The organism is Segatella copri, assembly GCF_019249655.2.
In the GTDB taxonomy this organism is placed as follows: Bacteria; Bacteroidota; Bacteroidia; order Bacteroidales; family Bacteroidaceae; genus Prevotella.
Genome location: NZ_CP137557.1, coordinates 4,067,843 through 4,183,185, shown reverse-complemented (window position 1 = coordinate 4,183,185; position 115,343 = coordinate 4,067,843). Strand labels below are relative to the sequence as shown.

Here is a 115,343-nt window from a genome sequence, read left to right as displayed (position 1 = left end):
CCGCATCGCCAAGCAGGTGGACCTTGACAAGTGGAAGGAGGCCAAGAGCCGCGAACACGCCACCATGATCCAGAGCCGCCAAATAGCCAAAGACCTAGGCTTGAAGATGAAGATTGGCGACGTGGAGTACCAGGGCGACGGCAACAAGGCGATATTCTACTATATTGCCGACGAACGTGTGGATTTCCGCCAGCTCATCAAGGTACTTGCCGAGGCTTTCCACGTACGCATCGAGATGAAGCAGATTGGTGCACGCCAGGAAGCAGGCAGAATCGGCGGAACCGGTCCTTGCGGAAGAGAGCTCTGCTGCGCCACCTGGATGAAGAACTTCGTAAGCGTAAGCACCAATGCAGCACGCTATCAGGACATCTCGCTCAACCCACAGAAACTGGCGGGTATGTGCGCCAAACTGAAGTGCTGTCTTAACTACGAGGTAGACAACTACGTGGAGGCAAGCCGCAAGATGCCACCTAAGGATGCCGTTCTCGAAACTGCCGATGGTCAGTTCTACCAGTTTAAGGTGGATATTCTGGCTGGCCTCATCACCTATTCATCCGACAAGAATCTGGCTTCCAACCTCGAAACCATCACTGCCGACCGTGCCAAGGAGATTATCGAGCTGAACAAGAATGGCGAAAAGCCGCTCAGTCTGATGGAGAACGGAAAAGTGAAGGAAAGCTCCAAGCATATCGACCTGCTCAATGAGTCAGACCTCAGCCGATTCGACAAGGCGAAGAAAAAGAAGAAAAAGAACAAGAATAACAGTAACAATAATCGCCAGGACAAGGAAGGCGGAAACAAGCAGGAAAGAGGCGACCGCAGACCAAAAGGCGAGAACCGCCAGCAGCAAAACGGCGGTAATCCACAGAAGAATGGTAATCCAAATGGTGGTAACCAGCAAAAGAACGGTAACCAGCAAAAGAATGGTAACCAGCCAAATGGAAACCGCCGCAAAGACAACAGAAACAAAGGTCCTCGACAGAACCAGAATGGAGGAAAAGAGAAAAATGAAAAGAATGATTAATTTCATTTTCCTGATGGTGGCAACCTTCGTGCTTGCCTCCTGTTTCCAGCGAACGGTGTATGACGAATACGCCCATACACCTATCGCCGGATGGGAGAAGAACGACACCCTCTCGTTCGACATTCCTCCCATCCTTACCACAGGATACTATCAGGAAAGCCTGGGTTTGAGAATCACAGGAGCCTATCCCTTCACAGGATTAACACTCATCGTGGACCAGACCATCTATCCAGCCAACAAGCAGGAAGACCGCATAGAAAAAGCCGATACCGTGCTCTGCCAATTCATTGGAAAAGACGGTTCCAGCTCAAGACAGGGAATCAGCTATTATCAATACAACTTCCCCATCAATATGTATAAGATGAACCAAGGCGACTCCATCCATATCACCATACGCCACGACATGAAGCGAGAAATCCTTCCCGGCGTCAGCGATATCGGAGTAAAAGTTGAATTGGCAAAATAAAAACATAATAAAGGGCAAAAGCATCTCAAAACAATGCTTTTGCCCTTTTATTATATATATATCATACAAGATATATGCATTATACATTATCCATTATATCAGCTTCTAACCAGATTTCTTCCCGCATCTATTCTCAGGAAAATAAAGAGAAGGATGGTGAAACCCCAAAGCGAACTACCGCCATAACTGAAGAACGGTAGCGGAATACCGATTACAGGCGTCAAGCCCAGCACCATTCCCACATTAATAAACAGGTGGAACAGGAACACACTCAACACACAATATCCGTATATTCGCCCAAACTTAAACGGTTGCCGCTCTGCCAGTTTTATCAGCCTCAATATCAGCAGCAGGAAAAGCAGCAGCACACCTGCCGAACCCATGAAGCCTTCCTCCTCTCCCACCGTGCAGAAGATAAAGTCGGTATCCTGCTCTGGCACGAACTTCAGCTTGGTCTGGGTTCCGTTGAGGAATCCCTTGCCCTGCAAACCGCCCGAACCGATGGCTATCTCACTCTGATGCACATTATATCCGGCACCAGCCAAATCCTCATCCAATCCCAGAAGCACATTGATACGCACTCGCTGGTGAGGCTCCATCACGTTGTTCAGCACGTAGTCGGCACTGTAGAAGAAGGCTATAGAACCCAACGAGAAGATGGAAATCAGGAAATAATTCCTGAATCTCGTCCTCAAGCCGTGATATACCAGGAAACCTATCATCAGTGCACAGAGCAGCAGCTGAATCCATACGATATCGAACGGGATGATGAAGGTGGAGAAAAGCGCCACTATCAGCGTGATACCCACCGAATATGCCAGAATAATCAGCGCATGCTTCTTGTTGCCCGTATAGGAATTCACCATGCCCGCCGTGAATATCTGCACCAGCAGCAGCACCGTAAACTTACCCACCGAGGTATAGGTATCCCACATCAGCACATTCTCGTACTTGATGCCCACCACAAAGTAGGCTATCATCGAGACACCCGTAAACAGCACGGCTCCAGGCATTCCCTCGCGATAGAGCATCAGGAAGAAGGCGGAATAAACCAGTGCCGAACCCGTCTCTCGCTGTCCCACGATGCAGACCATCGGCAGCAGGATGATACCCACCGCCGCCATGAAATGCTTCATGTTGTGGATATTGAAACCATAGCTCGACATAAACTTCGCCACAGCCAGTGCCGTAGCAAACTTACCAAACTCGGCAGGCTGCAGTCGGAGCGGTCCGAGAACCAGCCAGGAATGCGAACCCTTGATGCTGTGCGGATTGAATATCGTGGCAAAGAGCAGCAATATCAGCACGCCATAGATGACATACGAGAAGGTATCGAAAAACCTGTCGTCCATCATCAGGATAACAAAGCCCAAGGCGATGGAAGTGCCAATCCACACAATCTGCATGCCCGAACGGGCACCCAGACTGAAAATATCATTGTCACCATAGGTGTAGCTGGCACCGCAGACGCTGATCCAGCCAAAGCTGAGCAGCGCCAGATAGATGCCGATGGTCCACCAGTCAAGCGAACGGAGTACACCAGCCGGTTGTTTATTATCGCTCATAATCTATAAACTATCAACTATAAACTATTAACTGAAAACTATCTGCTAGAAGAGCCATAGGCGATTCTGCGAGCCTGCATCTGTGCTGCCTGACTTTCTGAAGCCGGCGACAGCTTTCCTTTCAGATACTGCTCCATCATCAAGCCTCCGATAGGCACACCATAATCGGCACCCCAACCACCATTCTCCACATACACGGCGATGGCTATCTTAGGGTTGTTCATCGGAGCAAAGCCCATGAACACAGAGTGGTCGTGACCACGGTTCTGAGCCGTACCCGTCTTGCCGCATGCCTCGAAGTCGTAGCGTGAAAGCATCTTGCAGGTTCCCCTCAGTGCCGAACTTCTCATACCAGCCACCACATAGTTGTAGGCACGCTTCGATGCCTTGGTATAATGTCGGCGGGTATAGAGCGTATCCAGCGGCTCGCCCTGCACCTTGCGCACTACGTGAGGCACATAGTAATAGCCTCGGTTGGCGATGGTAGCACCCAGATTGGCTATCTGCAAAGGCGTCAGGTTCACCTCACCCTGACCAATGGAGATACTGATTACGGTCAGTCCGTTCCAGGAACCCTTGTAGGCCTTGTCGTAGAACTGTGCATTAGGAATCAGTCCTCGTTTCTCGCCCGGCAGGTCGATGCCCAGCTTGTAGCCGAATCCCATGCTCACCATATAGTCTTTCCAAACAGTCATCGCCTTCTGCACAGAACCATACTTGCTCTTGCTTCCAAGCATATAGTAGAGTCCCCAACAGAAATAACCGTTGCACGAAGTACTGATGGCATCCACCAGTGCGATAGGCGACGGGTGACCGTGACAACCTACGTGCAGTCCCTTGTAAGAGAATCCGTGATTACATGGGAAGGCTGTGCCCGGAGTGATGATACCCTCGGTGAGATAAGTCAGTGCCTGGGAGGTCTTGAACGTAGAACCCGGAGGATACTGTCCCATGATGCTTCGGTTGAGCAGAGGCTTCCATGGGTTCTGCGAGAGCCATCGGTGCATCTTACCACGATTCTTGCCCACCAGCTTACGAGGGTCGTAAGATGGAGAGGAAACCATTGCCAGCACCGAACCGTCTCTAGGGTCGATGGCAACGATACTACCTATCTTTCCCTGCAGCAGACGCTCACCCAGAGCCTGCAGGTTCACGTCGATACCCAGCGTCAGGTCTTTTCCTGCCACAGGTCGCTGGTCGAATTTTCCGTTCTGATAGCTTCCCTGTATTCTTCCGCGCGCATCACGGAGCAGAATCTTCACACCCTTTACGCCTCGAAGTTCCTTTTCGTAATGCTTCTCAATACCCAGCTTTCCGATGTAGTCGCCCGGCTGGTAGTAGTCATCTTCCTCGATGTCGCTTTCCGAAACCTCGCCCACATCGCCCAATACATGGGCGGCATACGGATAGGTATATTCTCTCACGCTTCGCTTCTGCACATAGAAGCCCGGGAATCGGAACATCTTCTCCTGGAACACGCTGAAGTCCTTGTCAGACAACTGCGTCATGAAGAGCTGCTGCGTATATCGGGAATATCCCGGATTCTTACTGCGGTCCTTGATATCCTCCATTCGCTTTTCGAAAGCCTCCTTGGTAATACCCAGGGAATTGCAGAAGTCGAGGGTGTCGAGTCGTCCCTCCTGCTCCTTCATCACCACCATCAGGTCGTAAGAAGGCTGGTTATACACCATCAGCTTTCCGTTTCTATCGTAGATGGCACCACGCGAAGGGAACTCTATCTGCTTCAGGAAGGCGTTACTGTCGGCATTCTTCTTGTAATCCTCGCTCATAATCTGGAGCGTGAAGAGCCTGATGATGTAGACTATCACGATAACTATCGCCACACCACCAATCACATAACTGCGCTTCTCAAGATTGTAATCTACCATACCTTATTATATATATAAGTATCAATGGACATGAATGTTCTTCTTCTTTTTCCTTCAGGGTAAAAATCCCTACGACTTTCTGAAACTCTCCAGCGCCATGATCAGCACCATGGTGATGGCACTGCTGCCGACAATGCAGAGCAGCCACTGCATCCAGTTGAAGAAATTAAAAGTCTCTATCGTAAAGAACAACAGATTATAAACGAGTACTATAATCAACGTGTAGAGCACGTACGAACCCACACCGATGGTTCGCATCGATGGTTCCAGGTCTTCAGCACTGTCTCTAGGCACGAAGAGTTCAAAAAGATAAGGTTGCAGCAGTCCGATGGCTGTCATCGATGCCGCCGCAACACCCGGCGTGTTGGCAAACACGTCGATGCAAAGTCCCAGCATGAAGCTCCAGAGCATCACCGACCAGCGTGGGTGGTTTCTGCGGAAATGGAGCACCATGATGATATACAGCAAGGGGGTGGCGCAATTGAACAGATGGATATGGTTGAACACCAGTCCCTGCACCAGCACGAGCACCACGAAGATGCCGAGTCGTTTTAAAATATCTATACTCATTGCTTCTTTATATCTCCTCTTACTTTACTTTAGTTTTTACTGCCCGTATTGCCATCGGGCTTGATGCTGTCTTGTGCAGCACGCATAATCTCTATTCTCTCTTTCATCAGTGTGTCGTCGATGACGCATACGTCGCGCAGGTTGCCGAAATCTGTTGAGAGTCGCAACTGTACGCGGTAAGACAGACCATCGGCAGAGTTGAACACATGCAATATCTTGCCCACTCTCACACCCGGAGGGAACACAGCCGAGTAACCGCTGGTTACCACATAGTCGCCCAACTTGAAGTGGGCATGGCGTGGCACCTCTTCCAGATAAGCCAGCTCCGATACGCCGCCCTTCCATCTCAGATAGCCGAAGTAGCCTCTGCCCTGGATGGTACAGCTGATGTTCGACTTCACGTTGAGCACAGGAATCACAATGCTGTAATGCTCGGCCACAAGATATACGATGCCCACCACGCCGGTGCCGCTGATTACACCCATATCCTTATGGATGCCGTCGGCGCTACCCTTGTCGATGGTCATCAGGTTGTCGGGCTTATCCAGACTGTTGGCAACCACCTTGGCAGGAATGAGTCTGTAGTTCTTGAGCAGGGCAAACTGGTCGCGGTGATAGATGGCACTATCCTTGGTCACGGCATAGAGACTGTCGGAAAGATGCTGCACCTGCTGCTCCAGATAGGCATTACGCTGCGTGAGTTCCTGGTTCACCTTGGTCAACGAGAAGAAGGTTTCCACATTGGCATCCCACTCATAAATCTTTCCCGTCACGGCATTGGCAGTGGAAAACCACGCACTGCCCTGATAGCTGTTATACTGAAACAGGAACACCATGCTCACCACTTCGAGAATCACGAAGACAAACCAATGGTTGTATTTCTGCAAAAACTCTAAAAGGTTGTGCATACTATTATATAAAATTAAAGTTTCGCCACTTGGGGGGAATTTAACCTTCCCAACAAAGTCACGAAACTTATCTAATAAAATTTTATCTCATCAAGAAAGAGAAACGGTCCACATTCTTCAATGCGATACCGGCACCCTTAGCCACGCTGTGCAATGGGTCCTCGGCGATATGGAATGGGATGTTAATCTTATCTGTCAAGCGCTTGTCCAAACCACGGAGCAATGCACCGCCACCCGAGAGCCAGATACCGTTCTTCACAATATCAGCGTAAAGCTCTGGTGGAGTATTCTCAAGGGCAGAGAGCACGGCATTCTCAATCTTAGCCACGGTCTTGTCCAGGCAGTGAGCAATCTCCTGATAGCATACAGGAACCTCCATTGGGAGGGCTGTGATACGGTTAGGACCATGAACGATGAAGTCCTCTGGAGCCTCCTCACCCAGGTCTGTCAAGGCAGAACCCACGTGAATCTTGATACGCTCAGCCATACGCTCAGAAACCTTCACGTTGTGCTGGCGGCTCATGTACTCCTGGATTTCAGCGGTGAGGTCGTCACCCGCTGTGCGGATAGAGTTGTTGGAAACGATACCACCGAGCGAGATAACGGCAATCTCGGTAGAGCCACCACCTATATCAACTATCATGTTGCCTTCTGGTGCCTCCACATCGATACCGATACCGATAGCGGCAGCCATAGGCTCAAAAATCAGATAAACGTCGCGACCGTCGGCATGCTCGGCAGAGTCACGAACGGCACGGAGCTCCACCTCGGTAGAGCCAGAAGGAACACCAATCACCATGCGGAGTGAAGGTGAGAACAGGCGGCTGCCTGTGTGGACCATCTTGATGAGTCCACGCATCATCTGCTCGCAAGCAGTAAAGTCTGCGATAACGCCATCGCGCAAAGGACGGATAGTACGGATGTTGTCATGAGTCTTCTCGTACATCATCTTCGCCTTTTCGCCCACGGCAATCATCTTGTCGGTGCGGCGGTCGAGGGCTACAACAGAAGGTTCGTCCACTACAATCTTATCATCACTGATAATGATGGTATTGGCGGTACCCAAGTCCATTGCGATTTCCTGAATAAATGAAAAAAATCCCATTTTCTAATGTAAAATATAATATTTTAAGCTTAAAATCTTTTTGTAGTCATCTTCCCGCCCTGGGATGCAGAACGGGAAGAGGTAGCGAGATTACTCGGCTGCTTCGTCTTGTTACTTGTTACTCAGCAAACCAAGTATTACTTAGCAAGCCAAGTTATTACTTAGCAAACCAAGCATGGATAGCTGTATCGTAGTGTGAGCTTACACCGAAGGCACGCTCAGCAAACATCTTGCGGTCCTCGATGTCGGTCTCAGCACCCTTCTTCTTCAGAATGTCGAGAAGCACGCTGTATTCAGCCTTGCTAGGAACGATAACCACGTCCTTGAAGTTCTTGGCTCCGGCACGGATCAGAGAGATACCGCCGATATCAATCTTCTCGATAATGTCGGCATCGCTGGCACCGCTGGCCACGGTCTGCTCAAATGGATACAAATCTACGATAACGAGGTCGATAGAAGGAATCTCATACTCCTTCATCTGCTCCTGGTCGCCCTCATTGTCGCGGCGGGCCAAGATACCTCCAAATATTTTTGGATGAAGAGTCTTCACACGACCACCGAGGATTGATGGATATGTGGTGACATCCTCAACTTTCTCACATTCATAACCCAAAGATTCGATAAACTTCTGAGTACCTCCTGTGCTCAGGAATTTAACACCCTCTTCATTCAACTTGGCGAGCAACTCGTCCAAGCCATCCTTGTGAAAGACAGACACCAAAGCTGTCTTAATCTTCTTTGTTTCAGCCATTGACTTGATATATTACGAATTCTTATTCAATTTCTTATTCAATCTGTTTCTTAAAACGCTGCAAAGGTACGAAGAAAATTTGGAATACGCAAACATTTAGGGGCTATTATCACATTATTTAAGTGATATTTGCGATTTATTGAAGCATGGGTTGCGATAAATCAAGTCGCGGTTCAGTCATTTTGACAGAAACTTCTATAAAAAGGCAGCCTTTTCTACGAAAAAGCCGACAAAACGTCAGAAAATCTCCTCAACTCCGGCAATGGGCACACTATTCGCTCCTACCGTCGGCGAAGCTGAAAGCCTGCAAGGGCTGAAGCGAAACTAAGTATTGAAAATAATAAAATCATAGAAAGGAGATTAAGATATGACATTCGACAAATTTACAATCAAGGCGCAGGAAGCGGTGCAGGCCGCTGTGAACATAGCGCAGAGAAATGGTCAGCAGACCATCGAACCGGTGCAGCTTCTCAGTGGTATCATCGAGAAGGCACCTGATGTAACCAACTATATCTTCCAGAAGCTGGGCATGAACGGCAACCAGATTGCCATGCTCCTGCAGCAGGAGATGCAGCACCTGCCTCGTGTGCAGGGTGCCGGTCAGCCATACCTCTCGGGCGATACCAACCAGATATTGCTCAATGCCGAGGACATCGCCAAGAAGATGGGAGATGAATTCGTCAGCGTGGAGCCTATTCTCCTCGCTATCCTCAAAGGCAACTCTACCGCTGCCCGAATCCTCAAGGATGCGGGTGCCAACGAGAAGGACCTCACAGCAGCCATCCAGGCTTTGCGACAGGGTCAGAACGTGAAGAGCCAGAGTGCCGACGAGAACTATCAGAGTCTTGAAAAATATGCCAAGAATCTGGTAGAACAGGCTCGCAGCGGCAAGCTCGACCCAGTGATTGGCCGTGATGAAGAGATTCGAAGAGTTCTTCAGATTCTCTCCCGCCGCACCAAGAACAACCCTATTCTGATTGGTGAGCCTGGTACAGGTAAAACCGCTATCGTCGAAGGACTTGCTGAGCGTATCGTTCGTGGCGACGTGCCTGAGAACCTGAAGAACAAGCAGCTCTATTCGCTCGATATGGGTGCACTGGTTGCCGGTGCCAAATACAAGGGTGAGTTTGAGGAGCGCCTGAAGAGCGTCATCAAGGAGGTAACCAATGCCAACGGCCAGATTATCCTCTTCATCGATGAGATTCATACCCTGGTAGGTGCTGGCGGTGGCGAGGGTGCCATGGATGCTGCCAACATCTTGAAGCCAGCCTTGGCTCGTGGTGAATTGAGAGCCATCGGTGCCACTACCCTCAACGAGTATCAGAAGTACTTCGAGAAGGATAAGGCACTGGAGCGTCGATTCCAGACTGTGATGGTGAATGAGCCAGACGAGGTAGATGCCATCAGCATTCTTCGTGGTATCAAGGAGCGTTACGAGAACCACCACAAGGTTCGTATTCAGGATGATGCCTGCATAGCAGCTGTCAAGTTATCTGAGAGATATATTTCTGATAGATTCCTTCCTGATAAGGCCATCGACCTGATGGATGAAGCCGCAGCCAAGCTCCGTATGGAGCGTGACTCCGTGCCAGAGGAACTGGATGAAATCACCCGTCACTTGAAGCAGTTGGAAATTGAACGTGAAGCAATTAAGCGTGAAAACGACCAACCTAAGATTCAGCAGCTCGACAAGGAGATTGCAGAGTTGAAGGACAAGGAGCATGACTTCCGTGCAAAGTGGGAAGGCGAAAAGGCTCTTGTTAACAAAATTCAGCAAGACAAGCAGGAGATGGAGAACCTCAAGTTCGAGGCTGAGCGCATGGAGCGTGAAGGCAATTACGAACGTGTTGCCGAGATTCGCTACTCTAAACTGGTAGCCCTTGAAGAGGATATCAAGAAGATTCAGGAGCAGCTGAAGAGCACCCAGGGCGGAGAAGCCATGATTCGCGAAGAGGTAACTGCCGATGATATTGCAGAGGTAGTAAGCCGCTGGACCGGAATACCAGTGAGCCGAATGATGCAGAGCGAACGTGAGAAACTGCTCCATCTGGAGGAGGAACTCCACAAGAGAGTCATCGGTCAGGACGAGGCTATCACTGCCGTAAGTGATGCCGTACGCCGCAGCCGTGCCGGTTTGCAGGATCCAAAGCGTCCTATCGCCAGCTTCATCTTCCTCGGTACCACCGGTGTAGGTAAGACCGAGCTTGCCAAGGCACTTGCCGAGTATCTCTTCAACGACGAGTCGATGATGACGCGAATTGATATGAGTGAGTATCAGGAAAAGTTCAGTGTCACCCGTTTGATTGGAGCGCCTCCGGGGTATGTAGGATACGACGAGGGTGGTCAGTTGACCGAGGCTGTTCGCCGCAAGCCATACAGTGTGGTTCTCTTCGATGAGATTGAGAAGGCTCACCCAGATGTCTTCAACACCCTGCTTCAGGTATTGGACGATGGCCGACTGACAGATAACAAGGGTCGTGTAGTGAACTTCAAGAACACCATCATCATCATGACTTCCAATGCAAGCCGTGAGATGTTGAAGAAGACCTTCCGTCCTGAGTTCCTGAACCGTATCGACGACATCATCACCTTCCAGCCATTGACCAAGGATCAGATTGCCAAGGTTGTTGAGTTGCAGATGAACAGAGCCAAGAAGATGTTGGAGCCTCAGGGCTTCGATCTCCGCTGGACTCCAGCCGCCATCGGTTATCTTGCCGAGGTAGGTTACGACCCAGAGTTTGGTGCCCGCCCAGTAAAGCGTGCCATCCAGGATTACGTTCTGAACGATTTGAGCAAGAAGATTCTTGCCGAGGAAGTAAGTCGCGAGAAGCCGATTACCATCGACTACTCAGAGGCAACCGGCATCGAGTTCAAGAATCTGTAATATACTAGAAGTCAAGAGTCTAAAAACAGAAGATGAATTCAAACAGAAATTGAATTTAAAAAATTCAATTCACATAAAGCAGAAAGGTTCCTTCGAGGAGTAACATCCCTGAAGGAGCCTTTTTTATTTACAAATCCATACAACACATCGAAATCAGACACAAAAAACGGATATTGGAAATCAAACTTGTGATTTTTCACTTGCGAAACTTTAGTTAACTATCTGATATTTAATATTTGATAACACTTTTTTATTTGGCTATTTAACTAGAAATTCGTATCTTTGTGCTCAAATACAATCATATCCCGTGTATAAAGCCTCAAATCCGCAACCGCCCTCATAAGATGACACAGAGGTCAAAAAGGTAGCGACACTGTGGCAAAAGAGGGTGCAACGCAGCAAAAATCGCCACAAAGACGCATTAAATCCCCTTACCCCACCATGCGACTTGAGGCAATACGCAAAATCACGACCATAAGTTGTCGGTGTCATCCAAAGTCATTCTGGAACACATCAGCATAAGCGTTGTTGCATGAATAGATATTCAGCACATACTGCCTTGATGTCCTGACCCATTTGGCTGGCACAGAGATGAACTTGAAGACAAACGCCTTGATGCGGCTTGTTGCTTTGAGTCCGAACCTCTTCACGTCAAGCCTCGCCATGATGAATTTATAGAAGTTGCGTATGAGTGCCGTAAGCAGAAGAAACACCGTGTTTTCTCCCATGAAGGATTTTGGAAGCCTGTTCCAGCCGAATCCGTTATTCATTTCATCGAAGATGCGTTCCTTCCCTCCACGGAGGTTATAGAATTTGACAATCTCTTTCTCGGAAGACTCGTAGTCATTTGTAAGGATGCAGCGGTAGGTGTATTCGCCTTCCCACAGGTCAATCTCACCGTCAATTCGCTTCTGCCTTTGGATTACAAGACGGTATGCCCTCCCTTTCCATTTCTCAACAAGAATGGAGTTCAGTTCAAACTCAATGCCGCCCAGTTCCTCTCTCTTCCACCCTCTGAGTGCAAAGATGTCATCGTAGAGCGAACCGCAGCGGTTGGCGCGGATATAGAAAGTCATGCAATGCTTTCCGACCTCTTCCACAATTTCCTCTGAGCAGGATCCGCAATCTGCCCTGAAACGATTGACTGTCAATCCTTTCTGTTCAATCCTCTCAAAGAATCTCCTCAACGTGTCCTTCTGGTGGAAACGAACGTTAGTGTTGCCGTCGCTGTTCTCTATGCCGACAATCATGTCGCCAATGACAGCCACACCTGGACGGTACCCGAGAAACTTCTTGTATGTGGGTTTCGCATCAAACTTCTCAGCCTCTATGAACTGGTGGTCGAAGTCAACGTCATACCCCTCGCCCTCTTTCAGCTGCCCTGTGGACAATAGGCAATTGAGGAGCAGTGTATTCAGCATGTCTGCCGTGTTGAAGTCGTAGGTCTTGCCAGTGTCGGATGTGTAGGAAATGTTATCCTGGGTCAGTTCCTTTATGGCTCTGAGAATCGTGTCGGCACTGCATGTGCGAAGTGTCGGATGAAGCGAGAGGTGATACATCAGATGAGTGGTGACATCCTCTATGCATGAGCCGCCACAGAAATAAACGCTCATAAGCGAACGGATGATTTCGCTGTATTGATAACCATACAGCCTACATCTCATACCGAGGGTTGAGTCGATTACAGATGAGAGATTGGAGTCAAATTGCTCCATTATTGAAAAAATTCCTCCAAAAGGAGAGAGTTTCTCAGATTTTATTGCTACCTTTGCCATGTCTGTCGGGTTTGATACATATTTTGATTTGCAACACTAAGATAGGTGAAAAATCTGACATGGCAAAATCCTGAGCAACTTTTTGTTGCTCAGGTACTTATAAAATAAGTTAAACTAAAATGCTGCGGAATTTAGGTAAAGATATTCCTTTAATGGAATAAGATTCACAAACGGGGCATATAAAAAACAAAAAAATGAACAAAAGAATCATCACAACCGCCTTTCTCGTCATAGCAGCATTCGTTGTGAAAGCACAGTGTAATGTAGATATCATTGACAGTACAATTTACAAGATAGAAAAGTTGCCATCGATTGTATTTAACAATATATTTTCATTCAAGGCAACAGGTTCTCCGATAACAAAACTAATCAGCATACGTCCCCTACCTCTTTGCAATTTGTATCAACATAATCCTTACAAGTTCAATTTAGAGAAGAATATTCATGTCGAACTTGTAACTGATGCAGACACAACAAATGCATTCTTAAGACAGACTATAACTGACGGGGGCAGGTTGAACAAGCTAAACAATCAGGGACTTATATGTACAGATGTCTGTGTAGTGCAACCACACAAGGTGACTGTAGACTTTAAGAAAATCAAAAAGATATATCCCTATGACACCCAAAGCACGCTCTACAAGACCTACACAGCCGAACAGCTGCCCGACATTGCAGTTAACAATACAAAAGCCAAGGCAACGGCAGAATTTATCTGGAAGAAGAGCAAGGGAAATGTGATAAAGTATGCACGCAAGTGTTACGAGGCTGTGGCCGAGTCATTGAAGTATCATGATGACCCGGACATGCTATCCTTCGAGGAAATCCTTACCAGGGGCGGTGGTAACTGTGGCAGCTTCGCTTCTGTATACGTAACGCTGCTGCGCATCAAGGGCATTCCTGCCCGTCATGTGATAGCCCTCCTTCAGAATCGCGGATATCACGTCTGGGCTGAGTTTTATCTGGAGCGTTATGGGTGGATTCCTGTTGACCCTACATGGAAGAACGGAAACATGAAAGAGGATTATTTTGGGCGTTATGACGGTTCAGCTGTGGTCATAGGAAGAGGCATCTACGTTCCATTAAAGTTTGACGATGGTACTGTTAAATCCACAAGATCCCTGCAAAATGGATGGCCGACCTACTGGTGGAATGGTCCCCAAAAACCTGAATTTTACTTTTCACATGACCATACATCATGGAAAATGGAATAACCTCCTTATCCTACTCCACCGAGTTCATTATCTGGGCAAGGAAGGAGAAGAAGGTGCCGCATTATTATAACTACCAGTTGATGAAAAGGCTGAACGAAGACAAGCAGATGACGGATGTATGGCGTCTGCCAGCCATCGCAAGATGGGAGAAATCGCAGGGCAAGCATCCTACGCAGAAGCCGCTCGCCCTCCTTTTTGGTATAAACTTATTTGATGATGGCAAATCCATGCTACACCCAAACCTGACTTCTAAAAATACGGATATTGGAAATCAAGCAGTTACATGATAAGCAGCAGCAAGTTGGGTTAAATTTCCCTTATTCTTTCAGCTGCTTCAACTGACTCTCTGACAATCCCGTAATTTCCATCACCATCGCAGTATCCATACCTTTTGCCAGCATCGTCCTAGCAATCTCGAGGCTTCGCTGACTCATGCCTTGAGCTAATCCCTTTTCCATTCCTTCAGCTAGTCCCTTCTCCATTCCTTCAGCAAGTCCTTCTTCTTTTCCTTCTCTCTTGGCAGTATCAATCGAATTCTTGATGTCGCGATATGCCATTTTGCTGGCTTCGTACTCCCGTTGTTCCTGCGGAGTAAATTTTGCTATCTCGGCTTCTTCAAAGAGGCGATCGAAGACCTTGTCACACAAGGCCTTAGGGCGCTGGGTGAGCTTATAGAGATTCTTTAGTGCATAGAGCCACTTGTCGTAGAGCGTTTCCAGCTCGTCCAACGTTTTGTTGAACTTGGCGATTTCCACGTAGATAAACTCAAGCTTATCGTAGAAAATCTTGTGCGTGGCTGTATCGCATAGCTGCACATGATGGCGGATTTCCTCCTTATTGAAGGCATCCTCGTTCATGTTGAAGTTGAGCAGAGCAATTGTGTAAACATGGTTGAGCTTGAAGTCCCATTCACTACCTTTAGGAGCCTGCTCACGAATTGGGAAGGTGGAATAGAACAGAGCACGGTCCTTGAAGTAGGTCTGGTATGCATTCTGCATTTCCACGATAAACTTCTCGCCGTTTTCTCCTTCGCAATATACATCGAAAATAGCTTTTCTGTCGGTGTAGATATCGCCCACACTCTCTGGATTCAGATACTTCACGTCCTTAACAACTTGTCTTCCATTGAACAAGCTGTTGAGGAAACAGATCAACAAATCCTTGTTAGGAGCTGATCCGAAAATTCGCTTAAAACCGAAATCGGTCAGCAAACTGATATATCTTTCTTCTACCTGCTTCATAATCCCAATGTTATTAATGTTTCTATTGTAGCAGCAAAGTTACGATTTTCTTTTGAAACCAACAAGAGTTTTCTCAAAAAAGTTGAGAAACCATCCATAAAAGACAAAAAAGTATAAATAGTGAATCATATAAATGGTCAAGTGAAATATTATCATTATCTTTGTAACTAAAATAATAGGTAACAAAACTATGACGCCAGAAGAAAAAGCAAGAGTCAAAATAGACCAATGGTTTGCTGATGCAGGATGGAAGGTTGTCAATCGAGATGAATACGAGCCTACCATCTCAGCCGTAGCTATTCGTGAGGGATTGCTCAAAGGTAATCTTGAAGCAGATTATTTCCTGTTTATCAATGGGAAAGCTATCGGTGTGCTCGAAGCTAAAAGAGAAGAAATTAATATTTCTTCCAATATTGTGAGTGAACAGGCTATCACATATGCAAAGAGTGTACCTGACTGTTATCAAGCCTGGCAAAAACCTTTGCCTTTCCTCTTCAAATCAAATGGTAAGGAAATAGAGTTTTTTGATTATAGACATCGTGAAACTTCAGAATGGGAAAACATCAGCCGCATTCTTACTCCAAAGGAAATAGTAAAGATGTTAGGTATAGACGACCCTTTTGCCGGACTTCCTACATTGAATAAGAAAGGTCTGCGAGAATGCCAATATGAGGCAGTAACAGAATTGGAGAAAAGCTTCCGTATAGGTCAAAATCGTGCATTGATGGTTTTAGCTACTGGTGCCGGCAAAACATATACGGCATGTCTTACTGCTTATCGTATGCTTAGCTATACCCCTATGCGTCGTGTTCTGTTTCTTGTTGACCGCAACAACCTCGGAAAACAGGCAGAAACAGAGTTTGGAACATTCCGCCTTACGGAAACAGGTGATGCCTTCAATACAATCTATGCAGTCAACAGGTTGAAGTCGGCAGAAGTACCAACAGACAGCAATGTGGTTATCTGTACCATACAAAGATTATTCTCACTCTTAAAAGGAGAAGAGATTACGGATACAGATGATGACGATGAAGATACAGCTGATGGTGAAGTAACATTGCCAGACAACCCAAACTTACCACACGATTTCTTCGACCTTATCATTATAGATGAGTGTCACCGTTCTATTTATGGCAACTGGCGCAAGGTGCTAGAATACTTTGATACAGCTCGTCTTATCGGTCTTACAGCGACACCAATTCCAGAAACGATGGCATTCTTCAACAACAACCGTGTTGTAAACTATACGCTTGAGCAGTCAGTCATAGATGGTGTCAACGTCGATAGCCGCATCTATCGAATCAGAACAAAGGTAACAGAAGAAGGTGGAGCTATCATGCAAGGTCAGAAAACCAAAGTTGAGACTCGATACACTGGTGAAGTTAAAACCGTAAGCACAAAGGAAACGAAGACTTATACGAAAGAAGAGTTAAATCGAAGCATCATCAACCCTGCCCAGATAAAACTTATTCTTTCCACTTATCGTGATGCTGTCTATACAGAAATGTTCAATGACCCTCAAAGAGAGCCTAACATGGACTATCTGCCAAAGACCCTCATCTTTGCGCTCAACGAGAACCATGCAACAAATATCGTTCAAATTGCTAAAGAAGTTTTTGGACGCACGGATGACCGCTTTGTTCAGAAGATAACCTATTCAGCAGGAGATAGCAATGAACTGATACGCCAGTTTCGTAACGACAAGGACTTTCGCATTGCCGTAACCTGTACTCTTGTGGCAACAGGAACAGATGTAAAGCCTCTGGAAGTCGTGATGTTTATGCGTGATGTGGCTTCAGCTCCCCTCTATACACAGATGAAAGGTCGTGGAGTCCGGACAATAGGTGATGAACAGCTGCGCAACGTGACACCTAATGCAATAAGCAAAGACTGTTTCTTCCTTGTTGATGCAGTAGGAGTAACCGAACATGAGCATATCATACCAGGTCAGTATGAAGGTCCAGAGACAGAGACCATCACATTAAAAGAACTATTGGAACGTATCGCTCATGGAAATCTGCCAGACAATTACCTCAAGCGGCTTGCTGCCACATTATCCAGACTTTACAATAAGGCAGATAATGCACAGCGACAGGAATTTGTCCGCATCGCTCATGATGACATGCTGGAAATTGCTCAACGCATCTATAATGCTCTCGATCCTGAGCACCAGCCACAATTGCCACCATACGTAGATATCAATGAACCTAACAATGAACGTAAGGGTTTGGTATCTCCGATAGCTAATCATGCCAATGTCTGTAAGTACATACTGATTCTTGCAGCTGGTTTTGTCAACACACTGATGCCTGGAGAAGATACACTCATATCCAAAGGTTTCTCTATAGAAGAGGCTCAAAGTACCACAGATGCATTTGAACAATATTGCTGCGACCACTGTGATGACATAGAAGCTTTACGCATTCTATATAATAACGAGGGCGAACCCATCACCTATTCCATGCTGAAGGACTTGGAAAACAAGTTGAAGATGGAGAACAACCGCTTTGCACAAAAGCTCTTATGGAATTCATACGCCATCGTATATGGTGATAAAGTACGCCGCACGACCAAGAAGGAAGAATCGGAGGCTCTTACCAACATCATCCAACTGGTACGCTTCGCTTACCATCAGACAGAAAAACTGGAAAGTGCCTATCCTACGGCTCGAAGTATGTTTAATCTTTGGTATGGTCGGAAACAAATGGATATAACACCGAAGCAGAAGGATTTAATAGGCAAGATAGTGGAATACATCGCAGCCAATGGAGCCTGCAACGTGCGAGAGATAAGGAAGAACGATGTCACCCATGCAGCCCAATTGATTGCAGCTTTCGGAAACATGCAGAAAGCTGACGAGGCTTTGGATTCCGTATATAAATTTATAGTATTAAGAACAACTGCATAGTATATAGATATGGCTAAAAATATAACAACAGAGCAAACGCTCACAAAAAAGGTGTGGAATCTTGCTACGACACTGGCAGGAGTCGGAGTAGGATTTACAGATTACATCACACAACTCACCTATCTTCTTTTCTTAAAGATGGATGACGAGAATATGGAACTCTTTGGAGAGGATTCATCCATACCTGTTGGGTATAGATGGAAAGACTTGACAGGCTTGGATGGCTATGATCTCGTAAAGCAATATGAGAGTACACTCAAACTATTAAGTCAACAAGATGACCTCATCGGTACCATCTATACCAAAGCACAAAACAAGATTGACAAACCTGTCTATCTTAAGAAGGTAATCACTATGATAGATGAAGAGCAATGGCTCATCATGGATGGTGATGTAAAAGGTGCTATATATGAAAGCATCTTGGAGAAAAATGGTCAAGATAAAAAAAGTGGTGCTGGTCAGTACTTTACCCCACGTCCACTGATTAAAGCTATGGTTGACTGCTTGCAACCCCAAATTGGTGAGACTGTATGCGACCCCGCCTGTGGTACTGGTGGCTTCTTGCTTGCTGCCTACGATTACATGAAGGAACAAAGCCAGAATCGTGATAAATTGGACTTTTTGAACAACAAAGCGTTACATGGCAATGACATCACCCCACTTGTGGTTACACTTGCCTCCATGAACCTTTATCTTCATGGTATAGGCACAGACCACAGCCCTATCGTATGCGAGGACTCTTTGGAGAAAGAACCTTCCACCTTGGTGGATGTCATCCTTGCCAACCCTCCATTTGGCACACGCCCTGCCGGTTCTGTAGAGATCAACCGTCCAGACTTCTATGTCGAAACAAAGAACAACCAGCTCAACTTCCTTCAGCATATGATGCTGATGCTCAAAACTGGCGGACGTGCAGCAGTAGTCCTGCCAGACAATGTACTTTTTGAAGGCAACGCAGGAGAGACCATCCGCAAGAAACTCTTATCGGATTTCAATCTCCATACCATTCTCCGTTTACCTACAGGCATTTTCTATGCACAGGGAGTAAAGGCAAACGTACTATTCTTTACCAAGGGACAGCCAACTAAGAATATTTGGTTCTATGACTATCGCACTGGTGTAAAACACACCTTGGCTACGAACAAGTTAGAGCGTCACCACCTCGATGACTTTGTAACCTGCTATCATGCTGAGGACATCAATGCCCGCAAAGAGACATATGATGCAGACAAGAACCCATCTGGCAGATGGCGCAAGTACGGCATTGATGAAATCATGGCTCGTGACAAGACAAGTCTTGACATCACTTGGATAAAACAGGGTAATGATACTAAAGATTTACCATTGAGCCAACTGATGTCGAACATCAAGGAACAGAGCTTGAATATCAGCAAGGCCGTAAGTGAGTTGGAGAAATTATTGAATGGTATTAAGGATATGTAATTTTATGGAAATAATTACTAAAATAAATAGTGAAGAGACGCTATTTGAGGAAGTTTCTTTACTTATCGAAGAAAGTAGAAAGAAAGTTGCTAAAGCCGTAAATACGGCAATGGTATATACATATTATAAAATAGGCTGCTATATTGTTGAATATGAGCAACAAGGAAGTAATCGTGCAAGTTACGGCAAAAAGGTTTTAGCAAACCTTTCTGCACATCTGACAGAAACATATGGGAAAGGATGGTCGGTAACAACTTTGAACAATTGCAGAAAGTTTTATTCTGCATACCGAATTTCGTGTGCAACGCATACGAAATCTACAAAAGAAGAAATCGTGTGCAATGCATACGAAATTCCTAAGTTTACCCTTTCGTGGAATCATTACCAAATATTAATGCGAATAGCAAATCTCGAAGAACGCAATTTCTATGAGATTGAAGCTCAACAACAAGGTTGGGATTATCGTTGGTTACAACGCCAAGTAGGTAGTAGCCTCTATGAGCGTTTGGCACTAAGCCGTAACAAAAACGAGGTAATGCGTTTAGCTACAGAAGGACAAGTTGTTGAGAAACCCGCCGACATAATTAAGAGTCCAATATCATTGGAATTTATAGGTCTGAAGCCTGATAGTAGTTATAGCGAGTCAACTTTAGAAAATGCCATCATTGACAAAATGCAAACTTTTTTGCTTGAAATGGGAAAAGGTTTTTTGTTTGAAGCAAGACAAAAACGTTTTACGTTTGATGAAGATAATTATTATGTTGATTTGGTTCTATACAATCGTCTTCTGCAATGCTATTGCCTCATTGACCTAAAAATTGACAAGCTAACACACCAAGACCTTGGGCAAATGCAGATGTACGTCAACTACTTCGACAGATTTGTAAAACAGGATTTTGAGAAGCCTACCATCGGCATTCTTCTCTGTAAAGAAAAGAACGATGCACTTGTAGAGTTGACATTACCAAAAGATGCCAACATCTATGCTTCTGCTTACCAGCTTTATCTGCCAGATAAGGCTTTGCTTCAAGCAAAGGTAAAAGAATGGATTGAAGAATTTGAAGAAAACGAAGAGTTAAAGAAACTTGAAAATAACAAATAATAATGGACACGAAAGCATTAAGACAAAAGATACTCGACCTTGCTATTCACGGCAAGCTCGTTCCACAAGATCCCAACGATGAGCCAGCATCGGTGCTGCTCGAACGTATCCGTGCTGAAAAGGAAAGACTCATTAAAGAGGGAAAAATTAAGAAGGGAAAGAAGTCTGCAAAGACTTCTGATAAGCCGCATTATCCGTTTGAACTGCCGAAAGGGTGGGTGTGGTGCATGTTGGAAGATATTGCATATGACCTCATGTATGGTACATCTGAGAAATCCTCTCGTTTGGGAAAAGTTCCTGTGTTAAGGATGGGAAACATTAATCGTGAGGGTGGTTTAGATTGGAAAGATTTGGTTTACAGTAATAATGAAGAAGATATTGAAAAATTCAAGCTGTTACATAATGATTTATTATTTAATAGAACAAATAGTAGTGAATGGGTTGGTAAAACTGCAATTTACAAAGGAGAAAGACCTGCGATTTATGCAGGCTATATAATTCGTTTGAGAACAATCTTTGTAAATGCAGATTACATTAATTTTGTAATGAATAGTCAATATCATAGAAATTGGTGTAACGATGTTAAAACTGATGCTGTTAATCAATCAAATATTAATGCTCAGAAGTTATCAATTTTTAGAGTTCCATTGCCTCCAATTGAAGAACAAAAGCGTATTGTAAAAGAAATAAAACGTTGGCTTTCATTAATCAAGGTCATAAAAAACGGAAAAGAAAACTTACAAGAATCCATCAAGCAAATCAAATCAAAGGTTCTCGACCTTGCTATTCATGGCAAACTTGTACCGCAAGACCCGAATGACGAGCCTGCCAGCGAACTGCTCAAACGCATCAATCCAAAGGCAGAAATCACTTGTGATACCCCCCAATATGGCAAGCTGCCGAAGGGGTGGTGTAGTTGTACATTAAGAAACGTATGTTCCTTTACTAATGGTTTTGCTTTTAGCAGCGATGCTTATAAGAATAATGGAATACCTTTAGTTAGAATTTCTAATATAACAAATGAAGGGAAAATCGATTTAAATTCATGTGTTTATATTCAAGATGAAATTGACGAACAATACATTATAGAAAAAGGTGATTTTTTAGTGGCAATGTCTGGTGCAACAACAGGCAAAATGGGAGTTTATACATATGGTGAAATTTCATATTTAAACCAACGAGTGGGAAAAATAAAAGCTAGTAAAGCTTTGTATACTCCATACATGCACTATCTTATGTATTCTCAAGTTGACAACATATTAAAAATGGCATACGGAGGTGCACAACCCAATATTAGTGCAAAAGCAATTTTGGCAATAAGAATATTACTGCCACCACTTGCAGAGCAACAGCGTATAGTTGCTAAGATTGAAGATTTATTCACCCAACTTGACAAGATAGAAGCCTCATTATAACTATCATATTTAGCCACCGCAAGCCATATACTTGCGGTGGCTAAATGACATAGATGCAATTACCAAGTAACTACCTTGTCCACTATCTTCTGCTGCTCGCTTGCAGTGCGACGCAGATAGATGCGTGTTGTTTCGATGCTCTCATGCCCCATGAGGTCGGCAAGGAGGGCAATGTCGTTGAAACGGTCAAGGAAGTTCTTGGCGAAGCGGTGACGGAACGAGTGTGGATAAACCACATTACGGTTAAGACCGTACTTTTCGGCAAAGTGCTTCAGTTGGATGGCTATGCCACGAGTGGAAAGGCGGTTGCCTGAACGATTGGTGAACAGATAGCCAGAGGTGATGTTTTGTTCTGTTAGCCATCTTTGGGCTTCAGTGCATAGCTTCTTCGGAATGTAAAGGCGGCGCATCTTGCCTCCTTTGCTGTACAAATCAAGATAGCCAACCGCTACATGCTCAGCTTTGATTTGAAGCAGCTCGCTGACACGTGCACCAGTGGCAGCCATAAACCAAACGATGAAATACCATTCATCATAACCGTCTGCCTTTAGCTTGGCTTTCAGGAACTTGTAATCGGCATCGCTGATTACGTTCTCCAAGAAGTTCTTTTGTTGCGCCTTTACAAACTTCATCTTTAGCTTCTCTTGTTTGCTAAACTCCAAATACTTATTCATTGCTTGCAAACGCAAGTTTACCGTCTGTGGTTTGAAGTTCTCCATAAGATAACCCTTATAAGCCAACAGATTCTTCTTGTTCACCTCCTTGTAATTATCAAGGAAATACTTCATCGTCCATAGGTACGATGTTACCGTGTTCTTTGCTAAGTTTGACTTGACCAAATACTTTTCAAATTGTGTTACCATATTGTTTTGTATTAAAATGAATGGTAACAATATAATATACGTGTCAAGAATGGGGAATCCCCATTGTAAGCCTTTATACTTGCAATGAGGATTCAATCTTGTCAAGTTGAGCGAATAGTTCTTCAATCCTTGCAACTATTCGCTGTTGCTCTGCAAGAGGAGGAATAGGCAATATTAGATTTCCTATTGCGGTTTTTGTAAGACTTGGCAATGCAGAACTTTTATCAAGTTTACTAAAGTCAAAATACAAACAAAAACAATAGAAGTATTTATCTTCTAAAATTTGATTGTTTGCTTTCATGCCAAATGCAGTATCAACATTCCAGAAATTCTCTTCAACAAAAATAGGATGATTTATAGTACCTTTTCTTCCGATAATGGTAGAACCAGCCAAGCATGTATATTCCATAGCCTTTCCGATAATACCTCCACTACCATAAATTGGATATTTACCAGTTGGTGATTCTACATTTTTCTGAGATTTACCATTAACAATATCTACAACAGAAGAAATCCTACATAAGCACCATCCCTTCGGCAGCTTGCCATATTGGGGGGTATCACAAGTGATTTCAGCCTTCGGATTGATGCGTTTTAGCAACTCAATGGCAGGCTCGTCATTCGGGTCTTGTGATACAAGTTTGCCATGAATTGCAAGGTCCAGAACCTTTGACTTGGCCTGGTTGATGTATTTTTGACACACACTCTTTCCTACCTCAATATTATCTATTTGCAAGAGCAATTCTTTTGCTTTGTCTAATATTCTCTTTTGCTCATCAAGTGGTGGAAGAGGTATTTCATAGTTTTGTATTTTTCCAACACTCAAATTCTGTTGGTTCCCTCCCTCTGCCAGTGCTCGTATGTGTAAATAGTTACCTTCGAAGAATAATTTTAGATATTTCTTTGTCGCTTCAGAATATGGACGTACAGCTGCACAGGCTTGGTTTGTAGCGGCATCTATCAGAAGTTCGCTAATCTGCCCCCTTGTCTTTCCTTCTCCATACATAGCTATTACCAAAGTTCCTTTTGGATAGACTAAACAATTGGTTTCTTCTATAGCTTTCTGGGTAATGAAATTTGAAGCTTTTGCAATAAAGGGAACCTTTGTGGAACTACTATTTATCCATGCTATATTTCCATTTTCATAATAGTATTTACAAGCAGTTAATGGTGTGGCACCAGTACCAACATATGCAATGTCATCTAACTTGCACCACACCCACCCTTTCGGCAGTTCAAACGGATAATGCGGCTTATCAGAAGTTAAATATATTGCATAAAGCTGCTGCTAGATTCTAAAAACAGAAACAAAGCATAGACACAGATAAGTTTATCATCCCTCCTTAATTATCCACTCGCTGACAGTACGCTGAGTGCTATCATAAATCACAGCAAGAAGCTTCTCCATACTGATCTTCACCTCCTGGTTAGAATACAAACAAAGAAATAGCATCTATCCGATTACGCGCACATAAAGTTTTTTCTACAAAAAGTATCATAGTCTCATTTTTCGCCGGAAAATCCATATTATATTACTGATATATCGACATTTACATTCAATGAGACTTCCCGCAAAAGGCAGAAAGAAGTATCATGGAAGTATCATGAAATGCTATAGAAGTATCATTAAAGACTGCACGATGCACGCGAAAAAGCAGTTTAAACAGCGCAAAAAGATAGTTTAAACAGCGCAAAGACCCTAAAGAATATTGCCCAAAAACGAGTCCGATATTTGGGCACTCGTTGCCCACGCTATGGGCAATAGCTGCCCAGCACACGGTCTTCCGATGCCCACGTGGTGGGCTGCGGATGCCCGTGTAACGGGCACAAGCAGACCAACCGGAGGGCATAAAGAGACCAACTGATGAACTGAAAAAGTAGACACATTACCGTGACTTATCCTGATTATATTGGCACCACTATCGGCACTTTTTCCCAATTTTCCATCATTATAGAGAAGAAATAGGGTTAAAAAAGCCAATGGTAAGCGGCTCCGCGTTTATACCATTGTAGTCTTCTCATTTGTTCGTACCTTTGCACCATCATTTTAAAATCAAACAAATTATGACAGCAAACGAACGTTTTGAGAAGGCTTGGGATTCCTTCTTAGTCTATCTGAATCGAAACCCCAAGGCCCAACTTACTCCTTTCTTGAAGGAAAGACATGTAAATCATCGCACCATGATGAACTGGATGTGCGAAAAAGGATATTCAGTTTTACGTGCCAAGCAGGAAATCCGCCAAGCCCAGGAGGCAGCCCGCAGAGAAAAAGCAGAAGCATCTGCATCAAGTACAGGCATGATGTTCGTGCCTATGGAACCTCCTACCATAGATCTTCCTATGGAGGACCTCCTTTATGGCATAAACATAACCTTTCCAAATGGAACTTTGGTTTCCGTTAAAAAAGGATGTGCCAAGTCTGTTATGGCGTTGATGAAACTTTATGAGAAGGAGGATGCAGTATGTTTGGATTGAATGAGAGTACCCAGTACTATGTCTGCCAGAGATACGTACGAATGAACATGGGCATAAATGGCTTGTATCAGATAGTGAGAACCGAGCTGGAACTTCCGCCACTTGGTGGTGCGGTATTCATCTTCTTCTCCAAGAACCGCCAGCAGGTAAAAATGCTCAAGTGGGATGGCGATGGTTTCTTGCTGTACCAGAAGCGATTGGAGCGAGGAACCTTTGAATTACCATTCTTTGACCCCAAGAACAAACAATGCAAAATGCCGTACAGGACACTATCGGCCATCATGAGCGGAATTTGCCTAAAAAGCATGAAATATAGAAAGAGACTCAATCTATAGTAGCGGCAGGAAAATTCTAACATATTGTACATCAATAAAATAACTAAAAATAATATATAAGAATACTTGCATATCTCGATATTTTTTCGTATCTTTGCACTATGACAAAGGACGAAATTATAGTACTTTTGAAGGAACAACTTCAGCTTGCCAACGAACAACTTCAGCAAGCTAATACTACAGTGAGTTCGCTGACCCTACAGGTCAACGAACTCATTATACGTATAAAGTCATTAGAAGAACTACTCGTCCAGAAAGGAATCGCCATAGACAAAGCGAATCGTCAGAACAAGGCACTCGGCAAGCTCGTTTCAGGCAAGAAGTCCGAACGTCAGGAGAAGAATCCACAAGACTCGATGCCCCAGGAGGAATTTGACAAGAAGAAAAAAGAGCAGGCCGAAAAAAGAAAGGCACGCAAAAACAACGGAGCCAAGCGTGACATGCATTACGAAATGAAAGAAGTGCATGTTACGATAGATCCAGTCATGGATGCAGAGCTTTTGAAGACGTTGCGTCTCTTCGGGACTCGTACCTGTATACGTTACAGCATGGAACCCATCAAGTTCATCAAGACCGTGTATCACATCAACACTTATACGGATGGAAGTATCATGTATCCGGGGAAGACTCCGCCGGCTCTGTTGTTGAATTCTTCCTATTCACCTTCCTTTGCAGCAGGTCTCCTGCAGATGCGATACATCTATTCCATGCCGGTAGAGCGAATTACCAAATACTTTGCCGACAATGGGTTTACGTTAAGGAAAGCTACGGCAAACAAGCTGATTGCCAGAAGTGCCGATGTACTGGAAAACTTCTATAAGGCTATCTGCCAAGTAGTGTTGCAGCAGGATTATGTCTCGGCAGACGAGACATATCATAAAGTGCTGTTAGCCAAGACAAAGCCTACGGACAAGGGTTCGAAGAAAGGCTACCTCTGGGCTGTAAGTGCGCCTGAACTGGGACTTGTCTTCTTCGTATATGAGGATGGTTCACGTTCTGAGCAGGTCATACTTAACGTATTCTCTGATTATAAAGGTACCATACAGAGTGATGCATATGCTCCTTACCGGAAACTGGAGTCGGATGCTTATCCTGACATTATGAGAATCGCCTGCCTACAGCATGTCAAGAGAGACTTCATCGACTGCGGCAAGGAGGACAAGGATGCTCAGAAGGTCGTAGATATCATCAACAGATTTTATCGAGAAGACAAAAAACATAAGGTTGGGGTAAATGGATGGACCGTTGAAGACCATCTTGCCTATCGGCAGTCATACGCACCAGACATTTTACAGGATTTATTGGAGAAACTGGAGGAAATATCTTCCAGGAAGGATTTGCTGCCCAAGTCTACCTTGGCGCAGGCGGTCGGCTATGCCCTTAATGAATATAATGCCATTTGTGACATCTTCAAAAGAGGTGATACGGCTCTCGATAACAACTACATTGAGAGAATCCAGAGGTACATATCACTATCAAGAAGAAACTCTATGTTCTTTGGCTCGCACGAAGGAGCAAGACGGGGAGCTATCCTATATTCTATAGCTATTTCATGCAAGTTGAATGGCATCAATCTGTTTGAATACATTAGCGATGTCATAGAAAAGACCATTGAATGGCAACCGAATACCCCACTGGAGAAATATAGAGACTTACTTCCTGACCGATGGAAAAAGCAGTAACAGCATTTGTTTAATCAGCTGTTACTGTTTTTTTTGAATTATGCAAGGTATAAACGCGGAGCCGCTTACAGCCAATGAGACTTCAATGAGACTTCTCGACTCAAAATCCGAGAAGTCTCATTTTCGTTATTATCTTATATACCAAGTATTTAAACCCCATTTTTCAAGCAAAAATGAGACTTTGATACTTTTTTCGAGAAAAAAAACTTTTTCACGTAAGCAATCGATGCCCGTAAAATTTTCACGAACACGAATCTTATGCCTATAAAACATGAAGATTATTCGATGATGATACCGCCATTAGGCTGAATTATCACCTTTGCCTTACCATTCTTTCCAACCTTCAGAGTCTTCTTGACAGAAGTGAAGAACTTCTCGCCCTTCTTCTTTGGCTGGTCGGTGATATAAGTAACGGTCTTATCCGCAAACATCGGCAAATCCAAGGTTAGAGCCAGAGGCTTGTCTGTAGCATTCAAACCGCCCACAAACCATCTGCCGGCTGTAAGCGCTGCACCAGAACCGTTCTCTACGCTCGACTTGCGAGCCACCACCGCATACTTGGTAGGATAACCGGCAATAAACTTGGTATCCTCCCATGCCGTTGGTACATTCTTGAGCCAATCCAACTCCCACTGTGGTACATCCTGCAAATTGTTAGGATAGAGACAGATGCAGTTTACGCTGCTCTGGTTGGTGATGGCAGTAGCCATCTCGAACACATCACTGGTATAACGCTGGTGGCGGCTCTTGTTATCCTTAGATAAATACTTGTTCATCATCACGCCACCCCAGTCGAAACTGGCTACGGCATTTCTTGAGAACGGATGCATCGTCATCTCGAAAGCCTCTTTCTTGGCATGATAATCCGTGAAATATACGTTCTCAGAAGCCAGAGCTGCCTCGCTCGATACATAGTTAGGATACATACGCTCCCAGCCACGTGGCATGGTGCAACCATGGAAGATCACCTCCAAGCCATAATCGTTGGCATCACTCAAAATATCCTCGTAAAGCTTCATTGTCTCCTGCTTGTCGCCACCGAAGAAATCCACCTTGATGCCTACCACGCCAATCTTCTTCATCCAAGCCATCTCCTTCTTGCGGGCGATGGAATTGTTCATAATCTGACGCGGAGTCTGAGGGGCATCATTCTCGAAACCATTGGAATTATACCAGAGCATCAGGCTTACCTTCTTGCTCTTGGCATACTTGCTCAACTCTTCGATGCGCTTTCTGCCAATCTGCTTGTCCCACCAGTTATCCACCAAGATGGCTTCGTAACCCTGGGCGGCAGCTACATCCACCATCTTCACCTGGTCGTCATAGTTAATGGAATTGTCCTGCCAGATGAGCCAGCTCCAGGTATAGCGCGATGGCTTGTAAGTCTGACTCGCCTCGTACAATGGTTCAACCACATCGTAAGGGATGGTGGTCTCTACGATAGGTGCCAGCGAAGAACCCACGGTGATGGTGCGCCAAGGAGTTTCGCCCGGCAATGGAATGCCGGCAAATTCAGAACCAATACCATTGTTCTCGCCCTTCTGAGGGAAGGCCACAGTATAACCCTTGCCTGGCTCGTAATCAGAAAGACGGCAGCCTGGATAAGCGCTTGAAACACCGGTTTCGCTGACCAGTACCCAGCCGTCGTTGCCTACCTTGAAGAGGCAAGGGAAGGTATAGCCCACACCAAACTGCGACTTCGCGTTCATCGGAGCATCCGGAGTGTATTCCTCCTCGTAAGAAGGCTTGGTGCGCTCCCAACCCGTCATCGGAGTAATCTGAGGACAGAGGAAAGTGGTGGTCTTCTCAGGGAAGTTGAAACCGCTCACCTCATTATAGACAATCACCGACTTAGGATTGTCCTTCTTAGGACGAATCATCTCATACTTGTAGGCGATGTCGTTGTTGGAAACATGGAGACGGAGAGTCATGGAATCCTTCTTGCTATTGATGAATCCGATAGTAGCCTCATAGGCATCATTCTCGATTTTCTCTTTCTTGATACGGGTCATCTTGTAAGCCAGATGCTTCTTCTCACTCTTGAGGGCACCCATCTTCAGGTTCTGCGAGAAGTCGCCATAGTTGGCTACCAATCCCAGAGCCGAAGCGCCGAGCATCTGCTTTCCATTGTAATCCACTGTATAGAAAGCCTTGCCTTCCTTACACTCCACATTCACGGCGAGTTTGCCATCAGGAGAAGTCACGGTATAGTTGTTTGCCTGGGCGCAGACAGCACAGAGCAACAAAATACCACTCAAAAAACTTTTTTGCTTCATTTTATTTGTTTATTATAATAGGTTGTTCATTCTACACTGCAAAATTAATGTTTTTTGCGGAATAAAAGGGATATTATTCGTCCAAATATAAGCAAAATCCTTCAAATTAGCGCAAAAAGGTACAAAATCAGGGAAAATGAACCCCGAAAAAGGGCTATCAATTTAAAAGCCCCGACTCCCGTCGAGGCTTTTGAAGTTTTTGAATGTTTCAGCAGTTTGTGTTTTTTATGTAGTTATGATTTGCGTTTTGAAAATCAGTTTTCTAATTCCGCTTGCAAAAGTACGACAAATATTGATATAAATCAAATAAAATAATACTTTTCATTCAAAAAATAACGTAAACGTTTGCAAGTTTTGACGCTCAAAAACAGGAAATCCCAGCAATCTTTACCTGCATTATCTACACTTGAAACTGGCATTGGTGACCCAGAAAACATAAAAAAAACATAATTTTACACCTTATTTATATATAGGATAGAGTTTTTTTATTACCTTTGCATCTTAGTAAATATTGAATTGAAAGAATGAAAGAATTTGTTATATCAGAGGTCAAGGCGGAAACCGCTGTGCTCGTGGGTCTTATCACCAAGACACAGGACGAGGCCAAGACCAAGGAATATCTCGACGAGTTGGAGTTTCTTGCCGATACCGCAGGTGCCGTCACCGTGAAGCGATTCACGCAGAAGGTGGTGGCTCCTAACCAGACCACCTACGTGGGAAAGGGTAAGCTGGAGGAAATAAGACAATATATCAAGGACGAGGAAGAGGAAGACAGAGAAATCGGTATGGTCATCTTTGACGATGAACTTTCGGCCAAGCAGATCAGAAACATCGAGCAGGAACTGCAGGTGAAGATTCTCGACCGTACTTCCCTGATTCTCGATATCTTCGCCATGCGTGCCCAGACCGCAGCTGCCAAGACCCAGGTAGAGCTGGCACAGTATCGCTACATGCTTCCACGCCTGCAGCGACTCTGGACCCACTTGGAACGTCAGGGTGGTGGTTCCGGCTCGGGTGGCGGAAAGGGTTCCGTAGGTTTGCGTGGTCCTGGTGAGACCCAGCTTGAGATGGACCGCCGTATCATCCTCGGCAGAATGAGTCTGCTCAAGGAACGACTCGCCGAAATCGACAAGCAGAAGACTACCCAGCGAAAGAACCGCGGAAGAATGATCCGTGTGGCGCTGGTGGGATATACCAACGTGGGAAAATCTACCATCATGAACCTGCTCAGCAAGAGCGAGGTGTTTGCAGAGAACAAGCTCTTTGCTACACTCGATACCACCGTGAGAAAGGTGGTGGTAGACAACCTGCCATTCCTCCTTGCCGACACCGTGGGATTCATCCGCAAATTGCCTACCGACCTGGTGGATTCCTTCAAGAGTACACTGGATGAGACCCGAGAGGCAGACCTGCTGCTGCACGTGGTTGACATCTCGCACCCCGACTTCGAGGAACAGATTCAGGTGGTAGAGAAGACACTGGAGGAACTGGAATGCGCCGACAAGCCATCGATGATTATCTTCAACAAGATAGATAACTACTCATGGGTGGAGAAGGAAGAGGACGACCTGACCCCGATGGAAAAGGAAAACATTCCGCTGGAAGACCTGAAGAAGACATGGATGGCGAAACTCAACGACGACTGTCTCTTCATCTCGGCAAAGAACAAGGAGAACATCGACGAGTTCCGCGAAGTGCTATACAAGAAAGTAAGAGAGCTCCACGTACAGAAGTACCCATACAACGACTTCCTGTACCAGGATTACGAATAAACATTCACCCAAAAACGTATCAACAATGAATGACTACAGACCTCTGACCTCCGAGGAAATCGAGGTGCTCAAGAGCAACGACTGTTGGGCAGAAGACTGGACATCCGTTAATGTTGCAGAAGATTTCAAGCCAAACTTCATGCACCGCGTGATGCTCTATGGCGAGGTAAATATCGGTGCCTTCAACAAGAATGTGGAGGTGAGCCAAGGATTCGTGAAGCATGCAGGCATCAACAATGCCACCCTTCGCAACGTGACCATCGGAGATGATTGCCTCATCGAAAACGTGGGCAATTTCATCAACAACTATACCATCGGCGACGACTGCTACATCTCGAACATCTCGACCCTGGAGACCACCGAGGGTGCCACCTATGGCGAGGGAAACCTGGTGAGCGTGCTCAACGAGGTGGGCGAAGGCAACGTGATTCTGTTCAGCGACCTGAACAGTCAGCTTGCTGCCTTCATGGTGAAGCATTTCTCCGACAAGGATCTGAAGGAGAAGATTCGCCAGCTCATCAAGACCGATATCGACAACAAGATGCCGGAAAGAGGTCAGATAGGCAACAACGTGAAGATAGTCAACACCAAGGAGATAACCAACTGCATCATCAACGACTTCTGCGAAGTGAACGGTGCTGCACGTCTCAGCGACTGTACGCTGCTCGGTTCTGCCCATGGCAACGTATATGTAGGCACCGGCGTCATTGCCGAGAACTCGATCATCGCCGAGGGCGCTTCGGTTATCAACAGCGTGAAGATACAGGATTGCTACGTGGGCGAGGCGTGCCAGCTGAGCAACGGTTTTACGGCATCCACCTCTATCTTCTTCGCCAACAGCTACATGAGCAACGGCGAGGCTTGTGCCGCCTTCTGTGGTCCATTCACCGCATCGCATCATAAGAGCAGTCTGCTCATCGGCGGCATGTTCTCATTCTATAATGCTGGTTCAGCCACCAACTTCAGCAACCATGCCTACAAGATGGGTCCTATGCACTGGGGCATTCTGGAGCGCGGTTCGAAGACAGCCAGTGGCGCCTACCTCTTGATGCCAGCCACCCTGGGTTCGTTCTCGGTATGCTTCGGCAAGCTGATGCACCACCCTAACACCCGCAACCTGCCATTTGCCTATCTGATAGCCGATGGCGACAAGATGTTCCTCATTCCAGGCAGAAACATCACCACCGTGGGTCTGTACCGTGACATCAAGAAATGGCCTAAGCGTGACCTCCGTGCACAGGAAAACCGCAAGAGCATCGTGAACTTCGACTGGCTCTCTCCTTTCTCCGTGGGTGAGATTCTGAAGGGAAAGAAGATTCTGGAAAGTCTGCGCGAGGTGACGGGCGACAACGTATCGCAGTATCTCTATCATGAGTACATCATCCCAGCCTCATCGCTGCACAAGGGCATCAAGTACTACGACATCGCCCTGCGCATCTACATGGGTGCCGTATTGAAGAGAGTGCTCAAGCGCGACCCTTCCATCACCCCTCCAGCCACCCAGACCGGCATCGGCGACTGGGACGACCTTTCAGGACTCCTGCTGCCAGTGAGCGAGGAAGAGCGCATCGTCAACGACCTACAGGATGGTACCATCGACAGCATCCAGCAGCTCATTGATCGATTTGAGGAAATCGATGCCAACTATCGCCAGTATCAATGGGCATGGACCTACAAGATGGTGTGCGACTATTACGGCATCAGCGAAATCACACTGGAAGATGCCAACCGCATCCACGAAGACTACATCAAGGCACGCCGTTCCTGGATTGCAGAAATCAAGAAGGATGCCGAGAAGGAATACGCCATGGGCGATGTGGAAGAAGAGGTGTTCAGAAACTTCGTGAACAGCCTCAACCAGGAAGTAGATTACGAGAATTAATTGATAATTAATAATTTATAGTTTACAGTTCATCATTAAAAATGACTTTAAAACATGTATTGATGGCGGCTATCCTGATGGGAAGCCTCAACGCCACAGCCAAGGATTATCATTACACCACCGTAGCAGGTGATGCCATGAAAACCCGCATCTATACCCTCGACAACGGACTGAAGGTGTATATGTCGGTGAACAAGGAGAAGCCACGTTTGCAGGCTAATATCGCCGTGAAGACCGGTTCAAGAAACGATCCTGCAGAAACCACGGGTCTAGCCCACTACCTGGAGCACCTGATGTTTAAGGGTACCCAGAAATTCGGCACCATCGACCACGCTAAGGAGAAGCCATATCTCGACGAGATTACCCGCCGATATGAGAGCTACCGCAAGCTCACCGATCCTGCCCAGCGCAAGCAGGCTTACCACGAGATAGACTCCATCTCGCAGCTGGCTGCCAAATACAACATCCCTAACGAGTATGACAAGCTGATGGCGAGCATCGGAAGCCAGGGCACCAATGCCTATACTTCCAACGACGTGACCTGCTATGTGGAGAATATCCCGAACAATGAGATTGAGAACTGGGCAAAGGTGCAGAGCGACCGATTCCAGAACATGGTAATCCGCGGTTTCCACACCGAGCTGGAGGCTGTGTATGAGGAGAAGAACATCTCGATGGCAAGCGACAACACCAAGGAGTTTGCTGCCCTCTGGAAACTTCTTACCCCTACCCACCCTTACGGCACCCAGACCACCATCGGCGAGCAGGAGCATCTGAAGAATCCTAGCATCATCAATATCCAGAACTATTTCCACCGCTACTATGTGCCAAACAATGTGGCCATCTGCATGTCGGGCGATTTCGACCCAGACCAGACCATCGCCATCATCGACAAGTACTTCGGATCATGGAAGAAGAGCGACAACCTCTCACGTCCTGAGTTCAGTGCACAGCCAGACCTCACAGCCGTGAAGGATACAGCCGTGGTGGGCAAGGATGCAGAAAACGTGATGCTTGCCTGGAAGTTCAAGGGAGCCAACGACAAGGAAAACGATGTGCTCGACGTAATCAGCGAAATGCTGACCAACGGAAAGGCAGGATTGATGGAGGTAGATTTGGAGCAGCAGATGAAGATAGCTGCAGCCAGTGCCTTTATCTATGGTCTGCACGATTACTCAGCCTTCATCGTAGCCGGTACTCCTAACAAGGACCAGAAGCTGGAAGAGGCTCGTGCCCTGCTCCTGGACGAGATGGCGAAGCTGCGCCGTGGCGAGTTCGACAACGACCTGCTGCCTTCGGTTATCGCCAACAAGAAGCTGAACTACTACAAGAGTCTGGACGACAACGAGGAGCGTACCAACATCATGGTGGATGCCTTCATCAACGACCAGAAATGGGAAGATGTAGCCAGCAAGCTCGACCGACAGAGCAAGCTGACCAAGCAGGACATCGTTGACTTTGCCAACAAGTATCTGCGCGACGACAATTTCGTCTGCGTTTATAAGAGAATGGGCGAAGATACTACCCTGAAGAAGATAGAGAAGCCAGCCATCACTCCTATCCCAGCCAACCGCGAGTATGAGAGTGACTTCGTGAAGGAAATCAAGAATGCCCAGGTGCCAGACATCCAGCCTCAATTCCTCGACTTCAAGAAAGACCTCACGGTTACCAAGACCAGCAAGAAGCTGCCGCTCATCTACAAGCAGAACACCCAGGACGACCTCTTCAACCTCACCTTCCGCTATGAGTTTGGTGATGAAGACGACATCCGCTACAGCTATGCAGCGCAGTATCTCAACTATATCGGCACCGACAAGAAGAGTGTATCAGCCATCAAGCAGGCATTCTACAAGCTGGCTTGCAACTACAGCATCGTACAGAGTGCCAAGACCCTCCAGATCAGTCTGAATGGTCTGAACGAGAATCTTCCTGCTGCCCTCAACCTGATGGAGGAAATCCTGCACCATGCCAAGGCTGACAAGAACTCCTGGAACCAGTTTATCGACCTCATCGAGAAGATGCAGACCGATGCCAAGGCTAACCAGAAGTCGAACTTCAGCTATCTCTGGGCATACAGCACATACGGTGCCTACAACCCAACCCGCAATGCCATCAAGACAGCCGACCTGCGCAAGATGGACCCACAGGAACTCGTGAACCTGCTGGGCGGACTGAACAACATGGAGCACACCGTAACCTACTACGGTCCATACAGCGAGAAGCAGTTGAACGCCATGCTTGCCAAGGAGCACAAGACAGCCAAGAAGCTCGCCGCCGTGCCAGAGGGCAAGGAGTATAAGATGGAAGAAATCAAGCAGAACGAGATTTACATTGCTCCATACGAGGCAAAGAACATCTATCTGCGCTACTACCAGAACGAGGGCAAGAAGAGCAGCGTGAATGACGAGGCACTGGTTTCTCTCTTCAACGAGTACTTCGGTGGCGGCATGAATGCCATCGTCTTCCAGGAACTCCGCGAAACCCGCGGTCTGGCTTACAATGCATGGGCATCTTACCTCACTCCTACCCGAAAGGATGAGAAGGATTACTTCGTGAAGCACATCATCTCTCAGACCGACAAGATGATGGACTGCATCCACGTGTTTGATGAAATCACCAACAACCTGCCACAGAACGAGGCATCATTCAACCTCGCCAAGCAGAGTCTGATGAAGTCAATCCAGAGCCGCCGCATAACGAAGGATGGCGTTATCAATGCCTACCTCAACGCCAAGCTGATGGGTATCGACTATGATGCCACCAAGCTCTACTACGAGCAGATTCCATCGCTCACCCTGCAGGATGTGACCAACTTCGAGAAGCAGAACATCGTGGGCAAGCCTCATCGCATCATCATTCTTGGTGACGAGAAGAATCTCGACATGAAGAGCCTGGAGAAGATTGCGCCAATCAAGCGTCTCTCTCAGGAAGAGATCTTCGGCTATTAAGCAGGAAGAAATCTTCGGCTATTAAAATAGGAAAAAGAATATATTGAATATTTCAACAGTTTTTAAAGAACAAAAAACATTATGGCAAAAACTCCAGATTTTAAGTATGCTCCAATGTTCCAGATTGGAGAGGACAAGACTGAGTATCGCCTTATCTCTAAGGAAGGCGTAAGCACAGCAGAGTTCGAGGGTAAGACTATCCTCAAGGTTTCTAAGGAAGCTCTTACCTTGCTGGCTCAGCAGGGTTTCCACGACGTAGAGTTCAAGCTCCGTCGTGAGCACAACCTCCAGGTGGCTAAGATCCTCAGCGACCCAGAGGCTTCAGAGAACGACAAGTATGTTGCTCTCCAGTTCCTCCGCAATGCAGAGACTGCCGTTAAGGGCATCCTCCCATTCTGCCAGGATACAGGTACTGCTATCATCCACGGTGAGAAGGGTCAGCGCGTATGGACCGATTTCGAGGACGAAGAGGCTCTGAGCCTGGGTGTTTACAACACCTTTACACAGGACAACCTGCGTTACTCTCAGAACGCTCCTCTCAATATGTATGATGAGGTGAACACCCGTTGCAACCTGCCTGCTCAGATTGATATCGAGGCTACAGAGGGCGACGAGTACCGCTTCGTAATGGTTGCCAAGGGTGGTGGCTCTGCCAACAAGACCTACTTCTACCCTATGACCAAGGCTACTATCCAGAACGAGGGTACACTGCTCCCATTCCTCGTAGAGAAGATGAAGAGTCTGGGTACAGCTGCATGTCCTCCTTACCACATCGCCTTCGTCATCGGTGGTACTTCTGCTGAGAAGAACCTCCTTACCGTGAAGTTGGCTTCTATCAAGTACTACGACGAGTTGCCTACAACAGGTGATGAGACTGGTCGTGCCTTCCGTGACATCGACTTGGAGAACAAGCTCCTTGAAGAGGCTCACAAGATTGGTCTGGGTGCACAGTTCGGTGGTAAGTATCTGGCTCACGATATCCGTGTCATCCGTTTGCCTCGTCACGGCGCAAGCTGCCCTATCGGTATGGGTGTAAGCTGCTCTGCCGACCGTAACATCAAGGCTAAGATCAACAAGGACGGTATCTGGTTGGAGAAGATGGACGAGAATCCAACAGAGTTGATTCCTGAGGAGCTCCGCAACCCAGGTGAGGGTACAAAGGGTATCGAGATCGACCTCGACAAGGGTATCGACGCAGTACGTGCCGAGTTGAGCAAGTATCCAGTAAGCACCCGTGTTAATTTGAAGGGTACCATCATCGTAGCTCGTGACATCGCTCATGCTAAGCTCAAGGCTCGCTTGGATGCTGGTGAGGAGATGCCAGAGTACTTCAAGAACCACCCTATCCTCTATGCTGGTCCAGCCAAGACTCCAGAGGGCTATCCATGTGGCTCTATGGGACCTACCACAGCCAACCGTATGGACCCATACGTAGATGAGTTCCAGGATCACGGCGCTAGCTTGGTAATGATTGCCAAGGGTAACCGTGGCGATGTTGTTACAGAGGCTTGCAAGAAGCACGGTGGTTTCTACCTCGGTACCATCGGTGGTGTAGCAGCCGTTCTCTCTAAGAGTTCTATCAAGAGCATCGAGTGCGTAGAGTATCCAGAACTTGGTATGGAGGCAATCTGGAAGATTACCGTAGAGGACTTCCCAGCATTCATCCTCGTAGATGACAAGGGCAACGACTTCTTCAAGCAGTTGAAGCCTTGGACTCCTTGCACAGAGTGCCAGAAGTAATGATACAGAAATCATGATATTAAAAAAGCTCAGGGCTATCAGCCTTGAGCTTTTTTTATTTCTCACTCCCCATGCATATAGTGTATAACCATTCCATCTTTTTTAGCTATATAAATAGAGGCGGCATCACCGAAACTGTTTGGTGGTAAGCTTCCCTCCATCAGCCAGCTATGTTGAAACTCTATAATGTTGAAAGGAATTTCCTCCTTTATGACATCTTTGCCATAAATGTCATTTAGGTAGCAAATGCCTATTTGGGCTGCTACCTCAGATGTATTAATAAGCTCTTTTCCGAATCTTCTTAATGAAGAGTCTGAACAGAAAAGAGAATCTTTCTCCATACTAAAGCACATTTTTTCTTCACTTTCTTTTAAATGTACAATTTTAGGAATACTCTTTTCTGCTGGAGTACGTCTCATATTTATATATAATCCGATAACAGTACCAGCTATTGCTCCTAATAAGAAATAAAATCCTATTTTACATGTTACTTTTACCATATCTTTCCAATCTTAGAATTCGACCATCATGTTTTTGAATATAGACTACCAATGAATCTTGCCCGACAACACTGATTTTCCAAACCTTTTTGCCTGTAGAAGTTATGTAATACCTTTTTATATCGCTATTTTCCTTTCCTGTATGTTTGTACAAAATATTCGCTACAAAGATAGCAGTCTTTTCTGTAGAAACAACATCTTTAGAATATATTTTCTCACTTCCATAAATAGCATTTTCTGATTCGTGATAACCTTGACGATCCCCTGTTAATTCTTGATATTCCTTTAAGGATATTTTTTTGTATGATGGAGATTTATCCTGTCTTTTACTATTGAAAGACAAGATAATAATCAACGAAATGATGAACCCCAATAAAAAACTAATAATTTTCATTTTTATATAGATTATAATCGACATTAGATGCATACTGATTGTATAATATAAACACTCGCAGATTGCGGGTAGCAATAAGTTGCCACCAACAATAATGCCCCAAATAGTAGTACCTGCTTCATAAGCCTAAATTATCGAATAATACCTTACAAAGATAGGAAAATAATTCTTATGCCTTATAATATTGGCTTTAATTTTGTATTTATTTAACAAAAAAAAGAAGCTGCCACCCATTCTTCACGAACAGGTGGCAGCTTTCCTAATAACATAAACTTAATATCAACTATTCTCTAAAAACCAATATAACTCTTTTTGCACTTTTTATGCCATACCAATAGAGGGGGATTACTTAGTATATTCCTCAGGGATAACAGGCATTGCACCATTCTGGGTGCAAACGTATGCACTTACCTTAACAGCAAGTTCGTGTGCCTCCTGGATGCTCTTGCCCTTCAGGATGCTGGCACAGAAGGTTCCGGTGAAGCTATCACCTGCACCCACGGTATCAGCCACCTCAACCTTTGGAGTCTCCTGGAATGACTTCACACCTGGAGCAAATACATAGCTGCCGTTTACACCGCAGGTCAACACGAGCATATCGAGATTGTACTTGCCGAGAATCAACCAGCACTTGTTCTCGATGTCCAAACCAGGATAACCGAAGAGACGGCCGATGGTAATCAACTCCTCATCGTTGATCTTCAAAACATTGCAGCGCTTCAAGCTCTCGGTAATCACCTCTGGAGTATAGAAGTTCTGACGGAGATTGATATCGAAGATTTTCAAGCAATCTTCTGGAGTATGATCAAGGAATGTATAGATGGTCTTGCGGCTAACCTCACTGCGCTGAGCCAGAGAGCCCCAGCAAACAGCACCAGCATTGGCAGCAATTTCCTTGATATCATCGGTGAATGGGATGTTATCCCAAGCCACATTCTGCTTGATATCGTAAGTAGGAACACCCTCCTTGTCGAGCTGCACCTGAACGGTACCAGTAGGGAAATCTACCTCAGGCATCACATACTTGAGCTTCTTCTCGTCGAGCAGACGGAGAGCTGTATCGCCCAGAGCATCCTTGCCCACAGCACTCACGGCTACAGAATGCAAACCATGCTGACCTGCGTGGTAAGCGAAGTTGGCAGGAGCACCGCCGAGTTGAGAACCTGTAGGGAGAACATCAAAAAGAATCTCACCCAAACCTACACAATATTTTGTATCTAAATTCTTTGTTTCCATAATTACACCTTATTATATATATACGTTATAAACAATAGTTCGTTAATAATTCAATAATGTGCTAAGCAGCTATACGCTGTAAGCACGAGAGATCTTTGAAAATCTTGCTAATTAAAGTTCGGTTCGGGGTGTACCCGCTTGCTTTAAAAATTCGTTTCACCAGATAAATATTGGTCATCAGTGACTTGAATGAAGACATAGAATATTCCATTCCCATCTCCTTCATAGTTACCTTGGCAACATTTAGTGATGTGAACGAAGCATTGAAAGCAAAATCGAGTTTCCACTTATCGCGAGCCTGGCAGTCCATAAGACCAGTATAGCCTTTGGCGTCACGAAAGCAAAATTCGATCTGGAACCTGGTTCTATAATAAAGAAGTACTTCTTCACCCGAAAGTGAGGTGTCTGTAGAGAAGAATAGTTTCTTCTTGCCATTCGGCATCTGCCAGATGACAAGTCTAACTTTACACCTGAGTGCCTTGGAATAGGCTATCAAAGTATAAGCTGTTCCTTCTATATCTTTCATCTCCATCTTCTCCATTCGAGTGAGGTCAAGATTCTTCATATCAATCTTGCCATCCTTGGTCTTGGGGCGACCACGTTTTCCAGTACGTGGACCAGCATAGACATAAAAGAGACAAGCATTGTCACGAAAGCGGCTTATCAAAGAGAACCCTTCTTTCTTTATCCCATTAACAAATGTACTTGTAGAGAAGTAAGCATCTGCAACTATGAGGGTTGAGAGTTTAAGAAGTTCCTTGCGGTAACGCTTAATGACGCTGATATAGAAATCTACCATAGTCTTGTTTCTAAGACTCAGTTCTTTATTACTTAGCGACTGGTGTGCTTTTAACATCATGCAGTCTTTGGCATCAATATCAATGAGGCCAATACCCATGATTTCGAGACCATGTTTAACAGACTGTGCACATCCCGACCAAAAACGACCGATATGTGGAGTCTTCTTGCCAGCTTTGCTGATGTAGCTGGGATCAATGGCAATAGCCCATCTTCCCTGTTTACCAAAGAAGCGCTTGGCAAGTGAGACATTAAGTTTGAGCCAGTCAATGCTTTTCGACTTTTTTAAGCCGAATGCGTTGCGATAGGTTTGCTCAACATGCGAGCCATACCTCCCCATTTGGGTGAAATTTATCTTTCTTGGTATTACCATGAACAAAATTATCACCTCGATGAGTATTTTCTCGAAACTTTTTGTTAACTTTGCAGCCGAATCTTCAACTGCATCTTTAAAGATATCCATATATTGGTCAAGTCCTGTATTCATATAATTTTGCGTTTGTCGTGATTTGCAAAGTTACTGAAAATCAGCGACTTGACCAACTTTCTATAGTTAAGTTTTCATAAGCATTTCTTAATATAAGTTATTGATTTACAGACGATTAAATATTAATTTAACGCAGTATTGTTATAAACGATAGTGAACGTTTTTTATTATGCTTGCAATGATAACTTGCAGATGATAACCTGCGGATTATAACTTGCGGATATAAGTAAAGAGATAAACTACACCTACTGCCATGACTGCCACGGCACCTACCTGGCCGAATGTATCGCTGGCGAATCCCATGAACAATGGGAAGATGGTACCACCGAAAAGACCCATGATCATCAATCCACTCACCTCATTCTTCTTATCAGGCAAAGCAAGCAAAGCCTGAGAGAAAATCATGGAGAAGACGTTAGAGTTGCCGTATCCCACGAGGGCGATAGCGATATAGAGCATCGTCTTGCTCTCTCCTATCCACATGCCAATCATACTCAGAGCCATCATCACTACGCTGATAACGAAGAATGTGCGGGTCTTCATCATGCGGAGGAAGGCTGTACCGGTGAAACATCCGATGGTACGGAAAATAAAGTAGAGCGATGTAGCGAAGGCTGCCTCGTTCAGCGTCCATCCCAAGCGCTCCATCAGAATCTTAGGAGCAGTGGTGTTGGTACCTACATCGATGCCCACATGGCACATGATACCGATGAAGGAAAGCAGCACGATAGGTTTGCCGAGCAACTTGAAGCACTCACCGAAACCGGAAGCCTTACCCTCGTTCTTCTCTTCTTCGATAGGCGTACCAGCCAGGAAGAAGGTGGCTGCGATTCCGATAATCATATAGATTGGGAAGAGAACTCTCCAGCCCAAACCGAAGGTTGGAATGCTTGCCATGGCGCCCCACATAGCGATGTATGGAGCCAGGAAGGAAGCAATGGCCTTGACAAACTGACCGAAGGTCAATGTGGATGCCAGGTTCTTACCTGATGTTACCACAGAAACCAGCGGGTTCAGGGAAGTCTGCATCAATGCATTTCCGATGCCGAGCAATGAGAATGACACGAGCATCATTTCGAAGTTTTCGCCAAAGATGGGCAAAAGGAGGGAGATAACGGTAACAAGCAAAGACAGAAGTACTGTCTTCTTTCTACCTATCTTATTCATCAGGATTCCCGTAGGAACCGAGAAGATGAGAAACCAGAAGAATACCAGGGATGGAAACAGATTGGCTGTCGAATCATTGAGGTTGAGATCTTCCTTTACGTAGTTGGAGGCGATACCTACCAAATCTACAAATCCCATGGCGAAGAAACAGAGCATCACCGGGATAATTGATAATTTTGATGATTTATTCATATTTGTTAGCGTTATTGTTTCTATTTTTGCTGGTGCAAAGGTAGCGATAAACGATACAATATATCATAAAATATCGTTCATCGGCTACCATTTATGTTGCACTGTTACATCAGTAACACTCTTAGAAACAATTATCTTATAGATTCAGTTCTTAACAGATGAGGTTACTTGATGTCGTAAATCTGATACTTACCCTTTCCCTTTACAGTAACCTTGTTGTAAGGCTTGCTTGGGAACACGAGATTGGTCATGGACATCTTGCCGTCAGCATCAAGAGCCTCGATGCTGCTCTTATCGATGAAGATGCGCAGCTGGCTGATATTGCCGTAGGTTGGAGCCTTGGTGACTGCAACGAAGTCCTTGCTGAAATCCATCTTACCGCTCTTGGTTCTATCCATTGAGAAAGTTTCTGCCTTGGCATCGTAGTTCATCACTACCTTCTCGCCCTTGTCGTTGCTCAAAGTGATAGTAGCATTTCCCTTCAGATTCACTACCATCTCGCAAGATGCTGTAAGTTTCTTGCCTGCCTTCTTGCTTCTTGCTGCTGTCATCTCTGGAGAAGGAACCACGCTGCAATAAGTTTCACCCTTATATTCAAAGAGACCTAAGTCGCGAGGAATAGAGTTGCCTGAACGGTACTGCTGAGTAGGAACCTGGTTGGCATACTGCCAGTTGCTCATCCAGGCGATAGCCACACGGCGACCGTTTGGAGCATTGTCAAAGGAAACTGTGGCATAGTGGTCCTTACCGTAATCCATCCACTTGGTTACCTCTGGCTTGCTGTCGCAAGTAAACTTGTGTCCGTCGAAATCACCTATGAAATACTGGGTTGCTGAACCACCGGATGGACCGCCTGGGTTAATGTTGCAGATAAGCATCCACTTCTCCTTACCGGTGCCACGAACCTTCATCTTCATCAGGTCTGGGCATTCCCAAACACCGCCATGATTGCCATACTTCTCACCGAAAGAGCTTTCGTATTTCCAGTCCTTCAAGTTATCTGAAGAATAGATTTCCATGTGCTGACCAACCGCCATGATCATATTCCATTTCTTGATGTCCTCGTTCCAGAACATGTGAGGGTCACGGAAATCAGGCACATTGCTGGTGATGATCGGATTTCCCTCATATTTGGTAAAGGTCTTGCCATTATCTGTACTGTAAGCCATGCTCTGTGTCTGGTTCTCACCAGCCGAAGTGTAGAGAGCCACAACAGCACCCTTGCCCAAACCAGCGGTATTATTCTTATCCACAACGGCAGAACCGCTGAAAATGGTACCAATTGCATCTGGCCGAATAGGGGCACCCTGGAACTTCCAATGTACCAAGTCGGTGGAAGTAGAATGTCCCCAGGTCATATTCTCCCACTGTGATCCGTAAGGATTATACTGGAAGTAGAGATTCCATACGCCATCCTTATAGAACATACCATTTGGGTCGTTCATCCATCCGTAAGCAGGAGTGTGATGGAAAACTGGGCGATACTGTTCACGATTCTTCATATCGAAAGAATCAGAGAACTTCATGTTCTCCCAGCAAGTGAGGGCGTTCAAACCCTCCTTGCTATAATCGCCGTTTACATGGATATCGAGAGCCAGGCCCTTCAAACCGGCAAACTCATTCATATAGAGAGGCACGTAATAATCTACGTGGTCTTTAGCCAACTTCACATTGAAGGCTTTCACCTGCTTGTTATCGGCAATCACCTTGATGTTGGCCATCTCCGCACTCTCCTGCACAGGGAGCAAGAGACACTTCTGGTTCTGACTCTCCTGGCTGATGCGATAGAGACAGTGGTTATTGCTCAAGAAGGAAGCCTGCTGGGCATAACTGGCGGTGAAACCGCAAAGAGCGACAAGCGCTGAAATAAATATCTTTTTCATTGTCTAATTATCTAATTATCTAAAAATACCGATGGTAATTACTCGTATCCCTTATTCTGCTTATAAAGACCAGGAATGTAATACAGCTGGTTATATGGAACCGGATAGAACTCGTTCTTGCCCGGTGTGAACTTGGCATCCTTCAAGTATTGTGCGTATGTTTGCTCTCCATACTGATCTTTCTGCTCAGATTCGAAATACTTGTTCAGTGTCTCAGAAGCAATGCCCCAGCGGCGCAGGTCGAAGAAGCGGCCGTTCTCCATAGCCATTTCCAGACGACGCTCCCAGCGAAGGCACTTTCTTGCCGTCTCCTTATCCTGGAAATATGACTCCGGATAGAGGGCTATATCACATTGATCCTTGGCATATTCAATATGCTTATCCACAGAATTCTTGGCTCTCTGACGGATATCATTAATAATGGTACGAGCCTCTGCCAGACGGCCCAACTCTATCAAAGCCTCAGCACGCATCAACATGATGTCGCTATAACGGAGCACGTAGTCGTTCATCGCAAACGCCTGCCAAGAGCCATTGAAAGTTTCACCCTTAGAACGCTGTGGTACTTCCTTCAGAGAGGTATAGTAACCGTAAACGTTTGGTGTACGAGAGTTGGCTGTAGTCATCTTGTATTCTGACTCATATTTATATGGGAAGGTAGGCATTCCTACTGTATGGAACAAACGTGGATCCCATTTCTGACTATTAGGCTTACCGTTTACAGGATAATCACAAGTCTTGTTGTAGTCATCAAACTCAGGAAGTCCGTTCTTGGTCTTGAAGGCATTCACCAGGTTCTGTGAAGGCTTGTGGAAATCCCATCCGCAAGACCAAATACCCCAACAGCCATTCAGCATATTAGACCAGTTGGCACGTCCGAAGGTGGTATGGTCCTCGCTATAGTCGGAAGTCTGGACAGCAAAAACTGACTCCTTACTGTTCTTATAGTCAGGCAGGAAGATGTCGCCGAAATCTGCCATGTAACCATAGTCTGAATTCTTCACCACATCAGTATAGTCGATAACCTTCTGCATATACTCCTTATTAATATGGTCAACACCATCGGTTGCCTCATAGCCATCACCCCAGGCAATGGTAAGATAACACTTAGCCAGATAACCTGCGGCAGCAATCTTGTTGACACGACCGCCATCCTTCTGCTTAGCAGGAAGGACATCGTATGCAGTCTGGAAGTCAGCTATCACCTTCTGCCACAATTCCTCGTAAGTAAACTGAGTGTTTGATGTGCTCTCTGTGGTTTTATCCTCATAAACCTTCTCGTCTATCCAAGGAATCTGACGATACATGGTAAGTAACTTGAAATAGAAATGAGCACGGAGGAAGCGAACCTCAGCCTCACGCTGCTTGGTTACCTCAGCACCCAGTGTACTCTCGCCATTCTGCTGCAAAGAAACCAAGGCACGGTTGCAACGGGAAACGGCACAATAGAGACGATACCATAACTCGTCGAGTTCGCCCTTAGTAGAGGTCAAGGTACTCCAGATCTCCACATCGTGATAACCGGTGTCACCGGTGCCACCGCCACCCTTCAAGCAATCGTCTGAAGAAAGGTCACCATATGGCCAAAGGTTGAATGGGTAAGAATACCAACAGTCTCCCAACATCGCATAGGCACTGTTTACCATCTTGTCCGGCTCGCTGAAAGCCTTGTCTTCATCAACCACAGCTGTTGGCTTGTAATCTAGGAAATCATCACAACTGGTGAATGTTCCTACCAGTGCTGCTGCAAGCACCATTGTATATAATTTTTTCATTTTGAAATTCTCTTTAAAATATGAAACATTTTAGAAACCTACCTGAAGTCCGAATGATACGGATGTTGAAAGTGGATAGTTCCAGTTTGGATTCTCTGGGTCTGAACAGGTCAGGCTGTTGCTCTTGATGGTCAAAAGATTCTGACCTGAGAGATAGACACGGGCACTGGTCATCTTCAACTTAGAGAGGATGCTGCTTGGGATAGTGTAACCCACCTGCAAGGTGCGCAACTTCAAGTAAGATCCATTCTCAACGAAGTAAGAGGAAGCACGACCCTCATCGGCTGTATTCATGGTGCTCAAGCGTGGGATGGAAGAACCAGTGTTGTTGGTATTCCAAGCATCGAGCAAACGGGTTCCCTTGTTAGAACCACCATCAGTAATAGCCCAGAAGTCAGTCTGGAACTTTTGGTTGTTATACACATCCTGGTCATAGACACCCTGCCAGAACATACTGAAATCAAAGCCCTTGTAGTTGAGAGCAATATTCAAACCATAGGAGAAGGCTGGCACAGGGTCGAAAATCCAAGTCTGGTCATCTGAAGTAATACCATTTTTACCATCTAAGTCCTTGTATTTCAATCCACCGACACGTGCATTTGGCTGTCCAGACTTATCTACTTCTTCCTGATTCTGGAAAATTCCATCGGCTACATAACCTACGATAGAACCATATGACTTGCCACTCTGCACCAGGTTTTCCGTAGATGTGTGAGCGTAAGCACCTGTTGTTGTTGCTGGCAAATAAGTAACCTTGTTGCGGAAAAAATCCAGATTGCCGTTCACGTCGATGCCAAGTCCATTAGCCAAAGTCTTGCGATAGCCCACGGTGAACTCCATACCCCAGTTGCGGAGCGAAGGACCATTCTGCCATGAATTTCCACCTTCACCAGTTGCACCCAGATAAGCAGGATTAATCAACATATCCTTCACATTCTTAATATAGGCATCCACTGTACCATAGAGGGTGTTGCCAAACAGGGTGTAATCCAAACCTACGTTATACTGGGTAGCAGCCTCCCATTTCAAGTTAGGGTTAGCCAACTGTGTGGCACGATAGCCAGAAGGGAAGGTACCTGAACCTTGCAGGAAGAGATCGTATGCAGTAGAGGTTACACGGTCTAGTCCGTAATCCACTACATAAAGACCAAACTGTGCATTGTTGTCGATAGCCTGGTTACCTGTCTGACCCCAAGAGAGTCGCAACTTGGCATCATCCAACCAATCCTTCTTCAGGAGATTAGAGAATCTGAAGCCAAGTGATGCAGCAGGGAAAGTACCCCAGCGATGAGCCTTACCGAAACGTGAAGAACCATCATGACGGATAGTAAAGGAAGCCAGGAGGAGATCATCCCAGTTGTAGTTCACCTTTCCGAAGAAAGAAGCCAGGCGATATCCTACCTTTGCACCCGAGTTACGCATCGTTCCCGTGGCAGCATTTGGCCACATATAATCTTTATCTTCCAGCGCATAGCCTTCTGAATAGGCAGAGAAATCGACAACCGACTGCTTGGAAAATTCCATACCACCGAGTACATCGATGTTGTGCTTGCCAATCTGGGTAACGTACTGGGCTGTGTTAGACCATGTCCAGTTAGTCTCATTGTTATTCGAGAGCGTTGTCTTGGCGATGTCATTGTTGACAATATCGGAATGATAAGTATTCGTCATCGAATTGATAAACGATGTCTTGAAATCCAAACCGAAGTTAGAACGCAGGGTCAATCCCTTGACAGGCTTCAATTCTACGAAAGCATTACCGAAGATGCGCCAGTAGTCGAGGTGGTTGTTGCGGTTCTGATACTGCTCACGACAAGGGTTCTGACGGTCGGCCATACTACCCACAGGACCTGCGAAGGTCTTGCCATCTTCTTCGTAAACCGGAACGATGGAAGGCATCTTCAAGGCATTCTCCATCGGATGGCAATCTACCTGAGAGGTATAAGTCAAAGTCAAATTCTCACCTACGGTTACGATCTTGTTTAAATTCCAAGAGGTGTTCAAACGAGCTGAGATATTCTCGAAGTCGGTATATTTCAAGACTCCCTCATTGTTCTTGTATCCCAAGGAGAACATAGCGCTATGCTTGTCATTGGCATGAGATACAGAGAGGTCGTAGTTCTGCGAGAAACCTGTGCGAGAGATTTCATCGAGCCAGTCGGTATCTGAGAATCGCATGGTCTTCTTTTTATTGATGTAGCCATCATATCGACCATTGATAGTATAGTTCTGATACTGGTTGGTAGCAGGATTCCAAACGGTGATTGGAGTTCCAGAGGCCGCATTCAAGTCGATGCCGTAGTTGGCAGCATAAGCCACAGGATCGAGTCCATCGTTCAGGGCTGCCTGAGCCATCGCAGTAGCATACTGGCTGGAGTTCATCAGCTTCATCTTCGACTGGTTGGAATAGAACTGTGCAGTGAGGTTGGCAGAGAAGTCAACAGCAACCTTGCTTCCCTTCTTACCTTTCTTGGTGGTGATGATGATGACACCATTCGATGCACGTGAACCATAGATAGAAGCCGAAGCGGCATCCTTCAAAACCTGCATACTCTCAATATCATTTGTATTGAGGGTATTCAATGCCATAGTGGTAGGCACACCATCTATGATATAAAGAGGGTCCTGAGAAGAGTTGAAAGAACCGATACCACGAATACGCACGGTTCCTGAACCAATAGGAGAACCATCGGTAGTAACAGTCATACCAGGAACACGACCCTGCAAAGCACGCATCGGGTCAGTCTCTGAAGTTGTCTTCAGGTTCTTGGTTGAAACCACAGCCACGGAACCGGTCAAGTCTGCCTTCTTCTGAGTGGTATAACCTGTTACAACTACTTCCTGCAAGTCGTTGGCATCTTCCTGAAGTGTAACCTCCATATTATCTGAAGCCTTTACTTCTTGCGTCTTATATCCAATATAAGATATAACAAGTGTGGAACCAGGAGCACATTCTACATGAAAGTTACCATCAAAGTCGGTAACAGTACCAGTCTTTGTGCCTTTCACCATAACAGACGCTCCAATGACTGTCTCACCGGCAGCATCCTTTACGATGCCATTTACATTTACCTGTTGTGCACTAGCTACGGTGCAAACAGCACAGAGCGCAGAGCTCATTAGTAATTTTGAAAGATTGTTCATACTATATTTAACATTTTAAGTTTCAAAAATTGTTATTGTTTGATTACTGCTGCAAAATTAGGCAAAGATTGGATATGAGAATAAAAAAAATCGTTCCTGCAACAATAATTATGTTACATGAAACGATTTTCTTATTTTTTGCTAAGATTTTAAAATACTTATTTTAAAGGAGTTAGAAAACTATTTTCTTTTAGATAACTGTTTATTTCTGAAATCGGTAGGAAGAACACCAAACTGCTTCCTAAAGCATGAAGAGAAATAGCCCGGTAACGCAAAGCCTACTTCTGCCGAGACTTCAGCTACAGTCTTATCAGTCTGCATCAGGAGCGTATAGGCTCTCTGCAGGCGCATCTCTTTCAGGAGCTCGGCAGGCGTTTTTCCTGTCATAGCCTTCACCTTGCGATAGAGCTGTACTTTACTCAACTGCATCTCGGCTCCCAAATCATCCATTTTCATATCAGCATTGCCCATATTATCAAGAATCTTCTTCTTGAAACGATCCATGAAATAACGATCACTCTCATCCAGGTGATTCAGTTCAGCAGCCCAGCCCTCCTTGTTCTCTATGAATCCACGAGCCACGGCTTTCTGTTTCTGCAGCTTCTTTCTATATACCTTATATATATAGTAGATGACAAAGAACAGAATCAGCACTACAATAAAGGCGACCACAAGCATCCATTTCTGGATGCGGGATACCTCTGAATAAGAATCAAGACTGTCAGAAATCTGATCCAGATTCTTCATCTTGGCTTCCAGATCCTCATATTGTAGGGCGATGGCATCGCAGTTTTCAGGGGTAGCAAGGAATGATTTCATCACATTATCCTTCTTATAGGGTTTACCCTGAAGGATATTCATCGCCAATTCCATAATCTTTTCGCCCTGGGTGGGATAGACATAAGAAGCAGCAAACTGTCCTCTCTTCACTCTATCCACTCCTTCCCATTCTCCAGGCAATCCATCAATGCCCACTATCAGCATCTGCTTATCAATGCCTCGTCTCTCTGCTTCCAGAAAGGCACCTATGGCTCCCAGGTCGCTATGTCCGAACACGCCATCCGCATGTCCGCCTTTATCCAGATATTGCTTAAACAACTCCTGGGCACGCTCCATCTTCCAGTTACTGTCCAGAGTAACCACCTTGATTCCCGGATAATTCTTCATCACCTCATGGAAACCACGATGGCGCTCAATGACAGGAGAAGCATCTTTCAAGCCCGTAATCTCAACGACGGTACCTTTTCCGTCCAGTTTCCTGGCAAGAAAGCGGGCTACTTCCCTACCCGCTTCTACATTATCGCCACCGATGGAAGCTGTATAATGGGGTGTCGTTACCTTTCTGTCGAAGAGAATAACCGGGATATGGGCACGATAGGCACGCTCGATGGCAGGTGTTACTTCATTCACGTTATCAGGAGCCACCACGATTAAATCTACCTTCCTGGCTATCATACTGTCTATCTGGCGAGCCTGGCGTTGCCCGTCATTCTCTGCAGTAGTAAACAGCAAATCCACATTCTTATATTGATACTGCGCCAATCGCATCTCATTATTCACCTTCTCGCGCCAAAGTCCGCCACAACATTGCGACACACCTATCACCACCTTCTTCTCGGTGCAAGAACCTAGAAGAAGAATCATACAAAATAGTATAGTTAAGTTTTTATAAAGTCTTTCCATCAATAGTTGTATTTATTATGAGCGCAAAAATACTAATTCTTTTTGAAACAACCATCATTTTTTATCAAAAAAAAAGTCGCAACCCATAATATTTTCAGGTTGCGACTCATTACTATTAACATTAAAACCTACAATTCGACCATATAATATCTACGTGATTACAAACCAAGTTTGTGAACCTTCAGATTCTTGAATTCAGCCTTGCCATCCTGGGTGTAGAGCTTCACATTCTCGTATGGAGCTACAGGGAAGACGAGGTTGGTCATGGCGATGCGACCGCCATCTACGAAGAGCTCAACAGATGACTTATCTACGAAGATATCAACATGATAAGTCTTCTTGCCATCCTCGCAAAGACTCAACGGAGCCCAGGTAGCCAGAGCGAAATCGTTCTTGTAGTTGATGGAGTTGGCAATGCGGGCAGGCTCCTTGCCTTCTGCTGCACGCTGCTTATCCCATGCCAACTCGATATCGTGAGGAACTGCCTGCTTGCCGAAATCGGTCAAACCGCTCTCTGTTCTATCCATTACCACCTTGCCCTGCTTCATATCGAAGTAAATCAGGGTGCGCTCACGCTTGTTGTTTGAAATCTCAATACCGGCAATGCCGTTGGCATCTGGAGTAACATCAGCCTCAATCTCAAATGCACCTTCCATATTGGCTGCAACACCCTTCAAATCCTTGGCATCGGCAACAGAAGCATCAGCCAAATCCTTGGTTTCCTTTCTCAAAGCATATACTTCAGGAGCTACATTTTCAGAAACATAATACTTGCCATTCTTCTCGTAGAGTTTCAACTCTCTTGGCAAACCATTGGCACCACGGTTCTGCTTGAACGGAGTAAGGTTGGCATACTGCCAGTTGCTCATCCAGGTGATACCCAGAACTCGGTCGCCGGTGTTAGAGAAGGTAACGGTAGCATAGTGATCCTTACCCCAATCGAGCCACTTTACTTCGTTGGCATCAGGACAGGTAAACTTCTTGCCATCGAAATCACCTACGAAATACTCGGTAGCACTACCACCAAACCAACAGCCTGGATTGATATTCATGGTCATCACCCACTTCATCTTCTTCTTATCACCATTTACAGGCAACTGGAAGAAGTCTGGGCACTCATACTGACATGGCTGCTGACCCAAGCCCTTACCAAAGGCACTCACGTAAGTCCATTTCTTGAGATTCTTTGACTTGTAGAAGCGGGTCTCTTTATCAGCAGAAACAATCATATACCAGCATTTTCCCTTCTCATACCAGAACACCTTAGGGTCACGGAAGTCCTTCAAGCCATCGAATGGAGTTAACACTGGGTTGCCCTCGTACTTGGTAAAGGTGCGACCATTGTCATTGCTATAAGCGATGCACTGCACCTCATCATGGTTTACACTACTGTTGTTGGTATAGATGGCGATGATGGCATTCTTGCCGAAACCTGCCGTATTCTTCTTATCCACAACCGAGCTACCAGAGAAGATATGACCTACAGGGTCGCGGGCGATGGCTGGATCGAGGTGTTCCCAATGAACGAGGTCCTTGCTTACGGCATGTCCCCAGTGCATATTGCCCCACTTGCTTCCGTATGGGTTATACTGGAAATAGAGATGATACTCACCATCCTTATACACCATTCCGTTAGGGTCGTTCATCCAACCATAGAGCGGAGTGAAGTGATAAGATGGGCGATAGTAATCGGTGTTGGTAGTATCGAATGTATCGCTGAGCTTCATGAGATTCACAGCCAAGGCATCTTTCTTCAAACCGAGAATCTTGACAATAGCCACATTACCCTTGACCGACTTACCTGCAGCATTCTTCTCCAAAGAGAATGGCACGAAGTAATCTACACCATTCTGTGCCAGACGCACATCCATCCAGGTATCTTCCTTATCACCGGTGCTCAAGATAACCTGAGCCTCATCCTTCTCTTCCTGAATAGGGAGAAGAAGGTATTTGGTAGGATTCTCTACCTTGACGATTGTTGTATCACCCTTGTGTTCGATATTCATCTTCTGTGCAAAAGCAGAAGTGGTAGCTGATGCCATCAACATGAGGCAGGCAGCCTTCATCATATTGTTTGTTTTCATTGTAAAACTATTGTTAATTGTTATTGTTTATATCTATTGATATGTAGTATTGTTTTCGTTATTATCGACAGCCCTATACCTTATTATATATAGGAGCTGTCGATTATATGTATTGGAATTAAAACGCTTAGAATTTAAGCGAAGCTGTGAATTCAACCGTGAATGGACGGAGATAGCTACCCGTCATTATCTGGTTCTTGATTCCCTTGGCCTCATCCTTGGTAATCAGCTCGGCACCTGCGATACTACCCTTGGCACCAGTCTGGTTGAGGAAGTTGACCACCGTGCAACCGAGAGACAGGCGCTTGGTTGCCTGCCAGTTCAAACCACCAAAGGTCTCCCAGTGACCGTTGAAGTAATATGCCTCATTGATGTTGGCATAAGTCTTACTGAAATAACGGAAGCTGGTCCAGAGCTTGATGTCCTTGGTAATCATGTAACTTGGATCCAACTCGATGAGAATCTCAGGAATCTCGGCAACGATATTGCCAGTGGCATTAATGTTGCCAGGGGTACCATCACTGAAGGTAACCGATGTCTCATATTTCTTGTAAGTTGGCTTCTGATAAGTGAAGAGGAAGTGGAAATCGAATCCCTTGAAAGGATGAGCCACAGCATCGGTTGTCCAACCCCATGTCTGAATATCGTAAGCCATAGGAGCTGCCTTGATTTCACTGCCATGCTGCAAGTTCAGAGTTGAGTTGTTGTTGGTCTTTGAGATGTAAGAGAACAACGATGTCAAACTCAACCATGAGTTATTGTAGTAGATACCTGCACGACCGAGTGGCACAGAAATCTTATCCGTATTTGGCAATGTAGCTGGGGCAAAAGCCTCGAACTTAGGATGCTGAACGATGTAAGTGAAATCGCCAGTGAAGCCGAAGCTATCGGTCAACTTATAAGTTGCTGCTACAGAGAAATCGTAGTTCAACCAGTTGTAACTCAAATCTGCCGGAGCAATCTTGGTTCCATCTGCTGCCGTAGCACCGAGATAGTAATCGGCGAAACGGCCTACGAATTCACCCTTTGCATTCTTCACTGCTGCGTTTTCACCCTTCAGCTTCTGCCACTCCAGACGGGCACCATAGTAGAGGTTCAACTTATTGGTGACATCCCAATCGTGAGTGAAGTAGAGAGCCAGCTTGTTTTCGCTTCCCTTATAATACTCAGAGGCGTTCTTGTTGAAATCGTAGAAATAGCCATTGCGCTGGTTGGCATCCCAAACTCGCAAGGCATAATTGCCATCTGCAGGAACACTCTGGTCATACATGGTTGTATTTGAGCAATAATCGATATGGTAAAACCACTCATTCACGCCAAGACGGAAGGTGGAAGTACTGAATTTCTTGCTGAGCTCGGTGGTGAAAAGAGCCTCATCAATCTTACCGGCATTGAGACAGGACATACGGGTCTGAACATACTGACCATCGTAAGCCTTAGTCTGTCCGTCGATGTCGCGATACATATAATTATATACGCCCTTGTTAGCCTCGTTCTTCAAATCGATGATAGACATTGGTGACTGGTAAACCATCGCACCACGTGAGTGATCGTACTTCAAGGTAGCCTTCCAGTTCAAACCGTTGTCAAAACGGTAGTTGTTCATCAGGGTTACCTCGCTTGTCTTGTTCAGACAGGCATCATAGAGAGAAGTCTGCTTCAACTCACCAGTACGCATATCGCGATAAGTCATCTCGTTATCAATAGGAAGATAAGAGGTGGTTCCGAGCTTGAAGTTGCCATACTCCTTCACGCTTCCATCACCCACATAAATGAATGGCGCACTCTGGGTGGCATAGTTATAGACATTATGACTGTTGGCATACTTATACATAGCGGTAAATTCACCACGGTTGCCGTTATACTTCTTGGTGAGGAGCGCCTTGTAAATCTGAGTACGGTCCTGATAAGGAGTTGACTTGATTTTGAAAGTTCCTGGGTCGAAATCCTGATACATGTTAAAGCTGTAATACCAGTCGCTTCCCAAGTCACCGTTCATATTCAGAGAGAATTCCTGCAATCCGAAGTGATTGCTCTTATAATTCAGCGTACCATTGAAACCTTTCTGACCCTTCTGGGTAAAAGAGTTCACTGCATAACCGATATTACCTGTAGTGATAGCTGTCTCCGCAATCTTGAGCAATCCCTGATGGCTCAAACTTGCATCGCCACGCCAGATGGTATTGACAGAATGAGGATTGGTTGCGTAAGTTACAGGTAAGCCATTCTCCAATACGTTAACATCGGCAGAAGGCAAACCTATCTGAATCTCACGAGGACCATTCGCACTGGCTGCATTGAGCATCACATTACGGTTACCCTCTTCCTTAGCACTTGAATTATCATCCTGTGCAAAAGCTGCTGTAACATTTACCAATGAAAGTGCAAGCATCATAGCTGCGCTCTTTCCATTTAAAAAGTTGTGCATACTTAAAATTTCTAATTTGTTAATCCTATTTTTTATTTCTGCTGCAAAGTTATATAAAAACAGGTATAATAGCTTTAAAAATCTCTACATATAATAACAAATTCCGTTCATTGCAACATAATTGATATAGCATGAACGGATTTTATTAGGAACTACAAGCACTATCAAAGGGAAAAGAGAGCTATAAAATGAAAACAAAGATGCCCAAAAATGAAAAGCAGATACCCATAAACGAAAAACAGCTGCTGGTACTCACCCAACAGCTGCCCTTACTGATTTCCCAAAAACTAACTTTTCTTTTTCCCTAAAACAACTAAACCTAAAAACAAATTTCTTTTTTTAAAACAACTAAACCTACAACCTGAATTTCTTTTTCCCAAATCTAACTAATCATTACCTGAAACAAACTTCTTACCTTCAAGTTCACTTCATACCTCTTGAATACTCAATCCTATAACCTTAAAAACATAAACCTATGAAAATGCAACTATTTCGCATGAAACAATTATAAACTTTTAAACTCTGGTGCAAAGGTATGAAGTTTTGGTGAAAGTGATGTACACTTATCGTTCAAAAAGTGACGAAAATGATACATTGAAACAATTTCCCCACTAAATGAACGATATTTCCCTTTATTTTCACGATTTATGCCCCAATTTCACCCGGCAGCATGCCGTATTCTTCCTTAAAACACTTGGTAAAATAAGACGGAGCAGAGAAACCTACATCATAGGCAACCTCAGAGACACTCATGCTGCGGCTTTCAAGCAGTCGCTTTGCCTTAGCCAAACGAGCCTTACGGAGCAAATCTACCACCGAAGATCCCGTCATCGCCTTCACCTTGCGATAAAGCTGAACGCGGCTCAAACCAATCTGCTTACCAATATCCTCTACACCAAACTCGCTGTCGGAGAGATTTTTCTGGATGATGGAATGCAGCTGCTTGAGGAACTGCTTGTCACGATCTTCCAGATGCGACTCTGCTATTTCCAGCTCAGCCTCCTTGGAACCCTGGAAAAGACGCTTCAGAAGCTTGCGCTGTTTCAGGAGGTTCTCGATACGAGCCAGGAGCACCTTGCTATGGAATGGCTTGGTAATATAGGAGTCGGCTCCATGTTCATAACCTTCTGCACGATGCTCCTCCAGATTCTTTGCCGTGAGCATAATGACTGGAATATGCGAAGTAGCCGTATGGGTTTTCAACTGTTCGGTGAACTCCAAGCCATCCATCACCGGCATCATCACATCGCAGATGACCAAATCCGGAACTTCCTTCTTGGCTATCTCCAATCCTTCCTTGCCATCCACAGCCTCCATTACTATATAATCATCCTGCAAAAGCGTATGCTCATACTGACGGATATCATTGTTGTCATCAATGACCAGAATGGTTGGCTTATTGGTATTCTCGCTAACCAACTGCTGTACTTTTCCACATTTCCTCACGCCATCATCGATATATTGCAGTACAGACTCGTTTACAACATTCTTATTATCTGAATTAGAATTACTTACAGAGTTATCCACATCCTCATCTTCCATGTGGATAACCAGTGATTTATCCACCTGTTCACGTGGGATTTCCACTATAAAGTCAGACCCCTTTCCCAATTCACTCTCAACCCAGACTTCACCATGATGCAATTCCACAAACGACTTGACCAAAGCCAAGCCGATGCCGGTACCGCTGGCAGCCCCCTTAGCCTGGAAGAAGCGCTCGAAGATCTTATCAGTCTCTTCCTTCTCGATTCCCTTGCCGGTATCTCTCACATCCAGTCGGAGTTTCTCACCTTCATCTTTCAGGGAAACAAAGATGTCGCCACCAGCAGGAGTATATTTCAAGGCATTGCTCAAAAGATTGAAGATTACTCGGGCTATCTTCTCCTTATCGGCTACCACTTCATGACTGCCCTTGAAAGCCGCTATATCCAGATGGAGTTTGATTTGCTTGCGTTCGGCAGTAAGCTGGAAATCACCCACCCATACCGTCAAGGTTTTCACGATGTCGAAGCGATAAAGCTTCAAGTCCATCTTTCCGTTCTGAATCTTGCGGAAATCGAGGATGCTACTCACCAGCTGCTGCAGGGCGATGGCATTACGCTGCACCATCTTGAGCAGTTCCCGACTTTTGCCTTTGATGCCGCTATCTTCCAGTAGCATCTCCACAGGGTCGGCAATCAACGTTAACGGAGTTCGAAGTTCATGACTGATATTCGTAAAGAATACCAGGCGAGAATGGGTCAGTTCCATAACCTCCTCATTCAGACGCTTCAATTCTTCGTTCTTTACTTCCAGCTCCCCATTCACCCGCTTCAGTTCATCATTGGTTTTAGCCAGTTCCTCGTTGAGTTTCGCCTTTATCACATAGCCACGGAAAACCATGGTAGAGGCAACCAGACATACCAAGAGGAACAGGCACAATCCTACCAGCATGATTTTCTGAGAGTTATAATCAGCCAGATATCGATCAACCTGTTTATGCAAGGTTTTCAGATTGCGGGCTTGTCGCTCTGCATCCCTAGCCTCCATCAAGGTGAGTTCAGCATTTGCCTTGGTAATGATAGAGGTACTCATATAGTTATCGCGCTTATAAGGTTGACGCTTCAGAATCTTCATTGCCAGGGCTATCACCTCATCGCCCTTGGTAGGATAGAGATAGGAAGCCTCGAAGATGCCGTCACGCACCAGTTCCAGGCCACCACCCTCGGTAGCCATTCCATCCACGCCGGTATATTTATAGTTGCGCTTCACACCCATCTGCTGAACTGCCACATAGGCACCCCATGCCAGCCGGTCGTTGTGGGCAAAGACATAATCAAAATCTTGCGTCTTCTTCAAGATTCTTTTCATTGCCCTTATACCACCTTCTTCCTTCCAGTTTCCACTCTCAGAAGCAACCATCTGAATACCAGGATAAGATTTGATGGCATCCATAAAGCCACGATGACGCTCCATGGCAGGCGATGAACCTTCCAAGCCACCTATTTCGACAACACGTCCATGCCTCTGCAACTGCTGGGCAACAAACTTACCCATCGAATTGCCTATGGTATAGTTATCACAACCGATAAATGCCGTATATTTGTCAGAATTGGTCTTGCGATCATAAAGTATCACAGGAATACCTTTGTCGTGAGCACGATCCACAGCCTTTGAGATGGCGCTCAACTGATTAGGAGAGATGATGAGCAGATCGACCCCCTCGTCTATAAACTGGTTAACCTGCTTGTTCTGCAATACATTATCATCATTCGACGAAGCAAGTTTCACTATGATGGAATCATTGAGATACTCACTCGTCTTCAACTCATCATTGAGCTTATCACGCCAGACATCCTCTGAGCATTGAGAAACACCAATGACAAACTTCTTGGGTTGCTTGCTACAGCTGCCTAGCAACACGAGAAATGCCATATATATAATAAGGTGCAAATAACGTTTCATATCGCTTATACGCTTGTTATATTAAAAGATTGTTCACTTAGAGAAAGCCTTAAAGAACGACTTTTCGGTGCAAATTTACAACTTTTTTTTGGTTTTCTATCATTTGGTTCGTTTTTTACAAATATCAAGCAAAGATTTTTAAAGAAGATTATCAAAAAATGCATTAATTTTGCACCCAGAAAGATATATAAAGATATATAACGAGAAAAATAAGCAATCGACAATAAATAGTATAAACAACAAAAACTGAAAATATTATGGCTGAAGAGAAAAAATTTAGAGTAGAGTCAGACCTTTTAGGTGAACTCAAGGTTCCAGCTGAAGCACTTTATGGTGTACAGACACAGCGCGGTATCAACAATTACCACATCTCTCGCAAGACGATGTGCAGCTATCCAGACTTCATCATCGCTATCGCATACGTGAAGCTGGCTGCTATTGAGACCAATCATACCCTCGGCGTTATCAACGACGAGATTTCAGGTGCCATCTCTCAGGCTTGCCGCGAAATCATCGAAGGCAAATGGCATGAGAACTTCCCTATCGACATGGTACAGGGTGGTGCAGGTACATCTGTCAACATGAACGCCAACGAGGTAATCGCCAACCGTGCACTCGAAATCATGGGCCACGAAAAGGCTGACTATCAGTACTGTTCTCCTAACGACCATTGCAACTGCGGTCAGAGTACCAACGATGTATATCCTACTTCTATCCGCCTGGCTCTCATCCGTATGAACACCCATCTGATAGGTGCCCTGACAGGTTTGATCAGCGCATTTCGCTATAAGGCAGATGAGTATGCCGACGTTATCAAGATGGGTCGCACCCAGTTGCAGGATGCTGTTCCTATGTCTTTCGGACAGGAATTCAACGCATACGCCAACAACCTGGAAGAGGAAATCCTCAACCTGGAGCGCAACGTGAAGCTCCTGCACGAAATCAACATGGGTGGTACAGCCATCGGTACCGGCTTGAATGCCGTTCCTGGCTTCGCCAAGCTCTGCGCTGCTAACCTCAGCAAGCTGACAGGTGAGAACTTCGAGACAGCTACCGACCTGGTAGAGGCAACCCCAGATACCGGTGCTTACGTAAGCTACTCTTCAGCTCTGAAGCGTCTGGCTATCAAGTTGTCTAAGATCTGTAACGACCTCCGTCTGATGGCATCAGGTCCTCGTTGCGGCTTGAACGAAATCAACCTTCCTCCTAAGGCACCAGGTTCTTCTATCATGCCAGGCAAGGTGAACCCTGTGATCCCAGAGGTAACCAACCAGGTTTGCTTCAAGGTAATCGGTAACGATGCCACAGTAAGCTTCGCAGCAGAGGCAGGACAGTTGGAGTTGAACGTAATGGAGCCTATCATCACAGAGAGTCTCTTCGAGAGCTTGACATGGATGAAGAATGCCATCGAGACTCTGACATCAGAGTGTATTCTCGGCATCACCGTGAACAAGGAGCGTTGCTACGAGATGGTAAAGAACAGTATCGGTATCGTAACCGCACTTAATCCCATCATCGGATATAAGAAGAGTTCCAAGGTGGCTAAGGAAGCTCATGCTACAGGACGCTCTGTTTATGACATTGTCATCGAGCAAGGAATCATGAGCAAGGAAGAACTCGACAAGGCACTCGACCCTAAGGAGATGCTGCAGTCGCACAAGTTTACGCTGAAATAAATTTTTCCATAACCAGTCAGCTTATTAGCTGAAATTACAAGAAACCTGTAAGCGTATTCCCAATTTGGAATATAGCTTACAGGTTCTTTTTATATCATTTCAAAAAATCATTCCTGGTTGCGATAAGCCAGCGGCGACATTCCCGAGCGGAGCTTAAAGAAATTGCTCATGGCACTCTGGTCGCTAAAATGCAGATAATCCGCTATCTCTCTCATCGTCATATCCGATTGTTTCAGAAGATTACATATCTCCTTATACAATAAGGATGTGATGTGGTCATTCACCGTGGTTCCTGAAATCTCCTTGATCATTCTCGAAAGATAAGGAGAAGATACGTTCAGCTTATCGGCATAGAATCGAATCTGCCGCTCGGTGCGGAAATGGCGATACAGGAGATGGAGAAATATCTCATATACCTCTTTCTTATGCCGCAAATCGCGAGTAACGGATACATTCTCGTAGGGAAGCTCTGATACCAGGAGCTTCAATACATTCACCATCGACTGTATCATCTCCACCTTATAGATATGCTGATGGCGTACGATGTCGCGAATCATGTGGAAGATATCGAGAGCTGCCTTCTGCTTGTCGGCAGACAACTGATACACCACATCGGCAGAGATTTCCTCATCCACCAGGATAGCTTCCGCCTCGAAATCTGCCGACATGTCAGAAAAGGCAATGACATGCTTGGGCGAGATAACCAGCAATTCGCTAGGTATCAACATTCTCTCTGGCACATCGGTTTCAGCTCCCTGCTGCAGAACCTGCATTTTGATGTTTCCCTTAGTCACCAATACTAGTTTGGTAAACAGAGTGCGCTCTAGAGCCATCTCTTTCAATTCATTCTCGCATAAATCGTCTATATAGATATGTGCGGCATAAGCCCCAAAAATGCTTTCAAGATGGTGTTGGGCGGCAAACTCCTTTAAATTATAAACTTGCTGCTTCATAAAGACTCATAATTTTTAGTTGGGGACAAATTTACAATTTTATTTTGGAAAATGCAAGAAACGTATGGATAAAAAATGTGAAGAACTTAAACAGCCAAATGTTATCAACGATGTTTTTCCAACAACACAACCACTGAAAATCAAGCTATTAAGATAGTTTTCCACAGTTATCAACAGATACTTGGATAACTTTATGAAACCTGAAGTGGAAAAGTGTGGAAAAGTTTGGCGCACAAAAAAGACACTAACTTTAAAAGTTAGTGTCTTTAAAGTAGCGGGAGGGGGCCACGATCCCTCGACCTCCGGATTATGAATCCGACGCTCTAACCAGCTGAGCTATCCCGCCATCCTTACAAGTCATTTCTGAATTGCGGGTGCAAAGGTACAACAATTATTTGATTCCACCAAATTTTTTCGGAGAAATTTTCAAAAAAACTTTTATTTTTTTGTTTTTGCCCCTTTTTCACCCCATTTACACCTATTATATATATAAAAAAAGCGAAAAAGAAAGGTTTTCTGATTTTTTTGTGTTAACTTTGCACGCTGAAACTGTCAAGCCCCAGAATAAGTAGGATGGGAAGACAGTAAACTTGATAAAAAGAAATGTTTAGAATTAAGAAATTAGACATATTTATAGCCAAGCAATTTGGACTCCTTTTCATGGGAACCTTTTTCATCTGCCAGTTTGTGCTGATGATGCAGTTCCTGTGGCGATATATCGATGACCTCATCGGTAAGGGAATCTCTATGGACGTGATGGCGCAGTTTTTCTGGTACATGGGCTTGATGCTCGTGCCGCAAGCCCTGCCGCTCGCCATCCTGCTTTCCTCACTGATGACGTTCGGTAACCTGGGTGAAAGTTCCGAGCTCACAGCCATCAAGGCTGCCGGCATCTCACTGATGCAGGCTTTCCGTTCGCTCATCATCATCACCGTCATCATCATGTGCGGCTCGTTCTATTTCCAAAACAACGTAGGCCCGAGTGCCAACCAGAAACTGGGACAGCTCCTGCTCTCCATGAAGCAGAAGAGTCCGGAACTGGAAATCCCAGAAGGAATCTTCTATGACGGCATTCCAAACTGTAACCTCTATGTGCAGAAGAAAGACCTGAAGACGGGTAAGCTCTACGGCATCATGATCTATCGCATGACCGACAGTTATGAAGATGCAGCCATCATCCTCGCCGACTCGGGCATGCTGCAGAGTACCGCCGAAAAGAAGCACCTCGTTTTGACGCTCAACAGCGGCGAATGGTTCGAAAACATGCAGAGCAGCGAATTCGGCAACAGCGCAGCCGTACCATACAGAAGAGAGACCTTCATCACCAAGAAGATCGTGCTCGACTTTGACGGAGGCTTCAATCTTGCAGATGCAGCCTCGCTATCCAACAATGCCAAGGCAAAGAGCCTCTCCAAGATCTTCCACGACATCGATTCCATCAACGGACAGTATGATTCCGTGGGCAGGAACTATCTCAGCGAAGCCAACGTCCGCTTCTACAGACTTGCCACGGTGGGTCAGAAAGACTCGGCAAGACTTGCTAAAAAAGGGCAGACGGAGAATTTCGACACCTTATATAATAGGCTCCCCAACGACAAGAAGCTGATGGCACTCAACGATGCCAAGATGACGGTGCAGCAGGAGACGAGCGACCTCGACTTCAAGGCGATGATGACCCACGATGCCGACTATATCGTAAGACTTCACGAGATAGAAGCCATCCAGAAGTTCACGCTGGCACTGGCATGCCTGATCTTCTTCTTCATCGGTGCGCCTTTGGGAGCCATCATCCGAAAGGGAGGTCTAGGATTCCCGGTAATCATATCCGTATTGGTGTTCATCATCTTCTACATCCTCGACAATACGGGCTACCGAATGTCACGACAGGGTTCGTGGGCCATCTGGTTCGGTAAGGGACTGGCACCAGCCGTGCTTACTCCCGTAGCCGTCTTCGTGACCTACAAGGCAACCAACGACTCTACGGTATTCAACATGGAGCTATACAAGAACTTCTTCATGAAGCTGCTGGGTCTGCGAATCAAGCGCCACATCTTCGGCAAAGAGGTAATCATCGAAGACCCGAAATACAGGGAAGATGCCGCATCGCTGGAGAAGCTGAACGGCGACATCGCTATATATAATAAGGTACACGAGCTGAAGAAGCTTCCTAACTTCATCAATGTGTTCTTCAAGTATCAGCCTGACCACGAGATAGAACGCATCAGCGAAGAACTGGAGAAGGTGATAGAGGACCTGAGCAACACCAAGAACAGGGTGATTCTGCACAATCTCAACCTCTACCCTATTCTCGCGACCAAGGCCCACACCCGACCATTCGAGCAGAAGTGGCTCAACATCGTTGCAGCCATCATCGTACCAGTGGGCATCGTGCTGTACCTCAGAATGTGGCGCTTCAGACTCCGTCTCTATCGTGACCTGAATGTCATCAGACAGAGTAACGCCAACATCATCAGTCAGATAAACAAAATGTAACTAACAAAATAAAGTATCACAAATGGCAGACATCAAACTAAATAGCATCGAAGATGCAGTAAAGGATTTCCAGGAAGGAAAGTTTGTTATCGTAGTAGACGACGAAGACCGCGAGAACGAAGGCGACCTCATCATCGCCGCAGAGAAGATTGATGCAGAGAAGGTAAACTTCATGCTGAAGAACGCAAGAGGCGTGCTCTGCGCACCGATTACACTGAGCCGTTGCGACGAACTCGACTTGCCTCACCAGGTTTCAGACAACACCTCCATGCTCGGCACACCATTCACCGTAACCGTAGACAAGCTGGAAGGCTGCTCTACAGGTGTATCGGCACACGACCGTGCAGAGACCATCAAGGCACTTGCCGACCCTAACTCAACTCCACAGACATTCGGTCGTCCTGGCCACATCAACCCACTCTATGCACAGGACAACGGTGTATTGAGAAGAAGCGGCCACACCGAGGCAGCCATCGACCTCTGCAAGATGGCAGGACTCTATCCAGCCGGTGCACTCATGGAAATCATGAACGAAGACGGCACCATGGCACGCCTGCCAGAGCTGATGAAAATGGCGAAGGAGTGGAACCTGAAGGTAATTTCCATCAAAGACATGATAGAATACCGCCTCAAGAAGGAATCGCTCATCGAAGTGGGCGAAGAGGTGGATATGCCAACCGACTACGGACACTTCCGACTCATCCCATTCCGCCAGTCAAGCAACGGATTGGAGCACATGGCACTCATCAAGGGCGAATGGAAGGAAGACGAGCCAATCCTGGTTCGTGTACACTCATCATGCGCCACAGGCGACATCCTGGGCAGCAAGCGCTGCGATTGCGGACAGCAGTTGCACAAGTCAATGGAAGAGATTGAGAAAGCAGGCAAGGGAGTCATCATCTACATGCAGCAGGAAGGCAGAGGCATCGGACTGATGAACAAGATTGCCGCCTACAAGCTGCAGGAAGAAGGATACGACACCGTAGATGCCAACGTGCACCTCGGCTTCAAGCCAGACGAGCGCGACTATGGCTGCGGTGCACAGATGCTCCGCCACCTTGGCGTACACAAGATGCGCCTGCTCACCAACAACCCGGTGAAGCGTGTAGGACTGGAAGCATACGGACTCGAAATCGTAGAGAATGTAGCCATTGAAGTTGAACCTAACAAGTACAACGAGCGCTACCTCAAGACCAAAAGAGACCGCATGGGGCATACTTTGCACCTCGGATAATGTAATTTTTGTTATTATTTCGGGTCAAAACCCGAAATAATGAGCAAAATTCTTCCGAAAAAGAAATAATTTGTTTAATTTTGCACACGAATATTTAATATAAACAAAGAATTATGGCACAATTATCTGATCGTCTTAACAGATTGGCACCATCAGCAACGCTGGCGATGTCACAGAAGAGTAGTGAAATGAAAGCTCAGGGTATCGATGTAATTAACATGAGTGTAGGTGAACCAGACTTCAACACGCCTGACAATATCAAGGAGGCTGCGAAGAAGGCTATTGATGAGAACTTCTCACGTTACTCACCAGTTCCTGGTTACCCAGACTTGCGAAAGGCAATTGTAGCCAAACTGAAAAAGGAGAACGGCCTCGACTACACTATGAACGAGATAATCGTCGGCACAGGTGGCAAGCAGTGTGTATGCAATGCCGTATTGGCACTCGTGAACCCAGGCGACGAAGTTATCATCCCAGCTCCATATTGGGTAAGCTACCCACAGATGGTGAAGTTGGCTGGTGGTACACCAGTCATCGTGAACGCAGGTTTCGACCAGGACTTCAAGATGACAGCCGAGCAGCTGGAGAATGCCATCACAGAGAAGACCAAGATGCTCATTCTCTGCTCTCCTAGCAACCCAACAGGTAGCGTATATTCAAAGGAGGAATTGTCAGCATTGGCAGCCGTTCTCAAGAAGCATCCAGAGGTATTCGTGTTGGCAGACGAAATCTACGAGCACATCAACTATATCGGCAAGCACCACAGCATTGCCCAGGAGCCAGGAATGAAGGAGCAGGTAATCATCGCCAATGGTGTATCTAAGGCATACGCCATGACAGGATGGAGAATCGGTTTCCTCGCAGGTCCGGAGTGGATCATCAAGGGCTGCAACAAACTGCAGGGTCAGTACACCAGCGGTACCTGTTCAGTAAGCCAGAAGGCAGCCGAGGCAGCCTACACACTCGACCAGGGTGCCGTAGAGGAGATGCGTGTAGCCTTCGAGCGTCGCCGCAACCTGATTGTGAAGCTGGCTAAGGAAGTACCAGGACTTGAGGTCAACATGCCACAGGGCGCATTCTATCTCTTCCCTAAGTGCAACAGCTACTTTGGCAAGAGCAACGGCGAGAAGACTATCAACAACTCAACCGACTTCGCAATGTATCTGCTGGAGGAAGCTCACGTAGCAACAGTAGGCGGTGACGCCTTCGGCGATCCAGACTGTTTCCGCATGAGCTACGCCACCAGCGACGAGAACATCGTAGAGGCCATCCGTCGTATCAAGGAAGCATTGAGCAAATTGAAATAAAAACGAGCAAACAAGTACGTTTTACGCCCAATTTTGTAAAGAAAAAACGAGATATTGACTTATTTTGAGTTAATATCTCGTTAAAACTTCTTAATTAGGGTAATAGTTTCTCATTATTTATTATCTTTGCCAAAGGATTTTGAGGAAACTTCTCGCACTGGTCAGAAATGACCCAAAAGAGGTCCAAGAAACAACTAGAAAAAACGAGAAAATATTAATAATTTATTAACTAATAATTTAAAAAAAAGTAAAATTATGGCAACTACAAAACAAGCAGCCCCAGCTAAGAAGTCTGAGGGCTTTCAGGGAGTAAGAGGCGCATTCTGGATCATCGTGGTATGTGCTATCATCGCATTCACATTGTTCTTCACATGGTTCGGCAATGACATGCACTTCCAGGATCCAGGCATCCAGGATCACCCAGCAGACATTTGGGGTACTATCTACAAAGGTGGTGTTATCGTACCAGTTATCCACACATTGTTGCTCACAGTGTTGGCTATGACTATCGAGCGTTGGTTGGCTCTTAAGACAGCTACAGGTAAAGGTGCACTTCCTAAGTTCGTTGCAAACATCAAGGCAGCTTTGAACGCAAATGATTTCGCTAAGGCTGAGCAGCTCTGCAACAAGCAGCGCGGTACAGTAGCTAACGTTGTTTTGGCTTCTTTGAACGCTTACAAGTCTATGGAGTCAGGTGCTAACGCATCTTTGAAGAAGGCTCAGAAGGTAGCTAAGATTCAGCAGGCTCACGAGGAGGCAACACAGTTGGAGATGCCAACTTTGACTATGAACTTGCCTATCATCGCTACAATCGTAACACTTGGTACTTTGACAGGTCTTCTCGGTACTGTAACCGGTATGATCAAGTCATTCCAGGCCATGGGTGAAGGTGGTGGCGCTGACTCAGCAGCACTTTCTGTAGGTATTTCTGAGGCGTTGATCAACACCGCATTCGGTATTTTGACATCTTGGTGTGCTGTAGTATCTTACAACACATTTACAAACAAGGTTGATAAGTTGACATACGCACTCGACGAGGTAGGTTACTCAATTGCTCAGACATACGAAGCTAACCACGCAGAAGAGGCTTAATTTTTGCTAACCCTTTAAAATTTTATCGCTATGGGTAAAGTAAAAATTAAGAAGAGTGACGTCTGGATTGACATGACGCCTATGTCAGACGTTATGACCCTGCTGCTTACCTTCTTCATGCTCACCTCTACTTTCGTAAAGAATGAGCCTGTAAAGGTAAATACTCCAGGATCTGTGTCTGAGATTAAGGTGCCAGAAAACGGCGTCTTGACCATCTTGGTAAGTCCTGAAAAGGACAAGGCCGGTAAGCCTACCGGCGAGGGCCAAGTATTTATGAGTATTGATAATACCGATCAGTTGGGAGCAACACTGAGTACAATGACAAGCAATTTCGGTGTGTCATTGAATCCAAAGCAGATTGAGACATTCAAGAGCGAGGGTACATTCGGTGTTCCAATGAGTGACTTGGGCACTTATTTGACTATGAACGCTGCAAAGCGTCCACAGTATCTCCAGACTAAGGGTATTCCTCTCGATAGCATCAGAGGTGGTATGAGCGAGTTCCAGCAGTGGGTTGACGCTGCTCGTAACGTGAATGAGGACATCAAGATTGCCCTCAAGGCAGACGCTTCTACACCTTACAAGACAGTTAAGAGAGTGATGAGCGAGCTCCAGGATATGGACGAGAGTCATTACTATATGATTACACAGTTAAAACAACAGGGGGACGAATAAATGGCTAAGAAAGAAAGCAAACAAAAGAAAATGAATGTCCGCGTAGACTTTACGCCTATGGTGGATATGCTCATGCTTCTTATCACGTTCTTCATGCTGTGTACATCATTGAGCAAACCTCAGACAATGGAGCTGACTATGCCAAGTAATGATGACAACCAACCAGAGGACAAGAAGAACGAAGCAAAGGAATCTGGTACCGTAACTCTTTACGTAACTGCAGACAACAAGATTTATTATGGTGCTGGTATCCCTAAGTACGATGATCCTACATGGATCAAGGAGACTACATGGGGTAGCAATGGTATCCGTAAGGTCTTGCGCGAGCACACTACCGGAGAGGGTTTACGTCCAGTTGAGCAGATTATGATTGCTGTTAGATCTTTGAACGCTGAGCGTCAGAAGAACCCAGCAATGCCTGACAGCGTATATCAGAAGAAGTTGAGCAAGATTAAGGGTGGTGAGTTGGATGGTCGCAAGATCGAGACTCTTACTATCGTAATCAAGCCTACCGACAATGCTTCTTACAAGAACATGGTTGACGCTCTCGATGAAATGCAGATTTTGAACATTGGTACATACGTCATCGACAAGATTAACGCAGACGACGAGAAGCTTCTCAAGTCTAGAAACGTTAAGATGTAATGATGAATACCAACAAATAAAACAAGAAAGAAATGGCAAAAATTGATCTTTACGATCCTAAATGGGTCGATATGGTTTTCGCCGGAAAGAACAAGGAGTATGGTGCATACCAGCTCCGTAAGGGAACTTCTGGCCGAAACATCAAGTCTCTTCTGATCTTGGTCATCGCTGCAGCTCTCGTGGGTGGATTCTTAGCTTGGAAGGTTATCGAACAGAAACAAGCTGAAGAACAGCAAGCTTACATGGAAGCAATGGAGTTGGCTAAACTCCAGGAGCAGGCTAAGAAAGAAGAAAAGAAGAAACCTGAGAAAGTGCAGCCTAAGATTGAAGCCAAGAAGGAGATTCCTGTGGCGCGCGAAACTCAGAAGTTTACTGCACCTGTCATTAAGAAGGATGAACTCGTAAAAGAGGAAAACCAGGTTAAGCAGATGGATAAATTGGACGACAAGGTTGCTGTCGGTTCTGAAGACAAGGAAGGTGTGAAGGACCGTACAGTGGAAGCTGTGAGAAGTGAGATTGCCGTGGCAGCTCCACCACCACCACCAGCTCCAAAACCTGAGGTTGCTACTAAGGTCTTCGACGTCGTTGAGGAGATGCCTTCATTCCCTGGTGGACAAGGCGCCTTGATGCAGTACTTGGCTAGCAATATCAAGTACCCAGTCGTAGCACAGGAGAATGGTGTTCAGGGTCGTGTTATCGTTTCATTCGTGGTAGAGCGTGACGGTTCTATCTCTGATGTAAAGGTAGCTCGTTCCGTTGACCCTTCACTTGACCGTGAGGCACAGCGCGTCGTTAAGAGCATGCCTAAGTGGAAACCAGGTAAGCAAAACGGTTCTGCTGTACGTGTTAAGTATACTGTACCAGTTGTATTTAGATTGCAGTAATAGAATGAAAAGAACATCTTATATTTTTATAGGTATAGGATTAACAGTACTATCAATGGCTTTCTTCTCGTCTTGCGGCGAGAAGAAAGCCAAAGATGGTAGAACTGATACTCCTACTTCAGGCACAATTGAATTTGTGGCTGACGAGAGTTTGAGTCCTATCATTGACGAAGAAAGAAGTCAGTTTGAGTATGAATACCCTAAGGCTAAGCTCAAACCAAAATACACAGATGAAGTCACAGGACTTCAGATGATCAAGGATTTCAAGACAGCACTCCTCTTCACTACCCGTAACCTAAAGGATAGTGAGATTGCCTACTTGAAGTCGAAAAGCAATGTGATTCCTTCAGTTTTCCCTATCGGATATGACGGCTTGGCGTTCATTGTCAACAAGAGCAACAATGATACTTGCATCACCGTGAACGATATCAAGCGAATTCTTACAGGAAAGGCTACCAAATGGAGTGATGTTGTGCCAGGTTCCAAGAGAGGTGACATCGAGGTAATCTTCGACAACACCCGCTCGGCTACTACCAACTTCGTGGTAGATTCAGTTCTGCACGGAGAGAAGATGGGTGCCAAGATCATGGCGGCAAAGACCAGTAAACAGGTCATTGACTTCGTTGATCAGAACCCAGGTTCCATTGGTGTTATCGGATCCAACTGGTTGAACGACCGACGCGATTCCACCAATACTACATTCAAGAAGAATATTCATGTCATGCGAGTATCCATCAAGGATAAGGCTACTCCATCCAACAGTTGGCAGCCATATCAGGCATACTTGCTGGATGGAAGATATCCATTCGTAAGAACTATATACGCTATCGTGGTAGATCCTCACAAGGCTTTGCCTTGGAGTTTTGCCAACTACATCTCTAACCCTAAAGGTCAGCTCATCCTGTTCAAGACAGGATTGCTCCCATATCGTGGAGACATCACAATCAGAACAGTAAATGTGAAACGCTAAGAGGCGGAAACGCCAAAGAGCTGATACACTGAAAGTTGAAACGTAATTAAAGTAGAATTATGAAAGCAGTTAAATATTTAGTAGCAGGTTTGCTCGTCATGGGTTTGGCAGCTCCTGCAATGGCTCAGGACGTTAACTACAAGGACGCTCTTAAGCCAATAGAGACAACTTTGAAGGCTGGCAATGTAGATGCCAAGGCATTTGCCAAGACCCTCAAGGAGTACCAGAAGGAGTATAAGAAGGATCCTAAGGCACTCGTTGCATTGGGTAATGCCCTTGTTATCAACAAAGACTACACCAACGCTCTGGCTGTAGCTGATGCTGTCATCGCAAAGTACAAGAATTATGGTGATGCCTACATCCTGAAGGGTGACATCTACGCTATGCAGGACAATGGTGGTGAGGCAGCTACATGGTATGGTCAGTGTATGACTATGGACCCTAAGAATCCTCAGGGTTACATCAGCTACGCTAACGTATACCGCAAGATTGACCCACAGGCTTCTGCAGAGGCACTGAACAAGTTGAGAGAGGTAGATCCTAACTACCCTATCGAGGCAGAGACAGGTCACAACTACTACTCTATCGGTAACTACGAGAAGGCCTACGAGAACTTCACAAAGGCTAATCTCAATACCATGGAAGAGTACATCTACTACGAGTACTGCTTCACTGCATACGTATTGAACAAGAAGGAAGATGCTCTCAAGTTGTGCAAACAGGGTATCCAGAAGTATCCTAAGGATACAGCATTCCAGATTTTGGCTATGCGTGCGGCAGTAGATACTCAGCAGTTTGAGGACGCTCTCAACTATGCCAACGCTGTGATGAACAACGCTGACATCAAGAAGAACTCTAGTATCTATGCATACTATGGTTTGGCTCTGGCTGGCAACAAGCAGTATGATCAGGCTTTGGCACAGTATAACAAGGCATTGGAGATTAACAAGGAAGACTTCAAGCCATACCAGTATATCTCTGAAACCTACAAGCAGATGGGCGAAGAGGATAAGGCTATCGAGTACGCTCAGCTCTATATGGACAAGAACCCTAATGTTGCTCCATCAGACTACGTGAAGATGGCTGAGATTTACAATGCAAAGGCACAGAAGGGTGGCGACGCTAAGGCTGCTAACGTAGACAAGGCAATCGCTGTATATAACTCATTCGCAGCTAAGTATCCACAGTTAAAGGCATACGCTGATTTGCAGGCTGCAAACATCGCATTCCAGAACGAGTTGGACGACAAGGCTCTTGAGAACTACCAGAAGGTTATCACCGAGGTAGAGAACAAGCAGTATGATGAGGATGAGAAGGGCTATCTGATGCAGGCATACAAGAACGCCGGTTACATCTACTGGAGTTCTAAGAACGACTTGGAGACAGCTAAGCCATACTTCGAGAAGTTGATTCGTCTCGATCCTAACAATGCTCTTGCCAAGAAGGCTTTGGGCTTGGAGGAAGAGACAGCTCAGTAATGAGGAAAACGGCTCGGTAATGAGCATGCGGCTGCTCAGCAATAGAGCATCCAGATATAAAAAGTATTTAAGAGGTTGCCTTTTCGAAAGCGACATCAATATAAAGAAATCAAGTAATAAGCAAATTTGGGCGGTGAAGATTCATTTCTTCACCGCTTTTTTATGGTCATAACTTGTCTATTTTTTGCAAGCTTAAACAAGCCCAAATTTTGCAGGCACAAACATACCTAGTTTTCTATAGGCTTAAACAAGCCTATATTTTCCCTTAAGGGAAAATATTTGTTCCCTTAAGTGAAACTGTATGTTCCCTTAAGGAAACATATTCCTACTATTTTCCACAAAAAGAAAAGAGCGACTCCCCGGAAGGAACCGCTCTCAATGTTTTATGTAACTAAAAGTATCTATCCTTATAATTAAGGAAGACTGATTGCCTCGTTAGGGCAAACATCTGCGCAAGTACCACACTCTGTGCAGAGGTCTGGGTTGATAGAATACTTCTCGCCCTCAGAAATAGCGCCTGATGGGCACTCATCGATACATGTACCGCATGCGATACAATCGTCACCAATTACGTATGCCATAATTCTTAATGTTTTTATAATGTTAATAATATTGTTTCTACCTACTTTTGATGGTGCAAAGATAATAATTATTTTTGGAATACCTACATTTAGGTATGCTTTTTTTTAGTTTTTTGCTCAATTTATACATTATCGAAATAAAATACAAAACAATAAGATGCAAATACTCACGTTAATATTATATGAATAAGAAACTTATTGCAATATGGATAGGCATCATCATCGCTATACAGGCGATGGCTCAGGAAAGGACGGTGGAGAACCGCCCTTATACCGACCTGCGTCCATTCCACTTCGGAGTGGTGGTGGGTACCCACTTCCAGGATATTGAATTTCAGAATATAGGTCCAATTACCTATACCGATAACGACGGTGTAGAGCAGCATTCTACGGTCACTGTAGACCAGGATAAGTACGACCTGGGCTTTACTGTTGGCGTATTGGGAGAATTCCGCCTCAACAAGAGCTTCCAGTTCCGTGTAGCCCCAGCCATGTACTTCGGAACCCGCCATCTCACCTTCCATAATCTCACAGAGAAAGATGGACAGGAAAAGCCTACAGAACAGCGCCAGGAGATGAAGACAGCCTATATAGCCAGTGCCTTCGACCTTATCTTTGCCGCAGAACGCTTCAACAACCACCGCCCTTATATGATGGCAGGTATCACCCCGATGATGAATCTGAGCGGAAATACTTCCGGTTTCATCAAACTGAAGAAATCAGAAGTGTTCCTCGAACTGGGTCTAGGATGTGATTTCTATCTGCCCTACTTCAAACTGCGCCCTGAGCTCAAGTTTATGTATGGCATCACAGATACCTTCGACAGTAATCAGGTAAAAAACGTCCGAGACGACAGCAAGAAGCCTTACGCCATGGCAGCAAAAGCTGCACACAGCAAAATCATTGCCCTGACTTTCTATTTCGAATAAACTAACACTATTCCGAATAAGCTAACACTATTCCGAATAAGCTAACAGGTTTAAAAGAAAACGATAAAACAAGAAGAGCTTGATTCCAATACAAGGGAACCAAGCTCTTTTCATATATAACATAACGAGAATGTGCCTATTCCACTATTTCCCAAGCAAAGACACATCCATTCTTCATTCCAGCATCAGCTCCCTGGAAATCAGCAGAATATGGGCTTCCATCAGCTGTATGCTTACCCACATAGCGCTGCATCTTCAAGGAAAGAAGCATGCAGTGGTTATAGAGCATATCCTGCCATACAAACTCCTCAGCCTTGCTGGCATCCGATGTGAGTCGTACATCGCCCGACAGACCGGCACCTGCGATATAAACATATCTTCCGTCAGCCGTCTTCAAGGCAATCTTGCCCTGTCCTCTATCTTCCACCACGAACTTCACGCCATTGCTCATATTCTTCCGGTTTCCGGAACTATGCATCAACCCGTGGCGGGTAGCGTCCATCAAACTTCCATCAGCGAGGTTGAAAAATCTCACGGTCTTTCCGATAGGCAGATTGGCAGTTCTGTCTGCCATTGGCTCCTCCACCTTGAAATCATCAAAATCAGCAACACCACCATTCATATTCTTCTTGTTGAAGGCATAAAGTGCCACACGAACACCCTGGAAGGTCTTCAACTGATAAGGGGAAATCATCTGCTCGCCGATATTCTCCCAGTTTTTGCCATCCAGAGAATAGGAATATTGCAACTGGCTCTTGTCGTAGTCACCCCAAAGGCGCAACCATACTACCTTACTTTTAGCCAACGGCTTCAACACTTCCTTGTTGGTATTCTGATCATAACATCTCAAGTTCACCCCCTTATCCGTCTTGACAACGCCCAATGAAGCGTATGGCGTATTGATGGCACCTAAACCAGCCTCATCACCTACCTTCAAACGGGAAGCATCAAGTTTTACAGATGTATAAGAAACAGGTCCGATGGCACGCTGCGTCAATGTATTCTTTGCCCAAAGCAGTTGCTTGGCAGGCATGGAATGCAAACGGAGCCATCCCTTTCGCTCCTTATTCAGCGACCACATCTTGTCGTTCGGATTATGATTCCATTGCCAAACCGGTTTGAAGGTCTTGCCAGAGAAATCATCACATCTTTCGTATGGTGCCTGAGGTGTCTTCACCACATGGTTAGGCTTAAACCAGGTGCGAGGTGAACGGCCCAGGTTCTTCTCCAAGCCGAAGTAAGGCCAGCCATCCACCCAAGTAACAGGTGATAGGCACACCGTTCTACCCACGGCATTGAAGTCCTGCATAGAAACGCCCCACCATTTGCCGTCAGGAGCCTGCACGATGCCGCCCTGATGAATGGTAGCACAACCCAAGTTCACGCCATTAGGCTTGTTGTTCTGGAAATTGAAACCATCTTCCGGCAAAGGCCGACCGATTCCCATGTTACCTACACTCCATCCTGCAGCATAACCATACGATTCGCGCTCACTAATTACGCAAGTTTCGTAAGGTCCCCAGATGCTCTTGCTTCGGGCACACTGCATGCGGCCCATCGGTGAATAATCGGCAGAGAGGATGTAGTACATGCCGTTGATTTTATACACATGATGTCCCTCACCCATCGCATTGCCTTCAGGAATCACCACCTTGCTGCTGCCCTCTACCGGACCGCTCAAATCGGGCTTCAACTCCGTAACGGTCACGTTTCCATACTTGTGCACGGCATAAATCTTACCATCCTCATCGAAGAGCACAGAGAGGTCGTAGATATCGCCATTAACTTTATGATGCGTCCAAGGTCCCTTGACACTATCAGAAATATACACCTGCAAGCCATGTCCGTTGATATTAGAGAAGATATAGAACTTTCCGTTGTGATAGCGGATGGCAGGTGCCCAGATACCCTGTCCGTAAGCCTCCTTACCGTTTCTGAGATTGAAGTCATCTGAATCATCCAAACGGTCGAAGCAATAAGAAGAGAACTCCCAGTTCACCAGATCCTTGGAATGCAGCACCACCAGTCCCGGCACACTGTGCATCGTAGTACCTGCCAGATAGTAATCCTCCCCCACTCTGATGATATCCGGGTCAGAAAATTCATCATAAAACAAGGGGTTGGTAAAGGTACCATTCCCGTTATCAGCCGACCATGACTTGCCAGCCAAAGTCTGTGCAGAAACACTCAAGGAACCGCTCAGCAGAGCGATGCAGCAGGTTGCAATTAATACTTTCTTCATTGTAATTCTCAGGTCTAAAATTTTATAGTTAATAATATAGCCGCAAAAGTACCACTTTTTATCCACTTAAAGGTGGAAAAAACGATACTTTTACGGCTTTTTTTGATATTTACCTATATAAAATACGATTATAAGACTTGAAACACCTATTTTAAACCGGAAAGCTGATAAGTCTTTCCTGGCTCTGTTTCCAAATCATATTCATACACCGCTGGGATATTCGCCTTGACGCCTTCTTCCATTCTCTGCTGCTCCATCGCTGTTTTTACCACAGCAGGTGCCAGCAAGGCATTCGGACAGCCACCTTCCGCCTTCTTCAGATTCTTCGCCTTCAGCGGAACGTAGGAGCGGAGACGCAGCACGCCTCCGATGGTGGAGCGAATCTTCGCCTTCATCAGTCTGCCATTCTTCCAGTCCATATCCACCACAAAGCCGCCACGGGCACGAAGTCCCTTTACGCTTCCCTCGTTCCAGGCATCAGGCAATGCCGGCAAGAGATGCACGGCTCCATCATGACTCTGCAGGAGCATCTCTGCGATGCCGGCTGTTACTCCGAAGTTGCCGTCTATCTGGAATGGTGGATGGGCATCGAAGAGATTCGGATAGGTTCTGCCCTCAGGATACTCCTTTGCCTGCGCATCAGATGGTAACAGACGAAGCATATTACTGATGATTCTGAAAGCATGATTACCATCGAGCATGCGTGCCCAGAAGTTCGTCTTCCAACCCAGACTCCAGCCCGTAGCCTGGTCGCCACGATGCTTCAGAGTGGTGGCTGCGGCATGGAACAGTTCCGGATGAGAGAAAGGAGAAATCTGATTGGATGGATACAATCCATAGAGATGCGAGATATGGCGATGCTCATTCTTCGGATCATCCGCATCCACAAGCCACTCCTGCAACTGTCCGTACTTTCCTATCTGCATCGGCGGAATCTGAGAAATCAGCTGCTGCATCGCCTTGCGTTCAGCCTCATCAACACCCAATATTTCAGAAGCCTTCACAGCACTGGTCAGAGCATCGAAGGCTATCTGGTTGTCCATCGTGCATCCCGCCGTTACGGCAGTTCTCTTACCCTTAGGTCCCTGTTCCGGACTCACCGACGGCACGGTTACCTTCCATTCGGTGCCCGGCAACTTCTGCATATAGTCGAGATAGAACTCAGCGGCACCTTTTATTACCGGATACCACTGTGCAAGGAAAGCCTTGTCGCCCGTATAGAGATAATGCTGCCAGAGATGAGTGGTGAGCCAGGCTCCGCCATTCGGAAACATGCCCCACTGCGCACCGTCCACCGGACCTGCTATGCGCCAAATATCGGTGTTATGATGTGCCATCCAGCCACGACAACCATACATTTCCCTAGCCGTCTGTGCTCCCGTTACACTCAAATCCTTAATCAGCGAATACAGAGGCCCCGTGGTGTTACCGAGATTCGTTACCTCGGCAGGCCAGTAATTCATCTCCGTATTGATGTTGATGGTATATTTACTGTCCCAAGGCGCATTTTTACTGTTGTTCCAAACACCCTGCAGGTTTGCAGCCTGTCCACCAGGCTGGGAAGAGGAAATGAGCAGATAACGACCATAGTTATACATCAGTGCCACCATCGCCATATCCTTGCTGCCTGCAAATTTTTCCAGGCGCAGGTTGGTAGGCAACGAAGCATTGATATCGGCTGGCAAAATCAGAGAAGAAGTAGCGAACTGCTTCCGATAAGCCTCCACATGGCGTTTCTCCAACTGTGCGTAGCTCATCAGTTTCACCTTATTTATATAGTCGGCATTGCGTTGGGCAGCATTGCCCGACACATCGTGATAGTTCACAAAATTGGTGGCAGCGCTCACGAGGATGGTTGCCTCGGTGCCATCCGTCCTTACATCTGCCACACATTCGGCAGTGAGAGCCGCCTTGATGCCTTCCTGGTCTTGTCCCTTCACCTTCAGCATAACCCCTGTAGGCGTTTTCTGAACTTGATGTTCAAAAGGCGAATCCAGGGTAACATCGATATTCAGGGCACCCTTTCTACTCGCCTTGATGTGGCAAACGATGATGCCATCAGCCAGCGAAGCAAAGGTAGTACGGGTATATCTTACGCCATCCATCATGAAAGAAGTCGTGGCAATCGCCCTCTTCAAATCCAGGTTGCGCACAAACTGCTCAGCCTTTCCCCGGTTCTTCATTCTGATATGCAGATTTGCCATCGGCAGGAAGCGCATGCCATGAGGTCCTGGGATGAAGGTTTGGTTGATGAGAGCCGCTGCCTCCTCTTCCCTGCCATTGAAGATGAGTTCCCTCACCTTTGGCAGATTCTCCAGGGATTTCTTACTATTGTTGTTATGAGGACCGCCACTCCAGAAAGTCTCCTCATTCAACTGGATATTCTCGTCCGTAGTTCCGCCATATACCATACCTCCCAAGTGAGAATTTCCTATAGGTAAAGCCTCCAGCCAATGTTGGGCAGGAGCGTTATACCAAAGCCGAGTACTATTATCTGTGCAACTTGTCTTAGCCATCATCTCTACCGGAAACAATAGTCCCAAGACCCAAGCCCCCAAAATCATCTTATTTCTGTTCATAAAATCAGCATTGATTAGTAATTAAAAACGGCACAAAGATAAGGAAACTTTTTGATTTTCCATCACTTTGTGCCGTCAAAATTAAAAATATCTCAAACTTTAAACCTATTTTCTTTTAGAATACTCAAAACTATCTACATCCACATATCCGCCAGCAGCCTTTGTGGCATAGTTGTAGATGGCGATACGGGTACCCATGAAGAGGCGGCGATAATCATACTGCATCTTGAAATCCTTGATGGCAGGAATCCAGGTCTTGCCGTCTATACTATATAATAAGGTGGCGAGATCCTGATGAAGACGGAAATCGCAACTCATCTTCAGATAGATGATGCTTGATTTCGTTGCCTTATCCTGCTTCAGATTCAAAGGCTGGCGATACACCTCCTCACGCTTCACATCAGTCACCGCCTTCTCCTTTTCAGTCAAAGCTACACTCTCCTTGGTACCAACCACAAAGAGTTTCTTGCCTTCCTTTACGATAGAAAGCAGGGCTGCATCACCCTGAAAGGCTGACAAGCCAGCCACATCGCCATCTTTCATCTTGCTTACATCCATCTTGATGATTCCCTCGCAGGCAGGTCCTTCGGTACGGGTACTGATGGTATTAGGAGCCAGGAAGATGTTAGGAACAATACGGGATGTCTTCAGGCGGAGCCAGCCCTTGCGCTCTGTGAGCGACCAGGCATTATCCACAGGATTGTGGTTCCACTGCCACTGCAATTCCAGTTTATCCTTCGAGAAATCGTCGCTATACACGAGTCCCTTACCATCGTAGCCCAGCACAGGCTTCTGCATCTTGGCAGGAATATTGCCCTTCTCATCGGTCAGCATAGGCCATCCGTCCTTCCAGGTACATGGCTCAAGCGTGAGCACTCTGCCCACACCACCACGGTCTTGGAATACGATGCCATACCAGTTGCCATCCTTATCATCTACAATCGTACCTTGTCCCACGCCGTTGAATCCGGCAAACTCCGTTTCCAGAATCACCTTCTTTTCGTAAGGACCCGTTATCTTATCTGCACGATAACAAACCTCACGACGAGGATGTCCCTGTGGCCACGAAATCATCAGGAGATAATACTTGCCGTTGTGCTTGATCATGCGAGAGCCTTCGAGCAAGCCTGTTTCATCAGCATCACGCTCAAAGAGTTTACGATGGCTGCCCGGCACCACATCCGTCAGGTCGGCATTCAGCTGCACCATCTCTCCTGTGCCATAAACCACATACGCCTTGTCGTCGTCATCGAAGAAGAGAGCGGCATCATGAAAATGCTGCAAACGGCTGTGGATAGTCCATTTGCCCTCGATATCATCGGCTGTACAGATATAAGTCTCTCCACCAGGATTATCATTCGGAGCAAAGAGCGCATAGAACTTGCCACGATGATACTGCAGCGAAGTGGCCCACTGACCACGACCATACACCGTACCCTCCTTCATGTCATACTTAGGCGAATCGGTAAGTTTAGGGAAGATATAGTTCACGGTTTCCCAGTTCACCAGATCCTTCGATTTCATGATAGGCGCACCCGGCATCAGATGCATGGTGGTACTTACCATATAGAAGCTGTCACCCACACGGATTACATCCACATCAGGCACATCAGCCCAAACCACAGGATTGGCGAAATTCTTCTCAAACTTCCACCAGTCGAAATTGAAGAGTTTGCTTCCCTTCAATCCCTTGAACACGAAGTATATATCATGCTTTCCTGTCACTTTCTTGAGCATTTGTGCCGAGAAAGTCTTCCACTTTTCCCAGCCACCCGTCTTGGTAACATCAAGTTTAGCTATCAGTTCGCCATCTTCCTTATCGAGATGAACCTCCAGCGAACCTCCAAGCGACGAGCACGCTGCAGAGATGGCAAATGCATCCGGACTCTCATTTCCGAAATCCGCCTCGCGCACCTTGATATAATCACCTGTATGGATTTCTGAGATATAAACACCCGTCTCGTCGGTCTGCTCCGACTTCACTCCCTTAGAGAAAGCGATGGTTTCAGCTTCCTGGCGCTTGTAAGGATTGAGGGTTGCGATAGGAGCCACTCCTTCCTGAGTATGGTGGATAATTGGGAAGGTACCGTCGGCATTATATTTGAATTCTTCCACAGCTACACTGCGTCCGAATCCGCCTCCCAGTTTACCCGTATGATAGAAGAAATAAGACTTGCCCTTGAAGTCGGTCACACCGCAATGGTTAGTAAAGGAACCCGTATCTTCCAATGGCATGATTTCGCCCATATACTTCCATGGTCCGAAAGGCTTCTTGCTCATGGAATAAGCGATATGCTCAGGCACTCCACCTGCAGCATAAAGCATATAATAGTTCTTGCCACGCTTCATGAACCAAGGTCCCTCTGTGTAGCAATCTTTATATTTTCGGGTAGAATCACGCTTCTCCACGTCAGGCGAACCGAATCCCTCCTCAGTCATCACGATTCTGCCCACTTCACGCTTTTCATCAACAGCAGCCTTAGCATCTATACCCCCCTTGAAGCTGATCATATCTTCATTCAGTTTGGCATAGTAAAGATGCGGATTACCCCAATAGAGATAAGCCTGACCATCCTCGTCCATCCAGACGGTAGGGTCGATATTGTCCCAACTTCCATTATCGAAAAGCGGTTTGCCCATCGCATCCTTGAACGGACCGGTAGGAGAATCAGCCACAGCTACGCCGATAGCCATTCCGCCCGTCAGTTTAGAGTGCGCACAGATATACCAGTAATACTTACTATTACGTTCGATGGCCTGTGCTGCCCAGGCACGGTCGTCTGCCCAGGAAAAAGAACTGAGATCGAGCGGAGAACCATGGTCTGTCCAGTTCACCATATCCTTGGTGGAATATACACGCCATTCGTTCATCCAGAAGAAGTCAGCCTTATCTTCATCATGACCGGTATATACATAGAGACGGTCTCCGACAACCAGAGGTGCTGGGTCGGTAGTTAACTGTGTTTGCACGATTGGGTTCTGTGCATAGGCAGCACCCTGCATGGCAAGCAGCCATGCACTTATCAGTAACGGCTTTCTGAGAGCCAAGATTTTCGTTGTATTCATCATTATGATTGTTTTTTCGTTTAATGCTGCAAAATTACGAAAAAATAATCATAATGACTTTATAGAATGTTTCAAATACTTTACTCAGTATATTTTGCCGCATATTCCGTAGGCGACATTCCGAAATATTTCTTAAATGCAGTGGAGAAATGACTATTATTGGCAAATCCCACCATATACGAAACCTGCGTAATGTTGATTTTATGCTCTCTTATCAATCGGGCAGCCTCATTGAGACGGATGTTTCGCAGGAACTCACTAGTAGGAACACCGGTCATCTCCTTCAACTTACGATGCAGCTGAGTACGGCTTACGCCCACCTCATCACACATCTTCTCTACATTGAAGTCAGAATCGCTCAAGTTCTCGTTCACTACCTTCATGATACGCTCCATCAGCTCCTCATCGTAGCCTTTCACCTCTATCTTCTCCACCTTGTCGTCCTGCTTCAGGGCACCACTGAACTTACCCTTCAGGCGACGTACATTGTCGATGAGATTGTCTATCGTGAGATGAAGTTCCTCCAGACTGAATGGTTTTGCCAGATAAGCATCAGCTCCTAGCTTAATACCCTCTAGCCTATCGCTGATTTCCGATTTGGAAGTAAGCATGATTACTGGCACGTGGCTGATATTGGCATTGCCCTTGATATTTCTAAGCAGCGTGATACCATCCATCTCCGGCATCACCACATCGCTTACCACCAAGTCGAAATCACCAGAAAGCAGCTGCTTCAGCGCCTCCTTGCCATTGTTGCAGATTACAAAGCGATACCAGTCGCTCAGTTCCGACTTGAGATAACGGCAGATTTCGATATCATCATCCACTAGCAGGATTTTACTGTTTCTGCTAGCCGCACCTCTCTGCTGTTTCTTTCCATTCACCACGTAGTCTGAATTAATCTGGCTATCCTTAAGATGTTCTTTTCCCAAAGGCAATTCTATGATGAAACAGGCACCGCTCGTTCCGTCCTCTCGGTTGCGTGCTGTCACATCGCCACCATGAAGCCTTACGATGGATCGGCATAGATTCAAGCCGATGCCCGAACCTCCCAGGTGCATATCAGCCGAATTCTTTCCCTGATAGAAGCGTTCAAACAGGGTTTTGGCATCATCGTTCTTTCCCAATCCCTTGCCGCTATCAATCACATACAGGAGCACCTTCTTATCCTGCTTCTCAATGCGGAAGATGATTTCGCCGCCATTAGGCGTATATTTAAAGGCATTAGACAGCAGATTAGCTATCGCCTTATCCAGCTTGTTGCGGTCTATCCATGCATTCACAGGCGTCTCTGGCATCTCCAGCCTGATATTAATACCACGCAGGTTGGCATTATAGGTGAAGAGCGAAACCAAACCCTGCGAAAACTCCACCAGGTTGGTTTCCCTGCACGAGAGGTTCATCTGATGCTTGTCCAGGCGTCTCTTGTCGAGAATCTGATTCACCAGGGTGAGCAGACGCTGTGTGTTTCGGTCGATGGTATCAATATCCGCCTGATATTCCTCAGCATTTCCCAATCGCTCCTTCAGTTTCTTCAGAGGCTCCATAATCAGCGTCAGCGGCGAACGGATATCGTGGGTGGCATTGATGAGGAACTGCATCTTAGCCTCTTCCAGATCTCTCTTCTTCTTGCGCAGATAAACAATGATAGCGGCAGCCGTGAGGCCGAGAATCAGGAAGAGATAGAGGAGCTTCGCCCAAACGGTAAGGAACCAAGGTGCCAGCACATCCAGGTTGATCACCTTTTTATATGTGGAGTACTTGCCGTTGCAATAGGTACGCACTTCTATACGATAATGTCCATACGACAAACCTGTGAAGTTGAAGCTATTGTCTCCAGCCGCATTGCTGATCCATTTGCCCCCGTTGATGCGATACTGAAACACGATGTTACCCACGCTCTGATAATCAAGCTGGGAGAAGCTGAGCACTATCGACTTGAAATCAGACGGAACACTCAGATTATCTCCAATAAACGGAGCCATCTTTCCATCAAGCAACACACCCGACAGATAAATGGCGGACGTTTTCTCATTATAATCCTTTACCTGAGAAGGCCTAAAATAAGTCAAACCTTCGGAGTTACCATAACAGATAACCCCATCCGATGTAGAACCTACTACTCCAGCCAGATATTCCTTGGTCAAGAGTCCGTTTCCCTTTTCAAAAGAGAAAAACGACTTAGCTTTACTATCATAACACCAGATACCCTGCGCAGTACTCATCCATAGGTTTCCCTTGACATCCTTCTTCAGCGAATAAATTCTCAATCCGCTAATACTCTCGGAATGAGGCCAAGGAGTAGTCTGCTGTTTTTTTCTGTCATAGAGATAAAGCCCCATCTCTGTGGCAATAGCAATCTTACCATCCGACAGTTCTAATGTAGAATAGCACGATTTACCCTCCAACAAAGGCCGAGAAAGAATGATGTCAAAATATCCGGTTTTGGTATCCATGCACGACACACCATTGGCTGTTGCACACCAGAGCCATCCCCGGGAATCTAACCTGATCTCCGATATCCAGTTATTGCAAATGGTTTTGTGTGGACGCTTATCATCCATCAGATATTGCGTCATCTTGCCACTCTTCCTATTCCATACATAAAGTCCGTTGCCCTGGCTCGTAAAATAAATATTACCAGCAGCATCTACCTGCATATAATCTAGAGAAAGTCCATTGGCAGGCAGCAACAACCGGTAAGTCTGATGCTTCCAATCATACTCATAAATGCCATCACGGCCATATACATAAACATTCTTCCGAAAATCCGAGTACACTTTGATTGGTCCTGCAGGACTTTGTAGTAGCTTGGTATTGCCCGTCTTCTCATCCAAGAGATACAACCCATGATTTTTGACCACAAAAAGCATCAATCCGTCAGCAACTCCCACTACAGACGAAATGGTTTCCATACCAGCCCCCAATTCATCCAAAGAAACCGGATGGAACACATTCTTATCATTATTCGACAAGAAAAGTCCTTTCATATAGCATCCATACCACTGATTACCATCTCTATCTATCAGCAAATCGCTGATATGCGCATTATCAAAGATAAACGATTGATTATTCAACTCCACCCGATAAGCCTTTCTGCTTCCATGCGGTATCTTGAAAGTTCCATCTCCCGAAGTACCCAACCATAAATTGCCATACTTATCCAAGGTAACTGCGCTGATATATCCTGCCCCCTGATGAGCTGAAAAATCGAAATCGTAGCGTGAGAAGCGATGCGATGCATAATCATAGCGCATAATGCCGCCAACATGCGCCACAAAGAAGCCCTTCTTGTCTGCGGCATATAATTTACAAACACTAAACAGACCTTTAGGTTCATATACACTTACCAGTTTGATAGACTTGCCATTGTATTTATATTTTCTCAACACCTTTGTATGATTAGCCTGCCACAGATATCCCTCATCATCGAAGAACAGCATAGCAAAGAAATCATCCACTGAATTTGCAGATTTCCTTGAAAGGCGAGTAACTTTACCTGTAGTCATATCCAACCTATAGGCACCATACCCGGCTGTACCTATCAGGAGATTATGCTTTCCATCCTCAATAAGAGAACTTACTCTTATCTTCTCATCTTTCTTTTCCAATACGATATGCTGGAAACTATTGGTAAGATAAGAATATTTATAGAGTCCACGATTTGTTGCCACAAAGAGGAACTCTTTGCTGTAAGGATAGAGTTTTACGATATCATTGTCCTGAATGGTTGTCGTATCGGCTGGATTGCAAAGATAGGTACAGAATTTATAGCCGTCAAAACGATTCAGTCCAAAATTGGTACCCACCCAAATGAAACCATACTTATCCTGTATGATACATCGAATCAAGCTACTCGACATGTCGTTGGATGTATAAAGTCGTCCTGAGTTGGCATAAGAAAAGCATGTCAGCATCTGTACGAAGCAAAAGATTGAAAAGAGCATAAAACGTTTCATTGGTTTATGATTGTATATATAATTGTTATTTACATGAATTATTTATCCTGCAAAGTTATATTTTTTCTGTCAGAATAAAGAATAAAAACCTAAGAATTAGCTTTCTTTATCAGCGTATTTACAAAAAAGTCATTTGAGATTAAGTTTTATGATACGATAAATGGCAGAGTTGCCTCACCTTTTGCATTGTATGCTGGCGTATTATGTTTATTATTTCTTGGTCAGTTGCTATGACACATTAAAAAATCGGCAAAGTATCTATTGGATTCAACATCCACCTTATTCTCCGGAACTTAATCCTGCCGAGATTCTTTGGCGTATACTTAAGGGTAAATGGATAAGACCGGTAGATTACGAGACTACGGAATTGTTATTTGTTGCTGCAAAGGTAAGCAAAAATGAGACTTCTCGGTTTTAGTGCCGAGAAGTCTCATTGATGTATCATGGAAGTCTCACTTAATATTCTATCTCAAAACCACCTTCTTGCCATTATGGATATAGATACCCTTGGTTGGGTGTTCTACCCGCTGACCCTGAAGCGTGTACCAGCCGGAGTTCTCTTTGGTCTCCTGACCGCTGATATTCTCAGCACTCTCAACCTGCCCGATGCCCGTAGTGCCATCGTTCCAACCACCATCGATGCTTCTTGAACGGGAAGCACTGGTCATGGAAATCTTCAAATGACCTACCACTACCTCAAGCCATGAACCACTGCCACCCCAGCTGTTTGCCACAGGAGTGAAGCGGAAGTGATAGTAACCCGTGCGGGAAGCGGTGAATCGTACCTGACCACTATTGCTGCCATAAGTATTTGCACCGGTGTTCTTGTTCACATTCTTGGTACACTGGATAATCTGAGAACCAAGCACGTTGTTGCTCTCGTCGAGAACCTCACACTTCAGATAAGGAGACCCCGACCACGCCACGGCATTATAAGAGAATACATAGCTGCCCTGCTTCAACGAGAAGCCATAGCCCCAAGTAGAACCAAACTCAGCGTAGCCTGCCTTGCTGGCATCGCTCTGACGGATGTAAAGACCCGTAGAAAAATCACCACCGGCAAACTGGAAGATGCGTGGACCGCTGCCAGCTGCACCAGCCGCTTTCTGCTCTCCAGCATCAACAATCTTCCATCCGGCAGGAACCTGTCCCACGGCATTCAGTGCCAGCGGATTTCCCTTGAAGTAAAGAGCCACATTGCCTACCAGAGCCTCAACCCAGGCACCACCTGTGCCCTTGGCATCTGCCACAGGGGTGAAACGTACACGGTAATTGCCCTTAATCATGGAATAGAACGAGAGAGAAACCCTGGTGGTACCCGAGAGATAAGCACCCGCCTTGCCATTCGCATTGCCATTTGCCTTGACGATGGTAGAAGCAAGAACAGCATTCTGAGGGTCGAACACCTCTACCTTCATATATGGAGCACCCTTCCAGGCAGCCACATTGCAGCTCAGCTCATACTCGCCATATACCAGAGGCAGGGTATAACCGTTGGTATTACCATATTCCATATAGCCAGCCTTATCGGCAGAAATACTTCTCACATAGAAAGCATTCTTGAAATCACCTGAGAAGTTCATGATGCGTGGACCGCTCGACTTATTGCCGGCATAAACCTGGCTACCGTTGTCTGCCACCGTCCAGCCCGAAGGAACGAATCCGCTGCCATCGCCCCACGACTTGATGATGTTCTCGCCCTGGGTATTGCCAGAAGTTGAGGAACCGGTAGAAGGCTGAGTATTCTGGTTAGAAGAAGACGTACCAGCAGACTTATGAGCATAGTCTTTCTTGGAATACTCATAATACCAGTAGAAGCAGGTCTGACCGCAAGCCTCCGGATTAGCCTCCAATCCAGCCTTGATTTGACCAGTTTTCAGGAAGTTGTCAATATCAAGATAATCATCAGTACTGGTCAGCGTCATGCTGATGTTTCCGAAATGATCCATCACCTTCTTCCAGGCATTACCCCATTTGCTGGTAGTGGCAGTTCCCCATGAACCCAGGTTGCTGGCCACCCACTGTCCAAACTCATTATACTTACCTGCACCAGGCCTCTCCGGACTCCAGTCTATCTCAGAAACAAGAATCGGTTTATTCTTTACCACAGGCACCTGCTTCTGGAAATTATAGATGAAAGCATTGGAATCATAGTTCTTATCACTTGCACCATACCATCCTGGATACACATGAACGGCATAGCCGAAGTTGCTGTCGGAAACAGGATAAGAGGCATAATTCTCATACTGGCTCTGGTAGCCCGTGCCAGGAATCCAGATAATACCCTTGAATCCATTCTTGCGAATCACATCAACCACTGGCTGGAAATAATCTCGCATGGCTGTGGCAGAACTCTGACCATACCTATTATATATATGAACAGGCTCGTTGGCAAGTTCCAGGGATACGATGCCAGAATTATTCTTCACCCAACTGCTGCTGGAAACGATGTTCCACACCGTTTTAAGATAATTCTGATAAGCATCGCCTACCTTCAAATCCTTAGGACATACGCCTGGAGGACGAATCACTACATACAAGCCATGATTGATGGCCTTCTGCGCAATAGGCAGATAAAGGGCATCAAGATACTTCTGCAAACGGGTAGCACTGAAACGCGATATATTAGCCTCTCCAGTATCAGAACCCGTTGACTTCTTGTTGGGATCATTGGTCCAGCCTGGTTCGAGATGAAGACGGAAGATATTACAATAAGTGCCTTTAGCAGGATTTTGGAGTGCTCCGAAAATCTTGTCGTAATAGCTAATGCATGGCTGAATATTGTTATCAGTACAAGTATTACCCCAACGGTATTTGTTGAAGTAAGGACTCGGTGTATCCATCACACCATGCAAAACCACTTTGTTGCCATAGGCATCATTCAACTGATTGCCATTCACATGAAGCGGCGAAACCACTCCAAACTGGGCGAACAGACATGACGGTAGCAACGCAGCCGCCAATATCGCCAAAAATCTCTTTTTCATTTGTTTTTAGGTTGAAATATAAAAGTTTAAAATTGTTATGATACCGATGATTTTCACCGGCTTTTGTTATTTAAGTTGTTAAAACACCGCAAAAGTAGCGATTTATTCGATTCATAACTTTATTTCATGTAACAAATGCTTTGTGATGGCTATCATGTCGAATAATTATCTAAAAGTGTCTGTTTTATAACACAGAAAAAGATGCCCTCGCATCTTTTGCTAGGACATCTTTTCTGTTGCTACTCCCCAAACTTCCACCAATCCAATACGATCGTCTTATCTTCATCAATCATAAAGTTCATACCAATCTTTTCCACGGTTTTGCCTCTTAGGGCAAAAGCATCAGCGTAATGCTTGTTGTTGATTTGGTCAAGAGCCTCTTGTGCCGACTTATTAAATTTCAGTTCTATCACATAGATGGTATCCTTTGTTTCCATCGTAATGTTTGTTCTTCCCCGGAAAGTATGCTGTTCCACCAATATTCGGAAATTCGTAAGCAGGGCAAAGATGATATACATTGTCTGCTGATAATGCCCCTCATAATCGGTATTATCGCAATAAGGTACCGTCTCCCAGAACGTTTTCAATAGCTGAAGAGCACCATCCATGTTACCCTTATTGATAAGAGCCGACATCTTGGCCACGGTCGTATTGCACATTGCAGACTTTGCCGCCAAATAATGCGGCAACATACTGCGATACAAACCTATCCTCACCTCTTTGTTAGGCAGAGCCAAGGTATAGAGTTCCGTTTCCGGATCATAATTCTTGATAGTAATATAACCACTCTGATAAAGCAAAGGCATGATAGTAGTCATCGTCTCAGTGGCTGCATCGAAATCATCCTTTGATGCATCCATCTGTTCACCCAGGTCAATCGGTGTAAAGTCATATTTCCGCATCATATTAAGGAGATAAGTAGGAGTGCCTGAGCCAAACCAATAGGAATCAACCTTTCGCTTTGAAAAGCAAGTGAGCAAGCTGTATGGATTGAATATGTCAGAAGAAGGCCAAGCGAAATGATAGCCATCATAATTTTCCTTCAACTTTTCCAAAGTTTTATCATACGACAAGCCCAACACATCTGCCATCTGCTGAATATCTTCATGCATTTCTGTCACAAGTTCCTCCTTGGTAATGCCGCAAATGCCAGCATATTCTGTATCCATACTCACATTAGTAATATTATTGAGTTCACTGAATATACTAAGTTGCGAGAACTTGGTGATGCCTGTCAAGAAGACGAAACGCAGCATACGGTCGCTATCCTTTAGGGGACTATAGAAATTGCGCATCACCTCTCTCAATATATCCAAGCTAGTATCTTCATGCACCACATCAAGCAAAGGAGCATCGTATTCATCGATGAGCACAACGACCTTCTGCCCAGTCTGTTCATATACTGTTTCTATTAAATTAAGCATACGGACATTCGGGTCTGGAGAATCCTTTATAACTCCAAACTTTTTCTCATTTTTCTCTAATATATACAAGAGATAGCGCACTAATTGGTCTTTCTCCATGTGCTTTCCACCTGCCAAACTAAAATGAAGCACAGGATATTTCGTCCAATCTTTTTCTAGCTTTTCGATGGCAAGCCCCTTAAAGAGTTCCTTCTTTCCCTCGAAGTAACTCTCAAAAGTCGAAACCAAAAGTGATTTGCCAAAACGACGTGGACGACTCAAGAAGAAATACTTTCCACTCGTATGAGTCATACGATAGATGTACTCCGTCTTATCTACATAGAGAAAGTCCTCCTCTCGAATCTCAGAGAAGGTCTGCATGCCTATTGGATATAACTTCGTTGCCATATTATCAACTATTTACTATTAACGTTGGCAAAGATAAGCAAAAATCCCGAAACCGCCAAGCGATTTCGGGATTTATTCAGTATAGAACTGTGTACCCAATACCTTGAAGGGAATTTTATCACTCTATCAACGTCTATTAAAGAGCTTATATGATGTAACAAGTAAGAAGAGGGTGTGTCATGGACTTATGACACACCCTCTTTCCATATTTACTCAGCTCCTTGATGATTTTCTCAAGTTACTTAATATTCAATAGAAACATCCAGTTTCTTCAAATCCTTATCAGCCGAACTGCTGCCGTAATAAACCTCATACTTTCCTGCCTTGGCACGGACGGTATTGGTTGCAGCATCGAAGAGTTCGAAGTTTCTGCTATCCAGCGTAATGACAGCCTCAGCAGTCTTTCCTGCCTTCACCTCCACTCTCTCGAAAGCCTTCAAGCTCTTCAATGGTCCTTCGGTATCGGCAGGATCCTTCACATACACCTGCACCACCTCAGTTCCATCCTTCTTTCCAACATTGCTTACCGGTACCTTCAGCGTAATTTTCTCACCCTTCTTCAAAATAGAGTTGGAAAGTGTAGCATCACCCATACGGAAAGAAGTGTAGCTTAAACCATATCCGAATGGGAAGAGCGCATCGTTCATATAACGATAGGTTCTGCCCTTCATGCTGTAATCCTTGAAATCAGGCAACTGCTCTGAATTCTTATAGAACGTAACAGGCAACTTTCTGGCAGGATTATACTCCCCGAAGAGTACACGAGCTACAGCCTCACCACCTTCCTGACCAGGATACCAGGCCTGGAGAATGGCATCGCAACTCTCTGTCTCTGGAGTCAAGGCGATAGCCGAACCCGAGCAGTTGACAAAGACAACCTTTTTGCCCGCCTCCTTCAAAGCCTTCAGGAAATTGCGCTGAACCTTAGGCAATTCGATGTTGGTGCGGTCACCACCCTTGAAGCCAGAAATCTCGATAGGCATTTCCTCACCTTCCAACTGTGGAGAGATGCCACCTACGAAGACTACAGTCTCGCAATCCTTCAACTGCTTGAGCGAAGCCTGATAGTCGATAGGATTCTCATGCCCGATATTGAACTTCATGTCCGCATTATAGTTAGGCATCTCGTGATAGCGAATCTCTATCTTATACACCTTGCCCTTCTCAGCTTGGAACTCGATACGACTCTCGGTAGTGCGCCAGATGGAATGCTCTGCCTTCTTCTCACCATTCAGATAAACCTCATAGTGACCGCAACCAGCCACGTCGAGCAACACCTTGTCTGTCTGCTTAGGACGGAACACGGTTTCATATTTTGCAGAGAAGCCCACCAGCTTCACATTAGGAGCGAAGGAGTGCTGACCATAGGTCGTTACCTGCACAGGATTCTTCTCCTGGGTGATGACAACAGGCTTGCCTTCCATCTTGCGATTGTTCCAGAAAGTGCCCTTAAAGCCCATCTTGCCATCCATGCTACACTGGTCGAAGTAAGAATTCAAAACTTGGTCGTTCACCAAGTCGCATCCATTAAAGGTGACAACCTGGTTTTTCTTCAAACGACTTCTGATACCATCCAGGATGGTAATTGTCTGTCGTGGAGTACCATTATAGTTTCCCCACATCATCGGTTCGTTATCCACATTCGGTCCGATGAAAGCAATCTTCTTTACTTTTTTATTGAGAGGCAAAACCTCATTCTTGTTTTGGAGCAGCGTCATGGTCTGCAGAGCCATATCGAGCGAGAGCTGGCGATGTGCCTTGCTGCAAAGCACAGATACAGGAATCTTCGACCATGATACGATCTTGTTGTCATCCATCTCGCCCAAATCGAAACGACCTTCGAGCAGACGAATCACATGCTTATCAACTTCATCTTCAGTCAAGGCACCATACTTCACAGCCTCAGGCACAGACTTATATGCATAATTATATCCACACTCCACATCTGTACCAGCCAGCACGCCCTTGGCAGCCGCATTTCTGGCATTACTAGAAACTTTATGGCTGGACCAGAAATCAGTAACAGCGCCACAGTCGGAAACTACCAGGTACTTGAATCCCCACTCATCTCTCAAAATCTGCTGCAGCAATCGGGTGTTACCGCAGCATGGTTCATCATCCCAACGCTGATAGGCACACATCACCTCGCGCACCTTGGCATCCTGCACCAGCGATTTGAAGGCAGGCATATAAGTTTCCCAAAGGTCGCGCGGTGTAACATCGGTAATATTGTCTGTATGGCGAGCCCATTCTGGTCCGCTATGAATTGCATAGTGCTTGGCACAAGCCCAGAGTTTGCGGTATTTCGTATCTTCAGGTCCCTGCAATCCGCGCACCACGGCACATCCCATCCTACTGGTAAGATAAGGATCCTCACCATAGGTTTCCTGTCCACGTCCCCAGCGAGGATCACGGAAGATATTCACGTTTGGAGTCCAGACCGAGAGGGCATGAAAACGGGTTACATCTCCTCCCTTCTGCTGCAGTTCATTCCATTTGGCACGCATCTCATCAGATGTTGCATCAAAGACTCTATACACCATTCTGTCGTTAAACGAAGCTGCCATTCCGATAGGTTCCGGAAAAACGGTTACATCTCCCATGTTCGCCACACCATGCAGTGCTTCGCTCCACCACTGGAATCTCTTGATTCCCAATCGTGGGATAGCCGGCGAATCATCCAGCATCAAAGAGGCTTTCTCTTCCAGTGTGAGTCGTCCACATAAATCTACCGCTCTCTCATGAGCTGAGAGAGCAGGATTCTGATAAGGAAACTGCTGTGCAGAGGCATTGCCGGAGGACATAGTCAGCACAAACATCAAAACTGCGTATATAACTTTCTTGTTCATTGTAATTACTATTAAGCTATTAGTATATTAAATTGGGATTCATCATGAATTTATTGTTGTCTGAAATTCCATTTAGAATTATCGCTGTTGAAATCGAAGGGAGCCAGACCTGGGGTACAGTCGCCGAGTGAAACCAATGCCAGTTTCTCTTCTGTGCCTGGCACTGCCTTAGGCATAATGCGATAGGTACCATCGGTAAGCTGTTCGATGCGCCAAAGCTGGGCATCTTCACCCGTAAACTCAGGTTTGGCAATGACATCATGCTGAGCGGTTGCGGTAAGATAGCGAGAAGTGCCCTCTATGCAGATTTTATAATAAGGACCACCCAGATAACCACCCTTTCCGGCAGGCATGATACTCCACTTCTGATGAGGACGGAACATGTAATCGTTCATTCTCACCTTCACCTCGCCCTTAGGCCATTCTGCCTCTACCTCCTTCAAGGTCTGAGGTTCGATATTCTTCAGAGGCTTGGTCGGCTTGATCCAGAAAGGTTCGATATCCCGCTGCATTCTCACGAAATCTACGGCAATCTCCAGGGCATAGCCTCTTCGTTCCGATTCTATCTCGTAGGTTCCGGCATGAAATTCATCACCAGCCACTGGCCAGTCGTTCTTCCACAACAAAGGACGGATAGCCAATACGCTTCGTCCTCCCTGTCTGAAATCAGACTCATAGTGGAACGACATCTTTTCCACACCTTCTTCCTCAATATAGCGTCCGAAGTGACCGGGACCCGTCTTCAGATTATTGGCAGCAATCACCATCTTTCCACCGCCCTGCAACATCTCTCTGCCCACATTATCTACGTATGGACCGGTTATCTTTCGCGAACGTCCCACCACGATATTGTAGGTAGAATTAGGACCATCGCAACAGGTGCCATGAGTGCCGAGAAGATAATACCAGCCGTTGCGGTAAATCAAATCAGTAGCTTCGCAGTCGATGGCGATATTGACGGGTTCGTTACCTTCCATCCGCTTACCCGTCTTCGGATCGAGTTCTACCAGACGGATAAATCCGAAATAGGTACCATAACTGAGCCAGAGTCTGCCGGTAGTAGGGTCGAGCAACAAGCCCGCATCAATGGCATCACAGTCTTCATCATCCAATGAAGATGCTACCACCACCGGTTCTGAATATTTGAAATCAGGCGATTTCGGATCGAGCGTTTTGTTCCACATCGTCAGGACATCACCGCGATGACTGCCTCCCAATCCACCACCCGTAGCACTGTAGGCTACAAGATAACGGTCGCCAATCTTCAACACATCAGGAGCCGCTCCTCTGCCGGGACGAACTGCACCACCCTGCCAGGTCCAGCCATCCTCCGACCAGATTCCGCCTTCACCCGTTCCAAAGGTATAATACTTTCCATCACACAGGGCAATGGTAGAAGGATCATGAATGAAAGGTTCGCCCACCTGGGCTTCAGCCTCGTAAGCAGAGGAAGACAACAAGGCAACCAAAGCAGCGGCATAAAGTTTCTGCTGAGCAGCAACCGGGCTAAAATATCTGAAAAATATATTGTTCTGTTTCATAACTTTCTTTATTGATTGCACTACTTCACGTGAATAGACAGGTTTCTGACAGGCTTGCCCTGTCCGTCGATGAATCGGACACAGAAGTCACTCATGCCAGGGCCATTGATGACTGCACCACGAAGGATATTTCTACCTTTCTTCAAGGTAAGCTTCTTAGAAACCACATCATCGCGAACCATTCTTCGGTCGCCTTCGAGCATCACCGCCTCCTCACCATTGAGCCACCACATGGAAGCACCATTCGAGCCAACAGACAAGCGGACGTCTTTCATCTCCTCAGGGCAATCGATAATGGTAACCGCCCAGAACAAGACACCATACTTGGACTTCTTAAACGAAGTAGCGAAACGGAAGAGCTTGACATTAAACAGTTTACTATCCAGCGCATGCCATTTCAGTTTTTCCTTGCCCACCTTCACGAAGGCTCCATCCTTAGGAACTGTTTCCATCTGTTTAGAGAAATACTGCGTATGGAATATCTCCTTCAGATAAGAATCTGTAAAAACGACATTGCTCTTAACCGGCACAGAGATTGGCTCCAGAAGCAACCATCTCTGAATAAAGCCAGCCGCATTGGGCACGACGGGCTGCTTGCCGACAGGTCCGAAATAAGGATTAATGTCTACAGGTAATTCCTTATTTTGGGCATCCGCAGAGGAATGCCCAAAAAGGAATACACATAAACAAAACAATCTAACTATTTTATAAAATAAGTTGTACATAGACTATTCATTATTATTGAGGTTCGATAATCAGATAAAGCCCAGCCAGTCTACCTCTACATCGGCTCCACTCTGCAAGGATACATGGAGAGCATGAACGCCCTGAGGAGCATGGAGCACCTGGGCACGGACATTCTTCCAGGCTGCCGACTTCGGAATCTTCACCTTAGCGATGATATTACCCTTCTTGCCATCGGCTCTGACTACGAGCACACCGCCCTTAACCGACTTGGCACGAACGGTGATTTCTTCCACCTTCTCGTTACCGAAATCCACCTTATTATATATAAGAGCTGAATTCGATTTAGAGAAGAGAGTCTTCCATCCGGCGAAACAGTTGTTCTTATCCAGATATTCAATACCAATACCCTTGCCTTGCAGCGCAGAATAACGGTCAATCTGAATATGCGAACGTGCCTTCGTCAATCCCACACCTCTTAGCGTAGGTATCACCTTCTGTATCGTTCCGTCAGGATTGAAGTTCAGAGAGTCGATTCGGACCGAGCGGTTCTTGTCGAACTTAGGCGAATAATCATTATGATGATAGAAGAGATACCACTGTCCCTGATATTCCACGACGCTATGATGATTGGTCCAGCACTTCGTAGGCGACTCATCCATGATGATGCCCTTGAACGTGAAAGGTCCCATCGGATGGTCAGCCATGGCATAAGCCAGTGTTTCTGTTCCATTCTTTTCACGTACCCATGGGAAGGTGAAATAATACTTGCCGTTACGCTCGAAGGCAAACGGTCCTTCCTTGAAACCATCTGGCAATCCCTCCACAGCCTGCGGCTCAGAGGCGAGCTCCATCATATTGGGTTTCAACTTAGCCATGTGCAGCCCCATGCCAGCCCAATAGATATAAGCCTGTCCGTCCTTATCTATCAACACACAAGGATCTATGCCGTGCACACCCTCTATAGGTTTCCACATCGGCATAAATGGTCCTTCCGGATGGTCGGCAACCGCCACACCTATTCCGAATCCCTTCTCCTCCCCTTTCGGAGCGGCAGGGAAATAGAAATAATATTTCCCGTCTTTCTCTACACAGTCAGGAGCCCACATCGTATAACTGCCGTCCTGTACCCAAGGTACTTTGTCCTGCGAAACGATGACTCCATGATCCTGCCACTCCGTAAGATTAGTGGAAGAGAAAACGTGATAATCTGCCATGCAGAACCATTCCTTCAGTTTCTCGATAGGACTCGGAATATCATGAGAAGGATAAAGATATACCTTCCCATTGAATACGCGAGCCGTAGGATCAGCAGAATACTGTCCGCTGATAATCGGGTTCTGAGCCGAAGCTCCTGTCGATAACGCCAGCATCAAGGCACACATCCATGTTTTCATACGCAAATTCCTTTAAAGAAGAAAAAGGGGGTGCTTCTTTTCAAAACACCCCCTAATTATCAAACTAATCTATAGTTCTTTAAACTTAAAACGTTTTATTTACAAAACAACTTCATTATTTCCAACCAGGATTCTGAACCAGGTTAGGGTTCATGTTCTTCACTGTTTGTGGATAAGGGAAGTAATCATGTTTTCCCTCTTGGTAACCAACAGTGAAACCAGCATCCTTTGCTGCATGAGAAGAAACTGTATAGAAGCGGCTATTTGCCTCTGTACCATGCTCCCAGTGCAACTTCTCGTCAGAAGCCTGAGGTGCGCGGAACAACTTGTCAAAGAGGTGAGGTACATCACTACCTGCATTCTTGAGACGCTCGATAGCCTTTGCATCCTTCCATCTCATGATATCAAACCAACGACAACCCTCCATCCATAACTCGTATGACTTTTCCTTTTTCAGTACATCCATATCTACAGTACTACTGATTGTCTTTGAGCCAGCACGTTCCTGTATCATATTGATATACTTCTTAGCCTCTGCATTGTCACCTGTCTGAAGGCAAGCCTCAGCATAGTTCAATAGCACTTCCGCATAACGCATCACGAGATAGTTATTCAAGCGGATGTTGGCACCATATTTCTTGCCTTGAGTATCTGCTGCACGCATTACAGTCTTGAATGCCAACCATGTAGAGTTACCATAGAGTCCCTGTACCACATCCTTGATACCAATAGCATGAGCTGTATCCTTCTGCGCCTGCGTCATCGCATTTATTTTAGCATCAGCATACTCCATGTTGTATACAGCATCATCAATATGCTTCAACGTAGCCTTGAAACGATAAGAGTCACCATCATTCTCATGGAACTCATCTCCAAACCACTGAGGCACACCTAAGCCACCCCAACCATCAATACCGCTATAAACAGACTGTGGAGACTTCACGAAGTTACCTGCACGCCAGTTCATGGCATTGGATTCCATCCAAGAAGAACGCTGAATCATACCGCTCCAAGCGCCTTTACCTGCATTATACTCAAAGTTGATTTCGAAGACCTTCTCCTCGTCACCATCACCCTCAATGTGGAAGTTGTCCATGTACTTGTCTCCAGGAACAAGGGCATACTTGCCAGAGTCAATAACCTTCTTGAGAGCGGTCTTTGCCTGATCATACTTGCCTGCAAAGAGATAAGCTTTGCCTGCTAAAGCATTAGCGAAGCCCTTGGTTACCTTTACAGCTCCATCCTTGTCTTCCTTGCTCTTGCGCTCATCGAGATCGGCCGCAGCTGCCTCACATTCAGAAGCAACCCACTCTATCAACTGTTCGTGGGTCTTAGGATTCTCAGGATCCTTATCGCTGTTGTATGGAAGCGCATCAGCTGTCAACTTCTTTAAGACGAATGGAGGAGTGCCCCAGAAGTTTGCCAACAAGAAGTAGTCGTAAGCACGAAGCACACGAGCCTCAGCCACACAACGCTTCTTGACTGGTGTATCTGGATTAGCAAAATTGTTAATGACCAAGTTGCAAGTATATACAGAAGAATAGAGGCCTGAGTACATCAACTTTGGAACCAAGGCATCAGTATCATAGCGGAACTCATTGAGGCAACCAGCGTCCTCATGGTCTCCATAGTTACCACTGGCATAGTAAACATCATCACCACACATGTTCAAAATCAACTTGTGAGGAGTATAGATACCCAAACTTCCCTGGATGTCTGGCTGACGTCCTACTACATTACACATAAAGCCTTCGTATGCTGCCACCAAAGCAGCCTCTGCATCGGCATCAGTCTTATAGAACTGTTCCTCATAAGTAGTACCCTTCTGCTCAATATCGAGCTGACTCTCACAGGAAGTAAAGGATACTGTTCCTGTCAACGCAAGGGCTAATATACTAGAATATAATAAATACTTTTTCATTGCTGTATCATTTAATAATTAGAATGTTACATTGATACCAAATACCATCTTCTTAGAAGTAGGATAAGTACCATTATCAAAACCACGAGACTGAGCGCTGTTCATAGAAGCTGTCTCCGGATCGGCTCCAGGATACTTGGTGATTGTGAAGAAGTCATCCAATGAGCAGTATACGCGCACACCATTCAGGCCAATCTTGCTCGTAATGAGACGTGGCAATGTGTAACCCAACTGAATCTGCTTGATCTTGAAATAAGAACCGCTGAAGACTGCTGCGCTAGAACTGAAGAATGTCCAGTCTGTTGCCACCTTCTTCATATCAGGATACTTTGCGCCAGTATTGCCCTCTGTCCAAGAATTTTTCCAATATTCATCGATACCATTCAAGAGTGGTCGGTCGGCAGATACCATCAAGTTATAAATCTTGTTGCCGGCTGCACCTGTACCAAAGACGGTCAAGTCGAAGCCCTTGTACTCTGCATTGAGGGTGATACCATAAGTAAACTTAGGAATACCTACACCCAAATCCTGCTTATCATTATCTGTAGGCGCATTGGTGGTATTACCATCCTTGTCATAATACAACGCACTTCCATCCTCAGCTACACCTGCATACTTGTAACCACGGAAGTACCAGATAGAGTGCCCCACCTCGAATGTTGGCTTCAAACGGCTGTTGAAGCCATCGATACCTATACCCTCGATACGGCTGATGTTTGAAGAAAGATCCTTTACCTCATTCTTCAAGGTAGAACCGTTGACTGAAACAGAGTACTTGAAATCACGGATATGATCTCTCCAACCCAACTCGAAGTCTAAACCTGTGTTAAGCACCTTACCAGAGTTGACGATATACTTGCTTACACCAATTTCCGGAAGAAGATTTATCTCTACCAAGAGGTCCTTGGTGTTCTTGCGATACCAGTCGAGAGAGAATGTCAAACGATCGTTCAAGAAACGGGCATCAAGACCCAAGTCTACCTGTTCTGAAGTCTCCCAAGTCAAATCTGGGTTAGCAAGACCAGTTGGCTTAGAACCATAAGACAACTTACCATCACCGCTAGATGGATTGTACTGATAGAAGCTCTGGTTCATGGCAATAGGAGAAGTATACGGGTAGTTGCTCAATACATTGACGTTACCATTCTTACCCCAAGATCCACGAAGCTTCAAGAAGGAAACAGCATCACGGCTGATATGGTCTTTAAAGAACTTTTCGTTACTAATGCTCCAACCGGCAGAAACAGAAGGGAAGTTACCCCATCTAGCATCTTTTGAAAGCTTGGAAGAATCAAATGCATCACGACGGAAGTTGAACTGCAAGAAATAACGGTTGTCGTAGCTATAAGACAAACGACCGAAGTATGAAAGTTCTGTAGCGTCGTTAGGAGCATTGCCTACGCTCTTTGTAGCATCAGCGAGCAAATAGTCGATGTAACGATAGTTAGGAGCATAGTTTGAAAGAATATTCGTACCCTCAGATCCTATGGAAGCGTTGTCCCAATGGTTCTTGGTGAACGACATACCCACCATGGCTCCTACAGTATGCTTGCCAAATGTATTCAAATAGTTTGCAAAGTTCTCCCACTGATAGTAAAGACCATTGTTGGTACGAGCCTCAATCTTGTACTGTGTGGAGTTGGAGAGTGTATTGATGAAATATGGCTGCTCATAGTTGTGGTAGTTGCTCTGCGTGATGCGGTAACCCAAACGAGATGTATAGGTAAAGCCCTTGAACGGCTTGAGGTTGGCAGCAACGGTACCACGTACATTGATACCCTGGTTGTAGGAGCCCACGCGGTCGCGCTGTGCCAATGGGTTACCAGTAGCATCCTCTGCATAGTGGGATGTACCATAGAAATCATTATTATGGTCAGCATCTCTCATCAAAGGGGCGCCATTCAGATAAGCGTTATAAATATTGGTTGGCAACTTAGCAGGGTCGCTTACGTAGCAAGGTGTCAATGGATCTACAGAAACAACAGAATTCAACACAGAACCATAACCTTTGTTCACACCCTTGGTCTTCCACTTCTCGAAAGAGGTGTTTGTCGAAATGTTCAACCACTTATATACATCGTAGTCTGCATTAATCTGACCTGTAAAACGCTTGTAAACATCCTTATCTCCCTTGACGATACCATTATTATTGAGGATATTCAAGTTGGCAAGGAAACGACCCTTACCATTGCTAGCCTGGATGGTAAGGCTGTGCTGATGAGCCAAACTATGTTCAAAAGCCTCATCATACCAGTCGGTGTTCTCTCCATTATATCCCTCAGTCTTCAACTTATCATCCGTCAAGTCGCCCAAGTACTTATGGTATGAAATATACTCTGGAGCATCGAAGAGCTTAGCCTTTCTACCAATAGACTGGATGGTAAACTTGCTGCTATAAGAAATCTCAGCCTTACCGCCATTGGCAGCACCCGTCTTGGTTGTGATGATAACGACACCATTACCTGCCTGCGCACCATAGATGGCAGCAGAAGCGGCATCCTTCAATACCTCTATGCTCTGAATCATAGATGGATCAAGATACTGGATGTTATCCACCTTCAGACCATCGACGATGAGCAACGGACTGATATTTCCACTATTGGAAGAATAACCACGCACACGGATATCGGCAGCCTCACCCGGACCACCCGAGTTGATAATCTGTACACCGGCAGCCTTACCCTGGAGGGCAGCACCGGCATCGGTAGCTGACAAGCCCTTGATGTCATCGCTCTTGATAGATGCAACTGCACCTGTCAGGTCGCTCTTCTTCTGAACGCCATAACCGATGACAACGACATCATTCAGAACTTTAGCATCATCCTTCAAGGTAATGGTAAGCGTTTTACCAGCCTGAGCTTTCACGGTCTTAGGCTCCATACCCACATAAGTAATAGTCAATGTTGCATCAGGTGCAGCATCAATGCTAAACTTACCATCCAAATCAGTAATCACACCCAGCTTGCTGCCTGCAGCTTTCACTGTAGCACCAATGACAGGTTCACCACTTGGATCTGTAACTACTCCTTTTACAATACTCTGAGCCGACATTCCAGCAGGGAATAAACAGAGAAAGGATAGCAATGCTAACGGCTTTTCAATCTTTCTTAAGTTCCTCATAAGAGAATAGATTAAAATTGTTATTTTATTAGTTCATGATTGTACGTGTTCAGTAAAAACTTACGGTTCTTCTCAAATTTTGGTACATTTATGTATCTAAGTTTGAGGAGACCTTTATCTGCAAAAGAGAAATCGATGCTCTTCCACCCATAATTCGCTTTGCGGTCTTTATCTTGTTGACCGAACCTTCAAGGATTCCATTGTTCAATTTGCTAGCAATAGAATTATTGATGGCGGAATAGTCCTTAATCAGTCCTTTGGCAAACTTTTCCATTTTCTCATTACCACATCCTATGACCATGTTAATCCATTTGTACAAGTTCATTTTGACCTCTCCGCTCAAAATGCCTTGAAATGTTGTTATATAATAGGCTAAATCGGTAATATGCAAGTCCTGCAGAAACAATCTGACTGTATCAGTCTTGGTTTTCCAGTTGAAGTGAACTATTGAATTCCAAAGGTCATACTCTTCGCTCCTGATAGTTGCCTTTGCAAGAAATGCCTTGTAGGCATCATCGTATGCCTTCCAGTCTTCCTTCCATTTTTCTCTCAGTAGAAAAAGAAGTCTTTTCAGTATTTCTTTCTTCTCTGTAGAATGTAACCCCTTGGTAACCACAGAGTAATCCAATGACTTTTTACAGAGAATCCTGTTTGTAATAGATTCTATGGCTTTGTAAGCCCTTAGTTGCGTTGGGTTGAGCAAGTCCTCATATTTGGTGTTCCTTAGCTTTCCCATCTTAAATCCATCAAACCCTGTTTTGTCATGGATTTCACTCAAAGTCAGTCCTTGCCTTGCATAAAGATCCATGAAAGTGTTCCATTCAGCCATTTTCTTGATTCTTCTTGTATCCTTGCACATCGATTCCAAGACTGCATATATGCTGGTATAAAGCCAACCTCTACTTATTTGTGGCTTAATGGGACCAACTAGACCTTGAGTCAGCAACTCCATTCTCTTATGCAAAAACTCCTGCAGAATCTTTGGAAAGACTGCGCTCGTCAAGTCTTCAATGACATGGAATTTGTCTGTGATAGCATGTGCTGATGGGGCTCCTTGCTTGATAGCCTTAATGAAGCATCGTCCCCTATCACGAGTGATAGTATCGACTTTCTTGTATTGTTTCAAGACATTTGCCACAATCGAAGAATCTCTAGAGTCTATCAGTTCCAAAATCTCGCCTGTGTCATGGTCTACGATAACACTGCCATAGGTATGTCCCTTTCTCTTGGCAAAGTCATCTATGCCTATATTCCTGGCAGTCCTGTCTGGAAGTCTTTGGATCTTTTTCAAATGATTTATGCAAGTATTTGGACAGCAGGTGATTCCCATCTTTCTCATGACCTTGGAGGTCGACACAGATGACATATGTATATGAAGCTGGTTCATCAACTCTATGCATCTTACACTGAATCTTGCATATTTGTTTAGCCACTTCGTCTGTTGCTCTACAAATATATGTTTATCAGACTGGCAGTAAAAACGGCGCATGTAAAGGGTGAGAACAAACCGTTTACACCCTAAAGGACACATCGTGACCGTTCTCTTTTGCCAGCCACGGGTATGAGTGGTTTTCTGGCCACAACGGTCGCAGAAGGCATGGGTAGCCGTACTCACGAGAACCATTTTGAGTTCCGTGGAAGAGAAGTCACAACTTGTGATAAAAAAGCCATCTATGGCAGGAAAAATGTCCATAAGAAGTTTTTCTCCGGCCATAGAAGCATTTATATCGGATTTTATTTGGTTGTTCCTTATCTTTTTTATAATTTTGCATCTGTTAGCGATTGTATCCATTGTAAGTCATATTTTATGATCACTTTAAACTTACATATTTTTGGAGACAATCGCTAATTTTTTATATTAAACTTTCTCAAAAATATTGCTCCTTCATATAAAAATTGGGGCTTTGTACTAAAATTTGAGAAGAACCAAACTTACTTTTTGCAAAGCACGCTGCAAAATTAACAACTATTTCGTAAAATGACTTTCTTTTATGTTACAATTACTTTGCGAAACATAAAAAAAAGCAAAAAGAAACATAAGATATTAGAAATATAACAAAAAGAAATCCCGAAACTGCCAGGCAGTGTCGGGATTTCTTTATATTATCTTATTGATTTCATGTCTTGTTACTTGAACAGATGTGGCACAAATTCCTTCAGGCAGCGGCGCCAGGTGAGCCACTCATGATGAGTACCAGGTGAAACATAGACATCAAGCTTGATGCCCAGGTCCTTCAATTCCTTCGCCATCTTCTCCGTGCCGAAGTTCTCTTCAGAACCGCAGCCCATGAACATATAGTTTATCTGGCTGTTGAACTTCTCTGCATCGGCAAAGACACCGTTGAAGCAGGTCTTGACATCCACACCGAAAAGTGCACCGCTGAAAGTTCCCAGGGCTGAGAACTTATCCAAGTTCGGCAACACGGTGTTGAAAGTCTGGCAACCGCCCCATGACAAGCCAGCCATCGCACGATGCTCTCTGTCGGTATAGGTTCGGAACTTTTGGTCTACCATCGGAATCAGATCTTTGATGATGACATCGTAGAAAGATTCTCCATAATGCTTGCGCTCCTCATCTACATCCTTGCCAGGACGTGGCACGAAAGGCTGCTTCACATCACCGCTCTCCATCACCACAATCATAGGCTCTGCCTTGCCTTCGGCAATGAGATTGTCCATGATGTGCTGCATATAGCCCTGATGGCTCCAGCCCGTCTCGTCCTCACCCATTCCGTGCTGCAGATAGAGCACAGGATAGCGCTTGTTCTGATTGGTTTCATATTCTGCAGGCGTATAAACCATGGCTCTGCGGAACTTGCCCTGAGATGCAGCATAGTAAGATACCGAACGAACCTGACCCTGTGCTACTCCCTGCTGAGGACGATAGTAATTGCCTTCGGCTCCCTCAGGAACCTCCAGACCACTCGCCTCTCGGCAGCAGCCGAAATAAGTTTCGCTTGCAGGATCTACTACCTGTACACCATCCACGTTCAGGAAATAATAGTGGAAGCCCACTACCAATGGGTCTGAAACACCATACCAGTCGCCGTCGAAATCCTTCTTCATCGGATACTTCTTTCCGCAGATATCGAAGATAACCTGCTTTGCCTCAGGAGCATGAAGCTTGACGTAGGCACGGTGGTCTTTATCTACACGTGGATAATTGGCATCGGGAATGATACCGAGCAGAGAAAGCATCATGTTGGCATAACGCTTACCCATGGTGCGATAGCTTTCTGCAATGAAATGCAAACCATCACCACGCTGCGGACATCCCTTGGAAGAGATGACATGGGCTGTAGGAATGGTCTTGGCGATATCATCCACAATGGCGATATGCTGCCAGCAGCTGCCGCCCTGGTCTTTCTGAACGGTTTCGCCCACGAGCAAAGGTACATCTTCTGCCTTCAGGTGCAACTCTTTCAGAATATCGTTATACACGCTCTTCACACGGTTAGGCCAGTTGGCATCACCATTGTTGGTTTCTCCCTGATGCAGCAGGATTCCCTTGATGACACCCTGCTTCTGGGCAATCTTGGCAAGCTCGATGAGTCGGGCGTATGGATTGCCGTGATACTGCGATGCGAAGTTCTTCATCCAGTCGGGCTGCTTCTTCAGGTAAGCCTTGTAGGTACGCTTGTCGAAGAGGTCGATGCTGGCACCGCCCACAGCCACGGTGATGGTTCCCACCTTGATGCTGTCGGGCAGATTGTCCACCATCTTTCTTCCGAAATAATCTACAGGAGTGAGGCCAGTGGTTGGTCTTGCCTGCGGAGGGACAGCGGTATGCCACTGTCCCTTTTTCCATCCTGCCTTCTCATCATCCACGGCATACATTGCCATGAATCTTGGATTCACACCTGTTCGGTCGATGTCTTCAATGGCGGCATTTCCCTCCATGTTCGACTGTCCGAAGCAGAGATAAATCTGAAAGTTAGGGTCGGGCTTATCCTGCGCCTTCGCCCCGTTTTTCTGTGCCACCATCGTCATTGGGAGGCACATCATCAGCATTGATGCTACGAATGATAATTTATTCATTATATAATTTAGATTAATCCTTTCGTTAAGTTTTTAAAATTTATAATTGTTTATTATTTAATCACGATTTTCTTACCACCATGGATATAAATACCCTTGGTAGGACGAATAACCTTCACACCTTGAAGAGTGTAGTATGCCTTATCCGCAGATTTCATCATGGTTGCCATAACTGGCTTCTCGATGCCTGTTGATGCATAGGCATCGTTGGCAAGATAATAGCTTGGACCATTCCAGTTGGTGCTCCAGCCCTGAATATTGCGGGCTGAGAAATCGGCGTTGGCTATCAGATTTTCTGATGTTCCTTCCTTCACCAACATCATGTCGTCAATATCGAGTGTTCCACCGTATTTGCCAAATACAAACTGGAAGGTATCCAAGGTGAAGTTGGTTGTGAAATTCCAGGTCAGCGTCTTCCAGTCACCAGCCTCTACAGGATAGGCTGCCAGATACTGCACATCATCACTGCCACCCCACTGGTTCTTGTTGTTGCTTGCATTCCAGATAGGCCAGAATGCCAGTTCAGCGCAATCTGCAGAAGTTCTCACCTTCATGGTCAGCGTATACTTGGCATCCTTCTCCAAAGCCTTTGGCAAGGTGTAGATAGCCTGACGGTCCCAGAGATTCTCGCCCGCAGTACTCTCGTAACGGATGTAATAGTTGCGGTTTTCCACAGGCACAGAAGCCTGATTCAGCTGATGGCGCTTGAAGAAGGTCCAGAGTTCCTTGGTAGAATTTACCCCGTTAGGTTCATTAGAATGCCAATGTCCCTTGCCGTCGATGGCAATCAAGTTCACCTCTACTCCATCGTTCACATTATTATATATAGTACGTGTAGCTTTGGGACCTGTGCTGCCGGCAGGATAAGGACGGATTACCTGCGGATTGCTTACATCGCAACCTTCGTAGGCAGCCCACTTCTTTACATATTCCTCGATGCTAGGATAGCCGCCAGCCATGTGATAAGGATCGCCCGTATATTTGAACACATCATCAGCGGTTCCGTGAATATGCATGATAGGCACCATGCGGTTAGCTCTAGGTTGCTTACCGATATCCACACCGCTCACAGGTCCGAAGGCAGCAATCTTATCGCCAAGCGTTTCCAGACAGTGGTAACCCAGCCAGCTACCCATGGAGAAGCCCGAGAGATAGATGCGGTTCTTATCCACATTGTGCTTCAGCTCCATATCCTTCATGATAGCCTCCACAAACTTCACATCACCCGTACCGCCGGTATCCCACATTCTGTTATTACCCAGCGGATAGGTAACAATAAAACCCTCGGTATCGGCCAGCGCATTCCATTGCGTCTGTTTCTGCTGATACTCCGGGTCTTGATTCATACCATGAAGAGAAATCACCAAGGCTGGTGATTTCTCCACATTCTTAGGAACATAAGTGAGAGTCTTGCGGGTAGAAGTCCCCACTTTCACCTCTTCCCAGGTCTGTGCCGCCATCTGGAGGCACAGAACCATGAGGAGAGATGCGAGCATTGAAAGTCGCTTCATCTGTTACTTGATAACCATCTTTTTACCATTCTTGATCACGATGCCCTTGTAACCCTTGGCTACCTGCTGACCGGCAAGATTGAAAGCCTTGCCATCCTGCAGCTTGACATTCTCGATGTTAGAGATGCCTGTGGTTGTATTAATCAACCAGGCACCGAGCACAGAAACCTTTGCAGGATTATTTTCTGGGTCGGTATACTGGATACCCATGGTCTTGATGACAGCATCTTCCTTAGTGGTGAAGGTTGTCTCATCGCTGCCGTTGAATGAAGGCCACTCAGATTTCACTCCCTCCTCGTAATCTACACACATTTGGACATTTGGGGTTGGCTCAGCCAGTTTCACCTTCACGGTAACATTACTCTTGCCAGCCAAACCGTTGATGGCGAGCTGATGCCACTGTTTATCGAAAGAAACTACACCCTTATAAGAAACGGTGTTATTTGTACCAGCCCAACCTGTAAAGGTGGCATCAACCTTCTTTTCTGTACCATCAGCAGCAACCAGAATCATCTTCTTCACCTTCAGGTTCACTTCCTCAGCATCTGTATGCTGCACGGATACACCTACGATGTAAGGATGCGCAGCATCGAAAGCAAGTTCAAACTTCTTGGTTGCTCCATCACCCACAGCTCTTCCGTAGGCAGGAGTTGGATCGCCTTCGGCATCAGCAGAAGCCTTCCAAGTATAGTTTACCTGGCAGTTGGCAGGAAGCGGCTCTTCGAACTCGAGGATATACTTAGGATAATCTGCAGAGTTGACGTTGCAGGCAAACTCTGCTGCACCCCACTGCTTGGAGATAGTGAAGTCATAAACATCAGCATCACCAGCAAAACCTGCATTCCAACCACCACCCAAAACAAGAGGAGTCTCTGTCTGAGCATTCACACTTACAGCCATCAGGGCTGCTGCCATCAAAGTAAAAATCTTTTTCATACGTTTCTGATTTTAAGTTTATTGATAATAATTGTTCATTCTGGGAACGAGAAATGATTCTCATTTCCGCTTGCAAAAGTAACAGAAAAGACAGAAAAAGACCTTGCGTGGTGTAACAAATACTTTGTGAGAAGCACCAAATAGATTTGATAGTCAACATTATAACGAAAATGATACACCATCAAACCTATTTGAAGAGGAAATCAGGAAAAGTCAAATAAACGAATATTCCAGATTCCCCAAATGTTTTTGCCCAAAATGTTCCAGATTCCCCAAATGTTTGGTCAAAACAGAGGAAAAATATACAGATTTAACAACATCATTACGTTTGAGCAGCGTTTACATAATTTATGGAATATTCCCTCATAAAAGTATAGTAAGAAACGAGAAAAACAACAAACAAACGTTAAAAACAACATTTAAACGTGCGGAATGTGTCTTTTTTAATCACATCCCGCACGTTTAAGCAATTTTTTTAGTAATTTTGCAGCGCATTCCCTCATAAAAATGTATGGACAGCAAGCTGATTCCCTCATAAAAATGTAGAGAAAGCAACAATATTCCCTCATAAAAATGTAAACAGCATGAAAAGAGAAATATATAACAAACTAAAAGAGTGGCAGTTATCTAGCAATAGAAAACCACTCATTATGTACGGAGCAAGACAAGTAGGCAAGACGTACATCATCAAAGAGTTTGGAAACCATGAATTTGAAAACATGGTTTACATCAACTGTTACAAAAACAAGATGATGGAAAAACTCTTTGAAGGCGATGCCAACCCAGATCGCCTATTGATAGGACTTTCCGCTTTTGCCAAACAAGGCATCACGCCAGGCAAGACCCTTGTGTTCCTCGACGAAATACAAGAGATACCTCCCGTATTGTCTTCGCTAAAATATTTCTGCGAGAACAAGCCCGAACTACACATTATCGTAGCAGGCTCACTTCTCGGAGTCATGAACATGAAGGGAGAATCTTTTCCCGTAGGTAAGGTAGACATCATGCATCTCTACCCCATGACTTACGAAGAGTACCTACTTGCCAATGATGAAAAGCAGCTCTTAGACATACTTCAAAATGGAGATAAAGAACTCATTGATACCTTCGCTACAAGATATATCGAGTATCTCAGGCAATATTATTTCGTAGGTGGCATGCCCGAAGCCGTATTGCAATTCACACAGCATCATAACCCTGTAGCCACAAGGCAAATACAACAGAACATCTTGGCTGCATACGAAGCCGACATCAGCAAACATACTGCAGAGCAAACTCAAAGAGTGAGAATGGTCTGGGAATCCATACCTGCTCAGTTGGCAAAGGAGAACAAAAAGTTCATCTATGGCGCAGTGAGAAAGGGAGCAAGAGCCAAAGACTTTGAGATAGCGATACAATGGCTCATAGACGCAGGGCTCGTACACAAGGTAGAGCGAACTAGAGATGTCAAAGTGCCTTTGAAATTCTATGCCGACATAGACGCATTCAAGCTATATTTGCTAGATATAGGTCTCTTAGGAGCACTTACACAGACCCCATCCGACCAGATTCTCATAGGCGACAACGTATTCAGCGAATACAAGGGAGCATTCACCGAGAACTTTGTCCTCCAACAACTGAAAACACTGGTCAATCTACCTATATATTATTATAGCAAGGACAATTCCACCCAAGAAGTAGACTTCATAGCCCAGGCTGGCAGCAAAATATTGCCAATAGAGGTAAAGGCAGAAGATAATGTAAAAGCCAAGTCATTAGCAGCATTCATAACCCACGATTTCGCTTCCTATCACCTGAAAGGCATCCGCTTCTCCATGTTAGGCTTCAGAGAGCAAGACTGGATGGAAAACGTTCCCCTCTATGCAGCCAGAGCCTATGTGAAAGATAAGCTAGATTAGCCTAATACATCGAGAGCAAGTACATCCTCTGTCCACAAATTATGCAACCAAATGAAATACTTTAAAAGTGCGTTTTCGTGCCATTTTAAGTAAAAAGGTCGGTCGTGTCTTCACGACACAACCGACCTATCACGACTAACATCATTTCGGTTAATCTGTATATGATAAAACCTAAACTAATGTTTCTTTATATTAGATGGCGTGAGCCATAGGATAGGCTCACACCACAAATATTACTTAGCATCATTCCAGTACTCAGGAGCACCGAGACCAGCAGCGAAGCCACCATAGGTGTGCTTGCGGTAGTAGTCCTTGTCCCAAAGACCGGTAGGAGCACCAGCACGCCATCCGCTGTTAGCAGGAGAGTCAGTAGGACACCACTGACAGATACCCCACTGCTGAGCCTCAGGGATGATTTCGAAGTACTTCTTGATGACGAACTCATAAAGCTCACGCATCTGCTTGTGCTGCTCCTCAGTCATATCGTTGGTGTTTACACTCTTGCCAGTTTCATCAACGTATGCCATATCCAACTCAGAGATACGAACCAACTTGCCAGACTCAGCCATCAACTTCAACATGTTGACAATAGCATTCTTCTTTGACTCCTGAGTCTGAGGATTACCATAGCAAGAGATGTGCATCTGGCTACCGATACCATCAATCTTGGTAACACCATCAGCCTCCCAATCCTTGATCCACTGAATCAAGCTCTTGAGCTTGCCATTGTTGTCCCAATCGCTCTCCAAATTGTAATCATTGATGAAGAGTTTGAGTTCCTCTGGGTTGCCACCATTTTCCTCAAAATGCTTGCGAGCAGAAGCTACTGCTGTGCGAACATAGTCGAGGTCGCCTAGGTAATCCTGCCAGTAGAAGCTGTTAGGAATATCAGCTTCTAGGGCTGTACCACGAGTTGCAGACTGAAGGTCATACTTACCGTCACCGTCCTTGTCCGCTCCAGAAAGAGCCTCGTTGACAACATCCCAAGCCTTTACCTTGCCTTCTGTTGCCTCCATCATACCAGCAATCCACTTGTCCAAGGCAGTAGTCAGAACTTCCTTCTTTTCCTTGTCTGTCAAAGGAATGCCACTACCAATCTTCTCACACTTGAAGGTAGGACCCTGCCAGTTGCTGCCCCAACCTGCGGTTGCATTCTGGGCGAAGTCACCATTTTCTACAAGATTGTCCTCAGTGCCTTCTTTAACGAGAGTAATATCATCCATGCTTACGCTCTCGCCATCTTTCAAGTTACCGAAGCAGAACTGCAACAGATCATGAGTAAACTGAGCCTCAAACTCCCATGTAAGAGTAGTCCATTTGGTAGAGATTTCTTTGTCCTCACAATACTGGACATCATTACTGCCACCCCACTGGTTCTTGTTAGGGCTGGCGTTCCAGATAGGCCAGAAAGCAAACTTGGTCTTAGAAGTAGACTTCACCTTCATGGTTAGCACATACTTAGCACCCTGTACCAAAGGCTTAGCCAGTTTGTAAGTAGCCTGATGATCCCAAAGGTTAGCACCATCCTTAGTAGTAGTATACTTGATGCAGAAATTACCTCCAGCACTAGCTCCAGAACCTTGCTTGATAGCATAAGCAGGACCCTGCCAGTTGTTGCCCCAAGCAGAGATGTCATCTGTAGCGAAATCACCGTTGGCTACCAAATTAGCATCAGAACCATCCTTAACAAGTTTGATATCATCAAAGTCAATGGTGCCACCCAACTTACCGAAGCAGAACTGCAACATATCATGAGTAAACAAAGCATCAAACTTCCAAGTAAGAGTAGCCCATTCAGTAGTAGCTTTTTGAGCCTCGCAATACTGAACGTCATTACTACCACCCCACTGGTTCTTGTTAGGACTAGCATTCCAAATAGGCCAGAATGCGAGGTCGCAATCAGCAGAAGCCTTCACTTTCATAGTAAGCGTATAACTAGCTCCCTTTTCCAATGGTTCAGAAAGTTTAAAGTTGGCTTGGTTATCCCACAAATTGGCTCCAGCTGCTGCCGTTGTGTAGCGAATATACTTGTTATCACCACCAGGAACCTCTGGAGCAGGTCTATCTGCGATCAAACCATTCAGATACTTCAAAGGCTGCTGTGAATGCCATGCCAAAGTATGTCCATACACGGAGAGACCTGCATCAGTGGCATTATTCACGTATGTGCTGACTTTTTCGAAATCCATGCTTCCATCATCAGCCACACAAGAAGCCATCTTCATGGCATTACCTGCCACGGTCTCATTGAAGTTGCTATTGGTCAAAGCATATACTAACTCTTGTTTGTTATACTCATCAACCGTAGTTCCAATACCGAGATGGAAGTTTGGCTTGTCAGCAATGTAATCCTTGAGAGCATCATACTTTTCCAAATAGCCATATTCAGCCAACTTGTCAGGACGCACAGTCTCGAAGTTCTGGTCGAAGTGGTCTGCACATGAGGCCAAAAGCATGGCCCCAAATGCAGATACTATGATTTGTTTTTTCATAACTTATACGATAATTAATTATTATAGGTAAATGAGAATTCCTCCTTGGTTACTCCACTACGCCACCAAACGAGTTTCTCGTTGAGATTCTTCTTTACGCCACCGGCGAAAGTAATCTCAGCATTCAGCTCCATCAAGTCACGATTCTTGTTGTTCCAAGACAACAAAGCATCGTCAGCCCATGAACCAGAACCCGTAGCAGTAACACCATCTGTCAATGAAGTGATGGTACACTTCTCATTGGCATCGAATGTAAGCAAGAGGTCAGCCTTCAAGATTTTGTCACCTTCCTGGAACTCTACAGAATAAACAGAGCTGTTCAAGCTGCGAGTGGTAATCTGAACTTGTGAAGCCTTCTCGATGTTGTCAGTGCTTGTATTATGATTGGTCAACCACCAGCCACTATACTTGTTCTGGAACTTCACACAATACATCACATAATCCAGAGGAGCTTTCTCCCAAACAGAAGCATTGGTACGAGAGCCTTCTCTTCCCTCCTTCAAAGTACCGGTAGCGATTCTATCGAAACCTGTCTGATTCTGCATGACCAAAGGAATCACGTATGTATTCTTGACAGCTTCAGGATCATTGAAGAAAGCATCTGTAAGCTGTACCTCTGTACCGCCCCACATACCACCATTGAAATTGAAAGTAGTGGTTGCGAGCTGATAATACTCAGCAGGCATAGCCTTCACAGGAGTTCCATCGGCAAATGTCAAGTGATCACACAAGCTGTTGTCAACGGCAACATTAACCGCAGCTTTTCTGCCATTGTATGAGCCTCCGAAGGTAGCCAAGATTTTGCACTTGTGCGCCTTGTCCAATGTTGTATCGTACTCATCATCACCCAGCACGATAGTTCTTACTGGTGACTGATAAGCAAAGTAAGCTGTAGTTCCGCCCTCGTAATCATCGAAAGACTGGTCTCCATTCTCACATGCGGTGAAAGAAGCCATCAGTCCCAAGAGGACAGCTACCATTTTGATATAACGTTTCATAATCATTAGTCGTTTTTATATTAGTCGTTTATTATTTCCATCCCTCGTTCTGCTTGAGATTGCTATACTTCAAAATCTCAGAGTAAGGAATAGGACCATAGAACATATAGTCATCATACTTACGCTCCTCTGCATCGAAGGTCTTATAGACGAAAGCACCAGTTGCCTCGTCTGTTGTGATGTTGATACCCTTGGCAGCCTCATTGAGATTAGCCTTCCAGCGACGCAAGTCCCAGAAACGATGATTCTCGAAGCAGAGTTCCAGGCGACGCTCATTGCGAATCAACTCACGCATTTTCTCCTTGCTCTGTGCGCACTCTTCCAAGTATGGGTCTTCACCAAACTCACCAATGCCTGCACGCTCACGGATAGCCTTGATGACATCGTAAGCAGAATAGTTGGCTCCACCTACATTAGCCTTTGGTCCCTGAGCCTCATTGGCAGCCTCTGCATAGTCAAGCAAAATCTCGGTAGAACGAATGCGAGCGTTCAAGTGCTTCTGCTTGGTGGTTGAGTTAGGGTTGAGGTTGATGTCTGAGCGGAGCAACTTACGGAGATAGTAACCCGTCTTGGTTGACTTACCATTCTCCTTGTTCAGACCATCAGTGGTCTTAGAGTCAGCTGCTGAGTTAACCACACCATCAGTAGACCCCATCTTATCGCCATTTACCAGGATGTAAGCCTTCAAACGAGGGTCACGGTTGGCGAATGGATCATTGGCATTATACTCAGAGTTGGCATCAGAGATAGGATAACCATTAGCCATAGGGAAAGCATCCACTAAGTTCTGGGTTGGGTTGATACGACCCTTACCATAGAGAGAAGGAGGATAGTTGTCGCCTTCCAATGAGTTGTTCTCGTCAATGGCACCACGCCAAATAATCTCCTTAGGATTATCTGTAGTAGCACCCAACTTATCGATTACGCTCTTATTGTTGAACCACTTCCA

72 protein-coding genes, 1 tRNA gene and 1 pseudogene (2 of these 74 running past the window's edge) are annotated in these 115,343 nt (G+C 45.5%); 29 read left to right on the top strand and 45 right to left on the bottom strand.

All coding sequences use genetic code 11. The features are described 5' to 3' along the window. A protein-coding gene (ricT, locus tag KUA49_RS16885; RefSeq protein WP_203040918.1) for a stage 0 sporulation family protein crosses the window boundary here: on the top strand, positions 1-1,024 show its 3' portion. Its footprint begins 341 nt before the window's first position; the window shows 1,024 of its 1,365 coding nt (coding positions 342-1,365); its start codon lies beyond the left edge, outside the window; its stop codon occupies positions 1,022-1,024. Next, positions 1,017-1,490 (top strand): gliding motility lipoprotein GldH, encoded by a 474-nt coding sequence (locus KUA49_RS16880; protein WP_318331640.1) that lies wholly within the window; start codon positions 1,017-1,019, stop codon positions 1,488-1,490. The genes ricT and KUA49_RS16880 overlap by 8 nt, the downstream gene beginning before the upstream one ends. 98 nt (positions 1,491-1,588) lie before the next feature. Here KUA49_RS16880 and rodA read toward each other — a convergent pair whose 3' ends face one another. The 6 genes from rodA to KUA49_RS16850 form a co-directional block, all read right to left on the bottom strand. Next, entirely contained in the window at positions 1,589-3,055 is a 1,467-nt protein-coding gene (gene rodA / locus KUA49_RS16875) for a rod shape-determining protein RodA (RefSeq protein ID WP_218411680.1), read from the bottom strand. Positions 3,056-3,093: 38 nt separating this feature from the next. After that, on the bottom strand, positions 3,094-4,944 hold the full coding sequence (gene mrdA, locus KUA49_RS16870) for a penicillin-binding protein 2 (protein WP_218411679.1): 1,851 nt from the start codon (positions 4,942-4,944) through the stop codon (positions 3,094-3,096). A 69-nt stretch (positions 4,945-5,013) separates the two neighbouring features. After that, on the bottom strand, positions 5,014-5,514 hold the full coding sequence (mreD, locus tag KUA49_RS16865) for a rod shape-determining protein MreD (protein WP_203040914.1): 501 nt from the start codon (positions 5,512-5,514) through the stop codon (positions 5,014-5,016). A 29-nt stretch (positions 5,515-5,543) separates the two neighbouring features. Continuing rightward, positions 5,544-6,422 carry a rod shape-determining protein MreC gene (gene mreC, locus KUA49_RS16860; RefSeq protein WP_203040913.1) on the bottom strand — a complete coding sequence of 293 codons (879 nt, stop codon included), beginning with the start codon at positions 6,420-6,422 and terminating at the stop codon, positions 5,544-5,546. Positions 6,423-6,504: 82 nt separating this feature from the next. Next, positions 6,505-7,527 (bottom strand): rod shape-determining protein, encoded by a 1,023-nt coding sequence (locus KUA49_RS16855; RefSeq protein ID WP_203040912.1) that lies wholly within the window; start codon positions 7,525-7,527, stop codon positions 6,505-6,507. Between the two features lie 157 nt (positions 7,528-7,684). Beyond that, positions 7,685-8,278: an IMP cyclohydrolase gene (locus KUA49_RS16850; RefSeq protein WP_089544052.1), complete on the bottom strand. Its 594-nt coding sequence runs from the start codon at positions 8,276-8,278 to the stop codon at positions 7,685-7,687. 367 nt (positions 8,279-8,645) lie between these two features. Here KUA49_RS16850 and clpB point away from each other — a divergent pair, with 367 nt between their 5' ends. Continuing rightward, positions 8,646-11,162: an ATP-dependent chaperone ClpB gene (gene clpB, locus KUA49_RS16845; RefSeq protein WP_218411678.1), complete on the top strand. Its 2,517-nt coding sequence runs from the start codon at positions 8,646-8,648 to the stop codon at positions 11,160-11,162. 488 nt (positions 11,163-11,650) lie between these two features. Here clpB and KUA49_RS16840 read toward each other — a convergent pair whose 3' ends face one another. Next, the gene (locus KUA49_RS16840) at positions 11,651-12,937 is read right to left on the bottom strand and encodes an IS1380 family transposase (RefSeq protein WP_118354577.1); all 1,287 of its coding nucleotides are present in this window, start codon (positions 12,935-12,937) and stop codon (positions 11,651-11,653) included. A gap of 194 nt (positions 12,938-13,131) precedes the next feature. On the opposite strand from KUA49_RS16840, the gene KUA49_RS16835 reads away from it, so the two are divergent. Both KUA49_RS16835 and KUA49_RS16830 read left to right on the top strand, forming a co-directional pair. Then, complete coding sequence (locus tag KUA49_RS16835) at positions 13,132-14,151, top strand: transglutaminase-like domain-containing protein (protein ID WP_256624935.1); 1,020 nt, start codon at positions 13,132-13,134, stop codon at positions 14,149-14,151. Positions 14,152-14,159: 8 nt separating this feature from the next. Next, positions 14,160-14,346, top strand: a pseudogene (locus KUA49_RS16830) (DNA methyltransferase); the annotation flags it as partial. Between the two features lie 122 nt (positions 14,347-14,468). Here KUA49_RS16830 and KUA49_RS16825 read toward each other — a convergent pair. Next, positions 14,469-15,392, bottom strand: coding sequence for an Rpn family recombination-promoting nuclease/putative transposase (locus KUA49_RS16825; protein ID WP_218413507.1), 924 nt, complete (start codon positions 15,390-15,392; stop codon positions 14,469-14,471). Positions 15,393-15,582: 190 nt separating this feature from the next. Here KUA49_RS16825 and KUA49_RS16820 point away from each other — a divergent pair, with 190 nt between their 5' ends. The 4 genes from KUA49_RS16820 to KUA49_RS16805 are packed head-to-tail and all read left to right on the top strand — an operon-like array spanning position 15,583 to position 22,260. After that, entirely contained in the window at positions 15,583-18,300 is a 2,718-nt protein-coding gene (locus KUA49_RS16820; RefSeq protein WP_218413508.1) for a type I restriction endonuclease subunit R, read from the top strand. A gap of 9 nt (positions 18,301-18,309) precedes the next feature. Next, complete coding sequence (locus KUA49_RS16815) at positions 18,310-19,743, top strand: type I restriction-modification system subunit M (protein ID WP_218413509.1); 1,434 nt, start codon at positions 18,310-18,312, stop codon at positions 19,741-19,743. 4 nt (positions 19,744-19,747) lie between these two features. Then, entirely contained in the window at positions 19,748-20,845 is a 1,098-nt protein-coding gene (locus tag KUA49_RS16810; protein WP_218413510.1) for a PDDEXK nuclease domain-containing protein, read from the top strand. 2 nt (positions 20,846-20,847) lie between these two features. After that, positions 20,848-22,260, top strand: a complete 1,413-nt coding sequence (locus KUA49_RS16805; protein ID WP_218413511.1) for a restriction endonuclease subunit S — start codon at positions 20,848-20,850, stop codon at positions 22,258-22,260. A gap of 59 nt (positions 22,261-22,319) precedes the next feature. Here the strand turns inward: KUA49_RS16805 and KUA49_RS16800 are convergent, their stop codons facing one another. Together KUA49_RS16800 and KUA49_RS16795 are read right to left on the bottom strand one after the other, a co-directional pair. Continuing rightward, positions 22,320-23,123, bottom strand: coding sequence for a tyrosine-type recombinase/integrase (locus tag KUA49_RS16800; RefSeq protein ID WP_218413512.1), 804 nt, complete (start codon positions 23,121-23,123; stop codon positions 22,320-22,322). A gap of 73 nt (positions 23,124-23,196) precedes the next feature. After that, entirely contained in the window at positions 23,197-24,342 is a 1,146-nt protein-coding gene (locus KUA49_RS16795) for a restriction endonuclease subunit S (RefSeq protein ID WP_218413513.1), read from the bottom strand. Positions 24,343-25,187: 845 nt separating this feature from the next. Here KUA49_RS16795 and KUA49_RS16790 point away from each other — a divergent pair. The 3 genes from KUA49_RS16790 to tnpC all read left to right on the top strand — a co-directional run bounded on the left by KUA49_RS16790 (position 25,188) and on the right by tnpC (position 27,615). Then, the gene (locus KUA49_RS16790; RefSeq protein WP_270532637.1) at positions 25,188-25,598 is read left to right on the top strand and encodes a hypothetical protein; all 411 of its coding nucleotides are present in this window, start codon (positions 25,188-25,190) and stop codon (positions 25,596-25,598) included. Then, complete coding sequence (gene tnpB, locus KUA49_RS16785; RefSeq protein WP_218413625.1) at positions 25,586-25,933, top strand: IS66 family insertion sequence element accessory protein TnpB; 348 nt, start codon at positions 25,586-25,588, stop codon at positions 25,931-25,933. The genes KUA49_RS16790 and tnpB overlap by 13 nt, the downstream gene beginning before the upstream one ends. A 101-nt stretch (positions 25,934-26,034) precedes the next feature. Further along, a complete protein-coding gene (tnpC, locus tag KUA49_RS16780) occupies positions 26,035-27,615 on the top strand; it encodes an IS66 family transposase (protein WP_318331635.1) in 1,581 nt (526 codons plus the stop codon). Positions 27,616-27,893: 278 nt separating this feature from the next. Here tnpC and KUA49_RS16775 read toward each other — a convergent pair whose 3' ends face one another. Next, complete coding sequence (locus KUA49_RS16775) at positions 27,894-29,891, bottom strand: glycoside hydrolase family 97 protein (RefSeq protein WP_218413483.1); 1,998 nt, start codon at positions 29,889-29,891, stop codon at positions 27,894-27,896. A gap of 524 nt (positions 29,892-30,415) precedes the next feature. On the opposite strand from KUA49_RS16775, the gene hflX reads away from it, so the two are divergent. The 4 genes from hflX to KUA49_RS16755 all read left to right on the top strand — a co-directional run bounded on the left by hflX (position 30,416) and on the right by KUA49_RS16755 (position 38,233). After that, entirely contained in the window at positions 30,416-31,663 is a 1,248-nt protein-coding gene (gene hflX, locus KUA49_RS16770) for a GTPase HflX (RefSeq protein ID WP_217764857.1), read from the top strand. A 25-nt stretch (positions 31,664-31,688) separates the two neighbouring features. Beyond that, the gene (locus KUA49_RS16765; protein ID WP_218413482.1) at positions 31,689-33,545 is read left to right on the top strand and encodes a DUF4954 family protein; all 1,857 of its coding nucleotides are present in this window, start codon (positions 31,689-31,691) and stop codon (positions 33,543-33,545) included. Between the two features lie 41 nt (positions 33,546-33,586). Continuing rightward, positions 33,587-36,493, top strand: coding sequence for a M16 family metallopeptidase (locus KUA49_RS16760; protein WP_218413481.1), 2,907 nt, complete (start codon positions 33,587-33,589; stop codon positions 36,491-36,493). Between the two features lie 81 nt (positions 36,494-36,574). Further along, the gene (locus KUA49_RS16755; protein WP_218413480.1) at positions 36,575-38,233 is read left to right on the top strand and encodes a fumarate hydratase; all 1,659 of its coding nucleotides are present in this window, start codon (positions 36,575-36,577) and stop codon (positions 38,231-38,233) included. Between the two features lie 62 nt (positions 38,234-38,295). On the opposite strand, the gene KUA49_RS16750 is transcribed toward KUA49_RS16755, so the two are convergent. The 12 genes from KUA49_RS16750 to KUA49_RS16695 all read right to left on the bottom strand — a co-directional run bounded on the left by KUA49_RS16750 (position 38,296) and on the right by KUA49_RS16695 (position 59,448). Continuing rightward, positions 38,296-38,733: an NTF2 fold immunity protein gene (locus KUA49_RS16750; protein ID WP_203048982.1), complete on the bottom strand. Its 438-nt coding sequence runs from the start codon at positions 38,731-38,733 to the stop codon at positions 38,296-38,298. After that, a complete protein-coding gene (locus KUA49_RS16745; protein WP_218413479.1) occupies positions 38,714-39,127 on the bottom strand; it encodes a hypothetical protein in 414 nt (137 codons plus the stop codon). Before KUA49_RS16745 ends, KUA49_RS16750 begins: the two co-directional genes overlap by 20 nt. 345 nt (positions 39,128-39,472) lie before the next feature. Beyond that, complete coding sequence (locus tag KUA49_RS16740) at positions 39,473-40,363, bottom strand: carbohydrate kinase family protein (RefSeq protein WP_218413478.1); 891 nt, start codon at positions 40,361-40,363, stop codon at positions 39,473-39,475. A gap of 61 nt (positions 40,364-40,424) precedes the next feature. After that, entirely contained in the window at positions 40,425-41,648 is a 1,224-nt protein-coding gene (locus KUA49_RS16735; protein ID WP_153093847.1) for a transposase, read from the bottom strand. Between the two features lie 207 nt (positions 41,649-41,855). Next, positions 41,856-43,007 (bottom strand): MFS transporter, encoded by a 1,152-nt coding sequence (locus KUA49_RS16730; RefSeq protein ID WP_218412729.1) that lies wholly within the window; start codon positions 43,005-43,007, stop codon positions 41,856-41,858. A 164-nt stretch (positions 43,008-43,171) separates the two neighbouring features. After that, the gene (locus tag KUA49_RS16725) at positions 43,172-44,890 is read right to left on the bottom strand and encodes a DUF4980 domain-containing protein (protein ID WP_218412728.1); all 1,719 of its coding nucleotides are present in this window, start codon (positions 44,888-44,890) and stop codon (positions 43,172-43,174) included. A gap of 38 nt (positions 44,891-44,928) precedes the next feature. Next, positions 44,929-46,665 (bottom strand): RagB/SusD family nutrient uptake outer membrane protein, encoded by a 1,737-nt coding sequence (locus tag KUA49_RS16720; RefSeq protein ID WP_218412727.1) that lies wholly within the window; start codon positions 46,663-46,665, stop codon positions 44,929-44,931. Positions 46,666-46,695: 30 nt separating this feature from the next. Continuing rightward, positions 46,696-49,809, bottom strand: a complete 3,114-nt coding sequence (locus KUA49_RS16715) for a SusC/RagA family TonB-linked outer membrane protein (RefSeq protein ID WP_218412726.1) — start codon at positions 49,807-49,809, stop codon at positions 46,696-46,698. 180 nt (positions 49,810-49,989) lie between these two features. Next, entirely contained in the window at positions 49,990-51,453 is a 1,464-nt protein-coding gene (locus KUA49_RS16710; protein WP_218412725.1) for a substrate-binding domain-containing protein, read from the bottom strand. A 197-nt stretch (positions 51,454-51,650) separates the two neighbouring features. Further along, positions 51,651-53,576 carry a GH32 C-terminal domain-containing protein gene (locus KUA49_RS16705; RefSeq protein ID WP_218412724.1) on the bottom strand — a complete coding sequence of 642 codons (1,926 nt, stop codon included), beginning with the start codon at positions 53,574-53,576 and terminating at the stop codon, positions 51,651-51,653. A gap of 127 nt (positions 53,577-53,703) precedes the next feature. Beyond that, on the bottom strand, positions 53,704-56,004 hold the full coding sequence (locus tag KUA49_RS16700; protein ID WP_218412723.1) for a TonB-dependent receptor: 2,301 nt from the start codon (positions 56,002-56,004) through the stop codon (positions 53,704-53,706). Positions 56,005-56,649: 645 nt separating this feature from the next. Further along, positions 56,650-59,448 (bottom strand): substrate-binding domain-containing protein, encoded by a 2,799-nt coding sequence (locus KUA49_RS16695; RefSeq protein ID WP_218412722.1) that lies wholly within the window; start codon positions 59,446-59,448, stop codon positions 56,650-56,652. Positions 59,449-59,705: 257 nt separating this feature from the next. On the opposite strand from KUA49_RS16695, the gene KUA49_RS16690 reads away from it, so the two are divergent. Beyond that, entirely contained in the window at positions 59,706-61,124 is a 1,419-nt protein-coding gene (locus tag KUA49_RS16690; RefSeq protein WP_218412721.1) for an aspartate ammonia-lyase, read from the top strand. A 107-nt stretch (positions 61,125-61,231) separates the two neighbouring features. Here the strand turns inward: KUA49_RS16690 and KUA49_RS16685 are convergent, their stop codons facing one another. Next, the gene (locus tag KUA49_RS16685) at positions 61,232-62,077 is read right to left on the bottom strand and encodes a helix-turn-helix domain-containing protein (RefSeq protein ID WP_218412720.1); all 846 of its coding nucleotides are present in this window, start codon (positions 62,075-62,077) and stop codon (positions 61,232-61,234) included. 272 nt (positions 62,078-62,349) lie between these two features. After that, positions 62,350-62,423 (bottom strand) — tRNA-Met (locus KUA49_RS16680). A 257-nt stretch (positions 62,424-62,680) separates the two neighbouring features. Between KUA49_RS16680 and KUA49_RS16675 the strand changes: the two genes are divergently transcribed. The 9 genes from KUA49_RS16675 (at position 62,681) to KUA49_RS16635 (ending at position 72,855) form a co-directional block, all read left to right on the top strand. Then, on the top strand, positions 62,681-64,570 hold the full coding sequence (locus KUA49_RS16675; protein WP_218412719.1) for an LptF/LptG family permease: 1,890 nt from the start codon (positions 62,681-62,683) through the stop codon (positions 64,568-64,570). Between the two features lie 22 nt (positions 64,571-64,592). Continuing rightward, positions 64,593-65,804, top strand: a complete 1,212-nt coding sequence (locus KUA49_RS16670) for a bifunctional 3,4-dihydroxy-2-butanone-4-phosphate synthase/GTP cyclohydrolase II (RefSeq protein WP_203040886.1) — start codon at positions 64,593-64,595, stop codon at positions 65,802-65,804. A 113-nt stretch (positions 65,805-65,917) separates the two neighbouring features. Next, entirely contained in the window at positions 65,918-67,111 is a 1,194-nt protein-coding gene (locus tag KUA49_RS16665; protein ID WP_218412718.1) for a pyridoxal phosphate-dependent aminotransferase, read from the top strand. Between the two features lie 255 nt (positions 67,112-67,366). After that, positions 67,367-68,203, top strand: a complete 837-nt coding sequence (locus KUA49_RS16660; RefSeq protein ID WP_217763894.1) for a MotA/TolQ/ExbB proton channel family protein — start codon at positions 67,367-67,369, stop codon at positions 68,201-68,203. Between the two features lie 30 nt (positions 68,204-68,233). Next, a complete protein-coding gene (locus KUA49_RS16655) occupies positions 68,234-68,878 on the top strand; it encodes an ExbD/TolR family protein (RefSeq protein ID WP_218412717.1) in 645 nt (214 codons plus the stop codon). Beyond that, a complete protein-coding gene (locus KUA49_RS16650; protein ID WP_218412716.1) occupies positions 68,879-69,523 on the top strand; it encodes an ExbD/TolR family protein in 645 nt (214 codons plus the stop codon). It begins immediately after the preceding gene. 32 nt (positions 69,524-69,555) lie between these two features. Then, entirely contained in the window at positions 69,556-70,407 is an 852-nt protein-coding gene (locus tag KUA49_RS16645) for an energy transducer TonB (protein ID WP_218412715.1), read from the top strand. A 55-nt stretch (positions 70,408-70,462) separates the two neighbouring features. After that, on the top strand, positions 70,463-71,377 hold the full coding sequence (locus tag KUA49_RS16640) for a PstS family phosphate ABC transporter substrate-binding protein (RefSeq protein ID WP_412178589.1): 915 nt from the start codon (positions 70,463-70,465) through the stop codon (positions 71,375-71,377). 59 nt (positions 71,378-71,436) lie between these two features. Continuing rightward, positions 71,437-72,855, top strand: coding sequence for a tetratricopeptide repeat protein (locus tag KUA49_RS16635; protein ID WP_218412713.1), 1,419 nt, complete (start codon positions 71,437-71,439; stop codon positions 72,853-72,855). Positions 72,856-73,268: 413 nt separating this feature from the next. On the opposite strand, the gene KUA49_RS16630 is transcribed toward KUA49_RS16635, so the two are convergent. Continuing rightward, positions 73,269-73,436: a 4Fe-4S binding protein gene (locus tag KUA49_RS16630; RefSeq protein WP_006849139.1), complete on the bottom strand. Its 168-nt coding sequence runs from the start codon at positions 73,434-73,436 to the stop codon at positions 73,269-73,271. Positions 73,437-73,618: 182 nt separating this feature from the next. On the opposite strand from KUA49_RS16630, the gene KUA49_RS16625 reads away from it, so the two are divergent. After that, on the top strand, positions 73,619-74,365 hold the full coding sequence (locus KUA49_RS16625) for a porin family protein (RefSeq protein ID WP_218412712.1): 747 nt from the start codon (positions 73,619-73,621) through the stop codon (positions 74,363-74,365). Positions 74,366-74,501: 136 nt separating this feature from the next. Here the strand turns inward: KUA49_RS16625 and KUA49_RS16620 are convergent, their stop codons facing one another. From KUA49_RS16620 to KUA49_RS16605, 4 genes are all read right to left on the bottom strand, one after another. Next, positions 74,502-76,607, bottom strand: coding sequence for a glycoside hydrolase 43 family protein (locus KUA49_RS16620; RefSeq protein ID WP_218412711.1), 2,106 nt, complete (start codon positions 76,605-76,607; stop codon positions 74,502-74,504). A 146-nt stretch (positions 76,608-76,753) separates the two neighbouring features. Beyond that, positions 76,754-79,186 carry a glycosyl hydrolase family 95 catalytic domain-containing protein gene (locus KUA49_RS16615; RefSeq protein ID WP_218412710.1) on the bottom strand — a complete coding sequence of 811 codons (2,433 nt, stop codon included), beginning with the start codon at positions 79,184-79,186 and terminating at the stop codon, positions 76,754-76,756. A 105-nt stretch (positions 79,187-79,291) separates the two neighbouring features. After that, positions 79,292-82,255: a family 43 glycosylhydrolase gene (locus KUA49_RS16610; RefSeq protein ID WP_412178588.1), complete on the bottom strand. Its 2,964-nt coding sequence runs from the start codon at positions 82,253-82,255 to the stop codon at positions 79,292-79,294. 77 nt (positions 82,256-82,332) lie between these two features. Further along, positions 82,333-86,211: a response regulator gene (locus KUA49_RS16605; RefSeq protein WP_218412709.1), complete on the bottom strand. Its 3,879-nt coding sequence runs from the start codon at positions 86,209-86,211 to the stop codon at positions 82,333-82,335. 160 nt (positions 86,212-86,371) lie between these two features. Between KUA49_RS16605 and KUA49_RS16600 the strand changes: the two genes are divergently transcribed. After that, complete coding sequence (locus tag KUA49_RS16600; protein ID WP_318331639.1) at positions 86,372-86,629, top strand: transposase; 258 nt, start codon at positions 86,372-86,374, stop codon at positions 86,627-86,629. A gap of 46 nt (positions 86,630-86,675) precedes the next feature. Here KUA49_RS16600 and KUA49_RS16595 read toward each other — a convergent pair whose 3' ends face one another. The 12 genes from KUA49_RS16595 to KUA49_RS16540 form a co-directional block, all read right to left on the bottom strand. Then, positions 86,676-89,198 (bottom strand): cellulase family glycosylhydrolase, encoded by a 2,523-nt coding sequence (locus KUA49_RS16595; RefSeq protein ID WP_218412708.1) that lies wholly within the window; start codon positions 89,196-89,198, stop codon positions 86,676-86,678. A 239-nt stretch (positions 89,199-89,437) separates the two neighbouring features. Then, the gene (locus tag KUA49_RS16590; RefSeq protein ID WP_218412707.1) at positions 89,438-91,009 is read right to left on the bottom strand and encodes an ATP-binding protein; all 1,572 of its coding nucleotides are present in this window, start codon (positions 91,007-91,009) and stop codon (positions 89,438-89,440) included. A 242-nt stretch (positions 91,010-91,251) separates the two neighbouring features. Continuing rightward, complete coding sequence (gene xyl3A, locus KUA49_RS16585; RefSeq protein ID WP_218412706.1) at positions 91,252-93,858, bottom strand: xylan 1,4-beta-xylosidase; 2,607 nt, start codon at positions 93,856-93,858, stop codon at positions 91,252-91,254. Between the two features lie 50 nt (positions 93,859-93,908). Continuing rightward, a complete protein-coding gene (locus KUA49_RS16580) occupies positions 93,909-95,399 on the bottom strand; it encodes a family 43 glycosylhydrolase (RefSeq protein WP_218412705.1) in 1,491 nt (496 codons plus the stop codon). A 20-nt stretch (positions 95,400-95,419) separates the two neighbouring features. Further along, positions 95,420-96,124 (bottom strand): acetylxylan esterase, encoded by a 705-nt coding sequence (locus KUA49_RS16575; RefSeq protein WP_218412704.1) that lies wholly within the window; start codon positions 96,122-96,124, stop codon positions 95,420-95,422. A 30-nt stretch (positions 96,125-96,154) separates the two neighbouring features. Further along, positions 96,155-97,480 (bottom strand): family 43 glycosylhydrolase, encoded by a 1,326-nt coding sequence (locus KUA49_RS16570; protein ID WP_218412703.1) that lies wholly within the window; start codon positions 97,478-97,480, stop codon positions 96,155-96,157. Between the two features lie 115 nt (positions 97,481-97,595). Beyond that, positions 97,596-99,401 (bottom strand): RagB/SusD family nutrient uptake outer membrane protein, encoded by a 1,806-nt coding sequence (locus tag KUA49_RS16565; RefSeq protein WP_218412702.1) that lies wholly within the window; start codon positions 99,399-99,401, stop codon positions 97,596-97,598. 18 nt (positions 99,402-99,419) lie between these two features. Further along, positions 99,420-102,521 (bottom strand): TonB-dependent receptor, encoded by a 3,102-nt coding sequence (locus tag KUA49_RS16560; RefSeq protein WP_318331638.1) that lies wholly within the window; start codon positions 102,519-102,521, stop codon positions 99,420-99,422. A gap of 88 nt (positions 102,522-102,609) precedes the next feature. Continuing rightward, on the bottom strand, positions 102,610-104,145 hold the full coding sequence (locus KUA49_RS16555; protein ID WP_318331687.1) for an ISL3 family transposase: 1,536 nt from the start codon (positions 104,143-104,145) through the stop codon (positions 102,610-102,612). A gap of 503 nt (positions 104,146-104,648) precedes the next feature. Then, positions 104,649-106,523, bottom strand: a complete 1,875-nt coding sequence (locus KUA49_RS16550) for a sialate O-acetylesterase (RefSeq protein WP_218411800.1) — start codon at positions 106,521-106,523, stop codon at positions 104,649-104,651. 89 nt (positions 106,524-106,612) lie between these two features. After that, positions 106,613-108,070, bottom strand: a complete 1,458-nt coding sequence (locus KUA49_RS16545; RefSeq protein WP_218411794.1) for an alpha/beta hydrolase family esterase — start codon at positions 108,068-108,070, stop codon at positions 106,613-106,615. Between the two features lie 3 nt (positions 108,071-108,073). Next, on the bottom strand, positions 108,074-109,006 hold the full coding sequence (locus KUA49_RS16540) for a hypothetical protein (RefSeq protein WP_218411793.1): 933 nt from the start codon (positions 109,004-109,006) through the stop codon (positions 108,074-108,076). A 584-nt stretch (positions 109,007-109,590) separates the two neighbouring features. On the opposite strand from KUA49_RS16540, the gene KUA49_RS16535 reads away from it, so the two are divergent. Beyond that, complete coding sequence (locus tag KUA49_RS16535) at positions 109,591-110,904, top strand: ATP-binding protein (RefSeq protein WP_218411792.1); 1,314 nt, start codon at positions 109,591-109,593, stop codon at positions 110,902-110,904. 233 nt (positions 110,905-111,137) lie between these two features. Here the strand turns inward: KUA49_RS16535 and KUA49_RS16530 are convergent, their stop codons facing one another. The 3 genes in view from KUA49_RS16530 to KUA49_RS16520 are tightly spaced (at most 31 nt apart) and all read right to left on the bottom strand, a layout consistent with a single transcriptional unit that may run on beyond the window. Then, positions 111,138-113,396, bottom strand: a complete 2,259-nt coding sequence (locus KUA49_RS16530) for an endo-1,4-beta-xylanase (protein WP_256624755.1) — start codon at positions 113,394-113,396, stop codon at positions 111,138-111,140. A gap of 14 nt (positions 113,397-113,410) precedes the next feature. Beyond that, complete coding sequence (locus KUA49_RS16525) at positions 113,411-114,394, bottom strand: DUF5627 domain-containing protein (RefSeq protein ID WP_218411791.1); 984 nt, start codon at positions 114,392-114,394, stop codon at positions 113,411-113,413. A 31-nt stretch (positions 114,395-114,425) separates the two neighbouring features. Beyond that, positions 114,426-115,343, bottom strand: partial view of a RagB/SusD family nutrient uptake outer membrane protein gene (locus KUA49_RS16520; protein WP_218411790.1) — the 3' portion only. 885 nt of this gene lie beyond the right edge of the window; the window shows 918 of its 1,803 coding nt (coding positions 886-1,803); its start codon lies beyond the right edge, outside the window — the gene reads right to left on this strand; it ends in the stop codon at positions 114,426-114,428.

Excerpts from the sequence above, each read along its gene's own strand:
- KUA49_RS16740 (WP_218413478.1), bottom strand. The coding sequence starts at position 40,363 with ATGGAAACAAAGAATTTAGATACAAAATATTGTGTAGGTTTGGGTGAG.
- KUA49_RS16570 (WP_218412703.1), bottom strand. The coding sequence starts at position 97,480 with ATGAAAACATGGATGTGTGCCTTGATGCTGGCGTTATCGACAGGAGCT.
- KUA49_RS16850 (WP_089544052.1), bottom strand. The coding sequence starts at position 8,278 with ATGGCTGAAACAAAGAAGATTAAGACAGCTTTGGTGTCTGTCTTTCAC.
- KUA49_RS16655 (WP_218412717.1), top strand. The coding sequence starts at position 68,234 with ATGGGTAAAGTAAAAATTAAGAAGAGTGACGTCTGGATTGACATGACG.
- KUA49_RS16710 (WP_218412725.1), bottom strand. The coding sequence starts at position 51,453 with ATGATTCTTCTTCTAGGTTCTTGCACCGAGAAGAAGGTGGTGATAGGT.
- KUA49_RS16625 (WP_218412712.1), top strand. The coding sequence starts at position 73,619 with ATGAATAAGAAACTTATTGCAATATGGATAGGCATCATCATCGCTATA.
- KUA49_RS16620 (WP_218412711.1), bottom strand. The coding sequence starts at position 76,607 with ATGAAGAAAGTATTAATTGCAACCTGCTGCATCGCTCTGCTGAGCGGT.
- KUA49_RS16685 (WP_218412720.1), bottom strand. The coding sequence starts at position 62,077 with ATGAAGCAGCAAGTTTATAATTTAAAGGAGTTTGCCGCCCAACACCAT.
- KUA49_RS16550 (WP_218411800.1), bottom strand. The coding sequence starts at position 106,523 with ATGTGCCTCCCAATGACGATGGTGGCACAGAAAAACGGGGCGAAGGCG.
- xyl3A (WP_218412706.1), bottom strand. The coding sequence starts at position 93,858 with ATGAACAAGAAAGTTATATACGCAGTTTTGATGTTTGTGCTGACTATG.
- KUA49_RS16725 (WP_218412728.1), bottom strand. The coding sequence starts at position 44,890 with ATGAAAAAGATATTTATTTCAGCGCTTGTCGCTCTTTGCGGTTTCACC.
- KUA49_RS16675 (WP_218412719.1), top strand. The coding sequence starts at position 62,681 with ATGTTTAGAATTAAGAAATTAGACATATTTATAGCCAAGCAATTTGGA.
- KUA49_RS16665 (WP_218412718.1), top strand. The coding sequence starts at position 65,918 with ATGGCACAATTATCTGATCGTCTTAACAGATTGGCACCATCAGCAACG.
- KUA49_RS16820 (WP_218413508.1), top strand. The coding sequence starts at position 15,583 with ATGACGCCAGAAGAAAAAGCAAGAGTCAAAATAGACCAATGGTTTGCT.
- KUA49_RS16700 (WP_218412723.1), bottom strand. The coding sequence starts at position 56,004 with ATGCACAACTTTTTAAATGGAAAGAGCGCAGCTATGATGCTTGCACTT.
- mrdA (WP_218411679.1), bottom strand. The coding sequence starts at position 4,944 with ATGGTAGATTACAATCTTGAGAAGCGCAGTTATGTGATTGGTGGTGTG.
- KUA49_RS16670 (WP_203040886.1), top strand. The coding sequence starts at position 64,593 with ATGGCAGACATCAAACTAAATAGCATCGAAGATGCAGTAAAGGATTTC.
- KUA49_RS16715 (WP_218412726.1), bottom strand. The coding sequence starts at position 49,809 with ATGAACAATCTTTCAAAATTACTAATGAGCTCTGCGCTCTGTGCTGTT.
- KUA49_RS16745 (WP_218413479.1), bottom strand. The coding sequence starts at position 39,127 with ATGAAAATTATTAGTTTTTTATTGGGGTTCATCATTTCGTTGATTATT.
- KUA49_RS16730 (WP_218412729.1), bottom strand. The coding sequence starts at position 43,007 with ATGAATAAATCATCAAAATTATCAATTATCCCGGTGATGCTCTGTTTC.
- KUA49_RS16735 (WP_153093847.1), bottom strand. The coding sequence starts at position 41,648 with ATGAATACAGGACTTGACCAATATATGGATATCTTTAAAGATGCAGTT.
- KUA49_RS16535 (WP_218411792.1), top strand. The coding sequence starts at position 109,591 with ATGAAAAGAGAAATATATAACAAACTAAAAGAGTGGCAGTTATCTAGC.
- KUA49_RS16560 (WP_318331638.1), bottom strand. The coding sequence starts at position 102,521 with ATGAGGAACTTAAGAAAGATTGAAAAGCCGTTAGCATTGCTATCCTTT.
- KUA49_RS16775 (WP_218413483.1), bottom strand. The coding sequence starts at position 29,891 with ATGAAGCAAAAAAGTTTTTTGAGTGGTATTTTGTTGCTCTGTGCTGTC.
- KUA49_RS16690 (WP_218412721.1), top strand. The coding sequence starts at position 59,706 with ATGGCTGAAGAGAAAAAATTTAGAGTAGAGTCAGACCTTTTAGGTGAA.
- KUA49_RS16695 (WP_218412722.1), bottom strand. The coding sequence starts at position 59,448 with ATGAAACGTTATTTGCACCTTATTATATATATGGCATTTCTCGTGTTG.
- KUA49_RS16755 (WP_218413480.1), top strand. The coding sequence starts at position 36,575 with ATGGCAAAAACTCCAGATTTTAAGTATGCTCCAATGTTCCAGATTGGA.
- KUA49_RS16835 (WP_256624935.1), top strand. The coding sequence starts at position 13,132 with ATGAACAAAAGAATCATCACAACCGCCTTTCTCGTCATAGCAGCATTC.
- mreC (WP_203040913.1), bottom strand. The coding sequence starts at position 6,422 with ATGCACAACCTTTTAGAGTTTTTGCAGAAATACAACCATTGGTTTGTC.
- KUA49_RS16530 (WP_256624755.1), bottom strand. The coding sequence starts at position 113,396 with ATGAAAAAACAAATCATAGTATCTGCATTTGGGGCCATGCTTTTGGCC.
- KUA49_RS16840 (WP_118354577.1), bottom strand. The coding sequence starts at position 12,937 with ATGGCAAAGGTAGCAATAAAATCTGAGAAACTCTCTCCTTTTGGAGGA.
- KUA49_RS16815 (WP_218413509.1), top strand. The coding sequence starts at position 18,310 with ATGGCTAAAAATATAACAACAGAGCAAACGCTCACAAAAAAGGTGTGG.
- KUA49_RS16615 (WP_218412710.1), bottom strand. The coding sequence starts at position 79,186 with ATGAACAGAAATAAGATGATTTTGGGGGCTTGGGTCTTGGGACTATTG.
- KUA49_RS16580 (WP_218412705.1), bottom strand. The coding sequence starts at position 95,399 with ATGAAACAGAACAATATATTTTTCAGATATTTTAGCCCGGTTGCTGCT.
- KUA49_RS16595 (WP_218412708.1), bottom strand. The coding sequence starts at position 89,198 with ATGAAAAAGAGATTTTTGGCGATATTGGCGGCTGCGTTGCTACCGTCA.
- KUA49_RS16760 (WP_218413481.1), top strand. The coding sequence starts at position 33,587 with ATGACTTTAAAACATGTATTGATGGCGGCTATCCTGATGGGAAGCCTC.
- KUA49_RS16600 (WP_318331639.1), top strand. The coding sequence starts at position 86,372 with ATGGCAGAGTTGCCTCACCTTTTGCATTGTATGCTGGCGTATTATGTT.
- tnpC (WP_318331635.1), top strand. The coding sequence starts at position 26,035 with ATGACAAAGGACGAAATTATAGTACTTTTGAAGGAACAACTTCAGCTT.
- KUA49_RS16630 (WP_006849139.1), bottom strand. The coding sequence starts at position 73,436 with ATGGCATACGTAATTGGTGACGATTGTATCGCATGCGGTACATGTATC.
- KUA49_RS16660 (WP_217763894.1), top strand. The coding sequence starts at position 67,367 with ATGGCAACTACAAAACAAGCAGCCCCAGCTAAGAAGTCTGAGGGCTTT.
- KUA49_RS16810 (WP_218413510.1), top strand. The coding sequence starts at position 19,748 with ATGGAAATAATTACTAAAATAAATAGTGAAGAGACGCTATTTGAGGAA.
- KUA49_RS16605 (WP_218412709.1), bottom strand. The coding sequence starts at position 86,211 with ATGAAACGTTTTATGCTCTTTTCAATCTTTTGCTTCGTACAGATGCTG.
- KUA49_RS16635 (WP_218412713.1), top strand. The coding sequence starts at position 71,437 with ATGAAAGCAGTTAAATATTTAGTAGCAGGTTTGCTCGTCATGGGTTTG.
- KUA49_RS16750 (WP_203048982.1), bottom strand. The coding sequence starts at position 38,733 with ATGGTAAAAGTAACATGTAAAATAGGATTTTATTTCTTATTAGGAGCA.
- KUA49_RS16575 (WP_218412704.1), bottom strand. The coding sequence starts at position 96,124 with ATGTACAACTTATTTTATAAAATAGTTAGATTGTTTTGTTTATGTGTA.
- KUA49_RS16650 (WP_218412716.1), top strand. The coding sequence starts at position 68,879 with ATGGCTAAGAAAGAAAGCAAACAAAAGAAAATGAATGTCCGCGTAGAC.
- KUA49_RS16555 (WP_318331687.1), bottom strand. The coding sequence starts at position 104,145 with ATGGTTCTCGTGAGTACGGCTACCCATGCCTTCTGCGACCGTTGTGGC.
- KUA49_RS16540 (WP_218411793.1), bottom strand. The coding sequence starts at position 109,006 with ATGAAAAAGATTTTTACTTTGATGGCAGCAGCCCTGATGGCTGTAAGT.
- KUA49_RS16825 (WP_218413507.1), bottom strand. The coding sequence starts at position 15,392 with ATGAAGCAGGTAGAAGAAAGATATATCAGTTTGCTGACCGATTTCGGT.
- rodA (WP_218411680.1), bottom strand. The coding sequence starts at position 3,055 with ATGAGCGATAATAAACAACCGGCTGGTGTACTCCGTTCGCTTGACTGG.
- KUA49_RS16645 (WP_218412715.1), top strand. The coding sequence starts at position 69,556 with ATGGCAAAAATTGATCTTTACGATCCTAAATGGGTCGATATGGTTTTC.
- KUA49_RS16705 (WP_218412724.1), bottom strand. The coding sequence starts at position 53,576 with ATGAAAACAAACAATATGATGAAGGCTGCCTGCCTCATGTTGATGGCA.
- KUA49_RS16805 (WP_218413511.1), top strand. The coding sequence starts at position 20,848 with ATGGACACGAAAGCATTAAGACAAAAGATACTCGACCTTGCTATTCAC.
- KUA49_RS16720 (WP_218412727.1), bottom strand. The coding sequence starts at position 46,665 with ATGAAAAAATTATATACAATGGTGCTTGCAGCAGCACTGGTAGGAACA.
- KUA49_RS16800 (WP_218413512.1), bottom strand. The coding sequence starts at position 23,123 with ATGGTAACACAATTTGAAAAGTATTTGGTCAAGTCAAACTTAGCAAAG.
- KUA49_RS16880 (WP_318331640.1), top strand. The coding sequence starts at position 1,017 with ATGATTAATTTCATTTTCCTGATGGTGGCAACCTTCGTGCTTGCCTCC.
- KUA49_RS16855 (WP_203040912.1), bottom strand. The coding sequence starts at position 7,527 with ATGGGATTTTTTTCATTTATTCAGGAAATCGCAATGGACTTGGGTACC.
- KUA49_RS16545 (WP_218411794.1), bottom strand. The coding sequence starts at position 108,070 with ATGAAGCGACTTTCAATGCTCGCATCTCTCCTCATGGTTCTGTGCCTC.
- KUA49_RS16765 (WP_218413482.1), top strand. The coding sequence starts at position 31,689 with ATGAATGACTACAGACCTCTGACCTCCGAGGAAATCGAGGTGCTCAAG.
- clpB (WP_218411678.1), top strand. The coding sequence starts at position 8,646 with ATGACATTCGACAAATTTACAATCAAGGCGCAGGAAGCGGTGCAGGCC.
- hflX (WP_217764857.1), top strand. The coding sequence starts at position 30,416 with ATGAAAGAATTTGTTATATCAGAGGTCAAGGCGGAAACCGCTGTGCTC.
- KUA49_RS16640 (WP_412178589.1), top strand. The coding sequence starts at position 70,463 with ATGGCTTTCTTCTCGTCTTGCGGCGAGAAGAAAGCCAAAGATGGTAGA.
- tnpB (WP_218413625.1), top strand. The coding sequence starts at position 25,586 with ATGTTTGGATTGAATGAGAGTACCCAGTACTATGTCTGCCAGAGATAC.
- mreD (WP_203040914.1), bottom strand. The coding sequence starts at position 5,514 with ATGAGTATAGATATTTTAAAACGACTCGGCATCTTCGTGGTGCTCGTG.
- KUA49_RS16610 (WP_412178588.1), bottom strand. The coding sequence starts at position 82,255 with ATGATGAATACAACGAAAATCTTGGCTCTCAGAAAGCCGTTACTGATA.
- KUA49_RS16590 (WP_218412707.1), bottom strand. The coding sequence starts at position 91,009 with ATGGCAACGAAGTTATATCCAATAGGCATGCAGACCTTCTCTGAGATT.
- KUA49_RS16790 (WP_270532637.1), top strand. The coding sequence starts at position 25,188 with ATGACAGCAAACGAACGTTTTGAGAAGGCTTGGGATTCCTTCTTAGTC.
- KUA49_RS16565 (WP_218412702.1), bottom strand. The coding sequence starts at position 99,401 with ATGAAAAAGTATTTATTATATTCTAGTATATTAGCCCTTGCGTTGACA.
- KUA49_RS16525 (WP_218411791.1), bottom strand. The coding sequence starts at position 114,394 with ATGAAACGTTATATCAAAATGGTAGCTGTCCTCTTGGGACTGATGGCT.